At 71.4% G+C, this 115,343-nt stretch carries 99 protein-coding genes and 2 pseudogenes (2 of these 101 only partly in view); 46 read left to right on the top strand and 55 right to left on the bottom strand.

The annotated features are described in order from the left end of the window. On the top strand, nt 1–880 hold the 3' portion of the coding sequence (locus OHS70_RS33815; protein WP_328403860.1) for a baeRF2 domain-containing protein. The gene continues 245 nt to the left of window position 1, outside the view; only the last 880 of its 1,125 coding nucleotides appear in the window; the start codon falls outside the window, past its left edge; its stop codon occupies nt 878–880. A gap of 406 nt (nt 881–1,286) precedes the next feature. Here OHS70_RS33815 and OHS70_RS33810 read toward each other — a convergent pair whose 3' ends face one another. Beyond that, nucleotides 1,287–1,610, bottom strand: a complete 324-nt coding sequence (locus tag OHS70_RS33810) for a plasmid stabilization protein (RefSeq protein WP_328403858.1) — start codon at nt 1,608–1,610, stop codon at nt 1,287–1,289. Between the two features lie 164 nt (nt 1,611–1,774). Between OHS70_RS33810 and OHS70_RS33805 the strand changes: the two genes are divergently transcribed. Beyond that, nucleotides 1,775–4,036, top strand: a complete 2,262-nt coding sequence (locus OHS70_RS33805; protein WP_328403855.1) for a SpoIIE family protein phosphatase — start codon at nt 1,775–1,777, stop codon at nt 4,034–4,036. Nucleotides 4,037–4,232: 196 nt separating this feature from the next. Here OHS70_RS33805 and OHS70_RS33800 read toward each other — a convergent pair whose 3' ends face one another. From OHS70_RS33800 to OHS70_RS33790, 3 genes are all read right to left on the bottom strand, one after another. Then, nucleotides 4,233–4,406 carry a hypothetical protein gene (locus tag OHS70_RS33800; protein WP_328403853.1) on the bottom strand — a complete coding sequence of 58 codons (174 nt, stop codon included), beginning with the start codon at nt 4,404–4,406 and terminating at the stop codon, nt 4,233–4,235. A 49-nt stretch (nt 4,407–4,455) separates the two neighbouring features. Further along, nucleotides 4,456–7,410: a hybrid sensor histidine kinase/response regulator gene (locus OHS70_RS33795; protein ID WP_328403851.1), complete on the bottom strand. Its 2,955-nt coding sequence runs from the start codon at nt 7,408–7,410 to the stop codon at nt 4,456–4,458. Between the two features lie 94 nt (nt 7,411–7,504). After that, nucleotides 7,505–7,858 carry an ATP-binding protein gene (locus tag OHS70_RS33790; protein ID WP_328403849.1) on the bottom strand — a complete coding sequence of 118 codons (354 nt, stop codon included), beginning with the start codon at nt 7,856–7,858 and terminating at the stop codon, nt 7,505–7,507. 204 nt (nt 7,859–8,062) lie between these two features. On the opposite strand from OHS70_RS33790, the gene OHS70_RS33785 reads away from it, so the two are divergent. Beyond that, entirely contained in the window at nt 8,063–8,974 is a 912-nt protein-coding gene (locus tag OHS70_RS33785; RefSeq protein WP_328403847.1) for a SigB/SigF/SigG family RNA polymerase sigma factor, read from the top strand. Between the two features lie 152 nt (nt 8,975–9,126). Here OHS70_RS33785 and OHS70_RS33780 read toward each other — a convergent pair whose 3' ends face one another. Both OHS70_RS33780 and OHS70_RS33775 read right to left on the bottom strand, forming a co-directional pair. Continuing rightward, on the bottom strand, nt 9,127–9,555 hold the full coding sequence (locus OHS70_RS33780; RefSeq protein ID WP_328403845.1) for an ATP-binding protein: 429 nt from the start codon (nt 9,553–9,555) through the stop codon (nt 9,127–9,129). 12 nt (nt 9,556–9,567) lie between these two features. After that, nucleotides 9,568–9,963 carry an STAS domain-containing protein gene (locus OHS70_RS33775; protein WP_443062695.1) on the bottom strand — a complete coding sequence of 132 codons (396 nt, stop codon included), beginning with the start codon at nt 9,961–9,963 and terminating at the stop codon, nt 9,568–9,570. Nucleotides 9,964–10,271: 308 nt separating this feature from the next. On the opposite strand from OHS70_RS33775, the gene OHS70_RS33770 reads away from it, so the two are divergent. Then, a complete protein-coding gene (locus OHS70_RS33770; protein ID WP_328403843.1) occupies nt 10,272–11,072 on the top strand; it encodes a SigB/SigF/SigG family RNA polymerase sigma factor in 801 nt (266 codons plus the stop codon). A 40-nt stretch (nt 11,073–11,112) separates the two neighbouring features. Here OHS70_RS33770 and OHS70_RS33765 read toward each other — a convergent pair whose 3' ends face one another. Continuing rightward, nucleotides 11,113–12,321 (bottom strand): FUSC family protein, encoded by a 1,209-nt coding sequence (locus OHS70_RS33765; protein ID WP_328403841.1) that lies wholly within the window; start codon nt 12,319–12,321, stop codon nt 11,113–11,115. Nucleotides 12,322–12,393: 72 nt separating this feature from the next. Then, entirely contained in the window at nt 12,394–12,663 is a 270-nt protein-coding gene (locus tag OHS70_RS33760) for a DUF5133 domain-containing protein (protein WP_328403839.1), read from the bottom strand. Nucleotides 12,664–12,896: 233 nt separating this feature from the next. Here OHS70_RS33760 and OHS70_RS33755 point away from each other — a divergent pair, with 233 nt between their 5' ends. Further along, the gene (locus OHS70_RS33755; protein ID WP_328403837.1) at nt 12,897–13,934 is read left to right on the top strand and encodes an NAD-dependent epimerase/dehydratase family protein; all 1,038 of its coding nucleotides are present in this window, start codon (nt 12,897–12,899) and stop codon (nt 13,932–13,934) included. A gap of 140 nt (nt 13,935–14,074) precedes the next feature. Here OHS70_RS33755 and OHS70_RS33750 read toward each other — a convergent pair whose 3' ends face one another. The 4 genes and pseudogenes from OHS70_RS33750 to OHS70_RS33735 all read right to left on the bottom strand — a co-directional run bounded on the left by OHS70_RS33750 (nt 14,075) and on the right by OHS70_RS33735 (nt 18,273). Continuing rightward, the gene (locus tag OHS70_RS33750; protein WP_328403835.1) at nt 14,075–14,920 is read right to left on the bottom strand and encodes a VOC family protein; all 846 of its coding nucleotides are present in this window, start codon (nt 14,918–14,920) and stop codon (nt 14,075–14,077) included. 244 nt (nt 14,921–15,164) lie between these two features. Beyond that, nucleotides 15,165–17,555, bottom strand: a complete 2,391-nt coding sequence (locus OHS70_RS33745) for a glycoside hydrolase family 65 protein (protein ID WP_328403833.1) — start codon at nt 17,553–17,555, stop codon at nt 15,165–15,167. Between the two features lie 50 nt (nt 17,556–17,605). After that, nucleotides 17,606–17,866: pseudogene (locus tag OHS70_RS33740) on the bottom strand (hydrolase); the annotation flags it as partial. A 119-nt stretch (nt 17,867–17,985) separates the two neighbouring features. After that, nucleotides 17,986–18,273, bottom strand: a complete 288-nt coding sequence (locus OHS70_RS33735; RefSeq protein WP_328403831.1) for a DUF1876 domain-containing protein — start codon at nt 18,271–18,273, stop codon at nt 17,986–17,988. Nucleotides 18,274–18,574: 301 nt separating this feature from the next. On the opposite strand from OHS70_RS33735, the gene OHS70_RS33730 reads away from it, so the two are divergent. The 5 genes from OHS70_RS33730 to OHS70_RS33710 all read left to right on the top strand — a co-directional run bounded on the left by OHS70_RS33730 (nt 18,575) and on the right by OHS70_RS33710 (nt 22,813). Then, nucleotides 18,575–18,772, top strand: a complete 198-nt coding sequence (locus OHS70_RS33730) for a hypothetical protein (protein ID WP_328403829.1) — start codon at nt 18,575–18,577, stop codon at nt 18,770–18,772. A 269-nt stretch (nt 18,773–19,041) separates the two neighbouring features. Then, a complete protein-coding gene (locus OHS70_RS33725; RefSeq protein WP_328403827.1) occupies nt 19,042–19,710 on the top strand; it encodes a hypothetical protein in 669 nt (222 codons plus the stop codon). 124 nt (nt 19,711–19,834) lie between these two features. Then, on the top strand, nt 19,835–20,074 hold the full coding sequence (locus OHS70_RS33720; RefSeq protein WP_328403825.1) for a ferredoxin: 240 nt from the start codon (nt 19,835–19,837) through the stop codon (nt 20,072–20,074). Further along, nucleotides 20,071–21,462: an NAD(P)/FAD-dependent oxidoreductase gene (locus OHS70_RS33715; protein ID WP_328403823.1), complete on the top strand. Its 1,392-nt coding sequence runs from the start codon at nt 20,071–20,073 to the stop codon at nt 21,460–21,462. The genes OHS70_RS33720 and OHS70_RS33715 overlap by 4 nt, the downstream gene beginning before the upstream one ends. 121 nt (nt 21,463–21,583) lie before the next feature. Beyond that, nucleotides 21,584–22,813, top strand: coding sequence for a cytochrome P450 (locus OHS70_RS33710; RefSeq protein ID WP_328403821.1), 1,230 nt, complete (start codon nt 21,584–21,586; stop codon nt 22,811–22,813). Between the two features lie 103 nt (nt 22,814–22,916). Here the strand turns inward: OHS70_RS33710 and OHS70_RS33705 are convergent, their stop codons facing one another. After that, on the bottom strand, nt 22,917–23,408 hold the full coding sequence (locus OHS70_RS33705; protein ID WP_328403819.1) for a hypothetical protein: 492 nt from the start codon (nt 23,406–23,408) through the stop codon (nt 22,917–22,919). Between the two features lie 433 nt (nt 23,409–23,841). Between OHS70_RS33705 and dhaK the strand changes: the two genes are divergently transcribed. From dhaK to OHS70_RS33680, 5 genes are all read left to right on the top strand, one after another. Further along, nucleotides 23,842–24,834 carry a dihydroxyacetone kinase subunit DhaK gene (gene dhaK / locus OHS70_RS33700; RefSeq protein WP_328403817.1) on the top strand — a complete coding sequence of 331 codons (993 nt, stop codon included), beginning with the start codon at nt 23,842–23,844 and terminating at the stop codon, nt 24,832–24,834. 55 nt (nt 24,835–24,889) lie between these two features. Continuing rightward, nucleotides 24,890–25,504, top strand: coding sequence for a dihydroxyacetone kinase subunit DhaL (gene dhaL / locus OHS70_RS33695; RefSeq protein WP_328406102.1), 615 nt, complete (start codon nt 24,890–24,892; stop codon nt 25,502–25,504). Next, a complete protein-coding gene (gene dhaM, locus OHS70_RS33690; RefSeq protein WP_328403815.1) occupies nt 25,501–25,911 on the top strand; it encodes a dihydroxyacetone kinase phosphoryl donor subunit DhaM in 411 nt (136 codons plus the stop codon). The genes dhaL and dhaM overlap by 4 nt, the downstream gene beginning before the upstream one ends. A 226-nt stretch (nt 25,912–26,137) precedes the next feature. Further along, nucleotides 26,138–27,214, top strand: coding sequence for a hypothetical protein (locus tag OHS70_RS33685; protein ID WP_328403813.1), 1,077 nt, complete (start codon nt 26,138–26,140; stop codon nt 27,212–27,214). A gap of 75 nt (nt 27,215–27,289) precedes the next feature. Then, nucleotides 27,290–27,928, top strand: coding sequence for a class F sortase (locus OHS70_RS33680; RefSeq protein WP_328403811.1), 639 nt, complete (start codon nt 27,290–27,292; stop codon nt 27,926–27,928). A gap of 38 nt (nt 27,929–27,966) precedes the next feature. On the opposite strand, the gene OHS70_RS33675 is transcribed toward OHS70_RS33680, so the two are convergent. Continuing rightward, nucleotides 27,967–31,248 carry an ATP-binding protein gene (locus tag OHS70_RS33675; RefSeq protein ID WP_328403809.1) on the bottom strand — a complete coding sequence of 1,094 codons (3,282 nt, stop codon included), beginning with the start codon at nt 31,246–31,248 and terminating at the stop codon, nt 27,967–27,969. A gap of 222 nt (nt 31,249–31,470) precedes the next feature. Here OHS70_RS33675 and nagB point away from each other — a divergent pair, with 222 nt between their 5' ends. Together nagB and OHS70_RS33665 are read left to right on the top strand one after the other, a co-directional pair. Then, entirely contained in the window at nt 31,471–32,253 is a 783-nt protein-coding gene (gene nagB / locus OHS70_RS33670; protein WP_328403807.1) for a glucosamine-6-phosphate deaminase, read from the top strand. A 149-nt stretch (nt 32,254–32,402) separates the two neighbouring features. Continuing rightward, nucleotides 32,403–33,653: a globin domain-containing protein gene (locus tag OHS70_RS33665; protein ID WP_328403805.1), complete on the top strand. Its 1,251-nt coding sequence runs from the start codon at nt 32,403–32,405 to the stop codon at nt 33,651–33,653. A 38-nt stretch (nt 33,654–33,691) separates the two neighbouring features. Here OHS70_RS33665 and OHS70_RS33660 read toward each other — a convergent pair whose 3' ends face one another. The 7 genes from OHS70_RS33660 to OHS70_RS33630 are packed head-to-tail and all read right to left on the bottom strand — an operon-like array spanning nt 33,692 to nt 41,340. After that, nucleotides 33,692–34,351 (bottom strand): SRPBCC family protein, encoded by a 660-nt coding sequence (locus OHS70_RS33660; RefSeq protein WP_328403803.1) that lies wholly within the window; start codon nt 34,349–34,351, stop codon nt 33,692–33,694. Nucleotides 34,352–34,367: 16 nt separating this feature from the next. Next, the gene (locus OHS70_RS33655) at nt 34,368–35,480 is read right to left on the bottom strand and encodes an XdhC/CoxI family protein (protein ID WP_328403801.1); all 1,113 of its coding nucleotides are present in this window, start codon (nt 35,478–35,480) and stop codon (nt 34,368–34,370) included. Next, the gene (locus OHS70_RS33650; protein WP_328406100.1) at nt 35,473–36,612 is read right to left on the bottom strand and encodes a vWA domain-containing protein; all 1,140 of its coding nucleotides are present in this window, start codon (nt 36,610–36,612) and stop codon (nt 35,473–35,475) included. The genes OHS70_RS33655 and OHS70_RS33650 overlap by 8 nt, the downstream gene beginning before the upstream one ends. A 5-nt stretch (nt 36,613–36,617) precedes the next feature. After that, the gene (locus OHS70_RS33645; protein ID WP_328403799.1) at nt 36,618–37,496 is read right to left on the bottom strand and encodes an AAA family ATPase; all 879 of its coding nucleotides are present in this window, start codon (nt 37,494–37,496) and stop codon (nt 36,618–36,620) included. Between the two features lie 30 nt (nt 37,497–37,526). After that, nucleotides 37,527–38,390 (bottom strand): FAD binding domain-containing protein, encoded by an 864-nt coding sequence (locus OHS70_RS33640; protein WP_328403797.1) that lies wholly within the window; start codon nt 38,388–38,390, stop codon nt 37,527–37,529. Continuing rightward, a complete protein-coding gene (locus OHS70_RS33635) occupies nt 38,387–40,765 on the bottom strand; it encodes a xanthine dehydrogenase family protein molybdopterin-binding subunit (protein ID WP_328403795.1) in 2,379 nt (792 codons plus the stop codon). Before OHS70_RS33635 ends, OHS70_RS33640 begins: the two co-directional genes overlap by 4 nt. Further along, nucleotides 40,762–41,340 carry a (2Fe-2S)-binding protein gene (locus OHS70_RS33630; protein WP_328403793.1) on the bottom strand — a complete coding sequence of 193 codons (579 nt, stop codon included), beginning with the start codon at nt 41,338–41,340 and terminating at the stop codon, nt 40,762–40,764. Before OHS70_RS33630 ends, OHS70_RS33635 begins: the two co-directional genes overlap by 4 nt. Before the next feature lie 199 nt (nt 41,341–41,539). Between OHS70_RS33630 and OHS70_RS33625 the strand changes: the two genes are divergently transcribed. Together OHS70_RS33625 and OHS70_RS33620 are read left to right on the top strand one after the other, a co-directional pair. Then, nucleotides 41,540–42,064 (top strand): hypothetical protein, encoded by a 525-nt coding sequence (locus OHS70_RS33625; protein ID WP_328403791.1) that lies wholly within the window; start codon nt 41,540–41,542, stop codon nt 42,062–42,064. A gap of 1,269 nt (nt 42,065–43,333) precedes the next feature. Further along, on the top strand, nt 43,334–44,203 hold the full coding sequence (locus OHS70_RS33620) for a peptidoglycan-binding protein (RefSeq protein WP_328403789.1): 870 nt from the start codon (nt 43,334–43,336) through the stop codon (nt 44,201–44,203). Between the two features lie 284 nt (nt 44,204–44,487). Here OHS70_RS33620 and OHS70_RS33615 read toward each other — a convergent pair whose 3' ends face one another. From OHS70_RS33615 to OHS70_RS33605, 3 genes and pseudogenes are all read right to left on the bottom strand, one after another. Further along, the gene (locus OHS70_RS33615) at nt 44,488–45,894 is read right to left on the bottom strand and encodes an NADP-dependent succinic semialdehyde dehydrogenase (RefSeq protein ID WP_328403787.1); all 1,407 of its coding nucleotides are present in this window, start codon (nt 45,892–45,894) and stop codon (nt 44,488–44,490) included. An 82-nt stretch (nt 45,895–45,976) separates the two neighbouring features. Further along, nucleotides 45,977–46,354, bottom strand: coding sequence for a hypothetical protein (locus OHS70_RS33610; protein ID WP_328403785.1), 378 nt, complete (start codon nt 46,352–46,354; stop codon nt 45,977–45,979). Between the two features lie 248 nt (nt 46,355–46,602). Further along, nucleotides 46,603–47,268, bottom strand: a pseudogene (locus tag OHS70_RS33605) (DUF6629 family protein). A gap of 764 nt (nt 47,269–48,032) precedes the next feature. Here OHS70_RS33605 and OHS70_RS33600 point away from each other — a divergent pair. From OHS70_RS33600 to OHS70_RS33590, 3 genes are all read left to right on the top strand, one after another. Continuing rightward, nucleotides 48,033–48,947 (top strand): S1 family peptidase, encoded by a 915-nt coding sequence (locus tag OHS70_RS33600; RefSeq protein ID WP_328403783.1) that lies wholly within the window; start codon nt 48,033–48,035, stop codon nt 48,945–48,947. Nucleotides 48,948–49,038: 91 nt separating this feature from the next. Further along, complete coding sequence (locus OHS70_RS33595; RefSeq protein WP_328403781.1) at nt 49,039–49,593, top strand: NUDIX hydrolase; 555 nt, start codon at nt 49,039–49,041, stop codon at nt 49,591–49,593. Nucleotides 49,594–49,609: 16 nt separating this feature from the next. Beyond that, entirely contained in the window at nt 49,610–49,843 is a 234-nt protein-coding gene (locus OHS70_RS33590) for a hypothetical protein (protein ID WP_328403779.1), read from the top strand. 638 nt (nt 49,844–50,481) lie between these two features. Here the strand turns inward: OHS70_RS33590 and OHS70_RS33585 are convergent. Beyond that, a complete protein-coding gene (locus OHS70_RS33585) occupies nt 50,482–50,994 on the bottom strand; it encodes an ATP-binding protein (protein WP_328403777.1) in 513 nt (170 codons plus the stop codon). A 255-nt stretch (nt 50,995–51,249) separates the two neighbouring features. Here OHS70_RS33585 and OHS70_RS33580 point away from each other — a divergent pair, with 255 nt between their 5' ends. The 3 genes from OHS70_RS33580 to OHS70_RS33570 are packed head-to-tail and all read left to right on the top strand — an operon-like array spanning nt 51,250 to nt 55,450. Continuing rightward, a complete protein-coding gene (locus tag OHS70_RS33580; protein WP_328403775.1) occupies nt 51,250–53,631 on the top strand; it encodes an ABC transporter ATP-binding protein/permease in 2,382 nt (793 codons plus the stop codon). Between the two features lie 11 nt (nt 53,632–53,642). Then, the gene (locus OHS70_RS33575; RefSeq protein WP_328403773.1) at nt 53,643–54,401 is read left to right on the top strand and encodes a hypothetical protein; all 759 of its coding nucleotides are present in this window, start codon (nt 53,643–53,645) and stop codon (nt 54,399–54,401) included. Next, nucleotides 54,401–55,450, top strand: a complete 1,050-nt coding sequence (locus OHS70_RS33570) for a serine/threonine-protein kinase (protein ID WP_328403770.1) — start codon at nt 54,401–54,403, stop codon at nt 55,448–55,450. Before OHS70_RS33575 ends, OHS70_RS33570 begins: the two co-directional genes overlap by 1 nt. Nucleotides 55,451–55,569: 119 nt before the next feature. Here the strand turns inward: OHS70_RS33570 and OHS70_RS33565 are convergent, their stop codons facing one another. Next, entirely contained in the window at nt 55,570–56,865 is a 1,296-nt protein-coding gene (locus OHS70_RS33565) for a streptophobe family protein (protein WP_443062694.1), read from the bottom strand. A 157-nt stretch (nt 56,866–57,022) separates the two neighbouring features. Here OHS70_RS33565 and OHS70_RS33560 point away from each other — a divergent pair, with 157 nt between their 5' ends. The 7 genes from OHS70_RS33560 to OHS70_RS33530 all read left to right on the top strand — a co-directional run bounded on the left by OHS70_RS33560 (nt 57,023) and on the right by OHS70_RS33530 (nt 65,371). Continuing rightward, entirely contained in the window at nt 57,023–58,405 is a 1,383-nt protein-coding gene (locus tag OHS70_RS33560) for a DUF6777 domain-containing protein (protein ID WP_443062693.1), read from the top strand. 400 nt (nt 58,406–58,805) lie between these two features. Then, a complete protein-coding gene (locus OHS70_RS33555; RefSeq protein WP_443062692.1) occupies nt 58,806–60,335 on the top strand; it encodes a tannase/feruloyl esterase family alpha/beta hydrolase in 1,530 nt (509 codons plus the stop codon). Nucleotides 60,336–60,390: 55 nt separating this feature from the next. After that, nucleotides 60,391–60,888, top strand: a complete 498-nt coding sequence (locus OHS70_RS33550; protein WP_328403768.1) for a peroxiredoxin — start codon at nt 60,391–60,393, stop codon at nt 60,886–60,888. Nucleotides 60,889–61,077: 189 nt separating this feature from the next. Further along, nucleotides 61,078–61,458 (top strand): DUF6479 family protein, encoded by a 381-nt coding sequence (locus tag OHS70_RS33545; RefSeq protein WP_328403766.1) that lies wholly within the window; start codon nt 61,078–61,080, stop codon nt 61,456–61,458. Between the two features lie 267 nt (nt 61,459–61,725). Further along, nucleotides 61,726–62,277, top strand: coding sequence for a 2Fe-2S iron-sulfur cluster-binding protein (locus OHS70_RS33540; RefSeq protein ID WP_328403764.1), 552 nt, complete (start codon nt 61,726–61,728; stop codon nt 62,275–62,277). Continuing rightward, the gene (locus OHS70_RS33535; RefSeq protein WP_328403762.1) at nt 62,274–63,281 is read left to right on the top strand and encodes an FAD binding domain-containing protein; all 1,008 of its coding nucleotides are present in this window, start codon (nt 62,274–62,276) and stop codon (nt 63,279–63,281) included. The genes OHS70_RS33540 and OHS70_RS33535 overlap by 4 nt, the downstream gene beginning before the upstream one ends. Next, on the top strand, nt 63,278–65,371 hold the full coding sequence (locus OHS70_RS33530) for a xanthine dehydrogenase family protein molybdopterin-binding subunit (protein WP_328403760.1): 2,094 nt from the start codon (nt 63,278–63,280) through the stop codon (nt 65,369–65,371). The genes OHS70_RS33535 and OHS70_RS33530 overlap by 4 nt, the downstream gene beginning before the upstream one ends. Nucleotides 65,372–65,415: 44 nt before the next feature. Here OHS70_RS33530 and OHS70_RS33525 read toward each other — a convergent pair whose 3' ends face one another. Beyond that, entirely contained in the window at nt 65,416–67,857 is a 2,442-nt protein-coding gene (locus OHS70_RS33525) for a SpoIIE family protein phosphatase (protein WP_328403758.1), read from the bottom strand. Nucleotides 67,858–68,098: 241 nt separating this feature from the next. On the opposite strand from OHS70_RS33525, the gene OHS70_RS33520 reads away from it, so the two are divergent. Together OHS70_RS33520 and OHS70_RS33515 are read left to right on the top strand one after the other, a co-directional pair. Continuing rightward, entirely contained in the window at nt 68,099–69,022 is a 924-nt protein-coding gene (locus OHS70_RS33520; protein ID WP_328403756.1) for a MurR/RpiR family transcriptional regulator, read from the top strand. Nucleotides 69,023–69,331: 309 nt separating this feature from the next. After that, nucleotides 69,332–69,721: a hypothetical protein gene (locus OHS70_RS33515; RefSeq protein WP_328403754.1), complete on the top strand. Its 390-nt coding sequence runs from the start codon at nt 69,332–69,334 to the stop codon at nt 69,719–69,721. A gap of 142 nt (nt 69,722–69,863) precedes the next feature. Here OHS70_RS33515 and OHS70_RS33510 read toward each other — a convergent pair whose 3' ends face one another. The 11 genes from OHS70_RS33510 to OHS70_RS33460 form a co-directional block, all read right to left on the bottom strand. Beyond that, nucleotides 69,864–72,791 (bottom strand): NHLP bacteriocin export ABC transporter permease/ATPase subunit, encoded by a 2,928-nt coding sequence (locus OHS70_RS33510; RefSeq protein WP_443062691.1) that lies wholly within the window; start codon nt 72,789–72,791, stop codon nt 69,864–69,866. 1 nt (nt 72,792) lies between these two features. Beyond that, complete coding sequence (locus OHS70_RS33505; RefSeq protein WP_328403752.1) at nt 72,793–75,099, bottom strand: NHLP family bacteriocin export ABC transporter peptidase/permease/ATPase subunit; 2,307 nt, start codon at nt 75,097–75,099, stop codon at nt 72,793–72,795. Next, nucleotides 75,096–75,902, bottom strand: coding sequence for an HlyD family efflux transporter periplasmic adaptor subunit (locus tag OHS70_RS33500; RefSeq protein ID WP_328403750.1), 807 nt, complete (start codon nt 75,900–75,902; stop codon nt 75,096–75,098). The genes OHS70_RS33505 and OHS70_RS33500 overlap by 4 nt, the downstream gene beginning before the upstream one ends. A 127-nt stretch (nt 75,903–76,029) precedes the next feature. Beyond that, complete coding sequence (locus OHS70_RS33495; protein WP_328403748.1) at nt 76,030–76,248, bottom strand: type A2 lantipeptide; 219 nt, start codon at nt 76,246–76,248, stop codon at nt 76,030–76,032. Between the two features lie 766 nt (nt 76,249–77,014). Continuing rightward, the gene (locus OHS70_RS33490; protein WP_328403746.1) at nt 77,015–77,314 is read right to left on the bottom strand and encodes a DUF1876 domain-containing protein; all 300 of its coding nucleotides are present in this window, start codon (nt 77,312–77,314) and stop codon (nt 77,015–77,017) included. A gap of 106 nt (nt 77,315–77,420) precedes the next feature. After that, nucleotides 77,421–78,392, bottom strand: coding sequence for a glucose-6-phosphate dehydrogenase assembly protein OpcA (opcA, locus tag OHS70_RS33485; RefSeq protein WP_328403744.1), 972 nt, complete (start codon nt 78,390–78,392; stop codon nt 77,421–77,423). Beyond that, nucleotides 78,389–79,924: a glucose-6-phosphate dehydrogenase gene (gene zwf / locus OHS70_RS33480; RefSeq protein ID WP_328403742.1), complete on the bottom strand. Its 1,536-nt coding sequence runs from the start codon at nt 79,922–79,924 to the stop codon at nt 78,389–78,391. The genes opcA and zwf overlap by 4 nt, the downstream gene beginning before the upstream one ends. A gap of 314 nt (nt 79,925–80,238) precedes the next feature. Next, entirely contained in the window at nt 80,239–80,481 is a 243-nt protein-coding gene (locus tag OHS70_RS33475) for a hypothetical protein (RefSeq protein ID WP_328403740.1), read from the bottom strand. Nucleotides 80,482–80,489: 8 nt separating this feature from the next. Then, complete coding sequence (locus OHS70_RS33470; RefSeq protein WP_328403738.1) at nt 80,490–80,681, bottom strand: hypothetical protein; 192 nt, start codon at nt 80,679–80,681, stop codon at nt 80,490–80,492. 278 nt (nt 80,682–80,959) lie between these two features. Then, nucleotides 80,960–82,327, bottom strand: coding sequence for a cytochrome P450 (locus OHS70_RS33465; protein WP_328403736.1), 1,368 nt, complete (start codon nt 82,325–82,327; stop codon nt 80,960–80,962). A 362-nt stretch (nt 82,328–82,689) separates the two neighbouring features. Further along, complete coding sequence (locus OHS70_RS33460; RefSeq protein ID WP_328403734.1) at nt 82,690–84,009, bottom strand: aldehyde dehydrogenase family protein; 1,320 nt, start codon at nt 84,007–84,009, stop codon at nt 82,690–82,692. 226 nt (nt 84,010–84,235) lie between these two features. Between OHS70_RS33460 and OHS70_RS33455 the strand changes: the two genes are divergently transcribed. Both OHS70_RS33455 and OHS70_RS33450 read left to right on the top strand, forming a co-directional pair. Further along, nucleotides 84,236–85,033 (top strand): VOC family protein, encoded by a 798-nt coding sequence (locus OHS70_RS33455; RefSeq protein ID WP_328403732.1) that lies wholly within the window; start codon nt 84,236–84,238, stop codon nt 85,031–85,033. 95 nt (nt 85,034–85,128) lie between these two features. Next, on the top strand, nt 85,129–85,923 hold the full coding sequence (locus tag OHS70_RS33450) for an ArsR/SmtB family transcription factor (RefSeq protein WP_328406090.1): 795 nt from the start codon (nt 85,129–85,131) through the stop codon (nt 85,921–85,923). Nucleotides 85,924–85,935: 12 nt separating this feature from the next. Here OHS70_RS33450 and OHS70_RS33445 read toward each other — a convergent pair whose 3' ends face one another. The 9 genes from OHS70_RS33445 to OHS70_RS33405 form a co-directional block, all read right to left on the bottom strand. Then, nucleotides 85,936–88,029, bottom strand: a complete 2,094-nt coding sequence (locus OHS70_RS33445) for a SpoIIE family protein phosphatase (RefSeq protein WP_443062690.1) — start codon at nt 88,027–88,029, stop codon at nt 85,936–85,938. A 147-nt stretch (nt 88,030–88,176) separates the two neighbouring features. Then, nucleotides 88,177–89,109, bottom strand: coding sequence for an amino acid ABC transporter permease (locus OHS70_RS33440; RefSeq protein WP_328403730.1), 933 nt, complete (start codon nt 89,107–89,109; stop codon nt 88,177–88,179). Continuing rightward, nucleotides 89,106–89,771, bottom strand: coding sequence for an amino acid ABC transporter permease (locus tag OHS70_RS33435; protein ID WP_328403728.1), 666 nt, complete (start codon nt 89,769–89,771; stop codon nt 89,106–89,108). Before OHS70_RS33435 ends, OHS70_RS33440 begins: the two co-directional genes overlap by 4 nt. A gap of 79 nt (nt 89,772–89,850) precedes the next feature. After that, complete coding sequence (locus OHS70_RS33430) at nt 89,851–90,687, bottom strand: glutamate ABC transporter substrate-binding protein (RefSeq protein ID WP_328403726.1); 837 nt, start codon at nt 90,685–90,687, stop codon at nt 89,851–89,853. A gap of 71 nt (nt 90,688–90,758) precedes the next feature. Further along, the gene (locus OHS70_RS33425) at nt 90,759–91,541 is read right to left on the bottom strand and encodes an amino acid ABC transporter ATP-binding protein (protein WP_328403724.1); all 783 of its coding nucleotides are present in this window, start codon (nt 91,539–91,541) and stop codon (nt 90,759–90,761) included. Between the two features lie 60 nt (nt 91,542–91,601). Continuing rightward, nucleotides 91,602–92,858 carry a type III PLP-dependent enzyme gene (locus OHS70_RS33420; RefSeq protein ID WP_328403722.1) on the bottom strand — a complete coding sequence of 419 codons (1,257 nt, stop codon included), beginning with the start codon at nt 92,856–92,858 and terminating at the stop codon, nt 91,602–91,604. Beyond that, nucleotides 92,855–94,603, bottom strand: a complete 1,749-nt coding sequence (locus OHS70_RS33415; protein WP_328403720.1) for an IucA/IucC family protein — start codon at nt 94,601–94,603, stop codon at nt 92,855–92,857. Before OHS70_RS33415 ends, OHS70_RS33420 begins: the two co-directional genes overlap by 4 nt. A 7-nt stretch (nt 94,604–94,610) precedes the next feature. After that, a complete protein-coding gene (locus OHS70_RS33410) occupies nt 94,611–96,368 on the bottom strand; it encodes an IucA/IucC family protein (protein WP_443062773.1) in 1,758 nt (585 codons plus the stop codon). Between the two features lie 2 nt (nt 96,369–96,370). Beyond that, entirely contained in the window at nt 96,371–97,561 is a 1,191-nt protein-coding gene (locus tag OHS70_RS33405) for an ATP-grasp domain-containing protein (RefSeq protein ID WP_328403716.1), read from the bottom strand. Nucleotides 97,562–97,798: 237 nt separating this feature from the next. Between OHS70_RS33405 and OHS70_RS33400 the strand changes: the two genes are divergently transcribed. Continuing rightward, nucleotides 97,799–98,644, top strand: a complete 846-nt coding sequence (locus OHS70_RS33400; RefSeq protein WP_328403714.1) for a (2Fe-2S)-binding protein — start codon at nt 97,799–97,801, stop codon at nt 98,642–98,644. Nucleotides 98,645–98,719: 75 nt separating this feature from the next. Here the strand turns inward: OHS70_RS33400 and OHS70_RS33395 are convergent, their stop codons facing one another. Continuing rightward, nucleotides 98,720–100,366 carry an FAD-dependent oxidoreductase gene (locus OHS70_RS33395; protein WP_328403712.1) on the bottom strand — a complete coding sequence of 549 codons (1,647 nt, stop codon included), beginning with the start codon at nt 100,364–100,366 and terminating at the stop codon, nt 98,720–98,722. Nucleotides 100,367–100,623: 257 nt separating this feature from the next. Between OHS70_RS33395 and OHS70_RS33390 the strand changes: the two genes are divergently transcribed. From OHS70_RS33390 to OHS70_RS33360, 7 genes are all read left to right on the top strand, one after another. After that, the gene (locus tag OHS70_RS33390) at nt 100,624–101,745 is read left to right on the top strand and encodes a SchA/CurD-like domain-containing protein (protein WP_328403710.1); all 1,122 of its coding nucleotides are present in this window, start codon (nt 100,624–100,626) and stop codon (nt 101,743–101,745) included. 77 nt (nt 101,746–101,822) lie between these two features. Next, nucleotides 101,823–102,260: a cupin domain-containing protein gene (locus tag OHS70_RS33385; RefSeq protein ID WP_328403708.1), complete on the top strand. Its 438-nt coding sequence runs from the start codon at nt 101,823–101,825 to the stop codon at nt 102,258–102,260. Further along, complete coding sequence (locus tag OHS70_RS33380) at nt 102,257–103,525, top strand: beta-ketoacyl-[acyl-carrier-protein] synthase family protein (protein ID WP_328403706.1); 1,269 nt, start codon at nt 102,257–102,259, stop codon at nt 103,523–103,525. The genes OHS70_RS33385 and OHS70_RS33380 overlap by 4 nt, the downstream gene beginning before the upstream one ends. After that, nucleotides 103,522–104,769, top strand: coding sequence for a ketosynthase chain-length factor (locus OHS70_RS33375; protein ID WP_328403704.1), 1,248 nt, complete (start codon nt 103,522–103,524; stop codon nt 104,767–104,769). The genes OHS70_RS33380 and OHS70_RS33375 overlap by 4 nt, the downstream gene beginning before the upstream one ends. Nucleotides 104,770–104,785: 16 nt before the next feature. Then, nucleotides 104,786–105,040 (top strand): acyl carrier protein, encoded by a 255-nt coding sequence (locus OHS70_RS33370; protein ID WP_328403702.1) that lies wholly within the window; start codon nt 104,786–104,788, stop codon nt 105,038–105,040. Nucleotide 105,041: 1 nt separating this feature from the next. Further along, nucleotides 105,042–105,521: an SRPBCC family protein gene (locus OHS70_RS33365; RefSeq protein ID WP_328403700.1), complete on the top strand. Its 480-nt coding sequence runs from the start codon at nt 105,042–105,044 to the stop codon at nt 105,519–105,521. 51 nt (nt 105,522–105,572) lie between these two features. Next, complete coding sequence (locus OHS70_RS33360) at nt 105,573–105,908, top strand: TcmI family type II polyketide cyclase (RefSeq protein WP_328403698.1); 336 nt, start codon at nt 105,573–105,575, stop codon at nt 105,906–105,908. 66 nt (nt 105,909–105,974) lie between these two features. Here OHS70_RS33360 and OHS70_RS33355 read toward each other — a convergent pair whose 3' ends face one another. After that, complete coding sequence (locus OHS70_RS33355; RefSeq protein WP_328403696.1) at nt 105,975–107,003, bottom strand: methyltransferase; 1,029 nt, start codon at nt 107,001–107,003, stop codon at nt 105,975–105,977. 73 nt (nt 107,004–107,076) lie between these two features. Beyond that, the gene (locus OHS70_RS33350) at nt 107,077–108,147 is read right to left on the bottom strand and encodes a right-handed parallel beta-helix repeat-containing protein (protein WP_328403694.1); all 1,071 of its coding nucleotides are present in this window, start codon (nt 108,145–108,147) and stop codon (nt 107,077–107,079) included. Nucleotides 108,148–108,378: 231 nt separating this feature from the next. Between OHS70_RS33350 and OHS70_RS33345 the strand changes: the two genes are divergently transcribed. Continuing rightward, nucleotides 108,379–110,769 carry a SpoIIE family protein phosphatase gene (locus OHS70_RS33345; protein ID WP_443062689.1) on the top strand — a complete coding sequence of 797 codons (2,391 nt, stop codon included), beginning with the start codon at nt 108,379–108,381 and terminating at the stop codon, nt 110,767–110,769. 133 nt (nt 110,770–110,902) lie between these two features. Continuing rightward, nucleotides 110,903–111,436 carry a MarR family winged helix-turn-helix transcriptional regulator gene (locus OHS70_RS33340; RefSeq protein WP_328406086.1) on the top strand — a complete coding sequence of 178 codons (534 nt, stop codon included), beginning with the start codon at nt 110,903–110,905 and terminating at the stop codon, nt 111,434–111,436. A gap of 15 nt (nt 111,437–111,451) precedes the next feature. Here the strand turns inward: OHS70_RS33340 and OHS70_RS33335 are convergent, their stop codons facing one another. The 5 genes in view from OHS70_RS33335 to OHS70_RS33315 are tightly spaced (at most 20 nt apart) and all read right to left on the bottom strand, a layout consistent with a single transcriptional unit that may run on beyond the window. Further along, on the bottom strand, nt 111,452–112,471 hold the full coding sequence (locus tag OHS70_RS33335) for an aromatic ring-hydroxylating dioxygenase subunit alpha (protein ID WP_328403690.1): 1,020 nt from the start codon (nt 112,469–112,471) through the stop codon (nt 111,452–111,454). 2 nt (nt 112,472–112,473) lie between these two features. Beyond that, on the bottom strand, nt 112,474–112,701 hold the full coding sequence (locus tag OHS70_RS33330) for a recombinase-like helix-turn-helix domain-containing protein (protein ID WP_328403688.1): 228 nt from the start codon (nt 112,699–112,701) through the stop codon (nt 112,474–112,476). Nucleotides 112,702–112,721: 20 nt separating this feature from the next. Beyond that, complete coding sequence (locus tag OHS70_RS33325; protein ID WP_328403686.1) at nt 112,722–113,657, bottom strand: PDR/VanB family oxidoreductase; 936 nt, start codon at nt 113,655–113,657, stop codon at nt 112,722–112,724. Between the two features lie 13 nt (nt 113,658–113,670). Beyond that, the gene (locus OHS70_RS33320; RefSeq protein WP_328403684.1) at nt 113,671–115,308 is read right to left on the bottom strand and encodes a thiamine pyrophosphate-binding protein; all 1,638 of its coding nucleotides are present in this window, start codon (nt 115,306–115,308) and stop codon (nt 113,671–113,673) included. 12 nt (nt 115,309–115,320) lie between these two features. Then, a protein-coding gene (locus tag OHS70_RS33315) for an SDR family oxidoreductase (protein WP_328403682.1) crosses the window boundary here: on the bottom strand, nt 115,321–115,343 show its end. It continues 760 nt past the right edge of the window; only the last 23 of its 783 coding nucleotides appear in the window; its start codon lies off the right edge, out of view — the gene reads right to left on this strand; the stop codon is at nt 115,321–115,323.

Genomic DNA, 115,343 nt, shown 5'->3' with positions numbered 1-115,343 from the left:
GGTGGTGCTCGACCGGCCGCTGGCCACCGCCCCGCCGACCGCGGTGGACACCCGCTGGTCGGCACTGCCGAGAGTCGCTCCACTGCTGGATCTCGCCGCGCAGGAGCCGGTGTGCCTGGTTGCGTACATCGACCGCATCGGCGCGGACCTCGAGGTGCGTACCCCGCTCGGCCGAAGGTCCGCGGGGCAGGCGCAGGGCCTGGACTGGCCGGTGCACCGCGCCGGACGCGACGAGTTGTCGGACAGCCATTTCCAGCGGAGCGTCGAGAACACCTGGGAGCACAACGCCGAGGAGGTGGCGAAGGCGATTGTCACCTGTCAGGAAGAGGCCCGCGCCGATGTGATCGTGCTGGCCGGCGACGTCCGGGAGCGCCGGTCGGTGCACCGCAGGCTGCCCGCCGGGCTGCAGGACCGCGTCGTCGAGTCCGGGCACGGGGGCCGCGCCGAAGGTGCCTCCGCCAAGCTGCTGGACGAGGACGTGAAGCGTGCGGCCGAGGAGCATGTGCGCCGGAGCGCCGCAGCCGGGCTGGACCGCTTCCGTTCCGCGCACGAGACCGCGGCGGAAGGGGTGCGCCCGCTCGTGGACGCGGCCCGGGAGCACCGGATCGCCGAGTTGTTCGTCTGCCCGGAGGGCGGGGACACCCACCGCGAGGTGTGGGTGGGTCCGGAGCCCGACCAGGTGGCTGTGCGCCGTTCCGACGCCCACTACCTCGGTGAGATGCATCCGTCGTCCGCGCGTGCGGATGATGCGCTGCTGCGCTCGGCGGCGATGACCGGGGCGCCGGCCCAGGTGGTGCACATCGACGGCGTGGGGTCCGTGCCGGCCGGCGGGCTCGGCGCACTGCTGCGCTGGCCCTCTCACGACGGTGGGCACCAGTGAGCGTCCGGCACCCGGGACCGGGCCACGCCTGGTGACGGGGGTGCGCTGCCCGAGGCACCCGGCCGCAGTCCGCCGACCGGGCAGGGATCCTGTTGCGCGGCATCCGGCCGCCCACCCGGCAGCCGCTGTACCGGCCGTTCGTCCTGTCCAGAGCGCCCGCGACCGCAGCACGACCGCGCTCGCCGCCGGTGGGCGCGGTCGTGATCAATGGCCCGGCTCGTTTTGTCCTGCCGGCTGACCGCCCGCGTCCGCAGCGCCACCGCGCTCGCCGCCGCCCGCGCGCTCCACCCCGGGGCTGCGCAGCCCCGGGGCAATGGCCGCGCCCCCGGCATCCCGGGCGCCGGCGGCGCCCGGGATGCCGGTGCCGTCCGTGCCGCGGGTCGGATCATCTGTGCCGCAGGCGCGATCAGTGGCCCAGCTTGTCCTTGAGCTCGGCCTTGTTCATGGAGGAGCGGCCGTGCAGATTGCGGCGCTGCGCCTCGGCGTACAGCTGGTCGTAGGTGGGTCCCTGAGCGCCGCTGTGCGAGCGCTTGCCGCCGCGCCGTGACGACGACATGTCCTCGATGGAGCTCTTACTGGCCGTACGGGACTCCCCGGAGCGGGCGCGTTCCTTGTTCACCGTCCGCGCGGCGATCTCCTTCGCCCGCTTCGTGCTCTCTCCGCGCTCCTCGGCGCTCTCCTTGATGTGCTCGTACTGGCGTTCCCTCTTCGGGCTCGATCCGCGAGGCATGACCGCTCCTTCGGCTGTCCGGGGCCGCCGTGGCGGCGGATCGTGTGTGCGGGTACCCGGCCGTCTCGCCACCACTCGTCCTCCGCCGGGCCCGCGTAAAATCCAGACCGGGCGCGATCGCACCGTGGTCGCCTTGACTGCTCGGGATGGGAGTGGTCGTGGTCATGCCTGCCCCGGAGCCTTGGGGACCGAGCGGCGAGACATCCGACTTCGCCGCCCGGCTGGCCGATGAGAACACCGCCCTGCGCGAGGAACTGAGGCGCCGGCATCTGACCGATCTGGCCACCGGCGTTCTGGCGGCCCAGCTCGGCGCCACGCCCGCCGAGGCCGCCGAGCATCTGGCCCATGTGGCCGAGTCGGCCAACGTGACCCGCGAGGACATCGCCGCGGACATCGTGAACGCCGTCGCGGGCACCACCGCCGTCACGGCGCCGCCCCCCGCCGCGGAGGACGCGGCATCTGCCGTCAGTGCCCGGCGGGTACGGCAGGTCGTCACGGCGGCGGAGGCGGACCCCACCGTGAACCAGGGCGCGGCCACCCTGCTGGACGGCGGCCTGCGACCGCTGGGCGTGCAGAGCCTGTGGCTCTGGGCGCTGACCGGATCGGGCTGCCTCCGGCTAGCGGGCCACGCCGGAGTCGGCGCCCTGGAGGCAGCGCAGTGGCAGTGGATTCCGCCGTCCGCTCCCCCGCCGTTCCGCTCGGCGCTGGTGGACGGGTCACCGGTGTGGCTGCCGGACGGAGCCCCCGACGGCGACCGGCTCCCCGGCCCGTCGCCGTGGGCGGCCCGCGGTTTCGTCCCGCTGCGGCTACGCGGTTCGACCGTGGGTCTGGCGCTGGCCGTCTGGCCGGACCGTGCCGAACTCGACGACAGGGTCCGCGGCGCGGTCGCCGGGCTGGTCGCCGTCGCGGCAAGGGTGCTGGGCGCCGAGCGGATCCCGCCCACCGATCAGCCCGCTCTCGACGATCTGCTGGACGCCCTGGCGTACCCGGCGATGGTGCTCCGCCGTGATCCGGACACCTCGGGACTGACCGTCGAGCATGTCAACGCGGCCGCCTCCGAGGCGCTGGACGGTGAGTACCGGGTGGTCGGCCGGCCCCTCGAAGCCGCCTTCCCTCTGATCCATCGCGATCTCGCGGCGATGTCGCGGCGGGCCAGATACGCACCGTCCGCGCAGCATGCGGCGCGGCTGCCCGCGGAGCACCGGCCCGAGGCACTCGATCCGCTGCTGGATGTGCGGGTCCTGGCCTCGGGGCCCGACCGGACCGTCGTCCTGTGGCACACCTCGAGCCATCCCCGTACGGCCGTCGGCCGCGCGGTGGGCCGGCTGCAGGGACTCGCACTGTTCGAGGACGACCTGACCACGGGGCGCTCGCGCTGGAGCGAGCAGACCTATGCGATCTTCGGGATGGCCCGGGACGCGAATCCGGTCCCGCTCACCCAACTGGGCCCTCGGGTGCATCCGGAGGACGCGGACGACCTCGCCGAACTGCTCGCGGATCTCACCGAACGCCGCAAGGGTTCATCGGCGATCCTGCGGATGAGCCGGGACGACGGTGGCCAGCGTCATGTCCGCATCGCCGCCGAGCCGTTGCTGAGCGGTTCGGTGCTGACCGGGATCGCGGGGGTGTACCAGGACGTCTCCGGGGAGTACCACACCGAACTCGCGCTGACCGCGACGTTCGACCAGCTCACCGCGGTACGGGCGCAGGCAACGCTGCGGCACCGGCTGGTGCTGCAGCTCCAGCAGGCGATCGTGCCGGAGATTCCCTCGTTGCAGAAGCTGCCGGGGCTCGGGGCTGCGGCACGCTACCGGCCGGCGGCGCACGAGTACCGCGTCGGCGGCGACTGGTACGACGTACTTCCGCTGCCCGGCGGCAAGGTGCTGGTGGCGGTCGGCGACATCGCCGGCCACGGCATCGACGCGGCCACCGGCATGGTCGCCCTGCGCAATGCGCTGCGCGGCCTGGCGTTCACCGGGCACTCGCCGGCCCGGCTGATGGGGTGGCTGAACGAGGTGACGCTGAACGCGCCGGGGTACCCCACGGCCACGGCCGTCTGCGCCCTGTACGAACCGGAGGACCGTACGCTGCGGTGGGCCAGCGCCGGCCATCTGCCGCCGCTTTTGCTGCGGGACGGCAGGGCCCGGCTGCTGGAGCCACCCCCGGATGTGCTGCTGGGCGCCGAGCCCGGTCATACGTACCACGAGACGGCCACCCGGCTGGTGCCCGGCGACACGCTGCTGCTGTACACGGACGGCCTGATCGAGCGCCGCCACGGCGGTCTGGACGAGGGCCTGGACGCGCTGCGCCGCACGGCGGAGCAGCTGTGCCACTGCGACGTGGACGAACAGGTCGACCGGCTGCTGAGCGCGGCGACCGGCGACACGGACGACGACACGAGCCTGATCGCCGTACGCGTCCCCTGAGGCGGCGGCGCCCGGCGGGCCGGGGACGCGGTCCCGGCAACGGTCAGGACACTACGTCCGGAACGTGCCCGGCTCGCGTGCTCCGGCTTCCCCGCAGCCTTCGGCGTGGCAGCCTCTTCCACCCCCGTGGCCTCCGCGACGGGCGGCTCCCGGCACCAGACCCCGTGCCCGGATCGGCCTGATCCGGAGGAATGGTTCAGCGCGCGTGCCTGCCGTGGCGAGGCGCCGACTTCAGTGCCGCTTCCTCGGCCCGGCCCTCCTGCATCAGGCGGCGGCCCTCCTGCTTCATCCGTTCGTTGTCCAGGACTCGTCCGTCGGCCTCGAGCCTCATGCCCCTCAGCTGCTTCAGCTTGGCCTTCGCCATACCCATGTGTGTGCTCCTTTCCTCCTGTTGGTGTTCAGCTACGCCGGCGTGCGGCTCATCGTCCGCGCGCCAGCCACATGCGGATCTTCGCCAGCAGATGGTCCGCGTCCACCGGCTTGGCGACATAGTCGTCCGCGCCTTCGGCCAGTGCCTCGGCCCGGTCGCCGGGCATCGCCTTGGCCGTGACCACGATGATCGGGACGTTCGCCCCGTGGGGGAGCTGTCTGATGGCCTGCATGGCGGCGTAGCCGTCCATGCCCGCCATCATCACGTCCATCACGACGAGATCGACCTCGTCGTGCCCTTCGAGTACGGCGATGCCCGCCCTGCCGTTGTCGGCCTGCAGCACCGTCATTCCCTCGCGCTGGAGGATCTCGGTGAGCGCGAAGACATTGCGCCCGTCGTCGTCGACCACGAGGACGGTGTGTCCGCGCGCCGATTCCTCCACCTGGGGTACTGCCGCGGGCTGCCGTTGCACCGTCTCGCGCAGGATGTGCTCCGCGGGCGTACTGCCCCGCCGCTCCACCGGCAGATAGAGCGTGAAGCTGCTGCCGCGCCCCGGTGTGCTCTCGGCCTCGATCACGCCGCCGAGGAGCCGCGCCACCTCGCGGCTGATGGAGAGCCCGAGCCCGGTGCCGCCGTACTGGCGTGATGTGGTGCTGTCGCCCTGCTGGAAGGCGCCGAACATGCTCTCCAGGCGGTCGGGCGGGATGCCGATGCCGGTGTCGAGGACCCGGAAGGCGACCACCGGTCCCACGTCCTGCAAGGCCGTCGGCAGCTCGTGCTGTGCGGCGGCCCCGGCCCGCAGTTCCACCCATCCCTCGTCGGTGAACTTCAGTGCGTTGGACACCAGATTGCGCAGTACCTGGCGCAGCCGGGACTCGTCGGTGGTGAGCCGCTGCGGGGTGCCCGTTTCCGTGATCACCTCGAACGACAGCTCCCGCTCGGTCGCCACGGGCCGGAAGGTCGCCTCCACGTACTCCATGAGGTCGGCGAGCGAGAACGCCTCGGGGTGGATGGCCATCTTGCCGGCCTCGACCTTGGACAGATCCAGGATGTCGTTGATGAGCTGGAGCAGGTCGGACCCGGCCGAGTGGATCACTTCGGCATAGTCGACCTGCTTCTCCGTCAGATTGCCCTCGAGATTCTGGGCGAGCAGCTGGGCGAGGATCAGCAGGCTGTTGAGCGGGGTGCGCAGCTCATGGCTCATGTTGGCCAGGAACTCCGACTTGTACATCGAGGTGCGGGACAACTGCTGGGCCCGGGCCTCCAGTTCCTGGCGGGCCTGCTCGATCTCCAGGTTCTTGCGTTCGATGTCGCGGTTGCGGTCCGCGAGCAGCGCGGCCTTCTCCTTGAGTTCGGCGTTCGAGCGCTGCAACTCCTCCTGCCGTGCCTGCAGTTCCTTGGACCGCGTGCTGAGTTCGGCGGTCAGCCGCTGGGACTGGTCGAGCAGTTCGTCGGTGCGGGTGTTGGCGATCAGTGTGCTGACATTGACGCCGAGGGTCTCGATGAACTGGTCGAGGAAGTCCCGGTGCACGACGGTCAGCGGGCTCACGGCCGCGAGCTCGACCACGCCCAGCACCTGGCCCTCCAGGACGACCGGGAGCACGATCAGATGCCGGGGGTCCACGCTGCCCGTGCCGGAGGAGACGGTCGCGTACCCGGGCGGCAGATCACGCACCTCGATGGCGCGGCGGCTGCGGGCGGCCTGGCCGATGAGGGACTGGCCGAGCCGGAAGCGGCGCGGGCCGGTGCCGGGGGCGTCCGGTGCACCGTACGAGGCGATCATGACGAGTTCGACGCCCTGCTCCCCCTCCTCGGCGAGGAAGAAGCCGCCGTACTGTGCGGAGACCAGTGGCGGCAGCTCGTCCATGATCAGTTCGGCGACCGCGGGCAGGCTCCTCGTCCCCTGGACGAGACCTGACATCCGGGCCAGATTGGTCTTGAGCCAGTCCTGTTCCTCGTTGGCGCGGATGGTCGCGCGCAGCGACTCGACCATCGCGTTGATGTTGTCCTTGAGGTCACCCACCTCACCCGGGGCCTCGACGGTGATCGACCCGGTCAGGTCTCCCTCGGCGACGGCGCTGGTCACTTCGGCGATCGCGCGTACCTGCCGGGTCAGGTTCCCGGCCAGTTCGTTGACGTTCTCGGTCAGCCGTTTCCAGGTGCCGGAGACCCCTTCGACCTCGGCCTGGCCGCCGAGGCGCCCCTCGCTGCCGACCTCGCGCGCGACGCGGGTGACCTCGGCGGCGAACGACGACAGTTGCTCGACCATGGTGTTGATGGTGGTCTTCAGCTCGAGGATCTCACCGCGCGCGTCCACGTCGATCTTGCGGGTCAGATCGCCCCGGGCCACGGCCGTGGTGACCTGGGCGATGTTGCGGACCTGGTTGGTCAGGTTGTTCGCCATGAAGTTGACGTTGTCCGTCAGGTCCTTCCAGGTGCCGGACACACCCTGGACCGTGGCCTGGCCGCCGAGCTTTCCGTCGGTGCCGACCTCGCGCGCCACCCGGGAGACCTCCTCGGCGAACGAGGACAGCCGGTCGACCATTGTGTTGATGGTCTCCTTGAGCTCCAGGATCTCCCCGCGTGCGTCGACCCGGATCTTCCGGGTGAGGTCGCCGCGGGCGACGGCGGTGGCGACCTGGGCGATCGCGCGCACCTGGGAGGTCAGGTTGTCGGCCATGGTGTTGACGCCCGAGGTGAGCTCGTGCCACACGCCGCCGGCCCGCGGCTCGCGCGCCTGGCCGCCGAGCAGGCCCTGCCCGCCGACCTCGCTGGCGACCCGGGTGACCTCGGAGGTGACCACTGAGATCTGGTCCACCATCCCGTTGTAGATCGTGGCGATCTCGCCGAGCAGCCCCCCGGCGTCGGCGGGCAGGCGGACGGACAGGTCTCCGTCGCGTACGGCGGTGAGCCCGGCCAGGAGTTTGCGGAGCCCTTCCTCGCCCAGCTCGGCGGACGGCGGCGCGCCCGGCCGGGGACCGGGCGGCGGGGCAGACACATCCATCGCAGACCTCGCGCTGTCGTGACTCGGGGCTTCTCCACTGTGGAACGCGGGTCAACGTGTCGCCATTCCGGGCGGCGCGCGGGACCTGTACCGCTCACTCCGGGATCACGACGACGAACCAGACCGCCTTGCCCCGGCCCCTCGGGGCCCATCCCCATCCGGCGGAGAGCCGCTCCAGCAGGTACAGACCGTGCCCGGAGACCCTCGCTGCGCGGTGCGGGCCGCGCGGCCGAGGCCGCTTGGCGCTGGTGTCGCTGACCTGGACCCACAGCCGGCCCGGGGCCCGGTCGAGCCTGAGCTCGTACGGACCTCCACCGTGCTTGCACGCATTGGTGGCGATCTCGGACACGAGCAACAGTACGTCCGAGGTCAGCAGCCGTCCGGCAGGACCGGTGAGGGAGAACCACTCCTCCAGCACCTGGCGCGTCAGATCACGGCAGCGGGCCACCGAGCCGGGCCCCTCCGCCAGGGGAAAGCGACGGGTCCGGGACGGCTGATGTCGCTGTCGCACCTGTCCCATAGGGCTCGGATACCCCCGATGAGGGCTTCAAAGCGTGACAAAAGGGAATGAGCAGACACAGGAGCGCTCGCACGGCGGTCCCGCTGCAGCCGACAGCGCCGGCCACTGTCCGTCGGAGGAGCCGATAGCACCATGCCCACCACCACTCACACCGTGTCCGTCCGCAGCGCCTCACGCAGCGCGCACGAAGTCCCGCCGGTGGACCTGCCGGAGATCCCCGATCCCCGCACCGTCTCCACCATGGACGCCCGGACACTGTCGGCGTGCCTGTTCAGGAGGCTGGCAGCGCTCGAGGAAGGTACCCCCGAGCACCAGTACGTCCGCAACACCCTGGTGGAGCTCAACCTCAGCCTCGTCAAGTTCGCGGCCGTGCGCTTCGCGGGCCGCGCCGAGCCGATGGAGGACATCGTCCAGGTCGGCACGATCGGCCTGATCAAGGCGATCAACCGGTTCGACGTGGACCGCGAGGTGGAGTTCGCCTCGTTCGCGCTGCCGACCGTCATCGGCGAGATCAAGCGGTTCTTCCGGGACACCAGCTGGTCCGTACGGGTCCCGCGGCGGCTCCAGGAGCTGCGGATCGACCTCGCCAAGGCGCTCGATGTGCTGGAGCAGGATCTGGGCCGCCGGCCGACGTCGGCCGAACTGGCACGGTACCTGCAGGTCGACGAGGCCGAGGTCGTCCAGGGCGAGCAGGCGGCGAACGGGTACACGGCGCAGTCGCTCGACTCGTCGGCGACCGACGACGAGGCCCCGAGCGCGGTCGTACGCCGCCTCGGTGACGTCGATCCGGCGTTCGACATCGTGGACTCGGTGGCGGCGCTGAAGCCTCTGATCGCCGGGCTCGACGAGCGGGACCGGCTGATCCTGTCACTGCGCTTCGGTGAGGAGCTGACGCAGTCGCAGATCGGCGAGCGGCTGGGCATCTCGCAGATGCATGTCTCGCGGCTGCTGGCGCGGATTCTCACCACGCTGCGTGACGGGCTGCTGGACGACACACCGCCCGAGGGCCCCGCAGCGCCGGCCCGTGCGTCCGTGACCCGGTAGGGCCGGGGCAGACCCGTCGGTCGGTATGCGTCTCGGCCTGACCACAGGTAAGGGCGTCGGGTAGGGCGGAGACGGCCGCGCGCCACGTACGTCCCGGAGTCCCAGTCACCCACAGTGCGCAGTCGGGAGTGCGCAGTCGGCTCACGTACGGCTCAGACCCTGCCCTCAGGTACGGGCACCTCCAGCCATACCACCTTGCCCGTCCCCCGCGGCTCGGACCCCCAGGTGCGGGCCAGCCGGTCCATGATGATCAGTCCGTGCCCGCCCGGCTGCGAGAGGGCTCTCGGGGGGCGGTGCCTCGGCGGCTCGGGACTGGCATCGGCCACCTCGATGCGCAGGCGTCCGCCGGACTGGTTCAGCGTCAGCTCCTGCGGGCCTCCCGCGTGCAGACACGCGTTGGTGACCACCTCGGACACGAGCAGCAGCACGTCCTCGACGACGGCGTCCTCGTCACCGGACTTCGTCCAGCCCCAGTCGTCCAGGGCTTCGTGGGTGAAATCGCGGCAACGGCTGACCGCCCCCTTCGTGCCGTACAGGGCAAGACGCCGCGTCTGACCGTGCCCGCGGAGGATCCCGCTCATCGGCCTCCTCCGCTAACTCCGTGGCCCGTCGGCCAGGGCCTCGGACACGCCGTCGTACACCCGGAAGACGGCACGCGCTCCGGTGATGTCGAACATACGCGCCACCGGGGGGCGCAGGCCCGCCAGTTCGATGCGACCGCCCGATTCCTTTGCGGCCAGCCGTGCCTGCAGCAGGACGTTCAGACCGGTCGAATCACAGAACCCGAGCCTGCTGCAGTCGACCACGACCCGTTCGGCTCCGCCCCGCACCTGCCGCGCCAGAGCCTCACGCAGGGGCTCGGCCGTGTCGTGGTCGAGTTCGCCGCTCAGTTCGAGCACGACCGTCCCCGCATGCTGTCTCGTCTCCACATCGAACCGCTCTCCATCGGCGGCGTCTCCCCCCGGCCGGCTCATGGCTTCCGGGACCATCGGCTTCTGCCTCCTCGCCGTTCGCACCGGCACGCGTGCCGGCTCTCGACTATTGCCCGTCCGGGCCGTTCCGGCCACCACTGCCGACACGCCCGGCCGCGTGGTGGGTACCCGCAGCGGGCGCACCAATTCCTCCGCCCCCGGATGTTTCTCGACCGGGGCTCCGGGCAGCCGCGTCATGTGCTTCGGACAGGAGGCACGCCCATGGGAGCGGGAACTCCCCGGCGAGCGCTTTCCTGGCCCGTCCGTATCCCCGGTGAAACTCGTCCTTCACCGGCACCGACACCATTTCGGGGAGCCGCGACATCATGCGCACGTCTTTGCACACGTCCGTGTCCGCCAAGCACCCGCACGACGACGCTCCTGACACCTCGGCCGCTTTCCGGAGGATGGCCGCGATCCCTGACGGCCCCGAGCGGCAGCGGCTGCGCCAGGAGGTGGTCGCGGCGTGGCTGCCCATGGCGCGGCGACTCGCGGCCCGGTTCCGCAACCGCGGCGAGTCCCTGGAGGACCTCCAGCAGGTCGCCGCCCTCGGGCTGGTCAAGGCCGTCGACCGCTACGACCCCTCCCGCGGCGCGTTCGAGAGCTTCGCCGTACCCACGGTCGTCGGCGAGGTCAAGCGCCACTTCCGCGACCACCTCTGGGCCCTTCATGTGCCGCGCCGGACCCAGGACCTGCGCAACCGTGTCCGCACCGCGCGCCAGGAACTCACCACGACCATCCCCGGCCGTGCCCCCACCGTCGCCGAGATCGCGGAATCGGCGGGGCTCAGCGAGGAGGACGCGCGGGTGGGGCTCGAGGCGCTGGAGACGTTCACCGCGCTGTCCCTGGACGCCGAGGTGCCCGGGGCCGACGACGGCTACTCGCTCGGCGACACCCTCGGCGAGGCCGACCCCGCCATCGAGGTGCTCGTCGACCGCGAGGCGGTCAAGCCCGGGCTGCGCAGGCTGCCGGAACGGGAGCAGGACATCCTGTACATGCGTTTCTTCCGCGACATGACGCAGAGCAGCATCGCCGAGACCCTGGGAATCTCCCAGATGCATGTCTCCCGTCTGATCAGCCGCTGCTGCGATCAGCTGCGCACCGAGGTGATGCGCGACGCCGCGTAGCGGACGCGGCCCGGCTCCCCGGTCCGCCCCCGGCCGCATGTCACGGGCGCCTGCCGAACGCCCGCTCGTGAAGCGCCGACAGCTGACGCCGGCGCGCTCTGCGCTCCCGGGTGCGGCGGTCGAGTTCCTCCATCAGGCGCCGGGTGCGGTGGTCCATGTCCAGCTCGTCGAGGATCCGGTCGATCTCGGTGAGCAGCGCGCCCTGCAGCTGCCACTCGCGGGGGAGCCGCTGGATGTCCTGCAGGAGCAGCTCCGCCGCCCGGTCGCGGGCGGCGCGCGCCGCCATGAGCTCGCCCGCCAGCCGCACCTCCGCGGCGTCGGCGCTCTCACTCGCCTGGGTCGTCACCAGGACGGCGAAGCTCACCAGTGTGTCGGCGACATGCTTCAGCAGCTCCTCGAGGGCGAGTCCGATCTCGTGCGGGAAGAGTTCCTCGTCCCGGCGGGCCTTCGCCAGGTCGGTGATGGTGCGGGCGAGCACGCGCACCACGACCATGCAGATCTCCAGGGTGTCGAGGCCGGTACGCAGCACGATGCGGTACAGAAGGCCTTCCTTCACCCGGGGGTTGAGCCGCAGGCTGTCCTCCGCCTGCCGCAGCGCGGCGTCGACGTCGGCGATCTCGTTGTCGAGCCGCCGTGCCTCGTGAAGCCGGGCCGCGGCCCGCTCGACCGGCGTCTCGCTGCTCAGTTCCTCGCCGATGTGCAACAGCAGTTGCCGCATGCGGCGGCCGAGGTCCTCGATCGACTCGCCGGCGGCCTCCACCCAGACGGGCGGTACGAACAGCACATTGAACAGGAGCCCGACCACGGCGCCGATCAGCGTCTCCAGCACCCGGTCCCAAGCCGTGTCCGCCACCTGGGTCACGCCGAGCACGAGCATGGCGCTGATCGCCACCTCCGGGACGAACTCGTCGACCCTCACCAGCCTCCCCACGACCAAGGAGGCGAGGATGACCAGCCCGAGGCTCCACCAGCTGAGTCCCACGAGCGCGCTGAAGGCGATGGCGATGATCACTCCGACGACCACGGAGTTGACCCGGCGGATACCGGTCGTGAGCGTGGAGTACAGGGTGACCTGGACGACGAGAAGGGCCGTCAACGGCGCGGTGAGCGGGGCCGGTTCACTGCTGAGCTGCAGGGCGACGGCATAGGAGATCGTGGCCGCCGCCGTCGAGCGAACGGTCTGGACGACGGCCGGTTCCTTGGCCCGGCTGACGAGGTCGGCCACAGGTTCTCGCAACGCCGTGCGCACCTCGCTCCTTCCCGCGCAGGGGCGGCACGCCCCTCCTCGTACGGCTGGGGGCCGGCGGTGTACGGCCGCCGGTCAGCAACCGCCGGTCGGTGCGCTGTCGCGCACCGGCAGGACGGCGGACCGTACCGTCGCCCGTGCCGTGGGCCGCACACGACGGCCCACATACCGTTCGGCCGCGAGAACCGCCTCCCGGGCGGTGCGCTCGCACATGAGGATGCACAGCGTGTAGGCGGTGTCCTCGAAACGCCTGCGCGCGGGTTCGTCGTGCGGGGCGGTCAGCACGCGGTGCTCCTGTGCCCGGTAACGGGCGATCAGCCTGGTGACCACGCTGGCGTCGGGCATCAGCATCATGTGTACTCCCGGTGTCTGCGACCCCCCTGGCACGGCGGACCATGATCCCGTCCGGTCCCTCATTGTGTTCCGGGAAGCCCCGGCCCGCCACACGAGTGGTCACTGTCCGCAACCACTCGGGTGGAGGGGGCGATCTTCCCCGGCGTTTTACGCGAGCGCTGTTTCGTTCCCGGTGGGGCCGGGGACCCGGCCTTCACATCAACGGCAACCGCACGGAGTCAGCGATGAGCGAAAAAGCGGGTCTGCGGGTGGTGGTCACCGGAGCCACCGGAAATGCCGGCACCAGCGTGGTGCGAGCGCTTGCGGACGATCCCCGGGTCGGATCCGTGCTGGGGCTCTCGCGCAGGGTTCCGGATCTGGATGTCGCCAAGGTGACGTGGGCAGTGGTCGATCTGTCACGCGGCGACGACGCGTTCGAACTGGGCCGGCTCGTGGACGGCGCCGACGCCGTGATCCATCTCGCCTGGCAGTTCCAGCCGACTCATGACCCGGCGGTCACCTGGCAGACCAATGTGATCGGCTCGCTGAGGCTCTTCGAGGCGGTCGCCGCCGCTCGCGTTCCGGTCCTGGTGCACGCCTCGTCCGTCGGTGCCTACGCTCCCGGGCCGAAGACCGGCCGGGGCGTCAGCGAGTCCTGGCCCACGCACGGCTGGCCGGGGGCCGCCTACTGCCGCGAGAAGGCGTATCTGGAGAGGGTTCTCGACACGTACGAACGGGACCACCCGCAGATCCGGGTGGTACGCATGCGTCCCGCGTTCCTGTTCAAGGAGACGGCCGCGAGCGAGCAGCGCAGGATCTTCGCCGGGCGCTTCCTGCCCGGCCCGCTCATCAGACCGGCGCTGGTGCCCTTCGTACCCGGCCTCGAGGGTCTGCGGTTCCAGGCACTGCATACGGACGATGCGGCTCGCGCCTACCTCCAGGCGGTTGTGCTCGACACCCGCGGCGCGTTCAACCTGGCGGCCGATCCCGTGCTCGACGCGCACACGCTCGGCGAGCTCCTGGGGGCCAGGGTGGTCCGGGTGCCCCGGCGAGCCGTGCACACGGCGCTGTCGGCCGCCTGGGGCCTGCGTCTGGTCCCGGCGTCCCCACAGCTGTTCGACGCGGTGCTGCGGCTGCCGCTGATGGACAGCGCCCGCGCACGGGACGAGCTGGACTGGCGGCCGCTGCGGACGGCCACCGAGGCGATGGAGGAGTTCCTGAGCGGGGTACGCAAAGGCAGCGGCGAGGCCACCGCGCCACTCGTCGGCCGCCGTGTCGGGTGATCGGCGACGGCCTCTCCGGCCAGGACAGGCAGGACGGCAAGGCGGCGGGTCGGCAGGTCGGCAGCACCGTCATGGACCCCGCGGCCGCCCCGCCCACGGGAATGCCTCCTGGCAGCGGTATCGGTCTCCGCCGACGCCGGTCACAAGCCCCGGTGGTCCGGCATGCGGGCCAGGGCGCCCGACTCGTGGCTGCTGACGGTGAACATGGCGCCGTCGGGGTCACGCAGCGTCGCCTCGGCGCCCTGAATCGTGGACCGCTCCCCCAGGATCGTGCCACCGAGCTGCCGTGCGGCCAGGACCGTGGCGTCCAGATCGGGGACGGCGAAGTGGACGTGCCAGCGCGGATGCAGCAGCGGACTCTCCGCGGTGGGGTCGGCGCCGGAAGTGAGCCGGGCAAGCACCTGGCCCAGCCGGTGCAGCACGACCGTTCCCTCCTCGTAGGTGACCTCGCAGCACCCGGGCCGGTCGCAGGCCCAGTCGAGCACCTGGCCGTAGAAGATCGCGGACTCGAACGCGTCGCGGGCGAGCAGATGGATCCACGCGGGTGCCCGGTCGCGCCAGCCGGGCCAGTCCCGCATCAGCTCGCCCTCCCAGATCCCGAAGACCGCGCCGTCCCGGTCGGCGGCGAGGGCACCCCGGCCCATGGAGAGGTTCAGCGGGCCGACCGCGACCGTGCCGCTGCGTTCCCGGATCCGTGCGGCGGTCTCGTCGGCGTCGGTGACGGCGAAGTACGGGGTCCAGGCCATCGCGACCGAGAGGGTGGGGGCCATCGCGCCGATGCCGGCCACAGGCATGCCGTCCACGGTTGCGACGCGGAACTGCTCGCCCAGCCTGCCTCTGCGGAACTTCCAGCCGAGCACGGCACCGTAGAAGTCCTGGGCGGCGGCCAGGTCGCGAGCCATCAGACTCACCCAGCAGGGGGAACCGAACACCTCTGCGCTCGACGCCCGCTCCGCGGACCCGACCGAAGTCGTTCTGTTGTCCATGACCATCAGCGTCCGGCTGTCGGGGCATCCCGGCTGGGTTCAGGGGGACGGGAGCGGTGACGCCGCCCGCCGGCTGCGAGAGCTCACCACTCGACCCCCATGGAACACCCCGGGCCATCAAGGCGCCAATGCGACGGTGACACTGCGTGATCGTCAGGCGTACGGCAGTCAGTTCCTGGCGCGGGCGCGGAGGCGCGACATGCCGGGGGTGGGCCTTCGACCTGCCGCGTCGCCGGTCCGCGGATCACTCGCCGGGCAGCGTCAGCAGAGTCGACTCGCCCGGCTCGACGGACACCGACTTGCCGTGGAGCCGTACCTCGATCGAGGACCGGCCCGAGTCCGGCACCCCGATCTGCAGCTCCCCCGGCCGCATGCGGACCTGTACGCCCCAGTGCCCGTGGTAGCGGATGGAGAACCCGTACTCCGACAGCTGCGGCGACGGGACCGGGTCCAGCCACAGCGCCCCGTTGCGGGTCTCCAGCCCGGTCAGTCCCCGCTGGACGAGGTCGAGGGTGCCCGCCATGGCGCCCAGGTGCAATCCCTCCCCCGTCGTGCCGCCCTGAAGGTCGGCGATGTCGCCCTCCAGCGCTTCGCGGACGTATGTCCAGGCGTCCTCGCGACGCACCCGGGCCAGCACCCAGCCGTGGACCAGACCGCTGAGTGTCGATCCGTGGCTGGTGCGCTGCAGGTAGTAGTCGACCGTTCTTCTCCAGGTCTCGTCGTCGAGTTCATAGCCGAGCCTGGCGAACAACCCGGCCAGTTCGGCGGGTGAGAAGAGGTAGCCGAGCATCAGCACGTCGGCCTGCTTCGAGGCCTGGTAGCGGTTGACCGTGTCGCCCTCCGCCTCCAGGATGCGGTCGAGGCGGCGGATGTCGCCGTAACGGGCCCGGTAGGTGTCCCAGTCCAGTTCGGCGAGGTTCCCGAAGCCGTCGAACTGGCTGATGACGCCCGCGTGGAAGGGCACCACCAGCCTGTGGGAGACCTCCTCCCAGCGCGTCAGCTCACCGGTGTCGAGCCCGGTGCGCTCGAACAGTTCGCCGCGTCGCGGTTCGGGGAGGTCGCGCACCACGTCGAGAGCGCGGGCGAGCACCCAGGCCGCGGTGACGTTCGTGTAGGCGTTGTCGTCGAGTCCTGGTTCCCAGGCGTCGGGGTATGCCTCGTGGTACTCGTCGGGTCCGACGACGCCCCGGATCCGGTAGCGCCCCAGATCCTCGTCGTAGGTGGCGATGTCGGCCCAGAACCGGCCGATCTGGGTGAGCATCTCGGCACCGGCCGTGTGCAGGAAGTCCTCGTCGCCGCTGGCCTCGCAGTACTGCCAGACGTTGTAGGCGATGGCCGACCCCACGTGGTGCTGAAGCCGGGAGTGGTCGGGGAGCCAGCGTCCGGAGCGGGGGTTGAGGTGCAGCTGCTGGGTCTCCTCGCGGCCGTCGCTGCCGCTCTGCCAGGGATAGCAGGCCCCCTGGTGTCCGGCGTCCCGGGCCAGTCTGCAGGCCATTTCGAGCCGTCGGTACCGGTAGTGGAGCAGAGCCCGGGAGACCTCGGGGAAGTGCAGGTTGAGGTAGGGCAGTATGAACAGCTCGTCCCAGAAGATGTGGCCCCGGTAGGCCTCGCCGTGCAGTCCCCGGGCCGGCACGCCCGCGTCGAGGTCAGCGGTGTGGGGGGAGAGCGTTTGCAGGACATGGAAGAGATGCAGCCGCAGGATGCGCCCGGCCTCCCCCGGCACCTCCAGCTCCGCCCTGCGCCACAGCTGGCGCCAGGCCGCGCGGTGGGACTGGAGGAGATCCTCGAACCCCTGTGCACGCAGGACGCGGTCGACCGCCGCGTGCATGGGGTCACTGATGGCGGCGTCGCGTGAGGTGTGCAGGGCCACGGTCTTGTCGACTGTGCGGGGCTGTCCGGAGGCGAGCGGCAGCCGCAGGATCTGGACGGCCCGCAGGGGCTCGTGGGCCGGCTGGGGCTGCGCCTCGGGGTCGTCGACCGTGGTGCGGGCCGCCATGCCGATCCGGATGTCGGACGTGGTGGTACGGCAGCGCAGCCAGACCGTGTCGGAGGCCGCGTCCCCGGCGCTGACGTGGATCAGGTGGCGCCCGTTGAGCTGCTGATAGCGCGCCACACCGCTGTTGGTGACCGCTCCGTCGATGGCGGCCTCCACCTCGATCTCGCCGTCCCAGCCCTCGGCGGTGAACTCGGTGCGCAGTAGGGCCAGATGCGGGTCCGCCATATGGACCAGACGCAGTTGCCGGACGGAGAGCTCGCGGCCGTCCTCGGCCACGTAGCGCAGGGTGCGCTGCAGCGTGCCGGCCTGCAGGTCCAGCCTCAGGCTGTGGTCGCGCAAAGCAGTGCTGTCCGGTGTGAACCAGGGTTCGTCCTCGCCGCCGTCCATGCGGAAGCGCAGGGGCAGCCAATTGGGCAGGTTGACCATGTCCTCGTTCTCGACCTGCCGGCCGGCGACGGTGGAGATGAGGCGGTTGTAGCAGCCGGCGGCATACGTGCCGGGGTAGTGGATGGTGTCGGCGGTGCACTCGGGCGCCGCTCCGCGGGTGGCGAAGTAGCCGTTGCCGAGGGTGCACAGCGCCTCGCGCAGCCGCTCCTGGCCGGGGTCGTACCCCTCGTGGGTCCATATCCATTTGGGCATGGTCAGTCCCCGGGCCCTTCGGTGGGGAGTTCGGCGAGGTCGACGCTGCACGCGCCGCACTCGCGCAGCGCGTGCGGCGCCAGATCGCGCGAGTCGAGGAACGAGGCGGCACCGTCCAGCCGCGATCCGGCGTCGACGAAGCGCAGGTGGTCGTTCTGGATGTCGAACGGGCGCCTGGCATCGGCGTCATCGGGCGGGTACGCGCGCAGCGCCGCGCCGAAGGCCGTCTTCCAGGCGGCGGCGTGCGCCCGCGCAGAGTCCGTGATCACGCCGTCGGTGTCGAGGACGACGGCCGCCACGTCTCGCGACAGGCGTGCGGCGGCTCCGCTCACGGCCGCATCAGCGCGGTGGAGTGGCCACACATCGCTGTCGTGTCGCTACGTACGGCCATACCGGCCTCCTCGTACCCGTGGGCTTGGGTCGCGTCCCATCAGGGTCCCGTCTGTACCGAGGTCTGTTTCACACTCTCGGCTCCCCCGCCCATGTCCTCCAGATCCCGGTCCGCCATGCTCATCAGCCGCCGCCCGAGATTGGTCATCGCGCGGCTCGCGGCGAGCTCGTCACCGATCTTGGGAACGTCGACGTCCTGCGGGTTGCAGTGGGCGGTGCCGCTCCCGGTGAGCTTCGTGGCCCCGGTGTCCAGTACGGCCCGCGCCTTTGTCGTGCCCTCCTCCTCCGAAAGGAACACGTCGATCTTCCACTCCTCCGACCTTGTCATGGCACACCTCCTTGCCCGCGCGCGAAGGCGGTGCGCCGACGCGGCGCGGTCCTGATTTCAGGATCCACCTCCCCGGGCGCTTCGGCGACGGAACGGCCCCGAGCACGCCCTGCTCGCGGCGCGCGAACGCGATCCGGATGCGGTCGGCCGGCCCGAACAGCGACGGTTCGGCCGGCAGGACGACCGCCACTGGGCCTCGGTGAACTGTCCGACGGCGCCGCACGGACCACCATGCACGCGCTGGAACCGGGCGAGGTGCTCGTGGTGCACACGGACGAGCGAGGCACGCAACGCGGACGGCGTGTTCTATCCGGTCCTCGAACGGCTCAGCGAGCGTTTCGGGAGCACCGGCGCGCGGGCGCCCGAGGACGTCGTGTCATTCGTACGGACCGATACGGCGGACTGGGCGGCCGAGTCCGAGGAGGACGACCGGGCCGTCCTCGCGATGACACTCGGACAGCCGCCACAACGGGTCCGCCGGCCCCTTGCAGGCCTTTGAAGACCCCCGCCACCGTCACCCGGCCTCCGGCCGGCCCACGTCCCCCTCCCGCGTGACCCGGGTGGCGCGGCCGCGTGCCCGGGTGCTTCCTGGTCCTAGTCGTCCACCGAGGGTCGGTGCGAGGCAGCAGCGGAGCGTCCGGCCTGTGGCCCGCCCGGCGGAAGCGGTGCCCGAAGACACGTGCCCGGCGCGGTCGCGCTCGGGGCCGGAACAGGCTTGTGCGGGAACCCCGGGTGACGCACGGAGCGGGAGAGGAGCGAACGACGGCCATGGAGCGGACACATCAGGTGCTGCGTACCCCACGCGCCGCGGGACTGGTAGGGATCCTCTTCGCCCTGTTGCTCGGTGGCGCCATCGTTCTGATGCGCCTGGCCCTGCCCGACGGGGAGAGTGACGTGGAAAACGGCTGGCTCACCGATCCCTCGCGTCGGCGCGCGGTCCAGACAGCGCTCGACCTCGTCCCGTTCGCGGGCATTTTCTTCCTGTGGTTCATGGGCGCGGTGCGCGCCCGCATCGGGGAGGCCGAGGACCAGTTCCTCGCAACTGTCTTCCTGGGCAGCGGACTGCTGTTCGTGGCGACCCTGTTCGGAGCCGCGGCAGCAGCCGGCAGCCTGCTGGTGACGGCCGAGGGGTCCGGGGCCGGTCCCAAGGCGGAACTGCGGTCCTTCGGCCAGCACTTCGCCTACAGCCTTCTGACGACCTACTCGATGCGCATGGCCGCGGTGTTCACCTTCTCGGCCTCCTCCATCGGGCACCGGCTCGGAGTCTTTCCCCGCTGGCTTTCCCTCCTGGGCTATCTGGTCGCCCTGACACTGCTCTTCGTGACGGACAACGTCGCCTGGTCCGAGCTGGTCTTCCCCCTCTGGGCGCTGATTGTCAGTGTCTTCATCCTGGTGGCCAGTTTCCGCCGGCGGCCGGCACCTGCCGTCCCGTCATGACCAGCCGTTCCAGCGGCGTGACGGGCGGATGACTCTTCTGGCCCGTCTGTGCTCGCGGATGCGCCGGAGCACTCGCACTCTGGGGCAGGGGACTGCAGGGGACTACTGGAAAGGCGGCCCCGTGATGAGGCTTGTCGTCGATCTCAACCGGTGCCAGGGGTACGCACAGTGCGCCTTCCTCGCACCCGACGTCTTCGCCATGCACGGCGACGAGGCGCTGCTGTACAACCCGCATGCCGACGACACGCAGCGGGAACACGTGAGGCGCGCAGTCGCCGCCTGCCCCGTCCAGGCCATTCTCGTGGAGGGCCTGGACGAGACGGTGGGCGCTGCCGCCGCGTCGGTTGAGGGGATGGCCCCGTGAACGGCGACCGCCAGCTGGAATGGCTGAGGCGCGAGGGGCGGATCGTGATCGTCGGCGCCTCACTGGCAGGCCTGAGGGCCGCCGAGACGCTGCGGGAGGAGGGCTTCGCCGGCTCCCTCACGGTGATCGGCGACGAGCCGTACGAGCCGTACGACCGGCCGCCGCTGTCCAAGCAGGTCCTGCTGGGCAAGGCGACCTCGGACCGCACCACGCTTCCCCGGCGCCGGGACCCGGACGCCAAGTGGCGCCTCGGGGTCGCCGCCACCGGCCTCGACATGGCGGCAGGGCGGGTGAAACTCGCCGACGGCGACGAGGTGCCGTACGACCGGCTGCTGATCGCGACCGGTGTGCGGGCCCGGCCGTGGCCGAACGAGCGGGAGGCGGAGCTCGACGGCGTCTTCGTCCTGCGCACCTGCGACGACGCGGCACGGCTGCACAGCCGGCTCAAGCAGGGACCACGCCGGGTGCTCGTCATCGGCGCCGGCTTCACCGGCTCGGAGATCGCCTCCGCCTGCCGGGAGCAGGGAATCGAGGTCACCGTCGCGGAGCGCGGCGCCGCGCCCCTGGTCGGTGCCCTCGGCGGTGTGGTCGGCGACGTGGCCGCCCAGATGCAGCGCGAGCAAGGCGTGGACCTGCGCTGCGGTGTCATGGTCACCTCGCTGGAGGGTGACTCCACGGGGCGCGTGCGCTCCGCCCACCTGTCCGACGGGGCCGAGGTCGAGGCGGACATCGTGGTCGTCTCGCTCGGCGCGACCCGCAACACCGAATGGCTGGCCGGATCGGGGCTGGGTGCCGGCCCCCGCGGCATCGCGTGCGACGCCGGATGCCGCGCCTTCGACATCCGGGGCATCGTGACCGACGACATCTTCGTCGCCGGTGATGTGGCGAGGTCTCCGCACCCGCTGTTCGGCTACCAGTTCCTGTCCCTGGAACACTGGGGCAACGCCGTCTCGCAGGCAGAGATCGCGGCGCACAACATGGTCAGCGCCGGTTCGGACCGCCGCCCGCACATGTGGGTGCCGGCCTTCTGGTCCTCCCAGTTCGGGGTGAACATCAAGTCGGTCGGTGTTCCGTCCCTGGGAGAGGAGATTCTCGTCGCCCAGGGTTCACTCGCGGAGCGCAGGTTCACCGGGGTGTACGGATACCAGGGGCGCGTGATCGGCGCCGTCACCTTCGACCAGTCGCGCTGGCTGCCGTTCTACCAGCACCTGATCGAGACGACCGCACCGTTCCCGCTGCCGTTCGCGACCGTGGACCGGCGCTCCGACGGAAAGCGCCCGATCCCGGCCGACTTCCCCGACCCCTCCGTGCCCACGCACGGTCCGACCGTCACCCTCAGCGGCTACTCGCCCGCCGACCGGCAGCTGGTCTTCACCCCCGGACGGTGACGACCGCGAGCCTCAGACGGCAGTCCCTCCCGTCCGAGTCCGTCCGGGGCCGGACCACTCCACCGCCCGAGCTGTCTCCGACAACGCCGCCACGGCCGGCGCCCGCCCACAAGGACCTGTCATGACGTCACTCCTGGCGCAGATCACCGACTATGCCAACCGCGCCGACCCCTATCCCATCTACAAGGAGCTCCGCAAGACGCCGGTGGCCCAAGACGAGGACGGCCCCTTCGTCATCAGCACCTACCACGACATCCAGAGCCTGCTCCACGATCCGCGGCTCAGTTCCGAGGCCCGCAATCTCTCCGCACAGGTGGCCGACGAGCTGCAGCAGCCGGACGAGGAGACAACCCTGCCGCCCGGCTTCCTGCGGCTCGACCCTCCCGAGCACGACCGGCTGCGCCGTATGACCAACCGCCCCTTCGGGCCGCCGCACAGCCCCCGCCGTGTCGAGGGCATGCGCCAGGAGCTCGGCGAGATCGTCTCCGGACTCATCGACGGTCTCGCGAACGGGAACCGGATCGACCTGGTCGATCAGTTCTCCTATCCGTTCCCCGTCACGGTGATCTGCCGGCTGCTCGGTGTTCCGCGGGAGGACGAGTCACGCTTCCACACCTGGGCCGAGACCATCGCCGCCAGCCTGGACCCCGCACCGGACGAGGACCTCACCGAGCGGGACCGCGTCACGGCGGAGGCCAGGACGCAACTGGGCATGTACCTGGCCGGGCTGATCGAGGAGCGGCGCAAGTCGCCGCGTGACGACATGCTCTCCGCACTGGTCAACGGTGGCGGACAGGACGGTGCCATGACGACGATGGAGGTGCTCAGCACCGCGGCCCTGCTGCTGATCGCCGGCCACGAGACGACGGTCAACTTGATCACCAACGGGATGCTCACCCTGCTGCGCCACCCCGAGGTGCTTCAGCGGCTGCGGAACGATCCGCGCCTGGCCGTGCCGATCGTGGAGGAGCTGCTGCGTTACGAACCGCCGGTGCAACTGCTGCCGCAGCGCACCCCGATCGCGGACATCGAGGTCCGCGGCGTCACCATCCCCAAGGGTTCGTCGATGTGGCTGATTCTCGCGTCGGGCAACCGTGACCCGCAACGCTTCGAGGATCCCGACCGGTTCGACCCGGATCGGAAGGACATCCAGCACCTCGGACTCGGCAGCGGCATCCACAGCTGCTTCGGCGCGCCGCTCGCCCGCCTGGAGACACAGATCGCCCTGACCGAGCTCGCCCGCAGGCTCGACAACCCCCGTCTGGTGGAAGATCCTCCGCCTTACCGCCGGAACGCCGTCCTGCGTGGCCCCCGCCATCTGAGCATCGAGTTCGACGGCTTGCGTCCCTAGCGCGGCGCTCGGAACCGAAGAGCAGGCGGCGTGCCCGAGGGCACGCCGCCTGCTCTTGGTCCCAGGAGGAGGGGGACAGAGGGATGCCCCCTCCTGCCCCCTGTCAGCGGCTGAGATGGACGGTGAGCTGCGTCTCCGTCTCGCTGATGTTGACGGCGTGGATGAAGCCGCGGGCCTTGTGGAAGCGGTCGGTGCCTCCGGTGATCGCGAAATCGATGTTGCCCGGGCCGGCCCCGGTGACGGTGAACCGGCCGGTCAGCGTGAGCTGCCCGAGGGGGAAGGTGAGCGACCCCTGGCACAGAAGGTCGAACTCGTCAACGGGGACGAGCCGGGTCAGAGTGCAGACCTGTCCATAGGTACCGACCTTCTCGGTGCCGCGGAAGAGATCCCCGCTGTTGACGAATTCGTCGCCTTGGCTGGGCCCGGACGACCCGTCCACATCGACGAAACTGGCCTGCACCTGCCTCGCGACCAGCTCGACGACTCCCTCGTTGCCCGTCGTGGGGTCGGCGGCGGCCGAAGCCGGGTGGGCGCAGGCGAGAAGGGCCGCCAATCCGGTGGCCGCGCTCCAACAGACACGCTTGAAGTGACGCACGGTTTGTCTCCTGTGGGACTAGGGGCGGCTCACTGACCATGTGTCACGTGATGTACCGATTCCCAGGTCAGCATCATGTGGATGGAGTGGCTCCGCGACTCCCGTCCGGCCATCCAGGTGAATAGGGAGCCCGACGCGGTCCAGAGCGCCGGATCGGCGTGACGAGCCCCGAAACCAATGGATCGACACGTCCTTTCGACGCGTCGTTCCCCGATCACGCCCATCTCTTCGATACTGGACGTCGACGTCATCAGCCGGCGACAGAGCCGGATGCCTCTGATGGCCAGTCAGCAAGATCAGTACCGAGTCAGCATCAGCCCCGCCGGACTCCGGCCCACACCGCCGTCAAGCGCCCGGTGCCATATCCCGTACATGCCTGCTGACCAGGTAAGACAGCTCAATACCTGGCCGCTACGCTCCCCAGGAGGAACCGTTGAGGATGCTCATCAATGTGCCGGAGACGGTCGTCGCGGACGCGCTGCGCGGCATGGCTGCCGCGCACCCCGACCTCTCCGTGGACGTGGAGGGACGGGTGATCGTACGGCGCGACGCGCCCGTGGCCGGGAAGGTGGCGCTCGTCTCCGGCGGCGGGTCGGGGCACGAACCACTGCACGGCGGCTTCGTCGGGCCCGGGATGCTGGACGCCGCCTGCCCCGGTGAGGTGTTCACCTCCCCCGTGCCGGATCAGATGGCACGTGCCGCGGCCGCCGTCGACAGCGGCGAAGGGGTGCTGTTCATCGTGAAGAACTACACCGGCGACGTGCTCAACTTCGACATGGCGATCGAGCTCGCGGAGGACGAGGGAGTACGGCTGGCCAAGGTGCTGGTCAACGACGACGTCGCGGTGACGGACAGCCTGTACACCGCCGGGCGGCGCGGTACCGGGGCCACCCTGTTCGTCGAGAAGATCGCGGGGGCCGCCGCCGAGGAGGGGGCTCCGCTGGAACGGGTCGAGGCGATCGCCCGGCAGGTGAACGACGGCTCCCGCAGCTTCGGTGTGGCTCTGAGCGCCTGCAGCACCCCCGCCAAGGGCAGCCCCACCTTTGAACTACCTTCCGGTGAACTGGAGTTGGGCATCGGCATCCACGGCGAGCCGGGGCGCGAGCGGCGCGCGATGATGACGTCGGGAGAGATCGCCGACTTCGCCGTGAGCGCGATCCTGGACGATATGAAGCCCTCGGCTCCCGTGCTCGTACTGGTCAACGGAATGGGCGCGACCCCCCTGCTGGAGCTGTACGGCTTCAATGCGGAGGTGCAGCGTGTGCTCGCGCAGCGTCAAGTGGCCGTCGCGCGTACGCTCGTGGGGAACTACGTCACCTCGCTCGACATGGCCGGCTGCTCGGTCACCCTGTGCCAGGCGGACGAGGAGCTGCTGCGGCTGTGGGACGCACCGGTGCAGACGCCGGCGCTGCGCTGGGGCCGCTGACCGTCGTGCCGGACGGGCAGCGAAGACAACGCCGATGGGAACACCGGGAGTTCATGTGCTCGACGCCGACTTCTTCCGCCGATGGCTCGTGGCCGTGGCCGCGGCCGTGGACCGGGAGGCGGACCGCCTGACCGAGCTGGATTCGGCGATCGGCGACGCGGACCACGGCAGAAACCTCCAGCGCGGGTTCGCGGCCGTCACCGCGGCGGTCGACAAGGAGCCGCCCGCGACCCCGGGGGCCGTGCTCATGCTCGCCGGACGGCAGTTGATCTCGACCGTGGGCGGTGCGTCCGGGCCCCTGTACGGAACGCTGCTGCGGCGCACCGGCAAGGCGTTGGGGGACGACGGCGATGTGACCGCGGCGCAGCTCGGCGATGCCCTGCGCGCCGGGGTGGCCGCGGTCGCGCAGCTGGGCGGCGCGGCGGCCGGGGACAAGACGATGCTGGATGCCCTCGAACCGGCGGTTGCCGCGCTCGGCGAGACCACGGATTCCTTCGCGGTGGCCCGCGCGGCGGCGGAGCAGGGCGCTCTGGCTACGGTCCCCATGCAGGCCCGGAAGGGCAGGGCCAGCTATCTCGGTGAGCGAAGCATCGGCCACCAGGACCCGGGCGCGACATCCTCGGCTCTGCTCATCGCCGCACTCGCCGAGACGGTGGAGGCTGCCCGGTGAGCGAGGAGCGGATCGTCGGAATCGTGCTCGTCTCGCACAGCAAGGAGGTCGCCGAGTCCGTCGCCGAACTGGCCCGGGGCCTCGCGGCCGGTGGTACGTCCGCGCCGGTGGCTCCGGCCGGCGGAGCCCCGGACGGCTCCCTGGGCACCAGCGCCGAGCTGATCAGCACGGCGGCGCACCAGGTCGACCGTGGGGCGGGCGTCGCCGTGCTGGTGGACCTGGGCAGTGCCGTGCTCACGGTGAAGGCGCTGCTGGCAGAGGGCGACGACCTGCCGGACGGCACCCGCCTCGTGGACGCGCCCTTTGTGGAGGGCGCGGTGGCGGCGGTGGTGACCGCATCCGCCGGGGCGGATCTGGACGCGGTCGAGTCGGCGGCCTCGGAGGCGTACGGCTACCGCAAGGTGTGAACCGGTCGGGATGCGGCCGGTGTCGACACGACCGCCCGGCAGGAGTCGGCCATGCACCGGGCGGAGCTACGGGCCGCCACCCGTCCGCGGCGTGTCTGACGCGCCCGGCCCCCTTGAAGTGGCACGCCTCCTGGGCCGCTCCTAGCGTCGGTGCCATCGAGGTGCATTTCCTGCCCTCCGTGGAACCTCCTCCGCGACTGCTCCTCGGGAACTCGGAGATCGAGCCATGCGCGCGACAAGGATCGCCTCGTTGTCACTCGGCTGCTTGTTCGCTGTCGCTCTGACCGCGCCCGTAGCCGCTGCCGACGACGAAGCCGAGGCGAGCGCCGTCATGCCCTTCGGCTTCGGTGTCTCGCCGCAGAGGGTCGCACCCGGCGGCACGCTCACGCTCACCGTCAGCCGTTGCGCAGCGCCCGCCGCCACCGTCTCGTCAGCGCTGTTCGACACCGTCACCCTCACCGACGGCAAGCCCGGCACGGTCCAGGTCAACGCGGACGCGAAGGCCGGCGGCGAGTACCAGGTCAGCTTCGACTGCAAGGGCGAGAAGGGAGCTACCTCCCTCATCATCACCGGGGATGCCGACGACTCCGGCGCCCCCTCTGTCCCCGACCACAGCCTCGGCTCCGTACCCCGCCCCAACTCGGCCTCGGACACGGACTCCGGATCCGTCTCGGAGCCGGGCACCGACACGGAGGCCGACACCGGCGCCGGTCTCGAAGCCGGGTCCGGCGCGGACCCCCGGCTCGCATCGGACTCCGACGCCACCTCCCGATCCGAGACCGGATTCGCTTCCGATCCCCCTGCCGACTCCGGCGCTGATGCCGATGCCGACGCCGGCTCCCACCTCGCATCGGACTCCGACCCCGGCTCGCACCCCGAACCTGCCACCGACTCCGGCTCCCACCCCGACGCCGGTGCCGACAAGCGCCCTGACACCGACTCCGACTCCGACAAGCGGCCCGACACCGACTCCGGCTCCCACCCCGACGCCGGTGCCGACAAGCGCCCTGACACCGACTCCGACTCCGACAAGCGACCCGACACCGACTCCGGCTCCCACCCCGACGCCGGTGCCGACAAGCGCCGCCCGCAGCACCCCGGCACCGGCCACGACTCCGGCAAGCGCCCGCAGCACCCTGTGATGACCAAGCCCGGCGGTGGCGTCCGGGGCGGTGAGGGCGGCAGCTTCGCCGGTGTCGGCACCGGGCCGGCCGCGCTGGGTTACGCACTGGTCGCGGGCGCCGCGGCCGGTGGCGTGTACCTGATGCGACGCCGGCGGGACCGCGCCGAAGACGGCGTCTGACGGTGCACCCACGGCTGTGCCGCCCCGCGCCGTCGCGCCGAGGTGGCGGAGCACCCATCCGAAGGAATGCCATCCATGCCCACCTTGTCCAGGCGCGGCCCCTGGTTCACGCTCGTCTGCGTGCTGCTGTTCGGCCTGTTCCTCATCCGCTACGGATCCGCCGATCCGGGAGGTGGGCCACCGCAGCCGCGTCCTGCCGCGGCGGTACACCGCCCCACGCCGGCCGCCGCACTGCTGCCGGCCGCGCCCGATCCGCTGCCGCGCGCGGCCCCGCTGCGCCTGACGGTTCCCTCGGCCGGGGTGAAGGCCCCGCTCACCCCTGTCGGTCTCGACGCCGAGGGCTGGATCGCCTCCCCCTCGGCGCGGGACCGCAATCTCGCCGGCTGGTACGCGGCCTCGGTCAGCCCCGGCGAACGCGGCACCTCCGTGATCACCGGTCATGTCGACACCAAGGCCGGGCCGGCGGTGTTCCAGGACCTCGGCTCCCTGGAGCGCGGCGCCCATGTGGAGGTCCGGCGGGGAGACGGGCGGACAGCGGTCTTCGCCGTCTATGCCGTCGAGTTGTACACCCGGAAGGACTTCCCCGCCGAGAAGATCTACGCGGACGCCCCGGAGGCCGAACTGCGCCTGATCACCTGCGGCGGCGACTTCTCGAAGCGGACCGGGTACGAGGGGAACGTCGTCGCGTTCGCGCGTCTCATCGCCATCCGCTGACCCGCGGAGCGCGCCCGCGAGAGCAGTGGCCTGCGGCCTCAGATCAGGGCGGCGGCTTCTCGTACCGCGAGGTCGCGGCCCCGCGCGTACGCCTGCTCGAAGGCAGCCGCTCCCAGCGCTTCCCGCAGATCCCGCTCGGCGCGCCGCCGGACGACGGTTTCGTCGCCGAACACGCGCAGCCCCAGCCAGCCGGGCACGTGGTCCGCCCGGTCGTACACACCGAGCAGCCGCGCCCCGTCCGAAGACGCTCCCCCATGGGCCATCGCCCAGGCGGCGCACAGGAACTGATCCACGATCAGGTGCGGGGCGACCAGATACGCCAGATGGTCCAGCCGTCGTACCGCCTCCCCCGTGCGGGCCCGGGCCGCCTCATAGTCGCCCTCGACACAGTCGAGCCAGCCGTGCACCCCCGCGAGCAGGCCGGCGAACAGGCCCGTGTTGCGGTCGGCCAGCTCCTGCTCCATCTCCCGCAACTGCTCCCGTGCGAGCGCGCTGCGACCGGTGCGGCCGTAGTGGTGCACCAGCAGTAGGCGCGGCGTTCCCATCGTCTCGGTGGCGTACCGGTGGGAGTCCCTGGCCGCGTCGACGAGTGCCCGCTCCGCTCGCTCCCGCTCGGCCGGAGTCACGGCGGTCCTCATCCGTGCGGCGGCCAGGCGCGCGGCGAACACCGGTGCCTGGGCATGCGCACCGACGCGGGCCGAGCAGTCCATCGCGCGTTCGAAGTCCGCGGCTGCCTCGTGGTGTCTGCCGGCGGCGTCGAGCGCCTCGCCGCGGGCGGAGAGGGACTCGGCGATCCCCCACTGGTCGCCCGCCGCCTCGAACAGGGCCAGTGCCCGGCCGGCATCCTGCAGGGAGCTGTCGAGGCCGCCCTGCCGGTCGCCGAGCAGCCTGGCCCTCATCAGCAGGGTGAAGGCGAACCCCCAGCCGTCCTGGTCGTCGCCGAACTCGGCGACGACGGCGTCCACCGCGTCGCCGAGTCCGGGGAACTCACCGGTCAGCAGGCGGGCGATGAACCACATGGAGGCAGGCTGGGTACGCAGCTGCGGCAGGCCGGACCGGTAGGCGGACACCACGGCGCGCAGATGGCGCTGCGTCTCGGGCCGGTCCGGCTCCGCCGCGTCGTCGCCGGTGGCGAGGACGATCAGCCGGACACCGCGGCGTGCCTCCCACAGCACTTCGTCGGGCCATGGAGGCGGGGCGGCGATCGCCCGTTCGGGAACCGGGACGGCTGTGCGCACGGGCGGGACGAAGGGGTCGGGTCCGAGAGCCGCGACGGAGGGCGCCCAGGTGCGGGCGTCGGCCTGATGACTGCGCTGCTGCCAGAACCAGCTCATGGACCGGACGAGGCAGAGTGCTTCCTGCTCCTCGCCGAGACGGACGGCGGTGCGCAGTGCCGAGCGTACGTTGTCGTGTTCCGTCTCGAAGCGTGCGAGCCAGAGCCCCTGTCGCGGCCCGCGCAGCTCCGGGTCGCCGGTGCGGACGAGTTCCCGGTAGGCGGTCAGATGGCGCAGCTCGGCGCCGGCGCGTTCCCCCGACTCGTCGAGCCGTTCGGCGGCGTACTCGGCAACGGTCTCCAGGAGTCCGTACCGCATGCCGTCGGGTCCGCCGGGTGAGGCGACGACGAGTGACTTGTCGACGAGGGAGGCGAGCTGGTCCAGCGCGGCGGCGCCGCACACGGCCTCGGCCTGTTCGAGGGCGCAGCCGCCGGAGAAGACGGCGAGCCTGCGCAGGACGGCCCGTTCGTCGTCGGTGAGCAGGTCCCAGGACCAGTCGACGACCGCCCGTAGTGTCTGCTGACGGGGCAACAAGGTACGGCTGCCGCCCGTGAGCAGCCTGAACCGGTCGTCGAGCCGGTCGGCGATCTGGCGCGGTGTCAGGGCGCGCACCCGGGCAGCGGCCAGTTCCAGGGCGAGCGGCAGTCCGTCGAGTCTGAGGCAGATCTCGGCGCACGCATCGGGGTCGTCGTCGGCGCTGAAGCCGGGCCGGGCGGAGGCGCCACGGTCGGCGAGGAGGCGCAGTGCCATGTCCTGCGGCAGCGGGCCGACGACGCGTACGGATTCGCCGGGGACGCCGAGTGGTTCGCGGCTGGTGGCGAGGACCTGTACGCCGGGGCATCCGGTCAGGACCGCTTCGGCGAGGCGGGCGGACGCGTCGACGACATGCTCGCAGTTGTCCAGGACGAGGAGCATGCGGCGACGTCCGCACACCTCCACGAGCTGGGCGATCAGGTCCCTGTGGGCGGGCTCGGGCCCGGCGTCGCGGCGCAGCTGTGTCCCGCGGGCACCGAGCGCTGTCAGTACGGTTTCGGGGACGGTGCCCGCGTCGCCCACGGGGGCGAGTTCGGCCACCCAGACACCGTCCGTCCAGGCTCCCGTGGCCTCGGCGGCGGCCGCGGCCTCCAGAGCGAGCCGGGTCTTGCCCGCTCCCCCGGGCCCGAGCAGGGTCACCAGTCGACTGTGCTCCAGCTGTGCGGCCACATCGGCCATTTCGGCCTCGCGGCCCACGAAGGAGGTGAGGCGGGCGCGGAGGTTGCCGCAGGGCAGGGCAGGGGCGGCCGGCCGCGATGGCGCCACGGCGCGGCCGGAGTCCTCCAGCAACCCGGCGTGCAGATCGCGCAGTTCGGACCCCGGGCCGGCACCGAGCCGGTCCGCGAGAGCCGCCCGTACCTCCTCGTATGCCTGGAGCGCTTCGGCCTGCCGCCCGGTGGCGCGCAGAGCGCGGATGCGCAGGGCCTGGAGCGGCTCGTCCAGCGGGGCTTCGGCCGCCAGCTGCGTCAGTTCGCCGAGCACTGCGGAGGCCCGCCCGAGTGCGACGTCGGCAGCCAGGCGGTTGTACTGCGCCTCGCTGCGGCGCCGGCCCGCCCGTACGGCCAGGGGATCGAGATCCGCGCCGGGCAGATCGGCGAGCGCCGGTCCGCGCCAAAGGGCGAGGCCCTCGTCGAGCAGGGCGGCCGCCTCGGCCGGTTGGTCCGCCTCCAGAGCGGCCGCCCCTTCGGCCGCCAGGCGTTCGAACCGGAACAGGTCGATGTCGTCCCGGTCCGCGACAAGGCGGTAGCCGCCGGACACGGAGCCCACCGCGGTCCGGCCGAGCACCCGCCGCAGACGTCCGACCAGCGCCTGGAGGGCGGCCGGCACATCCGCGGGCTGCCGCCCGTCCTCGCCCCACACCCGGTCGGCCAGGTCTCCCGCCGGTACCGCCCGGCCGCCCGCGGCGGCCAGGGCGGCCAGCAGCGCGCGCAGCCGCAGCCCGGCCAGGGGCACTGCCCGGCCGTCGGGGCCGATGGCGCGGGTGGTGCCGAGCACCTGGTAGCGGTAGGTCATCGCCTCATTCTCCCCGCTCGCCGTCCACCGGTTCCCGGCGGCCGCACGGGCCGTGGGGCCATGGCCGGGGACGTGCCCTCGGAGCGGGTCCGCCGACATGTCCCGTTCTGTCCGGGCGGCTCGGCCGGTATTCGCCCCCTCCTGCGTCCCGCACGGGACAGCACACCCTCTCACCAGGTAGATTGGTCTACACCACTTGCGCTTTCAGAGACAGGGATCTTCGTGGAAGTTGTCATCGTCAAGGACTCCGCCACCGGCGGCGCACTGATCGCCGACGCCATGGCCGACCTGCTGCGACGCAAGCCCGACGCCCTCCTGGGCGTCGCCACAGGATCGACCCCGCTGCCCGTCTACGAAGCACTCGGGGCCACGGTGCGGGCCGGAGAGGTCGATGCCTCCCACGCCCGGATCTGCCAGCTCGACGAGTACGTGGGCCTGCCCGCGGGCCACCCCGAGTCGTACCGCTCGGTCGTCCTGCGCCAGGTCGTCGAGCCGCTCGGGCTGACCGAGAACTCCTTCATGGGGCCCGACGGCACCGCCCAGGACGTGGCCGCCGCCTGCGCAGCCTACGACCAGGCGCTCGCCGATGCCGGGGGCGTCGACCTCCAGTTGCTGGGCATCGGCACCGACGGGCACATCGGCTTCAACGAGCCGTGCTCCTCTCTCGCCTCCCGTACGCGCATCAAGACCCTCACCCAGCAGACCCGCCGGGACAACGCCCGCTTCTTCAACGGGCTGGACGAGGTCCCCCACCACGTCATCACCCAGGGCATCGGCACCATTCTGGAAGCCCGCCACCTGGTCCTGCTGGCGACCGGCGAGGCGAAGGCCGACGCCGTCGCCCTCGCCGTGGAGGGCCCGCTCTCGGCGCTGGTACCCGCCTCCGCCCTGCAGCTCCACCCGCACGCCACGGTCGTGGTCGACGATGCCGCGGCCTCCCGCCTCAAGCTCGCGGACTACTTCCGTGCCACGTACGCGGCCAAGCCGGACTGGCAGGGCCTCTGAGCCGACCGGCCGGTTCGCGCCGGCACCGCCCCGCTCCCCGTCCCGGCCGGAATCGGAATGTTCCGGCCGGGAAAGGGTTCTGCACCGAACGGCTCATATTCGTACGGGAGTTGGTACGTTGAGCGTTCAACGGGGTGCGGGGGGATTCCATGGGCGACATCGACGTTGTACGGGCAGGTCTGGCGCGGGTGGAGCGGCGCGCGGCTCATGTGGTGCGTTACTTCTACGCGCATCTCTTCCACGGCCGTCCGCGGCTGCGGGCGCTGTTCCCGGCCGACATGGACGACCAGTACGAGCGGCTCTTCGCCGCGCTGGTGCAGGTGGTGGACCATTTCGACCATCCGGGGCTGACCGGGCACCTGGAGCGGCTGGGCCGCGACCACCGCAAGTTCGGGACGACGGACGCGGATTACGCGGCGGTGGGCGACAGTCTGATCGCGGCGATCCGCTTCCACAGCGGGTCCTTGTGGGACGAGGACACCGAGGGGGCGTGGCAGCGGGTGTACGGGGTGGCCGCCACAGCCATGCAGAACGGCGCGTACCGCTCCGAGGCCGCGCTGGAACCGGCGCTGTGGCAGGCGAGAGTTGTCTCGCACCGTCTGCTCGGCGGCCGCACGGCGGTCGTGCAGGCCGTGCCGGACGCCCCTTACCACTGGCTGCCCGGCCAGTACGCCACGGTCACGCATCCCCGGCTGCCAGGTGTGTGGCGGCCCTACTCGTTCGCCGGCCGCCGGGGGCGCGAGGGTGTGCTGGAGTTCCACGTCGGGCGGGTGCCCGGTGGGCTGCTGAGCACGGCACTGTGCGACGCCACCGCGCCCGGCACCTTACTGCAGCTCGGGCCGGCCTCCGGTTCCGCACTCGCTCCCCCGCCCGGCACTCCCGCCGTCACCCTGATCGCGGCGGGCAGCGGCTGGGCCCCGGTCAAGGCCGTCCTCGACGAGCTGCTCGCGCGCCGGCCCGCGCCCCGTGTCAGGATCGAGATCGCGGCCCGCACGGACCAGGACTTCTACGACTGCGCGCACCTGGCGGGCCTGCTCCAGGCGCACCCCGCGCTCGAGGTCCACCGGTGGTACCGGCAACGGGGCGAGGGACGCGTGCGGGCGGCCGAGCGGCTGCACCGGCATCTGCGGGCCCGTCAGGACTGGCAGACCGAGAGCGTCTACCTGTCCGGCCCTGTCATGTTCGTGCACGAGATCGCGGAGCTGCTCGGCGAATGCGGCCTGCCGCAGGAGTCGTTGGCGCGCGACCCGCTGCCGTCCTCCGTGCAGTCACGGGGGTACGCCTCGCACGCCGAGAGACTGATCGATCCGCCGCCGGTGCCATGGATCGATCCCGATGCCCGCACGAGGCCGCTCGTCCACGACCGTGCGTCCGCCCATGCCGAGACGCTCACCGCGTAGGCCTCGCGTCCCGACGGTGCGCGGTGCTCAGGCGGCCCTCACCGCCTTCGGCGGCAGCGGAAGAGAACGGCCACCAGTGCGGCGAGGGCGGCCACGATCAGCCCGGGGGCGGCACGCTTGACCGCCGGCAGGCCGGCCGTACGCAGCAGATCGATGGCCTCCGGCTCCTCCGTGCCCGTGTCGACGTCGGCGCCCACCTTGTGGGCCGGGCCCGGGCGGGCAGCGGCGTGCCCGGAGTCCTCGCCCGCTTCCCCGCCGCCCGCGAGCCGCTGGGCCAGACAGTCGGCGAACCGGCCGATCAGCTTGTCGCCGACCTCGGCCATGACACCCCGGCCGAACTGAGCCGGCCGTCCCGTGACCGTCAGATCGGTGACGACCGCGACGGCCGTGCCGCCGTCCTCAGCGGTCAGTGTGCCGGTCACGGTCGCACTCGCCGTGCCCTGGCCGCGTACTTCCTTGCCGCGGGCGGCCAGCACCAAGCGGTGCGCACTCTCGTCCTTCTCCTCGAAGGACGCCGTGCCCCGGTACGTCACCGTGATGGGCCCCAGCTTCACCTTCACCGCACCGTCGATGGTCCCGCCGTCGTAACTCTCCACAGTGGCGCCCGGCATGCACGGCGCGACCCGCTCGATGTCGAGCAGTGCCTTCCACGCCTCGTCGACCGGGACAGGAACAGTGAACGAGTGTTGCAGCTCCATGCCTCCTCCTCACGTCTCATACCGACTTCAGCCGTGACCGGTGGATCGCGCCGTCCGTGTCCGCCAGCGGTGCGCCGCTGCCGCCCCAGCGCAGTGCGACGATCTCCGCAGCGATCGAGACGGCGACCTCCTGGGGCGTACGGGCACCGATGTCGAGACCGATCGGCGAGCGCAGCCGCGCCAGTTGCGTCTCGTCCAGCCCCTTCTCCCGCAGCCGGGCCAGCCGGTCCTCGTGCGTACGGCGGCTGCCCATCGCCCCGATGTAGGCGGCCGGCATGCGCAGGGCCACGTCCAGCAGCGGAACGTCGAACTTCGGATCGTGGGTGAGCACGCACATCACCGTCCGGTCGTCGACCTCGGTGACGCGCAGATACCGGTGCGGCCACTCGACGATCACCTCCACACCGTCGGGGAAGCGCCGGGGGTCGGCGAAGACCGGGCGCGCGTCGCACACGGTCACCCGGTAGCCGAGGAACGCGCCGATCCCGGCCGCCGCGGCCGCGAAGTCGATCGCGCCGAACACCAGCATCCGCGGCGGCGGTGCGAACGACTGGAGGAAAACCGTCACATCGTCCTCGCGCCGTTCGCCCTGCGGGCCGTAGTGCCGCCGGCCGGTGGCGCCCTGTGCCAGTTCCCCGCGTGAGTCGGCGGTGACGGCGGCGTCGAGCCCCTCGGCGCCGAGGGTGCCGGACACGGCGTCCGGCCATACGGCGAGGGTCGCGCCCTGCCTCGCGGGGCCGTCGATCACGGTGGCCACCACGACCGGGCGGTGCTCGGCGACCGATGCGGCGACCTGTCCGAACGTCGTGTCGGTCTCGGCCGACACGGGGCGTACGAGGAGCGTGATCTCCCCGCCGCAGGTGAGGCCGACGGCGAACGCGTCGTCATCGGTGTAGCCGAAGGTCTGCAACTGCGGGCGGCCACTGGCGACGACCTCCTTGGCCAGCTCGAACACCTCGCCTTCGACGCAGCCGCCCGAGACACTGCCGACGACCTCGTCCCCCGGGCCCACCGCCATCGCGGATCCGGGACCCAGCGGGGCGCTGCGGCTGACCCCGACGACCGTGGCGAGTCCGAACGGGCTGCCCGACGCGTACCAGTGACCGAGCGCAGGAAGGATGTCACGCATGGGCCGCACCTCTCACCACTGATGCCAGGCGCTCCAGTGCCGCCAGGCTGTGTCCCTCGACGAACGCGTCCACGCTGGGCAGCGCCGCCGCCATGCCGGCCGCGAGCGGCTCGTAACCGGGGTGGGCCTTGCGCGGGTTGGCCCACACGACACGGTGCGCCAGCCTCCGCAACCGCCGCATCTGGACCGCGAGCAGCGCCGGGTCCGCCCGCTCCCAGCCGTCGGAGAGCACGACGACCACCGCTCCGCGGGCGACTCCCCGCCGGCCCCAGCGGTCCAGGAAGCCGCGCAGTGTCTCACCCAGCCGGGTGCCTCCGCCGAGGTCCGGCACGGCGGACGCGACGGCGGCCAGCGCCTCGTCCGGATCGTGGTGCGCCATCTGGCGGGTCACGCGGGTGAGCCGGGTGCCGAGGGTGAAGACCTCGGTGGGGGTACGGGCTCGGGCGCCGTGGGCGGCGGCGTGGGCGAAGCGCAGCAGGGCACCGGCGTAGGGGTCCATCGAGCCGCTGACGTCCAGCAGCAGCACCACCCGGCGGGGTTTCGTGGCACGGGCCCGACGGCGCAGCCTGGCCGGTTCCCCTCCGTGGCGCAGCAGTTCGCGTACGGTGCGCCGCGGATCGACGCCGCCGCGCCGGGCCGGGCGCAGCCGCGCGGTGCGCCGCGGCTCCCCACTGAGCGCGAACGCGGCCAGCAGGCGGCGCAGTTGGTCCCGCTCCGACGCGGTCAGTTCCGCCATGTCACGGTGGCGCAGGACCTCCGTGGAGACGGCCGCGGCGGGAGACGCGCGCGGTGCGCCGTGCGGACGCTCCGCGTCCGGCGCGGGCGGTGCGCTCCTGGCCGACACCGGCCGCAGTACCGGCCGAGGAGCGTTACGCACCCGGTCGCGGCGCTGTTGCGGCGGTGCGAAGTAGGCGGCGAACACACGGTCGTAGCGTTCGAGGTCGTCCCGGCTGCCGCACAGTGTGAGCCGGCCCGCCCAGTAGACGTCGGATCGCCGGCCCGGGCCGAGCGCGTCAAGCGCGCACACGAAGGCCTGTACGCGTTCCGGGCCGGCGGCGACCCCCGCCGCGCGCAGCGCCCGGGCGAAGCCGACGGCGACGGCCGTCGGGCCGTACACGTGGGCCGGGGGCATGGCGGTCACGCTCCCCTCACCGCGAGGACCGCGGACAGGTCGAGCGAGCGGGCCCGCTGAGCGTCCTCGTGGTACTTCAGCACCGAGCCCAGCGTGTCGAGGGCCAGTTCGGCGTCGAGTTCGGTGGCACCGAGTGCGTCCAGGGCCTCGGCCCAGTCGATGGTCTCGGCCACGCCCGGCGGCTTGAGCAGATCCTGGGTACGCAGCATCTGCACGACGGCGGTGACCTGGGCGGCGAGCCGCTCGGTCACCTGGGGCTGCCGCTTGCGGACGATGGCCAGTTCGCGGGTGAAGTCGGGGTGGTCGAACCAGTGGTACAGGCAGCGCCGTTTGAGTGCGTCGTGGACCTCACGGGTGCGGTTGGAGGTGAGGACGACGACGGGCGGCCGGGATGCCCGGAGGGTGCCGAGTTCGGGGACGGTCACGGTGTAGTCGGAGAGCAGCTCGAGCAGAAAGGCCTCGAACTCGTCGTCGGCCCGGTCGATCTCGTCGATGAGCAGGACCGAGGGGTGGGTCTCCAGGGCCCGCAGCAGGGGACGGGCGATGAGGAAGCGTCTGCTGTACAGCTCGCCCTGGAGCCGGTCGGCGTCCATGGTCCCGGCGGCTTCGGCGGCCTTGAGGTACAGCAGCTGGCGCGGGAAGTCCCAGTCGTACAGGGCTTGGGAGGCGTCGATGCCCTCGTAGCACTGCAGCCGGATCAAAGGCGCGTCCATGACCTGGGCGAGGGCTGCCGCGAGCGCCGTCTTGCCGACGCCGGCGTCGCCCTCGCAGAAGAGCGGCCGGTGCAGCTTCAGGGCCAGGAAGCACGCGGTGGCGAGACCGTCGTCGACGAGATAGCCGGTCTTCTCCAGTCTCGCGCGCAGCTCACCGGGCCCTTCCCTCACGCCCTCACCCCGTCTCCGCGGTCCTGGCCGTCAGTCCATTCCGGCGGCGGCTGTCACGGCCCGTCGGGTGAGCACCCGCGCGAGGTGTTCGCGGTACGCGCGCGAGGCCGAGAGATCGGATGCGGCACGTGTACCCTCCGCCGCGGCATCGGCGGCGCGTGCCACCGCCTCCGGTGTCGCCGCCGCACCGGCGAGCGCCTCTTCGGCGGCGGCCGCCCGCAGCGGGGTCGGGCCCATGTTGGTGAGCGCGACACGCGATTCGGACAGGTGGCCGTCGCCGCGCCGGACCATCGCGGCCACGCCGACGATCGCCCAGTCCTGCGCGGTGCGGCTGAACTTCTCGTAGTGGAAGCCCCAGTTGTCGGCCTTCGGTACCCGGACCTCCACGAGCAGTTCGTCGGGCCGCAGCACAGTCTCGAGATAGTCGGTGAAGAATTCGCGGGCCGGGATGGTGCGCCTGCCCTGCGGCCCCGCCGCGACCATCTCGCCGTCGAGGGCGAGCAGCACCGATGGCAGGTCACCGGCCGGGTCGGCGTGGGAGAGTGAACCGCCGATCGTGCCCCGGTGCCGTACGGCGGGATCGGCGACGGTCTCCGTGGCGGCGGCGAGCAGTCCTGCGTGACGGCGCACCAGCGGGTCGTGGATGACGTCATGGTGCGTCGTCATGGCTCCGATGATGAGCGCGCCCGTGTCGAAGTCCTCGCGGACGCCGCGCAGTTCGGGGATCCTGCCGACGTCGACGAGGATCTCCGGGAACGCGAGCCGCAGCCGCAGGATGGGGATCAGGCTCTGGCCGCCGGCCAGCACCTTCGCCTCGTCGCCGCCGTCCGCCAGCGCGCGCACGGCCTCCTCGACCGACTGCGGCCGTGTGTAGTCGAATGCCGCGGGGATCATGCGGACACCTCCTCGGCCCTGGCCGCCTGCCGGACGGCCTCCCAGATGCGGTGGGGTGTGCACGGCATCTGCACGTCCGTGACGCCCAGCGGGCGCAGCGCGTCGACGACCGCGTTGACGACGGCCGGGGTGGACGCGATGGTTGCCGTCTCGCCGACGCCCTTGACGCCGAGCGCGTTGGAGGTCGCCGGGGTCTCGGTGCGGTCGGTGACGAAGTCGGGCAGGTCCACGGCGGAGGGCACGAGGTAGTCGGCCATGGTGCCGGTGAGGAGGTTGCCCTCGGTGTCGTACACCGCCTCCTCGTACAGCGCCTGGGCGATGCCCTGGGCGAGGCCGCCGTGGATCTGGCCCTGGACGATCATCGGGTTGATCACCTTGCCGACGTCGTCGACGCAGACGTAGCTGCGGATCCGGGCCCGGCCGGTCTCGGTGTCGACGTCGATGGCGCACAGGTGGGTGCCGTGCGGGAAGGAGAAGTTGTCGGGGTCGACGACGTGCTCGGCGTTGATGGAGGGTTCCATTCCCTCGGGCAGGTCGTGGGAATGGAAGGTCTCGAAGGCCACTTCCTGGATGGTCTTCGACGCCTCGGGCGACCCCCTGACCGTGAACTTCCCGGCGGAGAAGTCGAGGTCGGTCTCACTGGCCTCGAGCAGGTGCGCTGCGACCTTGCGGGCCTTCTCCACCACCTTCTTCGCGGCGTGGTGGACGGCGACCCCGCCGATCACGAGCGAGCGGGAGCCGTAGGTGTCCATGCCCTGCGGCACTGCCCTGGTGTCGCCGTGCACGACCTCGATGTCCTCGAACGGCACCCCGAGCACATCGGCCGCGATCTGGCTCCAGCAGGTGGCGTGGCCCTGCCCGTGCGGGGTGGTGCCGGTGGTCACCTCGACCGTGCCGGTGGGCAGCATCCGGATGCTCGCACTCTCCCAGCCGCCGGCCACATAGCGCAGTTCGCCCAGAATCCGGCTGGGTGCGAGGCCGCACATCTCGGTGTAGGTGGAGATACCGATGCCGAGCCGTACCGGGTCGCCCCGTTCGCTCCGCTCGCGCTGTTCGGCACGCAGGTCGTCATAGCCGAAGAGGGCGAGCGCTCGGTCGGTGGCCGCTTCGTAGTTGCCGCTGTCGTAGGTGAGCCCGGAGACGGAGGTGTACGGGAACTCCTCGTGTCCGATCCAGTTGCGGCGCCGCAGCTCCATCGGGTCGAGGCCGAGTTCCGCGGCCAGTTCGTCCATGGTGCGCTCGATGGCGAACGTGGCCTCGGGGCGGCCCGCGCCGCGGTAGGCGTCGGTGGGCGTCCTGGTGGTGAAGACTCCGGTGCAGTTGAACGTGTACGCGTTCATCTTGTAGATGCCGGGGTACATGAACGCGCCCAGCAGCGGGGTGGCCGGTGAGATGAGCATCAGGTAGGCGCCCATGTCGGCGAGCAGATCCACACGCAGGCCGAGCAGTTTGCCGTCCTTGGTGGCGGCGATCTCCACATCCTGGAGCTGACCGCGGCCGTGGTGGGTGGCCTGGTACCCCTCGGAGCGGGACTCGGTCCATTTGACCGGCCGGCCGAGCCGCCGGGCCACGGCGAGGGCGAGCGCCTCCTCGCCGTACACCTGGAGCTTGGAGCCGAAGCCGCCGCCGACGTCGGGGGCGACCACACGCAACTGGTTCTCGGGGATGCCGGTGGCGATGGAGAGTGTCACGCGGACGATGTGGGGGATCTGGGTCGAGGAGTACAGCGTGTACTCGTTCGAGGCCGTGGGCGGGGTGGCGACCACGGCCCGTGGCTCAATGGCGTTCGGGATGAGGCGCTGCTGGGTGTAGCGGCGGCGCAGTACGACGTCGGCCCGGGCCTTCTCGGCGTCGTAGTCGCCGGTCGCCAGCGGCCAGGTGTAGCAGCGGTTGGTGCCCTTGTCGGAGTGCACCAGCGGCGCGCCGTCGGCAAGCGCCGCCTCCAGGTCGAGCACGGGCGGCAGTGGCGTGTAGTCGACGTCCACGGCCTCGAGGGCGTCGGCCGCCGTGTAGCGGTCGCGGGCGATGACGACGGCGACGGGGTCTCCCGCGTAGCGGACCTCGTCGACGGCCACCGCCGGGTGGTGGGGCATGACGATGTCCTCGGTCACCGGCCATACGCAGGGCATGGAGCCGAGCTCGTCGGCGAGGTCACGGCCGCTGAACGCGGCGACCACGCCGGGCTGCCGGAGCGCGCGGGAGACGTCGACCCGGTCGACGGTGGCGTGTGCCATGGGGCTGCGCAGGATCGACATGTGGAGCAGACCCGTGACGGTGATGTTGTCGGTCCAGGTGGTGCGGCCGGTGACGAGCCGGGCGTCCTCCTTGCGGACGCGTGAGCGGCCGATTTCCCGCTCGGTCCGTTGCTGTGTCATACCGGCGCCTCCCGCCCGGCCCTGGCTGGGGTCGTGGGTGCGGCCGGAGCGCGGTCGGCGGGTGCGGCCCCGGTGGTTTCCGCCTCCACGCCGGGCGTGGGAGCGGCGCGGCGGCGCTGCTCGGCAGCCGCCGCGAGGACGGCCCGCACGATGTTCTGGTACCCGGTGCACCGGCACAGGTTGCCCTCGAGGCCGATGCGGATCTCCTCCGGCGACGGGTCGGGGTTCTCCTTCAGCAGATCCCGCGCGGCCATGATCATGCCGGGCGTGCAGTATCCGCACTGCAGGGCATGCTGCTGGTGGAACGCGGTCTGGAGCGGATGCCATTCGGCGTCCGATGCGAGCCCCTGGATGGTGGTCACCTCGCTCCCGTCGGCCTGGACCGCGAGGACCGTGCAGCTCTTGACGCTGTCACCGTCCAGATCGACGGTGCAGGCCCCGCAGTTGCTGGTGTCGCACCCGACGGGTGTGCCGGTGAGACCGAGATGGTCGCGCAGGTAGTGGACGAGGAGCAGGCGGGGTTCCACGTCGTCCTCGTAGAGCGTGCCGTCGACCGTCAGCGAGATGCGCGTCATCTGACCTCCCAGGGCACGGGCAGCGGGAAATCTGCCTGTATGCGCTGATATACGCAACTCTAGGCGGCGGCCATGACCCGCGCGAGCCTTGGGGTGCAAGGGCTCTGACACGGATGGCCGAGTGGTGTCCGCTGTCGGCTGAGAGGCCCCTCGGCCGCATCCCTTCCGACTGGATCGAGGGAGGCGTAATTTTGATTACATGACTGGCAGCGAGCAGGAACAGGTGCTGCGGGGCTGGTTCGCCGGACGCCTGCCGGACGGACTCTTCGCCGAGCTCCTGGATGTGACGGTGGACCGTGAGGAGATCACGGTCGTGGGGCGGATTCCGGAGCCCGAGCTCGGCGAGGACGCGTCCCAGACGGAACGGGAAGCGGCGGTGGAGGGCCGCGTCGCGGAGTTCCGGGAACGCACCCGGGACGAGCGCATCGGCGTGGCACGGGAGGCCGAGCGGCGGTTCGGGCGCAAGGTCTCGTGGGGCGTGGAGTGCGGCGGCCGAAGAGCCATGTACACCACGCTGGCCGCACCGGCCATGACGCGGCTTCGCCAGCCGGAACGTCAGGTGCTGGACACCCTGATCGCCGGAGGTGTGGCGCGCAGCCGCAGTGACGCGCTGGCGTGGTGTGTCCGGCTGGTCGGGCGGAATGCGGACGACTGGCTGAGCGACCTGCGCGAATCCCTGAGGCATGTCGACGAGGTGCGCGCGCAGGGGCCGGACAGAGCATAGACACGGCCCGACTTCCGGATCGGGCAGGATCCGCGAGCGGAACGCTCGGTCACCACCGCGGAGGACCGCTGTTGCGCGAGGTCGCGACGGGCTCCGCGATGCCGGACACCGCAGCCGGCCGAACGTGATGCGGCAGGCGCTTCCCGCGTCCGCCTCTCAGCCGGACCTGGGTGGACGGGGCGACCGAGGACCGGGTAAGGGCGGCGTTCGCCGCATGAGCGGCGGCACAGACCCGGACGGCGCGCGGCGAACGGCCCGAGCGCGCGGACGAGGACCCGTGCCCGGGAAAACCGGGACGCCCGCTACGGGGGCCGGCCGGGGATCCACCTGTGCCGGGTCGAGAAACATTCCGGCGGTGCGGCGAAGGACACGACGTTCACATGGTCGCGCGAGAACGGCTCGGAGACTTTCGCCATCGACGGACTCGACGGCGCCCGGGTGGAGTCGGTCTCGCTCGGCAGTGACGGCACGTCCGAACCACAGGGCCGACGGCCGGGTGGAGGCGGTGGAGTTCGCGGACACCGCCCCGCGGCAGCCGCGGCGGAGGGCTGTCACTGCTGCGGGCGGAGCCGGATCTGCCGAGGCGGCGGGTGCCCGCTGCCGGACGGGCGGGATCCGTCGGTGAACCGCCGGCCGGGGCTGCACCCGCAACTGCCTGCCAAGGCCACCGCACCGGCCGCCCGCAGCACGGTCGGCCGCGCCCACGGGCCGACGCGGCACGAGGCGGTGCACTGCGGCACGCGGCCCCGAAACGGGTGTCCCCCGATGCCGGTGGACCGGACATGGGCCTGAAGCTCGCGTGCGCCGCCGGGGCCGTCGCGCGCTTCCCGGGCCCGGTCGCCTGCGGATCGGGAAGGGCGGCCGACTGCCGCTGAAGGAAGGCGACTTCGTCTGTTTCCAGCCGAATCGGCCTTACCGCTCAGGTGACTTCCGGCTGATACCCGCACGAAAGGCCACGGACCACGTCGAGTGGCCGACGGACGCGGCACGCCGTGCGCCGCCGCAGCCCCGTACCGCATCCACTCCCACTATGCCCCGCTGACCTGGGAGTTGGGCGAGGAGCCGGTGGCCGATCCACGCCTGGCGTGCGGCCCGTCGGCGGGCAGGGTTCCACCGGCGCACGCCCGGGCGCCGGCAGCGGAACAGCAGGCGGAGCGCAGGCGAATGCGGCCGGGCGCGCCACGGTGGACGGTTCGGCTCCGGTCACGACCGGGCAGGAAGACGACATACACCCCGGAACTGACGAACCCCCCGGGAAGGAACACCGCGATGGCAACACCTCTGTCCGCCGACAGATTACTCAAAGCCCTCCGCGACGAAGGTCTGCGTGTCGTCGAGCACCGGAGCTGGCGTACCCACAACCGCAACCACATGGGTCCTTGGGGCCCCCTGCACGGCGTGATGATCCATCACACAGTGACCTCGGGCACCCAGAACTCGGTGGACCTCTGCTACGACGGCTATGCCTCTCTGCCCGGTCCGCTGTGCCACGGAGTGATCGCCAAGGACGGCACGGTCCATCTCGTCGGCAACGGCCGCGCCAACCATGCGGGCCTCGGCGACGACGACGTACTGCGCGCCGTGATCAACGAGTCGGCTCCGCTGCCCGCCGACAACGAGGCCAACACGGACGGCAACCGGCACTTCTACGGCTTCGAATGCATCAACCTCGGGGACGGCGAAGACCCTTGGCCGGCTGCCCAGCTCGAGGCGATCGAGAAGGCGGCCGCCGCGATCTGCCGCGCCCACGGCTGGACGCAGCGTTCCGTGATCGGCCACAAGGAGTGGCAGCCGGGGAAGGTGGACCCGCGCGGGTTCACGATGGACTCGATGCGGGGCCGGATCGCCGAGCGCCTGCGCGTCAGGCCGCCCGGGCCGAAGCCGCCGGCGAGGTACGAGCCGTTCCCCGGCGCGGCGTTCTTCGCACGCGGGCGGCGCAGCCCGATCATCACCGCGATGGGCAAGCGGCTGGTGGCCGAGGGCTGCGGGCGCTACGAGGTGGGTCCTGGTCCGGAGTGGACGGAGGCCGACCGCGCGTCGTACGCGGCCTGGCAGCGCAAGCTCGGCTACTCGGGCAGCGCGGCGGACGGCATTCCGGGCAAGGCGAGCTGGGACAAGCTGAAGGTGCCCAACGTCTGAACGGACGCGCCGCGGCACTGCGCCCGGGCTGCCTTGCGGTGCGGTGCGCGCGGGGCAGCCCGGTCGCCGCGCACCGGCACCCGCCCGCGGCCGACCGTCGGGCCCTGTCCGCCCTGTACTCCCGCCTCACAGCTCACGCAGAGCGGGCAGCAGGGTCTTCTCGGCCCAGTCGACGAACGGCTGCTGGTGTGCGCCGCCGATCTGGACGAGCCGACGACATGGTCCACGAGGTCCCTCGGCCCGGCCTGCTCGGCCATCATCGTGCAGCCGATGTCTGCCATCGCTCAGGCGTCCTGGTGCTCGGGCCCGTGCCACAGGGTGGTGATGTTGCAGAACTCCCGCATGCCGTGGCCCGACAGCTCCCGCCCGTAACCGGACCGCTTGACACCGCCGAAGGGCAGGGCGGGATGAGAGGCGGTCATGCCGTTGAAGAACACTCCGCCCGCCTCGAGGTCACGGGCGAACCGCTCCACCTCCGCCTCGTCGCGGGTCCACGCATTGGAACTGAGCCCGAAGGGTGTGTCGTTGGCCAGGTCCACGGCCTCGTCGATGCCATGGACGCGGTACACCGTGGCCACCGGACCGAAGGCCTCCTCGTGGTGGATGCGCATGCCGGCCGAGACTTCGGTGAGCACCGTGGGCTCGTAGAACCAGCCGCGGGGCTGTTCCTTGGGCCGCCGGCCTCCGCACCGAGCGGTGGCGCCGCGGGCGAGGGCGTCGTCGACGAGTTCCTCGAGGTCGGCCCGGCCCTGTTCGCTCGCGAGCGGGCCGATGTCGGTGGACTCCTCGATCGGGTCTCCGACGGTCAGTGCCTGCATGCCTGCCGTGAAGCGGGCGCAGAAGTCGTCGTAGACGTCGTCGTGGACGATGAAGCGCTTGGCGGCGATGCAGGACTGCCCGTTGTTCTGCACGCGGGCCGTCACCGCGGTACGGGCGGCGCGCTCGACGTCCGCCGACGGCATGACGACGTAGGCGTCGCTGCCGCCGAGCTCCAGCACGGTCTTCTTGACCTCGTCCCCCGCTACGGAGGCGACCGAGCGGCCCGCGGGTTCGCTGCCGGTCAGGGTCGCGGCCGCCACCCTGGGGTCGCGCAGAATGCCCTCGACCGCGCCGGAGCCGACGAGCAGCGTCTGGAAGCACCCCTCGGGGAAGCCGGCGCGGCGGAAGAGGTCCTCCAGGTACAGGGCGGTCTGCGGCACGTTCGAGGCGTGCTTGAGCAGGCCGACGTTGCCCGCCATGAGCGCGGGCGCGGCGAAGCGGACGACCTGCCAGAGCGGGAAGTTCCACGGCATCACGGCGAGGACGGCGCCGAGCGGGCGGTAGCGGACGGTCACGCGTGTCGCGCCCGCGTCGTCGACGTCGGCGGGCGCCGGGTGTTCGTCGGCGAGCAGCTCCTCGGCGCGGGCGGCGTACCAGCGCATGGCCTTGGCGCATTTCGCGGCCTCGGCGCGGGCCGCCGCGATGGGCTTGCCCATCTCGGTGGTCATGGTGCGGGCGATCTCCTGCTGGTCCTGGTCCAGCAGGTCCGCGGCTCTGCCCAGCAGTTCGGCCCGGCGGTCGAACCCCGCGGTCCGGTGCTGCGAGAACGCGGCCATCGCCAGGGCGAGGCGCTGCTCGATCTCGTCGGGACCCAGCGCGTCGAACGTTCTGAGTGTTTCCCCGGTTGCGGGATTCACCGTGGCGATGGGCATGGAAAGGTCTCCTCGAGCTCGCTGCCGGACCCGGACGGCCCCCGGTCGGACGGATTCACCGGCGGACGCCGGTCTGACGGATTCACTGGTGGACGCCGCTCTGCAGCCGGAGCTGGACGTCCTTTTCCTGGTCGCCTGCGGCCATGCCCTCCTCTTCGACGTCGAAGGCGGCGATGAGCGTCTCCTGCACGCGGTCCACGGCCCAGTAGCCGCCCTGGACGCCGACCGTGACCGCCGACTCGAGCCGTACCGGCTGCGCCGGTTCCTGCGGGCGGGCCACGTCGAAGGTCGCGGTCCACACGGTCATGTGGTCCTCGGACACGTACTCGGGCGAGTCGTCGTCGGCGCGGTCCGAGGCGAAGGACCGGCCCAGGGCATGGAAGACCGTGTCGGCATCCTCCTTCGAGCAGCCGCTGATCGTCACCACGACCGGGTGTGTGACGTCCTGTGGAGTGTTCACGGTGATTCCTGCCTCTCGGAGAGGGACTGCGCGCCCGGCCCGCCGGCCCGCCCGGGGGCTGCCGCGAACCCCGACGGCGTGTCCCTTCCAGCGTCACTCCGTGGCGGGGCGGGTGCGAGCGGGCTGCGGCCGGACGGTGCCCGCCGCACGGCCGGCCTACCGGGCCGACGGGTACCCCGCCGTGCCCGGGCAATGCACCGGACGAGGATTCACAGAGCGGGCCGGGCGGGGACGGACGGCTTCCGCGTTCACCGTGGCGTACGGTCCGGCGGCAGCGGCGCCGGATCCCGCGCCGCCCGCCTCGCGGGACGGCGTACCCACGCGAGCAGCACGACCGAGGCCACCGCCGCCGGCGCACACCAGGTCGAGACGTACTGCGATCGCCACAGCAGCGCACACACCGCGGCGCCGGCCCCGACCAGGACACCGAGATACCGCAGCAGCCGGTCCCCCGCCAGCAGCAGCGAGCCGACCGTCGCGAGGAGGTAGCCCGCGAGAAGCAGCGGGGTCTGCGGAACGTGGAGCGCGTAGCTCATGGTGTGGCCGCGGATCTCGGCGGTCGCGGTGCGGGTGGCGAGGGTGTGGGCGAGGACGGCGGCGGTGACGGTCCCGGCGGCGGCCGGCAGGAACAGTCGGCTCCTCACGGCGGGGGGCGCGGCGAGCAGTACCTCGTCGGCACCCCACCGCCGGCACCGAGAGGGCGATCACGGCCCATGTGGTGGTGGCCGGGCCCGTCCGCCGCCGGAGTACCCGACGACGGCCTCGACGATCTGGTGGGCGCCCAGGAGCAGCGGCAGGGCTGCGAGCGGCAGATCCCGCGTCCTGCGGCGTCGCAGGGTATACCCGCCACGCAGGCCGCTCCGATCGCCATGATGCCTGTGCCCGCCACCAGATCGGCCGTCGCGCTTCAGCACATGACGTCACGTTACGGCTCATCCCGCCGCTTCCGCCCTCGGGTGCTGCCGCGCGGGCGAGTGCAAGGGGCGGGTTTCGGACAGGGGCTTCCGCTGGGCGAACAGGAGTGATTGAGGCATAAAGGAGTGCCGCACGGGCCTGTCGGGACAGCGTCCTCCGGCCGCCTGCAGATCGTGGGCGACACCGAGGCCCCGCCGCCCGCGCCGGGCGGCCGGGCGCCGGCGGTCGCCCCCTGGCGGCAGGGAATGTGCGGGAGCCACTGCAACGGGTGCGTCGGCGATCCCACCGCCGCGGGGTGCCGGCCGGGCGAGGCGACCCGCCCAGGCATCCGGCGCCCGCCAGATCGATTGAAGCCTGAACAGCCCTGACGGCATGCGGCATTCCGTTTACGGCCGGCCGGCGCGGCGGCGGCAGGCCCCACCCGTACCGCCACCCGTCCCCGGCAGGCGTTCAGCCACATGTCGGTGCGCAAACAGCCGGGACAGGCTCCCCACACCCGGACCCCGCCCCGGCGCCGCCCGCGATCAGGAGCGGAACGGGGCGCATTTCCGGCCACCACCGTATGCAATTCGGCGGCAGAGCCGATGGACGCGCGTAGAGCGACCGAAAGGCGATCTTGTCGCGGATTCAACCGGAGCCCAGGATTCATGGTGCGGCGATTGACAGGCACATGACCGATCGAGCCCATCGGCGGTGCCTGCCATGCCCCGCTCTGCCGGGCCCGTCCACCCGCGGGCCCCCGGAACCCCCACCGGAGGACGTAGTGAACATCAAGCGCTTCACCCCCCTCGGCGGCGTCGCCAGAGGCGCTCGGCTGATCGCCGTGGCGTCCGCGCTGCTGACCGTCTCCGCGCTCGCGGCCCCCACCGCCGTGGCCGAGCCGGGCACCGCCAAGGCGAGCACCGCCCAGCTCGCGCAGGTCGGCGAAGCCGTGCTGGACGCCGATGTGCCCGGCACCGCCTGGTACACCGACAAGGAGTCCGGCAAGCTCGTCGTGACGGCGGACTCCACGGTCTCGGCCACCGAGATCACCCGGATCAAGGAGGCCGCGGGCGCCAAGGCCGGCGCCCTGCAGATCAAGCGCACCCCGGGCACGTTCAGCAAGCTCATTGCGGGCGGCCAGGCGATCTACGCGGGCGGCGGACGCTGCTCGCTCGGCTTCAACGTCCGCAGCGGCAGCACGTACTACGCCCTGACGGCCGGTCACTGCACCAACATCGGCAGCACCTGGTACACCAACTCCGCCGGTACCACGCTGCTCGGCACCCGGACGGGATCCAGCTTCCCGACCAACGACTACGGGATCATCCGCCACTCCAACGCCTCGGCGGCCGACGGCCGGGTGTACCTGTACAACGGCAGCTACCGCGACATCACGGCGGCCGGCAACGCCTACGTCGGGCAGTCGGTCCAGCGCAGCGGCAGCACCACCGGTCTGCGCGGCGGCACGGTCACCGGTCTGAACGCGACCGTCAACTACGGCGGCGGCGACATCGTCTACGGCCTGATCCAGACCAACGTCTGCGCCGAGCCCGGCGACAGCGGCGGCTCGCTGTTCTCCGGTTCCACCGCCCTCGGACTGACCTCCGGCGGCAGCGGCAACTGCTCCTCGGGCGGCACCACGTTCTTCCAGCCGGTCACCGAGGCGCTGAGCGCGTACGGCGTGAGCATCTTCTGAGGCACCCCCCACCGCGAGGCCGGCGGTCCGCCCCCTGTGGCGGGCCGTCGGCTCCCGCGTGTCCGGCGCGTCGCACGGCTACCGTTGCACCATGCGAACTCCTCGTCAGGCGGCCCGAGTTGCCGTAATCGATCCCGACGGACGGATCTTTCTCTTCCGTTTCGACAACGTAGAAGTGGGCGTGCACTGGTCCATGCCGGGCGGCGGGCTGGAGCCCGGCGAGACGCCGCCCGAGGCAGCACTGCGCGAGCTGCGCGAGGAGACGGGCTGGCAGGACCTGGCCCCCGGGCCCCTGCTCTGCACCTGGGAGCACGACTTCACGCACACCGGAACGCCGGTACGCCAGCACGAGCACATCTATCTGACGCACGGCCCGCACCGCCCACCGAGCGACCAGGCCGAGGCCGACCACCCGGACGAAGGGATTCTCAACTGGCGATGGTGGACGCCCGGCGAGCTCGCCGTCACCACCGAGGCGCTGTGGCCGCCCCAGCTCCCCGCCCTGATGGCCCGGCTGCGCGAGAACGACCCCATGCAGCCGCCCGCCGCCGTCGACCTCGGATTCGTCCCGTCGGCACGCCCCCACACACGGCCGAAGTCCCCGTTGTCAGTGCCACGCGAGATGCTTGACGGTCCGACACCTTGACGAGGGGAAGTCCGAGATGAACGATCCCGAACTGGCCGCCGCCCAGGCGTACGTGCGACTGATGCAGACCACCAGAGCCGTGCTCGCCGATCCTCGGCGCGCCCCGCGCGCATTCGAGCTGCTGGCCGCGCCGATCGCGGAGGCGGACGCGGCACTACGGGCGAGCGGCCTCGCGGGCAACGAGGCCCGCTTCTTCCGGCTGGTGACCTCCCTGCACCCGGCCGAGCGCGCCGACCGGCACGCTGCCTGAGAGCCGGCACGGGGACCTGACAGCCCGCGAATCCGCCCCCGGCCGAACGGAGAACCCGATCGTGAGACGCCCGCCCGGGGCCGCAGCGCCATGGCCCCGGCGGCCGTCGTTCTCGCACTCTGCCGGGCGGGGGCGGCACGGTGAAGAGCGGCTCCCCTGCGACGGGCCGCGCCGGATCGGGTTCTTCCGCGCCCGCCCAGGCGGATCCGGAGAACGCCGGAAGCAGACCCTGGCCGCACACGACCGGGAGTTCTAGGATGTGGCGGCCCGCTGCAAGGGCGGCGCCGCCTCGGGGCGACTGCATCCCCTCGCCGGAGAGCGGGGGCGCGGACGCACCGCAATCCCGAGTACCCGAACCGCGCCGACGACAGCAACGCCTCCAAGAGGCAGCTGCCGCCGGGTCCCGAGGCCGAGTGGAGCGGCGAGGCGCCGGCGCGTCGCATCACCAAGCTTTTCACCCGATCGGGTGAGTCCACCGTCCCGAGTGCCGGCGGGGCCTCGGCGGGGGCTCACCACGTTCGGCCACCCGAGGGACCGTGTGCGGATCGCCGAGTGGACGGACGGCTGTTCACCGTCTCCGACCCGTAGGCCGGGCCGTGTGTCACGGGGGAGAGTGCCGGGGCAGGGATGCGCGGGTCTCAGCGCACGGTTTCCGCAGGGCGGGCGGGTGCGTCGAACCGAAGGGCGGGCAATGAATCCGCCGGCAGGGTCTTGAACTCGGGCACCAGGGGCCGCGGCTGCGGGCGGCCGCGCAGGACCCGCTGCGCGGCCTTCACACGCCGGCTGAACCAGATCACCTTGCCCTCGTCCGTGCCGCACGTCCCCCAGCTGTCGCTCAGGGCCGCGACCTTGGCGAGACCGCCCTTGGACGGCGAGGACGAGTGCAGGCGTGGCAGCCGGCCGTCCCGGTCGGCGACCGATGCGATCAGGTGGCGGCCCGTCCAACGCAGCTCCACGACACAGGTCTTGTCACCCTCGACGTGCTCGACGACGTTGTCGATCAGTTCGTCGACGGCGCGACAGACCGGCGTGATGTGGGTCTCGAGGGTCCAGTGCCGAAGATGCGCCGCGAGTATGCGCCGGATCTGCGGAATCCGCTCCTTCGTGGCGGGCACTTCGATGTGGTAGTGACAGGCAACCGGGATGTTCATGACCGTGGCTCCTCCCGCGACGGCCCGTCATTCGCTTGCGGAACCCCGAGTACGAAGAGTGAGCCTGTGTCGCTTCTGGGTCACAGTCAGATTGCACCGCATCCCGCCCGGCGGCAACACGCGGCGCCCGCGGCCCGGCATGCACTGCCGCGAGCTGTCCCGGGGTGGCCGGGACAGCCTCGGCCGCCGGCCGCCCCCGACACGACAAGCCTGCTCGGCCGGGCAGGCAAAACGCCCACTCGATAGAATTCGGACATGCCAGAGCGGCCCAGTATGCCGACTGCCCCCGAACTCGTACTGGAGACGGACACGGGCTCCACCGTGATGATTCCGGACCGGGACTACCACGTCGGGCGTGATCCGCTGAGCGACATCGTCATCGACGATGCGCGCGTCTCCTGGCACCATGCCGTGCTCCGTGCGGTCGCCGACCACTGGACACTCGAGGACTCGGACAGCACCAACGGCACCTACGCGGACGGCCGCCGCATCCATGAGTCGGGCGTCGGCCCCGGCAGCGAGATCCGGTTCGGCAATCCGGCCGACGGCCCGCGAGTGGTGCTGATGGGACGTGAGCTCCCGCCCGCCTTCGCGGGGGCATCCCGGGCCGGGCCGGCGGCGGCCGCGCACCCCTCCTCCGTATCCACGCCGTCCGTGACGGGCACCTTCCGCCAGCCGACGAGTGTGCGGCCGCTGCCGGCCCGTACCGTGCGCATCGGGCGCGACGCCGACAACGAGCTGGTCATCGACGACCTCGTGGTCTCGCGCCGGCATGCCGAGCTGGAGTCGCACCCGGACGGCAGGTACGAGATCGTCGACCTCGGCAGTCACAACGGCACGTATCTCAACGGCCAGCCCGTCGACCGGGCTCGCGTGATGCCCGGCGACATCGTCGGTATCGGGCACTCGTCGTTCTGTCTGGTCGGCGATCAGCTGCAGGAGTTCGTCGACACCGGCGAGGTCTCGCTCGACGTCCAGGATCTGACCGTCTCGGTCGACGGCGGCCGCAAGACGCTCCTCGATCATGTGTCGTTCCCGGTCGGCGAGAAGTGTCTGCTCGCCGTGGTGGGGCCGAGCGGCGCCGGCAAGTCCACGCTCCTCAACGCCCTGACCGGGCTGCGCCCCGCCGACCAGGGCACCGTGCTCTACGACGGACGCGACCTCTACCGGGACTACGCGGAGCTGCGCCAGCGCATCGGCCTGGTCCCTCAGGACGACATCCTGCACTCGCAGCTGACCGTGCGCCGGGCCCTGTCATACGCTGCCGAGCTGCGCTTCCCGCAGGACACCGCGAAGGCCGAACGACTGGACAGGGTGGCTGAGGTGCTGCGCGAACTCGGTCTCGAGCAGCGGGCCGGACAGCCGATCCACTCCCTGTCCGGCGGTCAGCGCAAGCGCGTGAGCGTGGCGCTGGAGCTGCTGACGAAACCGTCGCTGCTGTTCCTCGACGAACCCACCTCGGGACTCGACCCGGGCATGGACCGCTCCGTCATGCACATGCTCCGCGGCCTCGCCGACGACGGCCGCACGATCATCGTGGTCACGCACAGCGTGCTGAGCCTGCAGGTCTGCGACCGGCTGCTGGTCCTGGCGCCGGGCGGCCGGATCGCCTACTACGGACCGCCCGGCGACACTCTCCCGTTCTTCGGATTCGAGCAGTGGCCGGAGGCGTTCGAGGCGTTCGAGAACGACCGTGAGCGCGACTGGGCGGGGACGTACCGCGCATCCCCGTTCCACCGCCAGTACATCGCGGGCGCCAGCGCGCAGCCGCAACTGCCGCGGCTCCCCGCCGCGGCCACCTCGGTCGCCCCACCGCCGAAGGCACACAGCTGGGGTGCCCAGCTGCGCACCCTGGTACGGCGCTACGCGGCCGCGCTGAGCGCCGACCGGACCTTCCTGGTGGTCATGATCGTGCTGCCGTTCGTGATGGGTGCGATGGCCCGGGCACTGGCCGGCAGCCGGCTCGACCGGGAGACGGCCATGAGCGCTCTGCTCATCCTGTGTGTCGGCGGCATGCTCACGGGCGCGGCCAACGCGGTGCGGGAACTGGTGAAGGAACGGGTGATCTACCAGCGGGAGCGGGCGGTCGGGCTGTCCAGATCCGCGTATCTGATGTCCAAGGTCGTGGTGCTGGGGACGATCACCGTGCTGCAGGCCGTCGTGCTGACCCTTGTCGCACTGGCCGGAGTCGATCTGAACGCGCCGGACGGCGAGGGCGTACTGATGCCCCCACTGGCCGAGATCACGCTGGCGGTCGCCCTGCTGTCGTGCACCGCGATGATGCTCGGGCTGCTGGTGTCCGCGCTGGTGCGCAAGGAGGAGGTCACCATGCCGCTGCTGGTCCTCCTCGCCATCGTTCAGGTCGTGTTCTGCGGAGCGCTGCTGGAGCTGCACGGCGTGCCCGGGGTGGAGCAGTTCTCGTGGCTGGTCCCCTCCCGGTGGGCACTGGCCGCCATGGCGTCGACGATCGGAGTGGCCTCGATCGCGCCGGGCAAACTGACCGGCGATCCGCTCTTCGAACATGCGACCGGGGTGTGGCTGCTCGACATGGGGATGCTGGTGGTGCTGTCGGTCGTCTTCGGGTTCGCGGTGGCGCGGCTGCTGCGCCGCCATGAGCCCGCGGTCATGCGGAGGTAGGTGCGCAGGTCATGACCACTGCCGAGTTCCGCCCCACTCATGTGGTGCCGCAGGCCGGGCTCCAGGCCTGGGAGGCCCCGGACGTGTCGCGGCCGACCGCGCCACTCGACCCGTTGCTGCCGGTACAGCTGGTGGAGCGCCGCGGGGAATGGGGGCAGATCCTGTGCGCCAACGGCTGGTCGGCCTGGGTGGACGGCCGCCTGCTGGTCGCCGTGCCGCAGGAACCCCCGGCGGCGGGGCAGCCGCTCGCCCGGACCGCAGACCCGAGACCACTGCTGGCCCGGGTCGGGGAGTCGTTGGCCCGCTACCGGACGGCGACAGAGGACCGTGCGGCCGGGCGAACCGACGGGGAGGGCTTCCGGCGCCGTACGCAAGGGTTGCGGGTGGGCATGGTCGTCGACGGCGAGTCGGTGTGGCTGTACGACGCCGAGCACGAGCGCTGGGTGTACTGCGACGGGATCCGGCTGAGCACCCTCGCGGCCGAGGCGGCCCCTTCGGCGTCCGCCGCACGGGGAGCGGCCCCGGCTCCTCCCGCGCCTCTGGTCGGTGAGGCGGAGGCCCCCGACGAGACCCAGGGCATCGACCCGGCACAGGTGGCCCGGTACGACGCCGGGGGCCAGGGGCGCGGCTCCGGCGCCGGGCCGGAGGCCGCGAAGTCGGATGCGGAGGCGGTGTCGGAGGCGAATGAGCCGACGCGCGTCGTGGACCGTGCCGAGGATTCCGCACCGCAGCCGCATCCGCATCCGCCCACGCGTCCCGGTGGCGCCTGATGGCACCCGACCCGCACGAGCAGTACCTGCCGGCCGGGCGCCCGTCCGAGCTCATCGGCAAGCAGATCGCGAACTACCTGGTCGAACGCGAGATCGGCCGCGGCGGCATGGCGGTCGTCTACCGGGCGAAGGATCTGCGGCTGGACCGCACGGTCGCCCTCAAGCTGCTGGCGCCCGAGCTGGCCCGCAACGACACCTTCCGCAAACGCTTCGCCCACGAGTCGCGGGCGGCGGCCGCGATCGACCATCCGCACATCGTGCCGGTCTTCGAGGCGGGCGAGACCGACGGGCTGCTCTACATCGCCATGCGGTACGTGCCGGGACAGGACCTGCGGGCCCTGCTGGACCGCCAGGGACCGCTGTCGGCGCGGATGGCGGGCCGTATCGCGGCCCAGGTGGCATCGGCGCTCGACGCCGCCCACGCACACGACCTGGTGCACCGGGACGTCAAGCCCGGCAACATCCTGGTTGCCGAGGGCACCGACAGCGACCACCCGGAGCATGTGTATCTGACCGACTTCGGGCTGACGAAGAAGTCGCTGTCCCTGTCCGGGATCACGACGGCGGGCGAGTTCGTCGGGACGCTGGACTATGTGGCACCGGAGCAGATCTCCGGGAAGCCGGTGGACGGCCGGTGCGATGTGTACAGCTTCGCCTGTGTCGTCCACGAGATGCTGACGGGGGCGCCGCCGTTCCAGCGCGACGACGACATGGCCCTGTTGTGGGCGCATCAGTACGATGCGGCGCCGTCACTGACCGCCAAGCGGCCCGATCTGCCGGCCGCCGTCGACGGTGTGATGGCGAAGGGGCTCGCCAAGATCCCCGACGACCGCTTCGACTCGTGCTCCCAGTTCGTGGCCGCGATGCGCGCCGCGGCGTCCGGAGGCACCGACGGCCCCCGGGTACGTGAGCCGACGGTGGTGGACGGGCTGGTCGCCAAAGAGGTACCGCCGGGTGCCCCGGCCGCGCCCCCCGCCCCGCCGCGCCCGCCCCACTGGGCTCTGCCGGTCTTCCCCGGCCTCGCCCGCCAGGCCTCTTCCCACCGATGAGGAGGCCGGATCGGTGACGGGGTCCGGTGCAGGGGCACATCAGGGGCCCGAAGGGCCAGGGACGTGCCCGGGCCGGCAGCTTGGCACCTGCCACACCGCACCCGCAGGCCGGCCACCGATCATTCGACTTCGCCGCGCCGGCGGACCGGCGAGGCGAGGAGGCTGCCGAGGAAGCCGGCGACCAGTCCCCACAGCGCGGCGAGCCCGAGCGCCGTCCACAGTTGCGGGCGCAGCAGGACCTCGCCGGAGAGGTTGCCGCCGAGATCGCCGAGCCCCAGCAGGGAGAGTCCGTAGTGCGCGGAGAGCCGGACGGTCAGGCAGATCATCAGGACGGTGAGGACGAGGGCGACGGCCAGGTGCAGGGCGTGCTGCCAGGCGCGCATCCGGGCCGGTGACCGTACCGCCATCACGAAGGCGGCGCCGAGCAGCAGGACCGCGGCCGCGGGGACGAGCCACCACACGTTCGCGTCCTGGTCGGCCAGCGACCGGATGTTCAGTGTGGAGACGTCCGGGGTGCGCAGTACGGCTTCCAGGACCTGCGGCATCGGGAGACCGAACGGGCCTTCGACCTTGCCTTCCCAGGTAGCGCCCAGTCCGAGGGTGAAGGCGAGCCAGACGAGGTTCGGCAGTCCGAGCAGGATCACGGCGAAGACGTCGCCGGCGTTGCCTCGGGTCGCGGCGACCACCAGGCCGATCACGACGCCCACCGCGACGCAGGCCAGCAGCAGCACGACCATGGCGAAGGCCGCCGGGCGCACGGACTCCTGGAAACGAACCAGCCCGGGGGGCAGCGGAGCGCGGCGTGAGACCAGGAGCGTGAGCACGAGCAGAGCGGCCAGCCACAGCAGTCCGAACACGACCGTGAGCGGAATGTCGGCGCGGAATCCCAGCCGGGGAGTCGCGTCCAGCAGGTCGCCGATGATCGCACCGGTCGGGTCCTCGATCGGGATCGTGAAGGTGTGGCTGGCAAGCGCCGAGAGTCCGATCAGCGCGAGCGCCCACAGCACCGCGATCCGCAGGGCCCAGCCCGCCAGTTCGCGGCCGCCCGCCACCGCACGGTGGCGCAGGGGCCGCAGGAACCCGGCCGCGATGACGAGGGCGCCGGCCAGTGACACCGACAGCGGCAGGACCGAGAGGTCGGCGCTGGTCTCCGCAATCGCTCCGGCGTCTCCGGCGATGTCCACCGAACCGCCGGCCGCCAGCACCACGACGGCCGCCGCGACATCGAGGAACGCGCCTTCGGGCAGCTCGGCCGCGCCTGCCGCCCACAGTCCGAGGGCGGCCGGGACGGCCATGGCCACGACGGCCGCCAGCACGGCCAGGAGGGCCTGCAGCCAGCCGTGCGCCGCATGTGACGCACGGCTGGTGGGCGTACCGGGACCTGGTCCGCTGCCGCTCCTTGGCTGCTCACTCACGCTGCCACGCTAAGCAGCGGTGTCCGGGCCCGCCCGCCGGGTGGGCCGACCGCGTCAGCTTGCGAGCCGCCCGGATCCGGAGCACACAATAGGCACGGTGCGTGACAAAGCGGGAGATCTTCTACCTTTTCCGCCTACCACACCGGGAAGAAGTGCTGTGAATTCCCAACCGCCGAACTCCCCACCTCCGAACTCCCGGCCGTCGGCCTCCCAGCCGCCGGACGGTCCCGCCGGTCCCCCGTCGGGCCCGCTGTCGGGTCCTTCCCGGCCGGAGGCCGCACCGCCACCGCCACCCAGCGGCGGCTCGGGCGGTTCGTCCGGCGGCGGACCGGCGGGGCCGCCGCCCGGTCCGGGCGGTACGTTCGGCGGCGGGCCGGCCGGGCCGCCGCCCGGCAGCGGGCCACAGCGCGGAGCTCCGGGGCCGGAGCCCGGCCCGCCCTGGTGGCGGTCGGTGCCGCGGATCGCCGCGATCGCCACGGCGCTGGTGGCCGCGTTGGTGCTGGCGGTTGTGCTCACCCGACCGGGCGGCGGATCCGGTGGCGAGAAGGAGCTCTTTCTCGAGGCAGCCTCGTCGACCGGTCCCGCTCCGTTCACCGAGTCGACGGTGAACGGCACGGCGCCGGCGACACCGACGGCGTCGCCGGCCGCGCCGAGCACCGCCGAGTCCGGCGCCAACGTCATCCGCAGCGTGCGGGGATCCGCGCCCGGCCTGTACGGCGGAACCCGCGACGTGGCCAGCTGCGACGTGGAGAAGCAGATCAGCGCCCTCGGCGCGGACCAGTCGAAGAACCGGGCGTTCGCCGAGGTCCTGGACATCGAGCCCGGCAGCGTACCCGCCTATCTGCGCTCGCTCACGCCCGTGCAGCTGCGCTGGGACACCCGGGTCACCAACCACGGTTACAAGGACGGATCGGCCACCAGCTATCAGGCGGTGCTGCAGGCCGGTACCGCCGTGCTGATCGACGAACGGGGAGTGCCCAGGGTGCGCTGCGCCTGCGGCAATCCGCTGCTGCCGCCGGTCGCCCAGAAGGGCACCCTGGAGCCGACGGGCGACTCCTGGCCCGGCTACCGCCCCTCGAACGTCGTGGTGGTGGCGCCCGCGGTCACGGAGGTGGAGAAGTTCGTCATCTACGACGCCGAGGACAAGAAGTGGTTGCAGCGTCCGGCGGGCGACACAGGCGGCAAGGACAAGGAGACGGCACCCCCGAAGAACGAGGCGTTGCCGTCCCCGGACGAGTCACCGCCCCACTCCCGGTGCCCTGCGGACGGGTCGGACAAGAGCTGTCCTCCGACCGGCGAGTCGCCGTCCTCCGAGTCCGGCTCCCCCGAATCGCCGTCCTCCGAGACGCCGAGCCCCAAGAAGCCGGCGTCCCCGCCCGGTGAGGGCACCTCGCCCGAGCCCGACTCGCCGCCCTCGGAGCCGGAGCCCGAGCCCGACTCGGTGCCGCAGTCGCCTCAAGAGGCTCCGCAGTCGACCGACCAGGCCCCGCAGTCCTCGGACGGATCGGCCCCGGCCTCCCCGGCGGAGCCCGCCTCCTGAGCAGTGCGTCCCGCGCGCGCAGCACCCCGCCGCAGCATCGGACCGGCCCGTAGCACCCCGGTACCCCGTCCCGCAACGGGGTGTGCACCGTCCTCGGCGCTCGTGTCCATGGGGTGCGTCACCATGGCCCGGCGGGCCCGCGGTTCCTACTGTGACCGGCATCCCAGTCGCCTGAGGGAGGTTCGGCTGCCCTTGTGTACAGACCGGCCCGTGCCGGGCAGGCCACGTCCGGCGGTGCGCCGTTCTCGCGGTCCCGGCGGGCTCCCCGCTCCGGCCCGGGCGCTCTGACGAGGCACGTCCTCCGGCCGGCCACCACCTCATCGCCGACGCCGCCCGCTCCTGAGTTCCCTTGTCCCTGAATCGCTGTGTCCCTGAATCGCCATGTCAACAGGAGTTCTTCGTGCCCTTCTCCCCGCCGTTGCGCCCTGACGTCCCCGGCCGCCTGCGCAGACCGGACGGTCCCCTCCACCGGACCGTACGCGCCGCGGGCGGCGCCGCGCTGCTGCTCACCCTGACGACCGTGCCGGCCGCAGGGATGCCCGCGGACGGTGCGACGGGGTCACCGCACTGCGCCCGGACGGCCCAGCTGAGGGTGCCGGGTGCGGAACGCCAAGTGGTGTCGTGCCTCGGCGAGTTGACCACGGCGGGAACGGTGGCCACGGGTCACACCGACAAGGCCGACTGGGCAGGGCTGACACCGGCGGGTCTGGCCACACCCACCGGAGTGCCCGGCATCCAGATCGACGGCTACTTCCCCGACCGCTCCACCACCAACACCAACCACGGCTGGAACCACGACGCGCAGTTCGTGATCCGGCTGCCCGACCGCTGGAACGGGGGCCTCGTCGTCGCGGGCTCACCCGGAGTGCGTGAGCAGTACGCGAACGACCGGGCGATCTCGGACTGGGTGCTGTCCCGCGGGTACGCCTTCGCCGCCACCGACAAGGGCAACACCTCGGCAGCCTTCCACCGTGACGGTGACGAGCCGGGCGAGGCGATCGCCGAGTGGAACGCCCGCGTCACCCAGTTGACCCGGGCGGCCCGCGCCGTCACCGCCCAGCGCTACCGCCGGCCGCCGTCCCGCACGCTGGCCACCGGCATGTCGAACGGCGGCTATCTGGTGCGCTGGCAGCTGGAGAACCATCCCGAGCTGTACGACGGCGGTGTCGACTGGGAGGGCACGCTGTGGCGCGGACGGGGGCCGAATCTGCTGACCTTCCTGCCGCCCGCACTGCGCAGCTATCCCGTGTACGCGGCGGGCGGCGCGGGCGCGACTCAGGCGCACGCGGAGATGGTCGCGGCCGGATATCCCGAGGGTTCGGAGTTCCTGTGGCCGTTCCACCACCAGTACTACTGGGATCTGACCCAGCGGATCTACCGGGAGGAGCTCGATCCCGGATTCGACGGGGCGACGGAGGCGGGGACGCCGTTCTGCGCGCCCGGCACTGCGGCCTGCGACGCCGACTACGACTACGCCGCCCGCCCGCGCGAGGTGCGCACCGCGGTGGACCGGATCGCGCTCACGGGCCGGATCGGAAAGCCGCTGATCACCCTGCACGGCACGCTGGATGTGCTGCTGCCGATCGGGCGTGACTCCGACGTGTACGCGCGGATGGTGCGCGACGCGGGCCGCGGCGGGCTGTTCCGCTACTACCGCATCGAAGGCGGCACCCATGTGGATTCGCTGTACGACGCCTTCCCGGACAGGCTGCGGCCGCTGACGCCGTGCCACCGCTCGGCGTTCACGGCTCTGGAGGGCTGGCTGGACAACGGCACGAAGCCGGCGCCCAGCCACACGGTGGCCCGCTCCCGGCCGGGCGGGCCCAACTCCGCCGATCCGCTGACCGACTGTCCGCTCGGAAGCCGTCAGGGACTTGGTGACAGTGCTGCGGGCGGGACCCGCGCGCAGCACTTCCCTACCGGGGAGTAAGAATGCTGGGAACACATGATGCCTTCCCGTACCCACGAGAGCAGCAGGAGTTCCCATGGCAGCAGCACCCGAAATCGGCGCGCCGGTCGCGGACTTCACCCTCCCCGGCGGGGTCCTGGTGGACGGAGCGCGCGACGGCGCGTTCGAGCGGCGCGACTTCTCGCTGCACGAGCAGCAGGGCAGGCCCCTGGTGCTCGCCTTCTACCCGGGCGACGACACGGCCGTGTGCACCAAGCAGCTGTGCTCGTACTCGAGCGGCCTGGAGACCTTCACCGACTGCGGCGCGGAGGTGTGGGGGATCAGCCCGCAGAGTGTCGACAGCCATGAGAGCTTCGCGCGCAAGTACGGACTGAGGATGCCGCTGCTCGCCGACACGGACCGGTCGGTGGCGCGCGCCTTCGGGGTCGCGGCGCCCGGGATCGGTCTGCGCCGGGCGGTCTTTCTGATCACCGCGGAGGGCACACTGCACTGGAAGCACGTGGGGCTGTTCGGGGCGACCTTCCAGTCGACGGACACGCTGGCCCGCCATCTCGCCACGCTTCAGGACGGCTGAGCGGTCCCGGTCCGCCCGGAAGGAGCACCCGGGACCCACGACGTGTGCGGGCCCGAGCCCGGCCTGCCGTGCCGCCCCGGCAGGCCCGGCGCCCCGGGCGAGGCGGCCCGAGCCCCCGGGTGCGGTCCGGATGGGCGATCCCTTCCCCCTCCTGGCGGATATACGGCTCAGAGCGGGTACCCGCCCCATATGGTCACTTTCAGCTCTTCGGCCGCTGACGCACCCAGCTTCCTCGCCGCCGGCGAGGGGGCGCCTGCAGTCATCGTGTTCTCCCTCATCGTCATCGGGCTGCTGGTGCTGCTCGTCTGGGTCGTCATGGAAATGGGCCGCCGGCGGCGCGACACCGCGCCGCAACGGGAGGAGATCCCGAAGCCGCCCGAACACGGGACCCACATCGAGAGCCGCCGCGAGCCCGACGCCTTCGAGCCCGACGAACAGCTGTGGCCGCACGAGATGCCGGGTTACGGGAACCTGCCCAGCCGGCCCGCGCCGGAGCCGGAACCGCCGAAGCCCCCGCGGGACTCCGACGACAGCGGCGGCACCGGCGGCACCGGCGGACAGGGCGGCTGAGCCGAAGGACACCGCCACACCGGCCGCGACCACACCTGGGCCGGCGGGCCCCGTGTACGTGCGCCGGCGGGCCCCAGGTGGCGGCCCGGCCGGCACCGTGCTCCCGCGCGCTCCTTCACGGCCGGTACGCCACGCCACGCGCTGCGGACCCGCCGGGAACGGCCGTTCCGAGCCTCGCCGCAGGGCGTGAGCGACAAGAGCGCACGATCGCCGCCGGGCTGATAGGACAGGACAGAACGATCGAAACCGGACCGAGGGGAACGCGCCGTGGATCCGACCACCGAGCCACCGGGCGCCGCGGGCGCTCATCGCTCCCCGGTCGCCCTGCACGTCAACGGGACCGCGCACACGCTGACCCTCGACCACCGCACCACCGTCCTGGACGCGCTGCGCGAGCACCTGGATCTGACCGGCACCAAGAAGGGCTGTGACCACGGCCAGTGCGGTTCCTGCACCGTGCTGGTCGACGGACGGCGCGCGAACAGCTGTCTGCTCCTGGCCATCGCGCACGACGGCGCGCGCATCACCACCGTCGAAGGTCTCGCCGGTGACGGGCGGCTGCACCCCCTGCAGGAGGCGTTCGTCGCGCGGGACGCCCTGCAGTGCGGCTACTGCACACCCGGCCAGCTCTGTTCCGCCGTCGGCATGCTGGCCGAGGCGGCGGACGGCCGGCCCTCTCTGGTGACCGATCCGCACCGTCCCTCCTCCGAGCCGGTCGTTCTGACCCGGTCGGAGATCCAGGAGCGGATGAGCGGCAATCTGTGCCGCTGCGGCGCCTATCCCGGCATCGTGGCGGCGATCGAGGACGTGGCACCGTGAAGCCGTTCGCCTATCTCCGTCCCGACAGCCCCGCGGAGGCGGTCGCCGCCTTTGCCGGGCGGCCCGGTGCCCAGTACCTGGCAGGCGGCACCAACCTCGTCGACCTGATGAAGCTCGGCGTCGCCACGCCGGAGGTGCTGATCGACGTCGGCGGGCTGCCGATGGACCACATCGACGTCACACCGGACGGCGGTCTCCTGGTCGGCGCGAATGTCCGCAACAGCGACCTCGCCGCGCATCCGGTGGTCCGCAGTCGCTACACCGCACTGTCCCAGGCGCTGCTGGCCGGAGCTTCGGGGCAGCTCCGCAACACCGCCACGACCGGCGGCAACCTGCTTCAGCGCACCCGGTGCACGTACTTCCAGGACATCGCCAAGCCCTGCAACAAGCGCGCCCCGGGAACCGGTTGCCCCGCGCGCGACGGCGTCCATCGCGATCTCGCGGTGCTCGGCCACTCCGAGCACTGCGTCGCGACGCACCCCTCGGACATGGCGGTGGCTCTGGCCGCCCTGGACGCCGCGGTCCATGTGCAGGGGGTGGCGGGAGAGCGCCGCCTCCCGGTCCGTGATCTGCACCGGCTGCCCGGCGACCATCCCGAGTCGGACACCGTGCTGAGTCCCGGCGAGCTGATCACCGCGGTGGAGCTGCCGCCCCGCCCCGCCGGGGAGCGCACCGCTTACCGCAAGGCCCGCGACCGCGCCTCGTACGCCTTCGCGCTCGTCTCGGTGGCCGCGGTGCTCGACGTCCACGACGGCACCGTCCGCGGCGCCGCGCTGGCGTTCGGCGGGCTGGCCCACCGGCCGTGGCGGGCCGCCGCGGCCGAGGCGGCGCTCGCCGGGGCGCCTGCCACGCGGGAGTCCTTCGTGCGCGCCGCGGACACCGCGCTCGACGGGGCGCTGCCGCTGCGCGACAACGGGTTCAAGGTGCCGCTCGCCCGCAATCTGGCCGTCGCTGTGCTGACCGGCCTGGCCACGGACGCACAGGACGGTGAGGGCACGTCATGACCGGGACTTCCGCCGCCATCGGCACCGGCGCCGTACGGCGTGAGGCCCGCGAGAAGGTCACCGGTGCGGCCCGGTACGCCGCCGAGCAGTCACATCCCGGCCGCGCCTACGCCTGGCCCGTCCCGGCCACGGTCGCCCGCGGCCGGGTCATGGCCTTCGACACCGAGGCGGCCTCGGCACTGCCCGGTGTGCTCGCGGTGCTCACCCATGAGAACGCGCCGCGGCTCCGGCCGCCGGACGATCCCACGCTCGCGGTCCTCCAGGACGCCGAGGTACCGCACCGGGGCTGGTACGTCGCCCTGGTGGTCGCCGACACCCTGGAGGCCGCCCGCGCGGGGGCCGATGCGGTGCGCGTGGCGTACGACACCGAGGAGCACGATGTGCACCTCAGGCCGGACCATCCGGGCATCTACACGCCCGACACGGTCAACGGCGGCTTCCCCGCGGTGCGCGAACGCGGCGATTTCGACGCGGCCTTCGCCGCGGCCGCCGTGCGTATCGACGCCACGTACACCGTGACGGCTCTGCACAACCACCCCATGGAGCCGCATGCCTCGACCGCCCGCTGGGACGACAGCCGGCTGACCGTGCACGACACGGCCCAGGGATCCACCGTGGTACGGGATGTGCTCGCGCGGCTGTTCGGGCTGGACAAGCAGCAGGTCACCGTCGTCTCCGAGCATGTCGGCGGCGGCTTCGGCTCCAAGGGGACACCTCGTCCGCAGCTGGTGCTCGCGGCCATGGCCGCACGCCACACCGACCGGCCGGTGACCCTCGCGCTCCCCCGGCGTGAGCTCGCCGCGGTCGTGGGACACCGCGCGCCGACGCTGCACCGGGTACGGCTCGGGGCCGGCCGGGACGGTGTGATCGACGCGCTGGCCCACGAGGTCGTCACGCAGACCTCGCGTATCAAGGAGTTCGTGGAGCAGGCGGCCGTGCCGGCCAGGGTCATGTACACCTCGCCGAACAGCCGTACGGTCCACCGGCTGGCCGCTCTGGACGTGCCGAGCCCCTCCTGGATGCGTGCGCCGGGTGAGACACCGGGGATGTTCGCGCTGGAGTCGGCGATGGACGAACTCGCCGTGGCCACCGGGGTCGATCCCGTGCAGTTGCGGCTGCGCAACGACACGGACACCGAGCCCGACAGCGGCCGCCCCTTCAGCAGCCGCAATCTCGCCGCCTGTCTGAGGGAGGGGGCCCGGCGGTTCGGCTGGGACCAGCGCGATCCACGGCCGGGCGTGCGCCGGGAGGGGGATCTGCTGCTGGGGTCGGGCGTCGCGTCGGCCACGTACCCCGTGTTCCTCGCCCCCTCCAGGGCGAGTGCGCACGCCGGCCGGGACGGCACGTACCTCGTGCGTATCAACGCCACGGACATCGGCACCGGCGCGCGTACCGTGCTCGCCCAGGTCGCGGCCGATGTGCTCGGCGTGCCGCTGGATGCGGTGCGCGTCGACATCGGCAGCAGCGATCTGCCGGCCGCGGTGCTGGCGGGCGGCTCGGCGGGCACCGCCTCCTGGGGGTGGGCCGTGCACAAGGCGTGCTCGCAGCTTGCCGCCCTGCTCGCCGAACGGTCCGGTGCTCTGCCGCCCGAGGGGCTGACCGTCTCGGTGGACACCAAGGAGGAGACGAGCGGGGAATCACCCTTCGCCCGGCACGCGTTCGGCGCCCACTTCGCCGAGGTGCAGGTGGACACGGTGACCGGCGAGGTGCGGGTACGCCGGCTGCTCGGTGTGTACGCGGCCGGCCGCATCCTCAACTCCCGTACGGCGCGGTCCCAGTTCGTCGGAGGGATGACGATGGGCCTCGGTATGGCTCTGATGGAGAGCAGCACGATGGACGCGGCTTTCGGGAACTACGCGGAGTGCGATCTCGCCTCCTACCACGTGCCGGTGAGCGCGGACGTGCCCGCGATCGAGGCGCACTGGATCGCCGAGGACGACCCGCACCTCAACCCGATGGGCAGCAAGGGCATCGGCGAGATCGGTATCGTCGGCACGGCCGCCGCCATCGCCAACGCCGTCCATCACGCGGTGGGTGTGCGGCTGCGGGAACTGCCCCTCACTCCCGACCGGCTCCTTCAGCATCTGTGAAACAGCCCTGAAGCCGAACCCGCGCGACGGCATGCGGCCTTCGCTCACTCGTGGCCGGGGTCCCTGCGGGGCCAGCGGGCGCCGAGCAGCAGCGCGATGTCGTCGGGGCGGTCGACCTCCTGGCGTGCCTCGTTGATCAGGCGGTCGGCCGTCTCCGCGAGGGTGTACGTGCTCATGTCCGCGAGGGCGCCGCGCAGCCGCTCGATGCCGAGATCGATGTCGGCGCCCGGTTGCTCGACCAGTCCGTCGGTGTACAGCGCGAGCAGCGCACCTGGCTCGAGCTGCAGCTCGGCGATGGGGTAGCTGGCCATTCCGTCGACGCCGAGGACCACGCCGCCGGCCAGGTTCAGCACCTCGGTTCTGCCGTCGGGATGGCGCAGCAGCGGCTGCAGATGACCGGCCCGCACCGCTTGGGCGAGGCCGGTTCCGGGGTCGAGGGTGACATAGCAGCAGCTCGCGAACTGGCCCGGGTCGAGGTCGATGAGCAGCCGGTTGGTGCCGCTCATCACTTCCCTCGGCTCGAAGCCGCTGAGCGCGAACGCCCGGACGGCGCTGCGCAGTTGGCCCATGGTGGCGGCGGCGGCGACACCGTGTCCCTGTACGTCGCCGATGACCAGGGCGAGTCCGCGGCCGGTCTCGATGACGTCGTACCAGTCCCCGCCGACCTCCATGCCCTGGGTGCCGGGCAGATACCGTCCGACGGTGTCGAAGTGCTCGACCACGGGCAGCCGGTGGGGCAGCAGCGCGTTCTGCAGGCCGCGGGCGAGGGCGGCTTCGCTGTCGTAGCGCTGGGCCCGCTCCAGGGCCTGGGCGATGAGTCCGGCGAGCGCGGTGAGGACCGTGCGCTCCTCGGGGCTGAAGCCCCGGGGATGGTCGAAGCCGAGGATGCAGGAACCGACCGGCCTGCCGGAGGCGATCAGCGGCAGGAACGCCCGGGCACCGACGCTGGCGTCCAGGGGGATGCCCGGATACGCGTCGGCGAGCCGCTGCATGGACTCGAAGAAGATCGGCCGGCCGCTGGTGAGCGTCTCGACGCCCGGCAGCTGGGCCTCCATGGAAACGCCGTCGAAGCGGTCGAGGAAGCCGCGGGGGAAGCCGGTCTCCCACGCCAGATAGAGATGCCGCTCGTTCAGGAGGTAGATCGCGAGCTGGCGGCCGCCGAACGCCGGCAGCAGCTCCTCCGTGACCACGGCGGAGACCTGACGTGCTGTCACTGCCTCGGTGAGCGCGATGGCGAGGGCGACCGGCCGGTACAGCGCCACCGCCCGGTCGGCCGTGGACCCGAGACCGAGGCCGGGCACGATGACCGACTCCGGGGTGTACGCGGGCGGTTCCTGTCCTTCGAGCTCGACGGTGAGTCCCTCACGCCCCGAGTGGAGGGAGGCCGACAGCCACGTCCCGCTCGGCGTCCTGGTCTGGAAGCGCACGGGGTCCCTCGTCATCAACGCCGCCCGGTAGTGGTCGTCGTGGCCGGCCTGGCCCAGCCACGGCAGCGCGTCCCACAGCACCCGTCCGACCAGTTCGTCGCGGGCATGCCCGAGCAGTTTCTCGGCATTGCGGTTGACGTAGGTGATCCGTCCGAGACGGTCGAGAGTGAAGACGCCCTGCGGAAGCCGGTCCGCTGCCTGGGAGACCACGGGCGTCGTGCCGAGGTCGACCAGGAGCCCGGTCAGCCGGATGCCCTCTGCCCCGGCGGGCGGGTCGACGCGGCGGCCGGACACCTCGAGCACATGCGGTCGCCCGTCCGGCCCGTTCAGACGCATTCTGCGGGACACCGGCCGGTCCGACTCGGCCGCCTGCCGGGCGATCGCCCAGAGGCCGTACGCGTCCTCGGGTGCCAGGCGCTCCGCCAAGGCCCAGACGGTGCCGGGGAATTCGGCGGGGTCCATGCCGAGAATCGCGCACAGCCCCTCGTCGGCGCGCACGGCGCCGGTGTCGATGTTCCAGTCGAAGCGGCCGACCTGTACCGGAGGCGCCGTGCGCACGGGCAGTGTGACGGCCACCGCCTCCCCGTCCCACTCGACCCGGGAACCCTTCTCGCCGATGGCAGTCAGCATCGCGCCGAGCCCCTTCCCTGTGCCGATCATCTGGGCACGGTCGGCCTTGTCGATCGGCACGCCGGGGGTGGCAGGCCGCAGCACGGCCATCACACCGAACTTCTCGTGCTCGCTGATGATCGGCACGTACAGCGACCCGAAGGGGAAGGGCAGACCCGCCATCAGCTGCGGGTAGCGGCGCATGGACTCCTCGGCATCGCCGAGGAACACGGGCTGGCCCGAGCGGTACACGTCGGACAACGGGAACGGGCGGTTCACATGCATACGCGTCCAGGGACGGAACAGCTGGGTGGGGAGCCCGGCGACCACCGCCAGCCGCAGCAGCCCCGGTGTGCTGGAGCGCATGTACACTCCGCCGGCGAAGCCCCCGACGGCTTCGATCGCGGCCACCTCGGCCTGCGCGATCGCAAGGGCCACTTCATCGGGCACGGGTGCTCCCCCCGTCTGCCGCCGCCGCCACAGCACCGGCAGCGTCGTGTGGCGTGCGCCGGGCCGCGCCGAACCAGGTCACACTGCCAGCATGCTCCCCGGCTGCCGCGCAGCGCATCCTTTCGCCCGGCGGCCGAGCGGGCGACCGTGCCGGGCGGTTTCGCGCGAGCCGACGTTCATGGGGGCGGCCACGGTGAGTGAGCTATGTTGAACACGAGCGTCACGAGAAGGAGGCACACCGGTGCCATCAGGGCAGCAGGCACGTGCGCAGGCGGCTGCGATCACGCCGGGAGGGAAGGCTGCGGACCACGAGCCCGCCCCGGCTGACCGGGTGCGCGCACTGTTCGGCGGCCATCGGCTGTCCCCCGGGCAGCGGCGCATCGCCCAGTACCTGATCGACCACCTGACCGAGGCCGCCTTCCTGTCCATCACGGAGCTCGCGGAGCGGGTCGGTGTGAGCCAGCCATCGGTGACCCGGTTCGCGACCTCGCTGGGGTTCAGCGGCTACCCGGCGCTGCGGGACGTGCTGCAGCCCATCGCGCTGAGTGCGGTGGCCGGTTCGCCGGAGACCCGGGAGCAGATCCGCCGCAACGAACTGCAGGCGGCCGTCGATGCCGAGATCGAGAACCTGGAGAGTCTGCGCCGGCTGCTCGCCGACACCAATCAGGTGCTGGACATCGGCCGCGAGCTGGCCCGTTCGGTGCCGCTGACGATCCTGGGCCTTCGCATCTCGGTGTCGCTGGCCGAGTACTTCGCCTACGCGGCACGTCGCATCCATCCCGACGTGCGCCTGGTGACACGTGGCGGCAGCGTGGCGTACGACGGGCTGTTGCAGTCCCGGGCCGCGGGCGGGACATGGGTGCTGGCGTTCGCGATGCCCCGCCATGCCAACGAGACGCTGGCGGCGGTACGGGCCGCCCGCAGCACCGGGCTGCGGGTGGCGCTGATCACCGATCTGACGCTCGGCCCGCTGGTGGACGAGGCGGACGTGGCATTGACCGCCGGCACCGGGTCGCGGCTGGTGTTCGACTCGTACGCGGCTCCGGGGGTGCTGTCCGCCGCCGTGCTGCAGGCCATGGCGGATGCGGACCCGGAGCGGACGCAGGCGCGGCTCGAGGGGTACGAGCAGGTCGCCGATCAGCACAAATTCTTCCTCGAAGACTGATTTCACCCACTCCGTGCAGTGAGATTTTCATGCCCGGGCATGCATGAAATTTTTCATACTCTTGCTTACTCGACGGTATATATATTTACTGCACATGGCGGCCGGGTCCCCCGATGCCACGGAGAGCGAGACCCACGCCCTCACAGAACCGAACACCCGGGCACGACGCTCCCTCCTCGCGCCGCGCCTGGTGTTCAATCCGGGCCTTCGCACCCTGCGGAGCGCCCATTGGCGGCCTCGGTCAACCCCTGGGCCGAGGCCGCCAACACTCTCTTGACCAGAGTTCGGCACCATCCGGAAGCGACGCCCATGTCCCAGACGACCCTCACCACGCTCAGCCCGGACTGGCCCTGCCAGGTCAAGGCCCCCGGGTCCCATGACTGGGAGCGCACGGCCGCCCGATGGCTGCGGGACCTGCTGCCGGCCCGCTACGCCGCATACTCGCCGCTCAACCGCCACCACATACTTCTCGCCCGCCATGCGCAGCTTCAGCTTCAGCACGAGATGCGCGCGGTGCGGGTGGCACTGCAGACGTCCCGGGCCGAACTGCCCACGCTGGGTGTGGCCGAGGCGGTCATCGAGAACACGATCCGGATGTACGCGATCGAGCTGGAGCAGCTGGGCCGTCTCGCCCGCGGCGTCCGGCTCGTCACCGAAGCGCTCCTGACGACGGGCGGCGCCGCGCACCGCAGGCGGTAGGGCCTGCCCTTCCGATACGGCCTGTCCTTCTGATCCGGTCCGATCCGGGAGAGGGGCCCTGGGGCGCCCCTGGCTGTCCTCGAGGGCCGGCCCGGCAAGAACCCGCCCGGACAGGGCCCGGCGGAGCCGAGGTCCGGCCGGGTCATGCCATCTGACGCCGCACCAGCGCGTGCAGGTGGCCCGCGGTGTCGGCGAGCAGATCGGCCGGCCGGCCCTGCTCCACGATCCGCCCGTCGGCCATCACGATCACGCGGTCGGCGTCCATCACGGTGGAGAGCCGGTGTGCGATCACCAGGCGGCTCGCCTGAAGCCGCCGGGTGGACTCGATGACGATCCGCTGGGTCTCGTTGTCGAGCGCGCTGGTGGCCTCGTCGAAGAAGAGGACGCGCGGGCGGCGCACCAGTGCCTGAGCGATCATCAGCCGCTGCCGCTGCCCGCCGGAGATCGCTCCGCCTCCGGCGATCATGGTGTGCAGTCCCATCGGCATCCGCTTGATGTCCTCGGCCAGTCCCGCCATCTCGGCGGCCTCCCACACCTCCTCCTGGGAGAAGGTCTCGGCGCCGCAGATGCAGTCCAGGATCGATCCCGTCAGCGGCTGGGCGTTCTGCAGCACGACGCCGCACTGACGGCGCACGGCCGCCTGGTCGAGTGCGGCGAGGTCCTGGCCGTCGTACAGGACGCTGCCCGAGGCCGGCCGGTCGAAGCCGATGAGCAGCCGCAGCAGGGTCGACTTTCCGCAGCCGCTGGGCCCGACGATCGCGACGAACTCCCCCGGGTGCACCTGGAGGGACACGTCGTCGAGGACCAGCGGGCCGTCGTCGGTGTAGCGGAAGGAGAGCTTGCGCGCCTCGATGCCGCCGGCCAGCGCGCCGGGCTGCGCACTGCTGCCGCGTACCTCCGGGGACTCGTCCAGAATCGGCCTGACCTGCTCGAACATGGGCAGTGCGGCGGCCGCCGACACCAGCACACCGGTGAGTTGGGTGACGGAGGTCAGCAGCATGGTCACGGCCGTGTTGAAGGTGAGGAACGCACCGGCGGACATGCTGCCGCGGGCCGGGCCCGCCAGCAGCATGAACATGATCAGGGAGCAGAGCGGCAGGCACACGGCATCCAGCACCGTCGTCAGATTCCTGATCCGGCCGGCCCGCTGCTGGAGTTCTCGGGAGCGGGCGAACTGCCGCGCCCAGGCCGCATAGGCGAAGCTCTCCGCGGCCGCGACCCTGAGTTTGGGCAGCCCCCGCAGTGTCTGGAACGCCTGGTTGTTGAGCTTGTTGCCGAGCTCGACCAGCCGCCGCTGCCACCTCACCTGCCACAGACCGAGCGACAGGAACACCGCGCCGATCACCAGCAGCATGGCGATCGCCGCGAGCGCCAGGGGGACGCTGAACCAGAGCAGGAGCACGATGTTCATCACACCGACGGTGCTCGCCTGGACAGCGACCGGACCGATCCCGGACAGCACCCGGCGCATCGCGCTGATACCCATCGCCGCACTAACCAGTTCGCCGGTGGAGCGTTCGGTGAAGAACTTCGTCGGAAGTCGCAGCAGGCGGTCCCACACTGCGGGCTGGAGGCTGCTCTCGATGCGGCCCTCCATACGCAGGATGGTGAGGTTCTGCATCAGCATGAACGCCGCCGACACCATGCTGGTGATCATGACAGCCAGGGCGACCTGCACGATGAGGCTGTTGCGGGCACCCGGCACATAGACGCCCAGCACCTGTCCGGTGGCGATGGGTACGAGTGCTCCGAGGCCGACGGTCACCAGCCCGCTCAGCAGCAGGTTGCGCTGGTCCGGGCGGGTGCCGCGCAGGCTGAACCGCACCAACCGCCAGATGTTCGCGGGCCGTTCGGGCAGCGGGCGGTAGAACATGACGGCACGCGGCTCGAACTCGTCGGCGTTGTCCTTGCCGATACGGGTCCGCGAACCGGTGAGCGGGTTCACGGCCTCGTAGCGTCCGCGCCGCCACAGCAGTGCGACCGGCGCGCCGGAGGCGGCCCGCCGGCCCACCAGCGGGCCGGTGTCCGAGCGCCACCAGCGTCCGTCGAGTTTCACCGCACGGGTACGTATCCGGGAGGCGACCGCGATGCGCTCGACGGGCGAGATGCGCACGTCCCAGGTGCCGCGGTCGTCCGCGGCACCGCCCTTCGGGGGCTCACCGAGGGTGATCCCGGCCGCCTGGGCGACCCGCCTGCACACCGCGAACGTCGCGTCGTCGTCGGCGCCGTCCGCGCGGGCGGCGCCGCGGGCGCCGCGCTCGGGCCGGCCGATGGAGGCGAGCAGTGCCTCGTCGGCGCTGGCACGGACGGCCGCACCCGCCTTGATGCCCGCCGCAGCCCGGTGCTCGTGCGCCCGCTCAAGGCGTTCGATCCAGCCGTCGACCGCGGACAGCAGCCGGTGTTGCTGGTTGACCATCCGCTGCCACATCCCGGCCTCGATCAGCAGATCGCCCGCAGCCTCCGCACTGTAGGACGCCCCGTACTGCACGCTTCCCGGCTCGACCGGCATCCACAGGATGTCGTCGTCGGCCATCGCCTCCTCACCGGCGGGCCGTCCGTCCAGCGGCGCCTCGAAGAGCACGCCCAGACTGCGTCCGACTCCGAGCGCGAAGGCGTGCTCGAGCGGGGTGGGTGCGGGCGGGTGGCCCGCGTAGGTGTCGTACGGGTCATGGGCCCCGTAGCCGACGTGGGCCGGGTATCCGGGGTGTCCGGCGTGCTCGGGGACGTAGAGCTCCCGCAGCGGGATGCGGTGCAGCAGGCAGCCCTGCGCGGGCCTGCCGACCAGGGTGTGTTGGGGGCCTTCGACGGGGCCGAGCAGCAGGGTGCCCGCCTCGAGGCGGCCGAGGAAGTGCCAGTGGCCCTCGGCGGCGGCGTCCACCGCGAAGAGGTCCAGGGAACCGCCCACGACCAGCCACAGCACCTGCGGTCCCTCGAGATGCAGGCTGCGCACTCCGGTGCAGTCGACGGGGGCGCCGAGGCCGCCGAGAGCGTGGATGACGGGGTCGGTGACCACCTGCGGCGTGGCCGCCGTGCCGGGGCCGAGGTCTGCGTAAGGATGTGCGGACGACACGTCAGTGCTCCTTGACCAGCCGGGCGTACGCGCCCTGCGCGGCCACCAGTTCTTCGTGGCGGCCGCGTTCGACGACCGCGCCGTGGTCGAGGACCACGATCTCGTCGCTGTCGCGCACCGTGCTCAGGCGGTGGGCGATCACCACGCAGGCGCAGCCGCGACGGCGCAGGTTGTCCATGATGATCCGTTCGGTCTCCGCGTCGAGGGCGCTGGTCACCTCGTCCAGCACGAGGATGCTGGGGCGGCGTACGAGTGCTCGGGCGATCTCCAGGCGCTGGCGCTGCCCGCCGGAGAAGTTGCGCCCGTCCTGTTCGACGCGGCTGTGGATGCCCTCGGGGCGCCTCGCGATCACGTCGTCGTAGAGCGCCGCGTCACGCAGTGCGGCGACGACGGCCTCGTCGGGGATCGACGGGTCCCACAGCGCCACGTTGTCCCTGACCGTGCCCTCGAAGAGGAAGATGTCCTGGTCGACGAAGGAGACGGAGGCGGCGAGCGCGCTGCGGGGGATGTCCTCCAGCCGCTGTCCGTCGATGCGGATCGCTCCCTCCCACGGGCTGTACAGGCCGGCGATCAGCCGGGAGACCGTGGACTTGCCGCTGCCTGAGCCGCCGACGAGTGCGACCTGGCGGCCAGGACCGACCGCCACGGAGAATCCGTTCAGCAAGGGCTGGTCGAGGGGGCTGTAGCCGAAGGTGATGTCCGTGAGCGTCACATGGCCCTTGAGCCGACGGGTGTCGGTGGCGGGCTGGTCGCGGGTGTAGAGCCCGTCGACCGGGAAGCTCTCGACGTCCTTGAGCCGGGCGACGTCGGCGGCGAAGTCCTGGATCCGGCCCGCCACCCCGTTCAGCCGGGTGATGGGTGCGGTGAAGCGGGCCACCAGCGCCTGGAACGCGACGAGAAGTCCGATGGAGATATGGCCCTCCACCGCCCGCAGGCCGCCGATCCACAGGATCAGCGCGCTGTTGAGCGTCGCGAGGGTGGGGGCGACGACGGCCAGGGCCGCGCTGGGGACGCCCAGGCGCTGCTGCACCTCCAGGGTGGTGGCGTGCTGACCGGCCCAGCGGCGGAAGTATCCGTTCTCGCCACCGGTCGCCTTCATGGTCTCGATCAGCTGGAGTCCGGTGTACGAGGTGTTGGTGAGGCGGGCGCTGTCCGCGCGAAGCTTCTGGGTGTTCGTGGCCCGCAGCCGTACGACGATCCGCATCGCCACCACATTGAGCAGCGCGATCAGTACGCCCACGACGGTGAGCTGGGGATCGTACGTCCACAGCAGGACGGCGTAGAGAATGACCACGATCCCGTCCACGGCGGCCGCGGCAAGGTCGCGCGCCAGTGTCTCGGCGACCGCGTCGTTGGACTGCAGCCGCTGCACCAGGTCGGCCGGGCTGCGCTGGGCGAAGAACGTGACGGGCAGGCGCAGCAGATGCCGCAGGAAGCGGGCGCTGCTCAGGGTCGAGGAGATGACGCGCCCGCGCAGCAGATTCGCCTGCTGAATGCCGGTCAGCACGGCCGTCAGCGCCACGGTCGCCCCGAGCGAGGCGAACAGCGGGCCCAGCAGGGAGGTCTGCCCGCCGATCAGGAACATGTCGATGTACGTACGGCTCAGCGCGGGCACCACCGCGCCGACGGCTACGAGCAGAAGGCTCGCGAGCAGCGCGGCGAGCAGCGTGCCGGAGGTGCCGCGCAGCCTCGCCGGTACGGCGTTCATCACGCCCGGTCTGCGGCCGCCCTTGCGGAACGCGGCAGAGGGTTCGAGGACGAGCACGACACCGGTGAAGCTGGTGTCGAAGTCCTCCATGGGGACGAAGCGGCGTCCCTTGGCCGGGTCGTTGATGTACACACCGCGGCGGCCGAGGCGGCGCCCCGTGCCGTCGTAGACGACGTAGTGGTTGAACTCCCAGAAGAGGATGGCCGGGCCCTGCACCTCGGCGAGGGCGGTCGACTCCATCTGCATGCCTTTGGCGGTGAGGCCGTAGCTGCGGGCCGCCTTGAGGATGTTGCTGGCGCGGGAGCCGTCGCGGGAGACGCCGCAGGCGATGCGCAGCTCTTCGAGCGGCACGTGCCGTCCATGGTGGCCGAGCACCATCGCGAGCGCGGCTGCGCCGCATTCGACGGCCTCCATCTGGAGCACGGTCGGCGTGCGGACCGTGCTGGTCTTCTTGCTCTTGGGGCGCCGGCGGGCCTGGGCGCGCCGGGTGCCGTGTGAGCCGCGCCGGCCCGCTGCCGGCTCGTCGGGGCGCCGGCGCCTGCGGTCTGCGGGCGGCAGCTTCTGCTGCGTGGTGGCGGCGGAGTCGTGGGATCCGGTCATGGCAGGAGCCAGTCGACCGGGCGCTGCTCGCGCAGACGGACGGCACCGGTGGCGGGCGTCATGGACTCGAGTGCGTACGGCGGCCCTTGGGAGGCGGACCAGCCGTAGCCGGACCTGGTACGCGAGGAGCGGTTCAGCTCGACCAGTACGGCCAGGGGCTGGCCACCCTGCGAGAACTGCTCGCCGAGCTGGCTGCTGCCGAGGAACGCGGTGATCCGCTGGCGGGTCTGGGCAGTGCGGCCGACCGCCTTGACCCGGCCACGCAGCATCCCGAACTCCTGCGTGGCCACCGAGTGGACGGTGAGATCGACGCGCGCGCCCACGGGCACGGTGGATCCGCTGTCGGCCGGCACGTACAGCACGGCCATCAGCGGGTCGTCGGGATCGTCGGCCCGCTCGACGGCGGCGACATCGGCGCCGGTGGTGACCACGGAACCGATGGCGGCGACGAGCGTGGTCAGCCTGCCCGCGGCGATCGTGCGCACGACGGCGTCGCCCTGGGCGGTACGCACCTTCAGCAGGGGTGCGTCGGCCCGTACGCGGTCGCCCTCCTCGGCGAGCACCGCGGTGACCTGTCCCGCGACGGGGCTCTGCAGGACGTAACTGCCCTGGGCATGGGTGAGGATGCCGGGGGCGGTGACCGTGGAGGAGACGGTACCGGTGACGGCCCATACGGCGGCGGCAATCATGGCGACGACGGTGACGGCCAGCACCAGCCGGCCCTGGGGCCGGGCGAAACGCACCGGAAGATCGATCTCTTCCGGCGATTGCAGCTTGGAAAGGGCCTGTTGGCGGAACTGCACGATGCGCTTCCCTCAACTGCCTGGGGATATTACGAGAACGGCGCGACGTGTGCCCCGGAGCCTGGGGCGACTCCGGGGCACACGGCGTGGACTGCCGGCAGGAGGGACGCCGGCATTCCGAAAGGACTTACAGACCGGCGACGAGACCGGTGACCGGGCCGGTGACGGCGGCGGTGTTGATGCCGGTGGCGCCCTCGACGAGGCCGGTGACGGTGCCGACGGTGGCGGACACCGGGGCGATGGTGTCAAGGGCGGCGGTGGCGTTGCCGACAACGGCGCTGTGCAGGCCACCGGCCACGTTGTCCAGCTCGCTGTCGGAGATCTCCTGGGTGGGGATGAAGCTCATGGGGACGTTCCCTTCACATGGGGGTATTTCGAAATGGTTGCGCCCGGCCGCGCCGAAAAGGGCAGCACCGACCGCAACGCGGGCGTCGGATTCCCGTAATCGGGAACCCACGGGCGACTCCCGCGGTGCGAAGGATCAAAGCACGGAGTCGTGTTGGGCAGCCAATCGAGAACTGCCTGTTCAGCGTCCGGCGAGGCGCTGAATTACCAAGACGTGCACGTCCGCACATGGCTTGGTGCCATCTTCTTCACCGGATCACCCGATGCGAATGCATTGCGGCCCCGAGGCGCCTGCCCACCGAACTGGACATTCCCGCCCAGAGGGCGGTACTTGCTGGTCAGCGGGGTAGGCGCGGTAGGGAGACCGTGTGTCGCCTGAGCATTCGGTGTGCAGATTCACGGGAGGGCACCGAATCTTTGACGGCGCATCACCACGGTGCGCAATGCGCGCTATTTGCACCGGCATTCCGATTGCGTCCGCCGATCCCGGCGGCGCGTCTCCGGCAGCAGGTCGCGCGACGTCCGGCTGCGGTCCGTAGCGGATTGCGCGCACAGGGTGGAAGGGCTTCTTCTCGCGCGGCAGCCTGATCAGACCTGCGATGTTGTTGTCCGATCGAGAACGGCTGCCACGGTGAACTCGGTCTGTCCGTCCGGTCTCCCTTCGGGAGATGCCCGGCAATCGTCGGCAGCGCGGCCGGTCCGGGCGAACCAGGACGGTCGCCTCGCGGGCGGCCTGCGGCCAGGGCGGTGCAGGTGGTTCAGGCGTCTCAGGTGGTCAGCTCGGACCAGCCGGAGACCGGCGCCGCGGGCCTGCCGGACGGCCCGGCCTCCTTGCTCTCCACGTCGTGGTAGGCCACGCGCATCAGGTCCAGGGAGAGGTTCTTCATGGCGCGCGCGGCGGCCAGTTCGTCGCCGATCTCCGGCACGTCCTCGTCCTGCGGGCTGCAGCGGGCCTTGCCGGCGGCGCTGAGCCTGGCCGTCCCGGTGTCCAGGACGGCCCGCGCCGTGGTCGTGCCGCCGTCCTCCGACACGAACAGATCGACCTTCCAATGCAGGGTCCGGGGCATCGTCCGCCTCCTCGGCCGGGTTCCGGCTGCGTGCCACCGCACGCGAGGTTCCCCTCAAGCATTCACCCGCACACGCCCGCCCGCGAGCCCTCGGCTGCCCCGCAGCTCACTCCGCCTTCTCTGTGGGCGACGCCTCTGTGACCTCGTCCTCCTCCGGGTCCGGCGCGGTGACCGTGGCCCGCAGCGCCGCGGCGTAGGTGTCGTCGGGGTCGAGCCTGCGCAGTTCCTCCGCGATCAGTTCGGCGGTGGTGCGCACCTTGAGGGCCAGCACCCGGCTCGGCTGTCCCGGGATGGCGAGCCGGGCCACCGGGCCTTCCGGCCGGTCGATGTGGATCTCGCCGTCGGAGGTGCGCAGCCGTACGGCGGTGACCACCGGCCCGTCCGTGACGACCATCTCGACCGGCACTTTCAGCCGGTCCACGAACCAGCGGGCCAGCAGCTCGGCACTCGGGTTCTCGGCCTCGCTCTCGACCACGGCGGAGGTGACCTCCGCACGCGCCTGGTCGAGCGCGGCGGCGAGCATCGATCGCCACGGTGTGAGCCGCGTCCACGCGAGGTCGGTGTCACCGGGTGCATATCCGGCGGCACGTGCGGCGAGCTCGCTGATCGGTGACTCGACCGCGTAGGCATCGGTGATACGGCGCTGCGCGAGGGCACCGAGCGGGTCCTTCGCCGGGACGGGCGGGGCGCCGACCGGCCACCACACCACCACGGGCGCGTCCGGGAGCAGCAGCGGGAGCACCACGGAGTCGGCACGCCGGGTCAGTTCGCCGCGCAGGCGCAGCAGTACGGTCTCACCCGCACCGGCATCGCTGCCGAGCCGGAGCTCCGCGTCCAGGCGCGTGTCGTGCCGGTCCCGGGGCGAGCGCGAGACCCGCCTGATGACGACCAGGGTGCGCGAGGGATGCTCACGCGACGCGTCACCGGCGGCCTTGATCGCGTCATAGGCGTGCTCCTCGTCGGTGACGATGACGAGGGTGAGCACCATGCCGACGGCCGGGGTGCCGATCGCGCGGCGGCCCTGCACCAGCGCCTTGTTGATCTTGCTCGCGTTCGTGTCCGTAAGGTCGATCCTCATGGCCTGCGCCAGCTCCGTCCGTCTCGTGCGAGCATCTCGTCCGCCTCGGCCGGCCCCCAGGTGCCGGCGGGGTACTGCGCGGGCTTGCCGTGGGTGTCCCAGTACGCCTCGATCGGGTCGAGGATCTTCCAGGACTCCTCGACCTCCTCGGTCCGCGGAAAGAGGTTGGCATCACCCAACAGGACATCGAGGATGAGCCGTTCGTACGCCTCGGGGCTCGACTCGGTGAACGACTCGCCGTACGCGAAGTCCATGGTCACATCGCGGAGCTCCATCGAGGTGCCGGGCACCTTGGAGCCGAACCGCATCGTCACACCCTCGTCCGGCTGCACCCGGATGACCAGGGCGTTCTGCCCCAGCTCCTCGGTGGCCGTCGAGTCGAACGGCGAGTGCGGGGCGCGCTGGAAGACCACCGCGATCTCCGTCACCCGCCGGCCGAGCCGCTTGCCGGTGCGCAGATAGAACGGGACACCCGCCCAGCGGCGGTTGTCGACCTCCAGCTTGACCGCGGCGTACGTATCGGTCTTCGACTTGGGGTCGATACCCTCCTCCTGGAGGTACCCGACCGCCTTCTCGCCGCCCTGCCAGCCCGCCGCGTACTGCGCGCGCACCGTGGACCGGCCGAGATCGTCGGGCAGCCGCACTGCCTTGAACACCTTCAGCTTCTCGGTCACGAGGGATTCCGCGTCGAAGGAGGCGGGCTCCTCCATGGCGGTCAGCGCGAGCAGCTGCAGGAGGTGGTTCTGGATGACGTCACGGGCGGCGCCGATCCCGTCGTAGTAGCCGGCCCGGCCGCCGATGCCGATGTCCTCGGCCATGGTGATCTGCACATGGTCGACGTACGACCGGTTCCAGATCGGCTCGAACAGCGTGTTCGCGAACCGCAGCGCCAGGATGTTCTGGACGGTCTCCTTGCCGAGGTAGTGGTCGATACGGAAGACCTCGTCGGGCGCGAAGACCTCGTGCACCACCTGGTTGAGCTCCTCGGCGGATGCCAGGTCGTGCCCGAACGGCTTCTCGATGACCGCCCGGCGCCAGGAGCCCTCCGGCGGCCGTGACAGTCCGTGCTTCTTGAGCTGCTGGACGACCGTGGGGAAGAACTTCGGCGGCACCGACAGGTAGAACGCGAAGTTCCCGCCGGTGCCCTGTGCCTTGTCGAGGTCCTCGACGGTGGACTTGAGCCTGTCGAAGGCCACGTCGTCCGCGAAGTCGCCGGGGATGAAACGCATCCCCTTCACCAGCTGCTGCCAGACCTCCTCGCGGAACGGCGTTCGCGCGTGCTCCCGGACGGCGTCGTGGACCACTTGGGCGAAGTCCTCGTCCGCCCAGTCGCGGCGCGCGAACCCCACGAGGGAGAAGCCCGGGGGCAGCAGCCCCCGGCCGGCCAGGTCATAGACGGCCGGCATCAGCTTCTTGCGTGACAGATCCCCGGTGACACCGAAGATCACCAGCCCCGAGGGCCCGGCGACTCGGGGCAGCCGTCGGTCCTGCGGGTCCTGCAGCGGATTCACCCATCCACTGATCTCTGACATGGGGTCGGACCTCCTTGAGCGAAGGCGCTCGAGTACGTGCTGACGAGCATCGCATCTCCCGCGGATCTTGTACGGGTTCCTCAGCGCGCCGCCGGGTCGATCCATTCCCCCGCGGTGCGCCGCAACACCCCGCGGCCGGCGGCGGCCGCCTCGTGTCCGTCGTGTACGCCGTCGACGTCACGCCCAGCCTCGGCGGGCGGCATGCCAGCCGAGCTGGACCCGGGTGCCCACCCCCGCCTTGGCCATCAGATCGCCTGTACGGCGCTGGTAGGTACGCCGTGAGATACCCAGCTGGCCTGCGGCCGCCTGGTCGGTCAGCCCTGCCGGCTCAGCGCCAGGATGCGGGCGTCGAGTTCGCTGTGCTCGTCGTCGTACCCCTGCTCGATCAGCGACGTCACGTCGAAGAGCCTGCGGTCGAGCTTCCCGGCGGCCAGGTAGGGCATGGCCTCGTCCGGGTAGACGTACAGGTTCTTGCCGACGGTCTCCGTCCGCACGCCGCCCGAGGCGCCGTGCGGACGCTCGACGTCGACGGCCTGCCTGCCGTTGCCCGCGTTCATGACGCGGACTACGTCGCCGTGATGAGGGTGACCGTGTGGGTGGCGGCGTGCGGTGCCGTCATCGCCTGGGCCCGGGAGGTCGAGATGCTGGCCGCCGCGGGGCCGACCGGTCCGGTCAGCAGCGAGACGGTTGCGGCGCAGGCGACCGTCGCAGAGAGGGTCTTCCAGCCGGGACGGCAGCGAAGTGCGTTGGGAATCATGGGACGGTCCTACAGGCCGCCGCCCGGGCCGGGGAACGGTAATCAGCTGGCACATACGCGCCACGACGCACATGTGACAGACGGGCGCCTCGACTTCATCGTCCGAGCGGCGGCACCCGTCGCCCGCTCCGGGCCGCGGGCCGGAGCGGCGCTCTTGTGCGCCGCACGAATTCCCCGGACATTACGGGGCATGGCGATCGTTGTACTGCTGGGGACCTTGGACCCCAAGGGCGCTGAACCGGTGCCGCGCCCTCCGGCGCTGCACCGGTCAGAAGCTCCTACAGGTCGTGAGGGCGGACCACACACCGGGCGGGGCCCTCTGCGCGCAGCGTGATTCCGGCGCCGACCGGCACCTGCTCGTCCACGGCGCTCAGTTCGTACTCCCGCAGGATCATCGCCAGGGCGAGGACGGACTCCAGCATCGAGAAGTGCTGGCCGATGCAGGCCCGCGGTCCGCCGCCGAAGGGGAACCAGGCGTAACGGGGCCGGGCCTTCTCCCGCTCGGGCGTGAACCGCTCGGGGTCGAAGCGCTCCGGATCGTCCCAGTAACGGGGATGACGGTGGGTCACCCAAGGGGCCACGATCACGTCCGCTCCGGCCGGGACGGTGAACTCCCCGATCTCGGTGTCGACGACGGCGCGCCGGCCGATGACGGGCCCGGCCGGGTACAGCCGCATGGACTCCTTGAGCACCTTCGTCAGATACGGCAGTGCGTCGAGGTCGGCGGCTTCGGGAGTACGCCCGGCCAGCACGCGTACGGCTTCGGCCCTGGCCTGCTGCTGGTGTTCGGGATGGCGGGCGAGCAGGTGCAGGGCGAAGGCGAGCGAGGTGGCGGTGGTCTCATGGCCGGCGAGGAGGAAGATCAGGACCTGCTCGCGGATCTCGGACGCCTCGAAGCTTCCGTCCTGTTCGCTCCCGGCCTGGGCGAGAAGCGTCAGCAGGTCCTCGCCGGTGGCGGAGTCCCCGGCGGCCCGCCGTTTCGCGATGATGTCGTCGCACACCGCATACAGCTCCTCGGTCGCGGCAGCCGCCTTGCGGTTGGCGGGAGTCGGCCAGCTACGGGGAAGGTTTGCGGGCGAGTAGCCGCGCTGCAGAGCGTATTCGCCGATGACCGGGAAGCAGCGTTCCACCACGTCGACGGCGGACTCGACGTCCGTACCGAACAGGATGCGGGCCACCGCCCGCAGAGTGAGCCCGGTCATCTCGGATACGACGTCCACGGTGGAGTCAGGCGCCCTGCGCCATGCTGCGGTCGTCGTCGCGGTCTCGGAGGTGATCGCCTCCGCGTAGCCGTCGACCCGGCGACGGGTGAACAGCGGCTGCACCAGCCGCCGTTGCCGCAGGTAGTCCTCGTCCTGGCTGGTGAGCAGGCCGTTCCCGAACGACTCGCGGACCTCCTCGTAGAAGGCGTTGTCCTTGCGGAAGTTGGCGGCCTCGGTGGCGAGGATCTGCTGCGCGCCCTCGGCGGAGAAGACCGCGTAGAGCTCGGCCCGCAGCCCGGGCGGTCCGGCCGTGATGCGTACGACATCGCCGTGCTCGCGCTGCGCGTTCAGGAACGTACCGAGCGAGTCGCGCTTGAGGTCGAACATCGAACCGAGCAGCGGCAGTCCTGCCGGGCCCGGAATCCGTGTGCCGGAGATGGTCATGGCTCTCCCGTGGTCGTCGGCGGCTTCGTCGCACGCTCCGCACCCGCCGGCCCTCGTTGCGATCACTGTATCCGCCCGTGATTCTGCCCGACGCAACTCGCTTTGTGGACAGGGCATTTGGCGACCAGCGGGGGAACAGGGCCGACGCCGTCGCACTCCCCGGGATCAGCGGGCAGCGTCGCCTCGCCGGTGAACCGGATACCGGTCCGCTCACCCCTCCCCCGGGTACGGCCGTACCCCCGTCGGCGCTACGGCACTCGGCCCGCGGCTCGTGTCCGGCCTGCGGGCAGACCGAAGGGGCGGGCCCTGTCCCGGCCCGCCCCTTGCCTGTGCGCAGGAGGCCGGTCGGCCTCCTGCGCAGGTCAGCTCAGCGGCTTGTCGAACACGGCCTTGCGGTGGCTGAACGTCTCGATGGACCAGCGGCCGTGGTAGTTGCCCATGCCGCTCTCGCCGACCCCGCCGAAGGGCAGGTCGGGGACGGTGATATGGACCAGCGGCAGCCCGAAGCCGAGGCCGCCCGACGACGTCTCGGACGCCAGGCGCCGACGTGTGGTCTCGGACTCGGTGAAGGCGTACAGGGCAAGGGGCTTGGCGCGGTCGTTGATGAAGCCGATGGCCTCGTCCAGACCGGAGACGGTCACGAGAGGGAGCACCGGACCGAAGATCTCCTCCTGCATGACCGGGTCCTCGGGGCGCACGTCCGCGAGGACGGTGGGCGCGATGTACTTCGCCGCGCGGTCGCGGTCGCCTCCCGTGACCAGACGGCCCGAGTCGAGGAGCGCGCTGAGCCGGTCGAAGTGGCGTTCGTTGATGATCCGTCCGTACTCGGGCGAGGTCGCCGGGCGGGTTCCGTACAGCTCTTCGATGGCCTTGACGAGGGCGGGTTCCAGGGCGCGGGCGGTCTCGGCGTCGGTGAGGACGTAGTCGGGGGCGACACAGGTCTGGCCGGCATTGAGGAACTTGCCGCGCACGAGCCGTGCGGCGACCGTCATCGGATCGGTGTCACGGTCGATGAACACCGGTGACTTGCCGCCCAGTTCGAGGGTGACCGGGGTCAGGTGCCGGACGGCGGCGCTCATGACGATGCGGCCGACGGTGCCGTTGCCGGTGTAGAAGATGTGGTCGAACCGCTCGGCCAGCAGGGCCGTGGTCTCGCGGACCCCGCCTTCGACGACGGCCACGGCGTCGGTGTCGAGGTACGCGGGCAGCAGGCGCGCGAGCACGGCGGAGGTGGCCGGAGCCAGTTCGCTGGGCTTGGCGACCACCGCATTGCCGGCGGCCAGCGCACCGATCATGGGCGTGAGCAGCAGCAGGGCCGGATAGTTCCAGGGCGCGATGACGAGGACGACGCCCAGGGGGTCGTACTGCGTCCAGGCCTTCGCGTCGCCGAGGTGCGGGGGGACGGGAACCGGCTCGTGACTCAGCCACTGGTCGAGGTGGCCGAGGATGTGGTCGATCTCGCGGGCCGTGGCGTCGATCTCGGTGCGGAACGCTTCGGTGGAGCTCTTGGCCAGGTCCGCATGCAGGGCGCCGGCAAGTTCCGTTCCGTTGTCGGTGAGCATCTCGCGCAGTCGGCGCAGCTGCGTCGTACGCCAGTCGACCGGCCTGGTGCGGCCGGAGCGGAAGGTGGCGCGCAGCCGGGCCACGGTGTCGGCGGGCTGTTCGAGGTGGGGGTTGTTCACGGTGCCTCGATGGTGCGGGCGCGTGCCGTGCGGCCGCGCGGGGTGTCCTCGAGCGGACCAGCTCGATGTATCAGCCAACATTTCATGCCCCAAGAGCGGATTCCCGTCGGCTCGCCGCAACACAACCAAGGACACTGTCGCGTTCGGCGCGCGAGCGGACGGACGACTGACTAGCGTGGCGAACCGGACCATTCGGACCAGTCATCGAGCAGGAGAGGGTCGAGTCATGGCCGCAGAACCGGAGGGCACGCCGTGCTGGGCCGATGCGATGTTCAGCGACACCGAGGGGGCCAAGACCTTCTACGGCGCCGTCCTGGGCTGGACGTTCGGTGAGCAGTCGTCGGAGTACGGCAATTACACCCAGGCGTATGTGGACGGCAAGGCGGTGGCCGCGGTCGTCCCGCCGATGCCCGGCCAGGAGGGACAGTCGGCCTGGTGCCTGTATCTGGCCTCACCGAACGCCGTCGCCACGGCCCAGAAGATCCGTGAGAACGGTGGCGAGCTGCTGATGGAGCCGATGGAGGTCGGCGAGTTCGGCTCGATGACCCTCGCGCGCGACCCGAGCGGGGTGGTCTTCGGCGTATGGCAGGCCGGCACCCATGAGGGCTTCGAGAAGAAGGGCGAGCCCGGCGCGTACGCCTGGGCCGAGGCCTTCACCCGGGAGCCGGAGAAGTCGGACGCCTTCTTCCCGGCCGTCTTCCCCTACACCGTGCAACGACTGGAGGACGACGAAGTCGACTTCAACATCTACAACCTCGGCGACCAGGCGGCTCTCGGCCGGATGCGCATGACCGAGGAGTTCCCGCCCGACGTGCCCCCGTACATGAACGTGTACTTCGCGGTCGAGGACTGCGACGCGGCCGTGGCGAAGGCGACCGAGCTCGGCGGGATCCTGCGTTTCGGTCCGATGGACAGCCCCTTCGGCCGGTTCGCGGCGCTGAGCGACCCGCAGGGCGCGTCGTTCTCGGTGATCGACCTGGGGAAGACCGAGGGCGAGATGCCGGGGATGACCGACGTGCCCTGAGCGGCCGTCGGCGATCCGCGCCCGGCATTGACATGCAACCGTACGACTGCCTAACCTGAGTGCAACCAAATAGCTGCATGTCGCGGGTGGGAGCGATGGACGAGGTGTTCAAGGCACTGGCCGACGCAAGCCGCCGCCGGCTGCTCGACAGCCTGAACGCCCGCAACGGGCAGAGTCTGCGCGAGCTGTGCTCCGGTCTCGACATGACCCGCCAGTCGGTCAGCAAGCATCTGGCGCTGCTGGAGGCGGCCGGTCTGGTGACCACGGTCCGGCGCGGCCGGGAGAAACTGCACCACCTCGACGCCGCGCCGATCAACGCCATCGCGGACCGATGGATCAGCCGGTACGACCGCGAGCGCGTACGCGCCCTCGCGGACCTGAAGTCAGCATTGGAGCGGTCCCCCATGGACAGCAACGCCTTCGTCTACACGACGTACATCCGCACCACGCCCGAGCAGCTCTGGCAGGCCTTGACCGACCCTGCGTTCACCACCCGCTACTGGGGCGTGGCGTTCGAGTCGGACTGGAAAGCGGGCTCGGCCATGGTCTGGGAGGAGGGCGGCAACAAGGTCGCCGACCCCGACCAGGTCGTGCTGGTGTCCGAACCGGGCCGCCGGCTCTCATACACCTGGCACACCTTCACCTCGGAGTGGGCAGCGGCCGCCGGCGTGGGCAGCGACGTGTTCGCCAAGGTGGCCGTCGAGCGCCGTTCGAAGGTGACCTTCGATCTCGAACAGGTCGGCGAGATGGTCAAACTGACCGTGGTGCACGACGACCTCGATCCGGGAAGCACCGTGCGCGAGATGGTCGGCGAAGGCTGGCCCGCGCTGCTCTCCAGCCTCAAGACGCTGCTGGAGACGGGCGAGCCCCTGCCCGAGCCCACGCCTTGATCCCTGTCGCGGTCAGCCGGTCACGCGGGCGATGAGCAGAGCGACGTCGTCGGGTGTGTCCGGCTGGCGCAGGGCTCGCAGCAGCCGGTCGCAGGTGTCCTCCAGCGACGCGTCGGGGACCTGGAGGAGGCCGAGCAGCGTGTCGAGGCGGACGTCGATGTCCTGGTCGCGGGTCTCGACCAAACCGTCGGTGTAGAGCACGAGCAGGTCACCCGGGTCGAGGCCGACGGTGACGCTGCGCAGCACGCCGCCGCCGACGCCGAGGGGGGTGCCCGTGGGCAGGTCGAGCAGCCGCGGCGCCGAGCCGGCGCGGACCAGCACCGGCGGCAGATGGCCGGCGTTGGCGATGTTGCACTGGGCGCGGTGCGGGTCGTACGCGACGTACATGCAGGTGGCGAAGTACGGGTCGAGACCGGCGGTGATCTCGTCGAGATGCCGCAGGACCACCGCGGGGTCCAGGGCGAGCTTGGTCAGGGTCTGCGTCGCGGTGCGCAGCCGGCCCATGACAGTGGCCGCATTGATCCCGCTGCCCATCACATCGCCCACCACCAGCGCGGTGCGCTCCCGGTTCATGGGAATGATGTCGAACCAGTCACCGCCGACCTCGCTGCCCGCTCTGGCCGGCTGGTAGCGGGAGGCGACCTCGAGGCCGACAAGGTGCTGGGGCATCTCGGGAAGCATGCTGCGCTGCAGTTTGAGGGCCGTCTCCCGCTGCTGGCGGTACCAGCGGGCGTTGTCGATGCACACGGCGGCGCGGGAGGCGAACTCGGTGGCGAGCAGGACGTCGTCCTCCGTGAAGGGCTCGGGATTGCGGGCACGCTTGAGGTCGAGCGCTCCCAGCACCTCACCGCGCGCGATCAGCGGCACGGCCAGATAGGAGTGCACCCCCGCCTCCCGCAGCAGCCCGGCGGCCTCCACATTGCGGGCGATCTTCGTCAGATCCTGCGTCCCGAGCTCGGACACCATGACCGGCCGCCCGGTGTTGACGCACTGCGTGACCAGCCGGTCGGCGTCGTACCGGGCCAGTTCGCTGGGCCGGTCGGCGGCCTCGACGGCAACCGTGGGATAGGCGGAGGCGACAGCGAGGGCGCGGATCAGCACGGGTCCGTCGTCGCCGGACGCCCGGCCCGGACCGCCGTCCGGGCCGACCAGCACCCGGTCGAGCACATCGACGGCGGCGATGTCGGCCAGTTCCGGCACGGCCACATCGGCCAGTTCCCGTGCGGTCTGCTCCAGATCGAGGGTCGTACCGATGCGTACGGAGGCGTCCGCCACCAGCGCGAGCCGGCGCCGCGCCCGCTCCGCCTCGGTGGCGGCCCGGTGCCGGTCGGTGACATCCACCACCGAGACGGCCAGGCCCAGCACCCGGCCTCCCGGGTCCTCCAGCCGGTACAGGGACACCGACCACGCCTGTTCGGTGTCCGGATCCGCTGCGGTACGGCCCAGCACATAGCGGTCCAGCAGAGGCTTGCCGGTCCTGAGCACCTGGCGCATCGCGGCCTCGAGTGCGTCGGCGTCCCCGAACGGCAGCGCTTCGCGCATGCTGCGGCCCAGGATCTCCTCGGCGGACAGGCCGCCCAGCCGCTCAAGAGCGGGGTTCACCGAGACGTAGCGCAGATCCGTGTCCAGCACGGCCAGCCCGATCGGGGACTGGTCGACCAGGCGCAGCGACAGGGCGAGATCCTGCTCCACCCGGCGCAGGGTCGCCTGGTCGGTGGCGAGGCCGAGGGCGTAGAAGGCGCCGAGATCGTCCTGGAGCCGCATGTTGCGCCATTCGAGCAGCCGCTGGGTACCGTCCCTGTGCCGTACCCGGAAGACGCCCTCCCAGCTCTCCCCGCTCTCCATGACCTGGGCGAACAGCTGCAGCACCAGATCGAGATGCTCGTCGGCGACCAGCAGCTGGGCGGCGTACTGCCCCAGAGCCTCCTGCGCGGTGTAGCCGAGCAGTTCCTCGGCCTGTGGGCTCCACAGCACGATCCGCCCCTGCGCATCGAGCACCACGGCTGCGACCCCGAGCACGTCCAGCAGGCCGCCCGGCGGCGACAGGGGCACATCCGCACGGCCGTTCACGCTGAGCCGCGCACGGAACACGTCGGCGCTGCCCACGGTCGCTCCTTCCGCGTCACGATGCACAGGCACGCTGTCTCGATCACGTCCTCACATCAGGATGACGAGGGTAGGTCCATACTCTCTCGGTCGCGACGGGCGCCGCAGCTCAACCGTGCGATTCGCACGGACACGTGCACACCTTCGTCACTTCTCACGGCCCCCCGGGCCGAAGCCGGTCCCGTCGGCACCCGGCTCGATGTGTTCGCCGGGCGTGGCCAGCTCCTCCACCGCGTCGGCACCCACCACCGCGCCGGTGGACTTCTTGCCGCGTCGCAGCCTGCCCTCCAGCCAGCCGGCGAAGGTGGTGAGGCCGAAGTTCAGCGCCACGAAGATCACGGCGACGACGGTGAAGCTGGCGATGGTGTTGGCCCCGTAGTTCGCGCTCATCGGGCGGACCGATGCGAGCAGCTCGGAGAACCCGAGCAATGCGCCGCCGAGCGCCGTGTCCTTCACGATGACGACGAGCTGGCTGACGATGGCCGGCAGCATCGCGGTGACCGACTGGGGCAGCAGCACGAACCGCATGGTCTGGCCCTTGCGCATGCCGATCGCCTTGGCGGCGTCCGTCTGGCCTCGAGGCAGCGAGAGGATTCCGGCGCGTACGATCTCGGCGAGCACCGAGGAGTTGTAGAGGACGAGGCCGGTCACCACGGCGTACAGCGGCCGGCTGTCGGGACTGACGTCGGTGAACTCGGAGTACGCCGCATTCGCGAACAGCATCAGGATGAGCACCGGGATCGCGCGGAAGAACTCCACCACGGTGCCGGCCGCGCCCCGGACCCACCCGTGGTCGGAGAGCCGGGCGATACCGAACAGCGCGCCGAGGGGCAGCGCGATGATCATCGCCAGGAAGGCGGCGATGAGCGTGTTCTTCAGGCCCGGCAGGAGATAGGTCGACCAGGCGCGGGAGTCGGTGAAGAACGGCTCCCACTTGACCCATTCGAGTTGCCCCTTGGCGGCGAGAGCCTCGATCACCCACCAGCACAGTGCGGCCAGCGCGATCAGGAACACGACTGTGAGGAGCACATTGCGCCGCTTGGCGCGCGGCCCCGGGGTGTCGTACAGGACCGTGCTCATCGCTTCACCGCCACCTTCTTGGCGACCCAGCCGAGGAAGAGCCCGGTGGGGAGAGTCAGACAGATGAAGCCGAAGGCGAAGATGGCGGAGATCAGGATCAGCTGAGCCTCGTTCTCGATCATCTCCCGCATCAGCGTCGCGGCTTCGGCGACGCCGATCGCGGAGGCCACGGTGGTGTTCTTGGTGAGAGCGATCAGGACGTTGGCGAGCGGGCCCACCACCGAGCGGAAGGCCTGAGGCAGGATGATGAGCCGGAGCACCTGGGTGAAGCTCAGCCCGATCGCGCGCGCCGCCTCCGTCTGGCCGATGGGCACCGTGTTGATGCCGGACCGCAGTGCCTCGCAGACGAAGGCGGCCGTGTAGGCGATGAGGCCGAGGACGGCGAGGCGGAAGTTGATGGTCTCGAAATCGTCCGCCCCCATGCTGACGCCGAGGGTCTGGAACAGCCCCAGAGAGGTGAACACGATGATCACCGTGAGCGGGATGTTCCGCACGATGTTGATGTAGCCGGTGCCGAAGCCACGCATCAGCGGGACGGGACTGACCCGCATCGCGGCCAGGAGCGTTCCCCAGATCAGGGAGCCGATGGCGGAGTAGACGGCGAGCTGCACCGTGACCCAGAACGCCCCCAGCACGTTGTAGCCCTGAAGAAAGTCGAACACGTCTCTCCCGCACCTTCGCGTGTGTGGCAGGCGAAGCGCGCCGCGCTGGTCGGCGGCGCGCCCGTGGGTGTCGTGTGCGTCAGTTGACGACGACGCCGATCTTCGGCGGGGGTTCGTTCTGGTACTCGGCCGGGCCGAAGTTCTTCGTCACGGCCTTGTCCCAGGAGCCGTCCGCGACCATCTTCTCCAGGGCCGTGTTGATCTTCGCCTTGAGTTCGCTGCCCTTCTGGACACCGATCCCGTAGTTCTCGTTGCTGAGCTTGAAGCCTCCGAGCTTGAACTTGCCCTGGTGCTCCGGCTGCGCCGCGTATCCCGCGAGGATCACGTCATCGGTGGTCAGGGCGTCGATGACCTTGTTCTCCAGGCCGGTCAGGCACTCCGAGTAGCCGCCGTACTCCTGCAGCTGAGCTTTCGGAGCCAGCTGGTCCTTGACGTTCTGCGCGGAGGTGGAGCCGGTCACCGAGCAGAGCTTCTTGTTGTTCAGGTCGGCCGGCTTGGTGATGGAGTTGTCGTCCGCGCGGACCAGCACGTCCTGGTGTGCCAGGAAGTAGGGGCCGGCGAAGTCGACCTTCTTCGCCCGCTCGGGGTTGATCGAGTAGGTGGCGGCGATGAAGTCGACATCGCCGCGCTGGAGCAGGGTCTCGCGGTCGGCGCTCTTGGCTTCCTTGAACTGGATGTCACCGGGCTTGTAGCCGAGCTGCTTGGCCACATAGTTGGCCACGTCGACGTCGAAGCCGGTGTACTTGCCGTCCGGGGTCTTCAGACCGAGGCCGGGCTGATCGAACTTGATACCGACGGTGATCTTCTTGTCGTCGGATCCGCTGTCGCCCCCGCCGCCGTCCGATCCGCAGGCCGAGGCAGTCAGGGACAGCGCCAGCACGGCAGCGGCCGCGGCGGTGACCTTACGAAGCTTCATGGTGATCATCCCTAGGGATCGAGATGTGGTGCGGGGTCCGCCGAGCAGGGACCGGTCGGCCGAGGGCCGGCTCAGTGGTGCAGGATCTTCGACAGGAAGTCCTTGGCACGTTCGCTGCGCGGGTTGGTGAAGAATTCGTCGGGTGTCGTCTCCTCAACAATCCGGCCGTCCGCCATGAACACCACGCGGTTGGCGGCCGAACGGGCGAATCCCATCTCGTGGGTGACGACGACCATCGTCATTCCGTCCCGGGCGAGCTGTTGCATCACCTCCAGCACCTCATTGATCATCTCGGGGTCGAGCGCCGAGGTCGGCTCGTCGAAGAGCATCACCTTCGGGTCCATGGCCAGCGCCCGGGCGATGGCCACACGCTGCTGCTGGCCGCCCGAGAGCTGCGCGGGATACTTGTCCGCCTGCGAGGCGACCCCCACCCGCTCGAGCAGTGCCCGGGCCCGCTCCTCGGCTTCCTTCTTGTCCTTCTTGCGCACCTTGACCTGTCCGAGCATCACGTTCTGCAGCACGGTCTTGTGCGCGAACAGGTTGAAGGACTGGAAGACCATGCCGACATCGGCGCGCAGCGCGGCCAGCTCACGGCCCTCCGCGGGCAGCGGCTTGCCGTCGACGGCGATCACGCCCGAGTCGATGGTCTCCAGCCGGTTGATGGCACGGCACAGGGTGGACTTCCCGGACCCGGACGGTCCGATCACCACGATGACCTCGCCCCGGACGATGGTCAGGTCGATGTCCTGCAGCACATGCAGCGCGCCGAAGTGCTTGTTGACCTTCTCCAGCACGACCAGACCCCGGTCCAGGCCGAGGCCGGCATTTTCCTTGGTCACTGCTGCTCCGCTCATCGCGTTCATCGTCCGTCCTCCCCGTGGAGGCCGCACGCCGAGCGCGACGGGCGGGGCACGTCATGGCCCGTGCGGCGGCGTGGGCTCCGGGAACGCGGGCGCAAGGAAGTGGAATCCGGGTCGTGGGTGCATGAGGAAGTCGTGGTGCGAAATGTTCCATGCGTACGCCCCGGCCAGCGCGAACACCACGCGGTCCCCCGCGCGCAGCCCCGCGGCCGGCACCCGGCGGGCAAGGACGTCCTTCGGGGTGCACAGCTGTCCGGTCAGGGTGATCACGTCCTGCCGGGCGGCCGCACGGGGCCAGGGGTGCGGCCAGGTGTCCATGGGCAGCACGGCGGCCGGCTGGTCGTGGCCCTTGGTCGCGGGGGTGCGTAGATGGTGGGTGCCGCCGCGGACGACGGCGAAGTCCTCGCCATGGCTGTGCTTCACGTCCAGCACCTCGGTGGCGTACCAGCCGCAGTAGGCACTCAGGGCGCGGCCCGGCTCGATGCGCAGCAGCGGGCCCGGGTGGGCGGCGGCGATACGGGCGAGGCCGGTGCCGAAGGCGGCCCAGTCGAAACGGGCGCCGGGCCGGGCGTAGTCGACGGTCATGCCACCGCCGACGTTCACCTCGTGGAGCGGTATGCGGTGGCGGGCCGCGAGGCCGGCTGCCCAGGTGACCACGGCTTCGGCCACGGCGAGCTGCTCCGCGGCCGCGAGACCGCTGGCCAGGTGGGCGTGGATGCCGCGCAGCTCCAGCTGTGGATGGCTGCCGTCGGTGAGTGCACGCACCGCGTCGTCCGCCTCGGCCGGGTCCATGCCGAACGGTGCGGGGCGGCCGCCCATGGTCAGTGCACTGCCTTCGAGCGAGCGGGCGGCGACGGGCAGATTGAAACGGAGCAGCACCGCGATCCGGCGGCCGGGTGCCGTGCGGGAGGCGAGCTCGGCCAGCATGCGCAGTTCGTACGCGCTCTCCACATGGAAACGCGCCACGCCGAGTTCCAGGGCCGCGGCGATCTCGTCGGGCGTCTTGCCCGGGCCGCCGAAGGCGAGCGGGCGGTCCGGGACGGACGCGGTGACATGGGCGAGCTCGCCGCCGGAGGAGACCTCGTAGCCGTGCACGTAGGGGGCGAGTGCGGTGAGGATCTCCGGTTCGGGGTTGGCCTTGGCCGCGTAGTACAGCTCCACCCGCTCCGGCAGTGCCGACCGGACGGAGGCGGCGTGCTCACGCAGTGCGCCGAGGTCGTAGATGTAGGCGGGCAATTGGTGTCCCGCGAGGGACAGGGCCCGGTCACGGACGGGGGCGGTGGGGGTGGGGGTGGGGGTGGGGGTGGTCATCGGGTGCTTCCGTCCGGATCCGTGCGGGGGACGCGGGACTGTGCGTCCGGCGCGAGAGGGGATGGCAGGCGGACATAGCCGGCGCTGCGGTCGGCGGTGCGCTGCCAGCGGGTGAGCAGATTGGCCTTGGCCGGCAGGGGCGCGCCGGCCAGCAGCGCTCGCAGCCTTGGCGGGCAGCCGTGCGTGTCGCCGTACTCCTGGAGCGTGCGGCCCAGTTGTGCCCACAGCTCGGTCTCGGTGTGCGGATACAGGTCGGCGATGGCGGCGAGCATCTCGGCCGCGTGGTTCACCAGGAGGCAGTAGACGACCCGGTCCCAGCCGCGTCCGGCGTCGTACGTCATGGGGGCGGCGACGTCGGGGGGCAGCGCGGCAAGGGTGCCGGCGTGGTGTTCGGGGACGAGCTTGGTGCCCTCCAGGTCGCGGAAGAGGACCTGGGCCGGCCTGCCCTCGGCGTCGACGCAGACGAGGACGTTCTGCAGGTGGGGTTCGAGGACGAGCCCGTGGTCGAAGTACGCGGCGAGCACGGGAGGGACCAGCAGCCGCAGGTACTCCCTCCACCACGACAGGGCCGCCTCGGGGTCGGCGGCGGGCAGCAGCCTCGAGATGTGGCCGGGGCCGGTGGGGTATTCGTCGGCGACGGCCGCCGCGAGCAGGGCGGTGGTGTCGGGCCGCAGGTGGCGGTCGAGTCCTTCGCGGACGATGACGCCGAGGCCTTCCAGCAGCGTGCGGTCGGGGCGCCCGCCGGGGCCGGGGAGCGCGAGGGTGCGATAGGCCGGCTCGCGCAGCAGGCCGGTGCCGGGAAAGCGGTCGGCCAGATCGGCGAGTGCCGGGCCGAGCAGCCGGGTGAGGGCGACGGCACCCGCGAGTTCGTAATGGGCGTTCTTGCGTACGCAGTTGGTGATGCGGATGTCGAGGCTGAACTTGAGGAAGGTGGTGCCGTCGTAGACGGTCCGCACGGAGGCGGTGGGGGTGAACCGCTTCGGGCCGCGGCCGAGGTCGAGGACGTCGCCGCGCTCGAGTGCCTGCCGCAGGGCGGGCCGCGTGCGCAGCAGTTCGTACTGCCACGGGTGCGCGGGCAGCAGCCGGTGGCCGGCGGGCGCGGTCCCCAGCCGGTCGAGCGGGTCGGCGGCTCCGGGCTCGGCGCTCTCCTCGGCGATCAGGTGGTCGCGCACGGCGAGCAGCCGCAGCGGGAAGCCTGCTCCGGTCTCCGGGGCGTAGGCGGCCCAGGAGGCGGGGTCGCCGCCGTGGGCCTTGGGGGTGGGGTGGAAGCGGTGACCGAACAGCAGGGACTGCTCGGAGGCGAGGTAGGTCGCGAGGCGGTCCCCGGCCGGCGTCTCGGGGCGCGCCTGCGCGAGGGCGGCGCGGACCGCTCGGTGGCTTGCCGCGACCTGCCCGAGGAACTCGTCGTTGGCGGCCCCGGAACGCAACGACAGCTCGCCGTGGATGTGTTCGGCGAGCCGTCTGAAGTCGGTCTCGGCCCAGCCGCGTGCGGTCTGCTCGATGACCGGGCCGGTGAAGCGGTGGGCACCGAGCAGGGAGGTACGGCGCAGTGCCACACGCAGGGTGCTGCCGCGGCGTGGCAGACGCACCAGCAGATGGCCGCCGATGACGGCGGTCTGTCGCTCGGGTCCCGACACCTCGCGCAGCAGACAGTTCAGGAGGGTGTGGGACACGGCCCGGTCGGCGGTGGGCAGTGCCGTGAGCCGCGCCGGCGCGGCCGGCGGGCGGGGGATCGTGGTGGCCATCGCCGGGTCACGCTCCTCGCAACAGGTAGTTGGGTCCGGTGGTGTAGTGCTTGTTGATGTCCGCTGCTCCCGATCTGGCCTTGGTGAGCAGGGTGCCCGCCGTGACCATGGCCTTGACCGGCAGCCGCGGTGCGTCGAGTACCCGGGCGCGCAGCACGGCCCCGGGCTGTCCGGGGCGGGTGCCGAGCCGCTCGACGGCTTCGCCGAGGCGGTCGCGTACGAGCGCGAGCAGCCGCTCCAGCGGGGCGCGGCCATGGGCCGCGAGCCCGAACGCGTAGGCGCCGGCGCACAGATGGACGGTGATCGTGGTGAACAGGTCGGTGACCGGCCCGTCGCTGTCGCCGAAGATGCGCCTGTCGTCGAAGGCGGCCGGGCCGGGCGCGTCGGGGCCGAGGGCGGCGCGCAGCCGTGCGGCGTTGATACGCGGGCCGTCGTTGTCCTTGAGCAGCAGCCGCAGCCGCGGGCTTCCCGCGGCGGTGTCGAGCACGAGGGAGATGTTCTGCTGATGGGACTCGAGGGCGATGCCGTAGCCGAAGAGTGTGGTCTGCCAGTCGAGGAGCAGGGTGAGCAGCGCATCGAGGAGCGTGAGCGGGTCGCCGCCGTAGAACCGGTCGGCGAGATGGTCGATCACCAGGCGGCCGCCGGGGGCCCGGCCGAGCAGGCCGGCCAACGGAACGACGACGGAGCCGTCCAGTCCGGCGGGCAGGATGCGCCGCAGTGCGGCAAGGAGTTCGTGCCCGGCATGGGCGAAGGCGGTCTCGTCCGCGTGCAGGACAGTGCCCCGGAAGCGGGGTTCCCGGGCGATGACCGTCTCCAGCAGCCGCTGGCCGGCGGCACCGTCGCACAGGCTGCCGGGCTTGATGGTGCGCCGGTTGAGCAGGCCCAGGGTGGAGGTGGCGAGAGGAAGTTTGAGATGGACGCGGGGGTGCGCGGTGAGGGCGACGGTGCGCATCGACAGCGTCGGCACGGCCTGAAGATGGGGCCGGTCCGCGAGGAAGGCCGTCGTGTCGAGCCCGGTGGCGCGCAGTGCTTCCCGCAGGGGTCCCTCGGCGGTCAACGGGTGTACGGGGAGCGTGAGATGACTGGCGTCGAGTGCACCGGGCAGCCCGAGGACGGAGGGAGCGGGCCACACTCCGCCCCCGTCCGGGTCCAGGCCCTGTGCCGTGACCGCCTCCTTGGGCAGGGCCAGCCAGCGCAACGGGAAGCGGGGATGGAACTCCGGTGCGTACTGGCGTAGTTGACGGGGCGAGAGTCCGGAGCGGCCGCGCGCGGTCGGATAGACGGGGTGGTCGGCGCGGGCGGCGAGTGTGTCGTGGGCGAGGCCCCCGGCGGGGCCGGTCCAGTCGGCAGGGTCGGCGCCATGGCGGGCCGAGAGCAGTCCGGCGATCTCGTCGCGGGTCTCGGCGTGCAGCCGCAGGGCCTCGAGAGCATCGCGACATTCGCCCAGGAAGGCCGCGAAACCGGGGCGGTCCTCCTGGTCCGCGAGGGCGGCGAGCGCGTCCAGTATGCCTTCGGCCGTGGTGAGTTCGGCTCCGTCGGGCTCCCGGCGCAGCAGGGGGAGCCGGGCCGCCGTCGCGCACTGGAACCCGTCGGCGCGTACCGGCAGCAGCAGTGCGCCGCCGTCCGCTGCGGTGAGGCGCAGCCAGGTGCCGTCCGATTCCTCGACGGGGGTGCTGCGGCTGCGGAGGCCGACGACGTCCTCGCGAAGCAGGGCACTCAGGACGCGCAGCAGCAGATCCGTGCCCGAAGCTTCTTCCGTCGTCACCGTCACGGCGTGATCTCCCACTGCTGCGAGCCGAGGAAGCCGGCCACGGCCCGGTCGACGGACTCCTGGTCGGCGCCGATGGCTCTGACGACCCCCAGGATGTCGCGGTTCGTGTGGTACACACCGTGCCGCTCCCCCAGCTGACGCATCGGACGGTACGTCAAACGGACGTCACCGACGGAGAGTTCAACTGGGGCCGGTGAGCGGGTCAGGGTGCCGGCGCGCCGCGCGCACGGATAGTCGAGACGGGCGGCGCGATCGGAGCGCGCCCCCAGATCGTCGGGCAGGGGCTGCCCCAGATGCGTACGGAGGATGTGTTCGAAGAGCGGAATGCCGAGGAGGTCCGCGAGCAGCAGGTCGCACTGGTCGCCGATGGCCCGGTAATTGACCTCGATGAGGCGCGCGCGCCCTTCGTGCACGGTGAACTCGGTGTGGCAGGCGCCGAATCCGACGCCGAGCGCGTTCAGTTGCGCGAGGACCTGTGCGACGACCGGCTCGGGGTGGCGGGGGACGTACGTCAGCCGTTCCTCGATGAAGTACGGGGGCGGGGACAGCTCGGTGCGGAAGCCGCCGAGCACGTGCAGGCGTTCGCCGTCACCGAGGGTTTCCAGGGTGCACAGCTCGCCGGGCAGATATTCCTCGACGACCAGTGAGGCCCGCGGGCGGCGCGCCTGGATCTCCTTGCAGCGCTCCACGAGTTCCGCCGGCCCGTCGGCCAGCACGACGTCCTCGCTGGCCACTCCTTCGCGCGGCTTGACCACGCAGGGGAACGGCAGGTCGGGGGCGGCGAGTACGGCGGCCGGGTCCTGCCCCGGGGCGACTTCCGCAGACCGGACGGCATCGATCCCGGCCGCGGCGAGCGTGCGGCGCATCTCCGCCTTGTTCTTGGTGCGGAGGGCGGCCTGCCAGGGCTTGGCAGGGAGCCCGAAGTAGTCGGCGGCGAGCGCGGCCTGGGTCTGCAGATGGTCGCTGTTGGTGAAGACGGCGTCCGGCGCCCGGCCGGCCGAGACCGAGGTGATCACCGCCCGGAAGTCACGTACGTCGCACTCCAGAACATCGACGGCGGGGTCGGCGTCGTGCGCATCCGGCTGGTCGGTGAGCAGCGTGACATCGATGCCGAGACGGCGGGCGGCGGGCAGAAACCCCTCGGTCACCGAGTCGGTCGGGTTCAGGGCCAGCAGGTACAGCCTCATGAAGGGATCACCTTCCGCTCGCACGGACGACAGGGGACGGGTGTCCGCGCCGGGCGCCCCGGCAGTTCTGGATCACGAGGCGAGAGCTTAGGTTAGGCATTCCTAAACACGCCAATTCCCGGAAACGGGGCGCCGGTTCACACCCCCACCCTTCACCGTGGGTAAGGTGAGCCTTCCCTAATCGCACGTCGGTTCGCCGTGCCGTTCGATGTGCACTGCCGTTCGAGGAGTTACCCAGTGATCCTGGCCCCGGCGCCGGCCGAACCTGCCGCGAGCTGCTCCGCTCTGCTCGGCTCGGCCTTCCGCCGTCTCGCCACCGTGTGCCCGGCACTGAACCTGAGCGTCGCGGCCCCCCGGACACCGGCCGGCCAGGGCTGGGCGGACGGGGCCGAACTGGTACGCCGTGCCGAACTGCTCGACGCCTTCCTCGACGCCGAGGCGGCCCGCATCCGTGACCGGTACGACCACACCGCCCGGCCCGACGTCGTCGCCTCACGTGCCCTGCACGGCTACCTGTGGTCCGTGAGCCTGCTGATGAGCGGCCCCTGGTACCTGGAGCGGCGGGTACCTCGGATTCACCCTCACGACGTACGGCACAGCCGCACGAGTGATGCGTACGAGGTCGTTCCGGGCCGCTTCGCCTGCCTGCCCGGCGATCCCGCGGCCGCCCAGCCGGGGGTGAGAGTCGTGCCCGACGAGGAAGCCCTGCGCGCGGAACTGCGCGCGGCGGTCGCCGATCATGTGCGGCCGCTGCTGGAGGCCCTCGCGCCCCGGGTACGGCGCGGGCCGCGGGCGCTGTGGGGCATGGCCGGCGACGATCTGGTGTCCGGCGTCTGGTACCTCGGCCGCATGCTCGGCGAGGAGGACCGGGCCGTGCACGAGGCCGGCCGGCTGCTGCCGGGGCCCGTCGCCCCGTTCCCCTCAGGCGCCGGCTTCCGGCTGCTGACGGGTCGTGACGGGCAGACGTACCCGACCCGCACGCGCCTCGGCTGCTGCCTCTACTACACGATCCGGCCCGCTGAGGCCTGCGCCACCTGTCCGCGCACCTGTGACGCCGAACGGCTGCGCCGCCTCGGGGGCTGACCTCGCCCTGTCACCGGGACCGTGCAGCGGTCCGCCGGTGCCCCGTAGCGGGACACCGGCGGATGCCGGGCGACGTCAGGCCCGGTACAGCAGCGTCCTCATGGTCTCCATGAGCACCGCCTCGGGGTCGGCCACCGCGCCGGCCGACCGCCAGGCCACGAACCCGTCCGGGCGTACCAGCACGGCGCCGTCGGACGTGGTGCTGTGGAGCCGGGCCCAGTCGACGCCGGTCTCGGGGACCAGATCGGCGTCCCGCCCGTCCCCGATCCGATAGGCGTCCAGAGTGACCGACAGCCGGGCGGCCACCGCCGCTGCCGCCTCGTGCCATGCCGCGCCGGCGCTGCCGTCACCCGTCAGCAGGACGAAGGACCGCTCGTACAGGTCGAGCGTGGAGCGCATGCGAACCGAGCCCTGCTCGTGCAGCCACAGGTGCGGGGCCCGGGTACCGGGCCCGCCGGAGAGATTCATCCGTGCGGGTACGACGGGCTGCTGGGGGTCGGCCCCGAGCACCGCGCCCCGCGGGTAGGTGTAGCCCATGGCGACCGTGAGCATTCCGCCCTGCTTGCCGGCCCCGACTCCGGGCGCCGGGGCGTAACCCGGGTGGCTGTGCTCCTTCGATCTGGCCGAGGCCCGCGAGCTCGTGGCCTGCGCCACCGGGCGGCGTTCCTCCTCGTACGAGGCCAGCAGGCCGGGGCCGGCGCTGCCGTCGAGGACGGCGGCGAGTTTCCATGCCAGGTTGTGCGCGTCCTGGATGCCCGTGTTGGAGCCGAACGCGCCGGTCGGGGACATCTCATGGGCGGAGTCCCCGGCAAGGAAGACCCGGCCGTCCCAGTACCGCTCCGCGACTCGCTCGGCGGCATGCCAGGGAGCCTTGCCGGTGATCTCGACATCGAGGCCGACGACGCCGGTCGCCCTGCGGATGTGCTCGATGCAGCGCTCGTCGGTGAAGTCCTCGAGCGTCTCGCCGCGTTCGGGCTGCCAGGGCGCGTGGAAGACCCAGTTCTCCACGTTGTCCACGGGCAGCAGAGCGCCGTCCGCCTCCGGATCGGTCAGGTAGCACACGATGAAGCGCCGGTCTCCGACGACATCGGCCAGACCGAGCGAGCGGAAGGTGATGCTCACGTTGTGGAACAGGTCGCCGGGCCCGGTGTGCCCGATGCCGAGGCGCTCCCGGACGGGGCTGCGGGGCCCGTCCGCCGCGATCAGATAGTCCGCGCGCACCGTCCGGCGCCTGCCGGTCTCCCGCTCCTGCAGCACACCGGTGACCCCCTGCGCGTCCTGCTCGAACGACAGCAGCTCGGTGGAGTACCGCAGGTCTCCCCCGTTCTTGAGCGCGCACTCCAGGAGCACGGGCTCCAGATCGTTCTGACTGCACACGCACCACCCGGCAGGACTGAACTTCGCCAGTGCCGCGCCCGACTCGACCTGCTTGAGCAGCCACTCCCCCTCGTCCGTGACGAGGGACGACGTCTGGAGGATGCCATGGTTGTCCGCGAGTACGGACGCGGCTTCACGGATGAGCAGCTCGGCGCCGGCCCCCCGGAACAGTTCCATCGTGCGCACGTTGTTGCCTCGGCCACGGGGGTGCATCGAGGTGCTCACGTGCTTCTCGACCAGCATGTGCTCGACGCCGAGCCGGCCCAGGAACAGGGAAGCGGACAGCCCCACCAGGGAACCGCCCACGATGAGGACCGGTACGCGTTCGTCGACCTTTTCTTCCATCAGATGCTCCTGCTCCAGCCGCCGGTAGGGGGGATGGAGTTTCCATGCCCTGGCAGCAGCGCTTCGATCGCCCCCTTCACCCGCCTGGTTCACACATCTCGCGCCACCTGAGGTACCGGCACAGGATCGAATCCGGACCGGCACCTCCTGCTGGTGGTGACCGGTCGTCCATTCGCGCCGGATCCTCGCCCGGTCCCCGAAAGGGGACGTCGTGCCACGGGATGTGACGGCCTCAGCGTCAAGGAGATGCGTGGAACATGACAATGCTGTCCGAGCGTGTGTCTCAATCAGCCTTTGACGGCTCGCGGCTGCGAGTCGTTCTGCTGCTGGACCTCCATGACGGGGCCCAGCAACGCTTCCTGACGGCGTACGAACACATGCGCAATCAGGTGGCATCGGTAGCCGGCCATGTCAGCGACCAGCTCTGCCAGTCGATCGAGAACCCCTCCCAGTGGCTGATCACCAGCGAATGGGAGAGCGCGCCGCCCTTCCTCGCCTGGGTGAACAGCGAGGAGCACGTCGAAACCGTGCGGCCGCTGCACGACTGTGTGCGCGACACACGGTCGCTGCGCTTCAGCGTCCTGCGGGAGACAGGCAACTTCCAGGCGACAGCGGAGGCCGCTCGGAGCGGCACCGGTCTCCAGTCTGCACCGCGGGTCGGCGACGGCGTGGTACGCCACGCCATCACCTTCACGGTCAAGCCGGGAAGTGAGCCGGTCGTCGCGGACATCCTGGCGAGCTACACCTCGCCCGAGCCCCAGGTCGACTCCGGCACACGGCTGCGCCGCACCTCGCTGTTCATGCACGGCAACCGGGTCGTACGGGCCATCGAGGTGCAGGGAGACCTGCTCGCCGCCCTCCGCCATGTGGCCCAGCAGCCCGAGGTCAGAGCGGTGGAGGAGGCCATCAACCCGTACCTGGAGCAGGACCGGGACCTCGACGACCCGAACTCGGCACGGGTGTTCTTCACCCGGGCGGCGCTCCCCGCGGTGCACCATCTGGCGACCGCCGGCGGCGAGCACGCCACCGTCCAGCGGCATGCGCTGTACTACCCGGCCAAGCCCGGCTGCGGAATGGCACTCGCACGGCTGCTCGCGCAGCAGGACGAGGCCGCCGCCGACGATCCCTCGGCTCCCATCGACAGCAGCACCATCTTCCAGCGCGACGACATCGTCGTGCGGCTGGTCGATGCACGCGGCTCCCTCGACTCGGCACCGATGATCGCACTCGGCGCGCAGGGCCCCCGCAAGGCAGGGGTGCTCGCACGTCTGATCGACCACGACGCGCTGGGCACCAACAGCTCGCTCACCGACGAAGAACGGATGTCGCGCTTCCTCGCGAGCGCCGACATGCGTCTGATCACCGACCGCCGGGCCTGACCCGCTCGCCCGGATCCCCAGCGGTCGCTACCGCACCGCTGGCACCCACGCCAATCGGCCACGTGGAGGAAGCAGTCATGACCACACCCCATCGCATCGTCGATCTCAGCGAGACCCAGCCCAATCGCAGGCGCGGCGGCGACCTGCGCGCCATGCTCACACCCACCACGGTGGGTGCCACGAGCGGCTTCATGGGCCTGGCGATCGTGGAGCCCGGCGACCGCATCGGTGAGCACTATCACCCGTACTCCGAGGAGTTCGTGTACGTCGTCAGCGGAATGCTCGAAGTCGATCTCGACGGCGAGGCGTATCCGCTCCGACCGGATCAGGGGCTGCTGATCCCGGCGTACGTACGGCACCGTTTCCGCAATGTGGGCAGCACGGAAGCCCGGATGGTCTTCCACCTGGGGCCGCTGGCCCCGCGCCCGGAACTCGGCCATGTCGACACCGAGGAGACGCCCGCCGAGGAAGGTGCCGGCCAGCGGCCGCCGGAACGAACGGGGTCCGTTTCATGACACGACGCGTGGCAGTGACCGGAGTCGGTGTCGTGGCTCCGGGCGGCGTGGGGACACCCGCGTTCTGGGACCTGCTGTCCAGCGGCAGGACCGCGACGCGGGGCATCACGCTCTTCGACCCGACCGGGTTCCGCTCCCGCATAGCCGCCGAGTGCGACTTCGACCCGGTGGCCCACGGCCTGGATCCGGAACAGATCCAGCGCGCCGACCGGTACGTCCAGTTCGCCATGGTCGCGGCCCGGGAAGCCCTCCAGGACGCCGGGCTCGACCCGGAGAAGGAGGATCCCTGGCGCATAGGCGTCTCGCTCGGCACAGCGGTCGGCGGCACCACCCGTCTGGAGCAGGACTACGTCAAGGTCAGCAGCTCCGGCCGGCGCTGGGACGTCGACCACAGCGAGGCGGCACCCCATCTCCACCGGGCCTTCTCTCCCAGCGCCCTCGCCTCGGAGGTGGCCGAGCAGACCAGCGCCCGCGGCCCGGTGCAGACCGTGTCGACGGGCTGCACCTCCGGCCTCGACGCGATCGGCTACGCCTTCCAGGCCGTGGCGGAGGGCAGGGTCGACGTCTGCATCGCCGGAGCGTCGGACTCCCCGATCTCACCGATCACGGTGGCCTGCTTCGACGCCATCAAGGCGACCTCGCCGAACAACGACGACCCGGCCCATGCCTCCCGCCCCTTCGACGCCAACCGCGACGGGTTCGTCATGGGTGAGGGAGGAGCCGTACTGGTCCTGGAGGAACTCGAGCACGCCCGGGCCCGCGGGGCCACGGTGTACTGCGAGATCGGCGGGTACGCCACGTTCGGCAACGCCCACCACATGACGGGTCTCACCCGGGAGGGCCTGGAGATGGCCCGCGCGATCGACCACGCGCTGGACCAGGCCGGCCTCAACGGCTCGGACATCGACTACGTCAACGCGCATGGCTCGGGCACCCAGCAGAACGACCGCCACGAGACGGCCGCGGTCAAGGAATCGCTCGGCGCGCACGCCTACAAGGTGCCGATGAGCTCCATCAAATCCATGGTGGGCCACTCGCTCGGCGCGATCGGAGCCATAGAGGTCGTCGCCTGCGTGCTGGCCATCGCCCACCAGGTGGTGCCGCCGACGGCGAACTACGAGACCCCCGACCCCGAGTGCGATCTCGACTATGTGCCGCGCACCGCGCGCTCCCTCAAGCTGCGCAGCGTGCTGTCGGTCGGCAGCGGCTTCGGCGGCTTCCAGTCCGCGGTCGTGCTCACCCGACCAGGTGGGAGGAGAGCATGAGTTCCAAGGACCGGCGTGCAGTCATCACCGGAATCGGTGTGGTCGCCCCCAACGGAGTGGGTGTCGAGACCTTCTGGAAGTCCACCCGGGAAGGCATCAGCGTTCTCGACCACATCACGCGGGAGGGGTGCGGGCATCTGCCGCTCCGGATCGCCGGAGAGGTCCGGGGCTTCGACCCCGAATCGCTCATCGAGCAGCGCTTCCTCGTCCAGACCGACCGGTTCAGCCACTTCGCGATGGCCGCGGCCGACCTGGCGCTCGCCGATGCACGGATCGCCGCCGGCAAGTACGGCGACTCTCCGTACGACGTGGGCGTGGTCACCGCCGCCGGTTCCGGCGGCGGCGAGTTCGGCCAGCGAGAGCTGCAACGGCTGTGGGGGCAGGGGTCGCGCTATGTCGGTCCGTACCAGTCCATCGCCTGGTTCTACGCGGCGAGCACCGGCCAGATCTCGATCCGCGGCGGGTTCAAGGGTCCGTGCGGTGTCGTGTGCAGCGACGAGGCCGGCGGCCTGGACGCCATCGCGCACGCCGCGAGGGCCATCGGACGCGGTACCGACGCGGTCGTCGTCGGCTCGGCCGAGGCGCCGCTCGCGCCGTACTCGCTCGTCTGCCAGCTCGGCTACCGGGAACTGAGCACCAGCGACGAACCCGAGCGGGCCTACCGCCCGTTCACCGCCACCGCCTGCGGCTTCGTGCCCGCAGAGGGCGGCGGAATGCTCGTCGTCGAGGCGGAGTCGGCGGCCCGTGAGCGGGGCGCGCCGATCCGGGCGACCGTGGCCGGCCACGCGGCCACGTTCAGCGGGGCATCCCGGTGGGAGGAGTCTCGCGAGGGCCTTGCCCGGGCGATCACCGGCGCGCTGGACGAAGCCGGCTGCGCACCCGAGGAGATCGATGTGGTCTTCGCGGACGCGCTGGGCACTCCGGAAGCCGACCGGGCCGAGGCGCTGGCGATCGCCGACGCCCTGGGCCCGCACGGCCGGCGGGTGCCCGTGACCGCACCCAAGACGGGCACGGGCCGCGCCTACTGCGGAGCGCCGGTGCTCGACTCGGCCGCAGCGGTGCTCGCACTGCAGAACGGTCTGATCCCGCCCACCCCCCATGTCTTCGACGTGTGCCACGACCTTGCGATGGTGACCGGCGCGGCTCGCCCCGCCGAGCTGCGTACGGCCCTGGTGCTGAGCCGAGGACTCATGGGATCGAACGCGGCGCTCGTGCTGCGGCACGCCGCCGACACCCCCTCGTGAGAAGGAGAACTGCCTCATGACCGCGCAACTGACCATCGACCAACTGGCTGTTCTGATGAAGAGCGCCGGTATCACGGTCGACCCCAAGGAGATGGGCGGCCGGCCGGAAACGCCGTTCGACGCCTACGGCCTCGACTCGCTCGGTCTGCTGGGCATCGTCGGGGAGCTGGAGAACAAGTACGGCCGGGCGCTGCCGCCCGACGCCGACCGCTGCAAGACCCCGCGCGAATTCCTCGACCTCGTCAACAACTCCCTGATGGCAGGAGCCTGAAGTGACCGGGCACACCGAGAACAAGGTCGTCATCGACGCCCCCATCGATCTGGTCTGGGACGTCACCAACGACATCGAGAACTGGCCCTCGCTGTTCAGCGAGTACGCGTCCGTCGACGTCCTCGAGCGTGAGAACGACAGGACGCTGTTCCGCCTCACCATGCATCCGGACGAGAACGGCACCGTCTGGAGCTGGGTCTCGGAGCGGGTCGTCGACCGCAGCGCGCGCACGGTGCGTGCCCGCCGGGTGGAGACGGGACCCTTCCAGCACATGGACATCCGCTGGGAGTACTCCGAGACGCCCGAAGGCACCTTGATGCACTGGACGCAGGACTTCGCGATGAAGCCGGACGCCCCCGTCGACGACACGTGGATGACCGACAACATCAACCGCAACTCCAAGATCCAGATGGATCTCATCCGGGACAAGATCGAGAAGCGCGCCCGCACCCGCGAGTCCGCCCCGGTCACGCCCCGCTGACCGCTGCCCCACCCCCGCCAACCCGACAGGCATCCGAAGGGACTCCCCCCGATGCATCGAGCTCTCATCGTCGCCCGAATGGCGCCCGATTCGGCCACCGACATCGCCGAGGTGTTCGCGGCCTCCGACGGCGGCGAACTGCCGCACCTCGTCGGGGTCACCCGGCGCAGTCTGTTCCAGTTCGGCGACGTCTACCTGCATCTGATCGAGGCCGACCGGCCCCCCGGCCCGGCGATCGCCAAGGTGACCGAACACGCTGCTTTCCGCGATGTCAGCGACCGGCTCGCGGCGTTCGTCAGTCCGTACGACCCGCAGACCTGGCGGACTCCGAAGGACGCGATGGCGCACGAGTTCTATCGCTGGGAACGCGCCGCCGCCAAGGCGTGACCCGCGCACAGCACGCCGGCCCCGCGGTTCTCGCGGGGCCGGCGTGCTGTGCGCATCCCGGGCGTTTCAGCCGGGGACGACACTGTCGAACGCGTGGAGATAGGCGTTGACGGGGCGGACGTCGCCCACCGTCAGGCCGGCGTCCTTCATACGGTTGATCATGCTCCGCTCGGTGTGCTTGGCGCCTCCGACGTTGAGCAGCAGCATCAGGTCCATGGACGTGGTGAACTTCATCGACGGGGAGTCGTCCACGAGGTTCTCGATGACCACCACCCTCGCTCCCGGACTGGCCGCCGCGACCACATTGCGCAGGGTTCTGCGCGTGCTCTCGTCGTCCCACTCCAGGATGTTCTTGATGATGTACACGTCCGCTTCGACGGGGATCGCATCCCGGCAGTCCCCGGGGACGATGGTGACCCGGTCGGCCAGCGCACCGCCGTCCCGCAGCCGTGGATCTGCGCCCGCCACCACGCGGGGCAGGTCGAGCAGCGTTCCGCGCAGATCCCCGTACTTCTCCAGGAGGCTTACCAGTACGTGCCCCTGGCCGCCGCCGATGTCCGCGACCGTCGAGGCTCCGGTGAGGTCGAGGAGATCGGCGACGTCCTGCGCCGACTGCATGCTGGAGGTGGTCATGGCCCGGTTGAAGACATGGGCCGACTCGTGGGCGTCCTCGTGCAGATAGTCGAAGAACCCCTTGCCGTACAGCTCGTCGAAGACGCTGCGGCCGGTCCGCACCGCCTCGTCGAGCCGCGGCCAGGCGTCCCAGGTCCAGGGCTCGGTGCACCACAGGGAGATGTAGCGCAGGCTGTGCGGATCGTCCTCGCGCAGCATCCGGGACATCTCGGTGTGGACGAACCGGCCGTCCTCCTGCTCGGTGAAGACGCCGTAGCAGGTCAGTGCGCGCAGCATCCGCCGCAGCGCTCTCGGCTCGGTGCCCACCGCAGCCGCGAGTTCCTCGGCGGTGGCAGGTTCCTCCCCCAGCGCGTCCGCGACGCGCAGCCTGGCCGCCGCGCGCACCGCCGCGGCACATGCCGCCCCGAAGACGAGTTCCCGCAGCCGCATGGCCGGCTGTGGGGTGGTACTTACGGTCGTCATACCCTCTCGTTTCTCGTGAGGTGGGGGGCCGGGCCGAGTGGCCCGGCCGGTCCGGTCCGCGTCTGCGGACCGGTCAGCACATGCCTACGGGCTGCGAGACCCGGCACATGTTGGCCGTCCACTGGTTGCCGGTGCCGACGTCGCGGTTGGCAAGGTCCGCCGGCCCGTTGCGCAGCACGACGTTGCCTCGGATCACGTTGCCGGTGTTGGCGGCGCCCACAAAGCTCTTGAACAGCACGATGCCGCCGGAGAGCGGGTACTTGCCGACGTTGTCCCAGACCAGGTTGGCGTCCACCAGGGTGTCCTCGGCGCCGGTGAGGACGAGCCCCGTTCCCTGGATCTGCGGGAGCCGTGCGGTGGCCTTGCAGTACTTGTTGTTCGAGCTGATGCGGTTGCCGCGGACGGTCAGGTCGCCTGCCCGGGGCTTGGACTCGTCGCCCACCACGAACACACCGGCGCAGTTCGCGGAGATGCTGTTGTATTGGACGGTCAGGTTCCTGACGCGGCGGATCGTGGCGCCGATGCGGTTGTCGAACAGCAGGTTGTGTCCGACGACCGTGCCGCCGGTGTCGGTCGCCCCCGCTTCGAGTGTGACGGTGTTCGCGACGAAGATGCCCGCGTCTCCGTTCTTGCGGGCGATGTTGTGGGTGAGAACGCTGCGGGTCGACCACTCCTGGGCGATGCCCCAGACCTTGTTGCTCTCGGAGTACACCCTCTGCACCGTCAGACGGTCGGTGCCGGTGGCCCAGATCCCGCTCTTCTTGTATCCCGACAGGGTCAGCGACTGGATCCGTACCCCCTTGACGGGCAGTGCCCGCGTGCCCAGGACACAGATTCCGTTGCCGGACTTGGCGCAGGCGTTCTTGGAGGACGCGGCGGCCGGCTTCAGCACGGTCCGTCCGCCCGTCCCCCGAAGAGTCAGGTTGTGTTTCTTGATCACAACGCTCTGGTGGTAGGTCCCTGGAGCGATGGTGACGGTGTCTCCGGGCAGTGCGGCGTCCACAGCCGCCTGGATGGACTGCCCGGCGCGTACGAAGTGCGTGAGGTGGTGTGTGACCTCGGCGGGGGCGGGGGCCGCGGCGCCCAGTCCCGTGGCGGCCATGAGGGCTGCGCATCCGAGGTACATCAACTGTCGTTTCGTCATGAGCTGACGCTAGGGCCGAATGACCCTAAATCGCTACATAAGATGACCAAACGGACACGTGTCGTGAGCAAACTTAAGGCGGATGCCCTCTGCCGGCGGCATCCGCCTGCCCTCCTGACTAGCTCCCGCAGTCCTGCGAGCGCCACCATGGGGAGTGGACAGTGTCGCCCGGCGGGTATGGAGGTGATACAGACTTTGACTCGGCACAACTTTGCGTTCTGCGGGGCCGAAATGGCAGCCGTCTACGTACTCGCCGAGGGTGGCGACGAACTGCACCTGGCCGAGACGGTCGGCGAGCGCGGCCTCTCGTACGGGCTGCCCGCGGTTCTGGGCCTGTCCGGGCAGTCCCCCGCCGCAGAGGCCTTCCGGTCGCGCCGCCCGCTGTGGCTGAGTCCGCAGGAGGTCGCCGCCTACCACGCGAACGGTAGTGACGCCACGCTGATCGGCACCGCCGGCAGACCGTCGGCCAAGATCTCGATGGGCGTGCTGCCCCTGGGACGCGGCAACGGGGAGCTGGGGTGCCTGGTGGTCGCGGGCGCGGTGGCGGACGGCTTCGACGCCGACCGGCGCAGTCTTCTGGAGCTGTACGCCGACCAGGTGGCCGCCGGGCTCGAATCGGTCGCGGCCCGCGTCGCCGGGCGGGCGCAGCCGCGTGCCCATCTGGGCCCCAAGCTGATGCCACTGCAAGGCGGCGCCTTCACCCTGGAGCTTGCCACCGGCGCCATGGACGCGGACGCACAGGTGCTGAGCCTCCTGGGCATAGGCCGCGACGACTTCGACGGACAGGTCGAGACCCTTCTCGCCTGCGCCGTGCCCGATGACATCCCCGCGCTGATGGCCATCGTGGAGCCGGGCCGCCTGTCCCCCGACGGGGACCAGCTGGCCTTCCGGATTCGCCGGCCGGGCGGCGAGCTTCGCTGGCTCGGACTGCGCTGCCGTGTCCAGGTCGACGCCACCGGCGCCCCGGAACGCATCCTCGGCGTGGTCGCCGACGCCGCCTACCTGCGCCCCAGCGCCGACGAGGTCTCCATCGTCCAGCGCCTGTCCGCCAGGCTGGCCGGGGCCACCACCATCCGTGACGTCAGCCGGCTGGTGGTCACCGCCCTGCGCGAGCCGCTGGGTGCCAACCGCATCGCGATCGCAGAGCTGGAGGCCGAGCGGCTGTTCGTCACCATGCTCGATCCGCCGGAGCACGAGGCCTGGCCCGGCATCTGGCGCTCCGAGTGGCGCTCCGAATGGCCCGACGCGTCCCTGCAGAGCCTGCCCACGCTGCGCAACGCGCTGCGGGAGGGCCATGTGAGCCTGTGGCCCCCCGGGGCCGGCCTGGAGCCCGGGCTCGCCGGTATCGGGCCGGGCGGGCTCGCGGTGCTGCCGCTGCCCGCCGACGGCCGGATGGTCGGGGTGTGCCTGGTGGGCTGGGACGAGGAGCACCGGTTCGGCCCCGAGGAGCGCTCGCTGCTGACCGCGGCCGCGGGTCTGGTGGGTCAGGCCCTGATGCGCGCGCACGCCCTGGACGCCGGGCACGAGCTCGCCACCATGCTGCAGCGCAGCCTGCTGCCCCGTACGCTGCCCGAACTGGCCGGAGGGGTCGCCGTCGCCCGGTATCTGCCCGCGACCGTCGGGCTCGAGGTGGGCGGCGACTGGTACGACGTGATCCCGCTCGGCGACGGTCATGTGGCCCTCGTGATCGGGGACGTCCAGGGGCACAGCGCCGGAGCCGCCACCATCATGGGCCAGATGCGCACGGCCGTGCGGGCGTACGCGGTCGAGGGCCATCCGCCGGATGTGGTGGTCGCCCGCGCCAATCGTCTGCTCGTCGGCATGGAGACCGATCTCTTCGCCACCTGCCTGTACGTGGACCTGGACATGGAGGAGGGCATCGCCAAGTTCGTACGGGCGGGGCATCTGTCGCCCGTACTGCGCCACCCGGACGGCCACGCGGAGGAGCTGCAGGTCGAGGGCGGCCCACCGCTGGGCGTGCTCGCGGACGCCGAATACCCCATGACCGAGGCCGGGTTGGTCCCGGGAACCCTGCTGACCCTGCTGACGGACGGCCTCGTCGAATCGGCGCAGCTCCATCTGGAGGACGGCATGCGCCGCGTCTGCGAGCTGCTCTCCGCGACGGACCCGGCCGACCCTGGTCTCGTCGCCGACGAACTGGTCGGGGGAGCGGACGGGCGCGACGACGACGTGGCGGTGCTGCTGCTGCGCTACGACGGGACGAGGGTGCGGCCGGTACGGACCCACTGGACGGTGTGGCGGCTGCCCAACGCCGTCATGCACGCCCGCCGGTTCACCGCACGCACGCTGCGCTCCTGGGGGCTGAAGGACGAACTGGACGTGGCTCTGCTGGTGGTCTCCGAACTGGTCACCAACGGCATCGCCCATACCCAGGGCGAGGTACGGCTGGACCTGACGCTGTCCGCGGACCGCCTGCGGATCGCCGTGAACGACGCGTCGCCGCGCAGCCCCGTCAAACCGTCGGGAGAGGTGGACTGGGAGGCGACCGGGGGGCGCGGGCTGCTGATCGTCGAGGCGACGACGGCGTCCTGGGGCTCGGTGCCGCTCAGCGGCGGCAAACAGGTCTGGGCGGAGATCCCGGTGGTGACGTCCGACAGCTGAAAGCCACCTCGGGCTGCAGGCGCGCCCTCCGGCGGGCCGGAGAGAGCCGATCGCCTCAGGGGTAGAATTTTCAGGGGCGTGGGACATGGACGCCCCGAAGCAGCGATACGCACGGTCGTACGAGGGGGCGGGGATGGCGGAGCGCAGGGCCGCGGCCGATCGGGACGCCGTGGCGAATGTCATCGAGGACTGGGCACGGGAGCGGCCCGAGCTGGACACCAGCCCGCTGGAGGTCCTCGCCCGGCTGCACCGCTCGTATCTGCGCTACAGCACCCGGCTCACCTCTTCCATCGAGCGCCACGGGCTGTCGGTCGCGGGCTTCGACGTGCTCACCGCGCTGCGCCGGGCCGGCAAGCCGTACCGGCTGACCGCGGGTCAGCTGGCCGACTCGGGACTCGTCTCGTCCGCCGGTGTCACGCTGCGGATCGACCGGCTGGAGAAGGACGGGCTGATCGTCCGGGAGCGGGACGCGGAGGACCGGCGGGTCGTCTACTCGCGGCTCACCGACGACGGGCTCGCCAAGGTGGACGAGGTGTTCGCCGAACATCTCGACAACGAACGCCGGATGCTCGGCGAGCTGTCCCCCGCCGAGTGCCGCCAGCTCGCGCGGCTGCTGCGCAAGCTGGAGCACTCCATCCTCGTGTCGGACGAGGAGCCCGCCGGCTGAGGACCCCCGCCGGGGTCACCCGTCGGCGGCCGCGGACTGTGACTCGGCCTGCGCCCGGTACAGACGGCGCAGCCGGACCACACCCAGATCGTGCTGGTAGAGATTCTCGCCCTGGTCGGCGTCGGCCGGCATGGCCTCCAGCATGACGCGGTCCTGCTCGAGAACCTCCCAGTGACGCTTCTCGATGAGCGTCTTGTAGAGGAAGCGCCAGGTGTCGCGCTGCCAGCCCTGGACGCGGCGGTAGCGCCAGAAGAAGACCCCGGTGCGTTCGGCGTCGACCGGGCAGGCCGCGCCGACGATGCCGAAGGCTCCCCCGGGACCGGCGGAGGGCGGGTACGGGATGGTCAGGTCGACCCAGTCGATGCCGGTACGGCACAGCTCCACCCAGTCGAAGTTGACGCCCCGCTGGTCGGTCTTCTCGAAGAAGTAGCCGCGATGGGTCTCGCGGATCCGGAACTTTGCCGTCGTGTCCCCGTCGTACATCGTGTGCGACTCGTGGTGCAGGAACGCGCCGTGCATCGGGTCGAGGAGGTTCTCCATGGCGTACCGCCACGGCACGTTCCACTCGGCGTAGCACAGGATCGGCTCGACCTCGGGGTCGGTGAGCGGGTCGGGAAGGGTGAGTTCGGCGGGCTCCGGGTGCGCTTCGTCGCCGAAGTAGGCGAGGATCGCGCCGGCGGCCTCACGCACCGGCAGTGAGGTGACGAGCTTCTTGCCCTCCAGATTGCAGCCGGGCAGGCCGGGGACGGACGAGACGGTGCCGTCGGTCTCGACCTCGACGCCGTGGTACCAGCAGGCGACCCGGTCGCCGAGGTGCTTGCCGAGCGACAGCGGGGCGCCGCGGTGGGGGCAGCGGTCGGCGAGCATCGACAGGGCGCCGTCGGAGCGGCGGAACAGCAGCCACTGTTCGCCGAGCGCGGTGACCTTGCGCATCGCGCCGGGGGCGACGAAGTCGGAGGGGACGACGGGGTGCCACTGGTTGCGCAGGCCGGTGGCGTAGATGTGCTCGGCGGTGGCGGTGGTCGACAGGGTCATGGTCAGGCTCCCAGGCGGTGCATCTCGGCGCGGAAGGACTCCTCGGTCCACGGGGCGCCGTCGGGGGCGTGGACCTGACGGGAGTTCAGTCCACGGATGACGTCGGCGAGTTCGTGACCGTCCTTGGTGAAGACCTCTTCGAGGGTGGCGGCCAGCTTGTGTTCGTAGGGGGTGGGTTCGTGCGTACGGGACTGGTGAGTGTCCAGGTACGGCCAGGGGGCGGTGGTCATGGGGGCCTCCAACGGTCGGGTCACAGGTCGAGGACGAGGCGGCCGGTGGCGCAGCGCGAGACGCAGATCATCATCGTGGCGTTCGCGGTGTGCTCGGCCTCGCTGAGCAGGAAGTCGCGGTGATCGGGGGTGCCGGCAAGCACCCGGGTCTCGCAGGAGCCGCAGATGCCGTCCCGGCAGGAGCTGTCGACCTTCAGGCCCGCGTCCTCCGCGGCCTGCAGGATCGAGGTGTCGGCGCCGACGGTGAGGGTGAGCCCCGAGGCGGCGCACTCGACCTCGAACGCCTCGTCGTCCCCGGTGCGTTCCACGACGGGTGCGGCGAACCGCTCCAGGCGCAGCTGCCCGGCGGGGCACCTCTCCTCCACCGCGGCCAGCAGGGGCTCCGGGCCGCAGCAGTAGACGAGCGTGCCGGCGGGCAGTCCCGTGAGGGCGGCGTCCAGGTCGATGTGGCCCTGCTCATCCTGCGGAACGAGCGTCACCTCGCCGTCCAGAGCGGCCAGTTCATCGGTGAAGGCCATCGATGCGCGGCTGCGCCCGCCGTACACCATGCGCCACGGCACACCGCGTCGCGCACTCTCGCGTGCCATGGCGAGCAGCGGCGTGATGCCGATGCCGCCCGCGACGAAGACAAGTCCGGCTGCCTCCTCCAGCGCGAAGTGGTTGCGCGGCTCGGAGACGGTGACGGTCTGCCCGGGGCGCAGCTGGGTGTGCACGTACCGCGAACCGCCCCGCGAGGCCGGCTCGTCGAGGACGCCGATGCGGTACGCCGCCGTGGACCGGGGGTCGCCGCACAGGCTGTACTGGCGGATCCGGCCGCCCACATGGACGTCGATGTGCGCGCCGGGTGTCCAGGCGGGAAGGGGCTTGCCGTCGGGATGGATCAGCTCGACGGACAGAACGCCCTCCGCCTCCCAGGTCATCCGGTGCACGGTCAGCTGCACAGAGGTCTCGCTCATCTCGGCTGACTCCTCACTGGGCCGGGGAGAGGCCCGGGATCCTCACGGGCGGGGTGAACGGGTTCTTCATCGGGCCGAGCGCCGCGAGATCGACCTCGACGAGCGTCGGCCCGTCGGAGGCGACCGCCTCGGCGATCAGCGGCCGGGCGTCCTCGGCGGTGGAGATCCGCAGATACGGGAGCCCACAGGCACCGGCCAGCTGCTCGAAGTCGGGTGTGACCAGGTCGACTCCGGAGCGGCGCTCGCTGTACCGGTCCTGCATGTTGCGCAGCACGCCGTAGCCGCCGTCGTTGAACACGAGCAGGGTGAGGCGGGGCCACTCCTGGGCCAGCGTGAGCAGTTCGCCGAGGTGGACCGCGAGTCCGCCGTCACCGGCGAGGACCACGGCGGGGTCCTCGGGCCGGGCGAGCGCCGCGCCGATGCCCATGCCGAGGCCCTGGCCGATGCCGCCGCCACGCGGGAAGACGTTGTCGCGCGGGTCGTACATCTCGAGGAGCCGGTTGCCCCAGCTGCTGGACGGGATGGTGACATCGCGGGCGACGACGGCCCTGCGGGGCAGCGCGGCGCGGATCGCGTCGCAGACCGCCGCCTGGGGGCCGATGCTGTCGTGCAGTGTGGCCCGCACCTTTGCGCGGACGGCGGCGACACGGTTCGTCCAGGCGGGTTCGGCCGCCCGTGCGTGCGGGAGCAGCTCCGCGAGGACGGCGGCGGCGTCGCCCTGCAGGGCGCCCTGCACCGGATACACGCGGCCCAGCGCCGCGGCGTCCAGGTCGATCTGGATGTGGGCGGCGGGGAGTTCGAGTGTGTAGTCGGCCGTCTCGTTGGAACGGAAGTGGGTGCCGACGGTCAGCAGCACATCGGCGTCGGCGAGCAGGGCCCGGGCGGCCGGGGTGGTGGCGAAGTTGCCGATGACCTGGGGGTGGTCCTCGGGCACGGAGCCGCGTCCGGAGTTGGAGGTGAGCAGTCCGGCGCCGGTGGCGGTGAGCAGTTCGGCGAGCTCGGCACGGGCCCGGCCGGCTCCGCCGCCGGCCCAGATCACCGGTCGCCGTGCGGTTGCCAACAGCCGGGCCGCCGTGTCCAGTTCACTGTCGTCCGGCCTCGGTACGGGCGTGGGTGCGTATTCGACCGGGGTGTCCGTCTGCGCCGCGTACTGCAGGTCGATCGGCCACTCCACGCTCGCGGGTCCGCCGGGTGCGGTGAGCGCGGCACGGGCGGCCTCGCGCAGCACGCGGCCTGCCTCGCCGGCGGACCGCACGGTGGCGGCGTGTGCGGACACCGCCGTCAGCATGCCCAGCTGGTCCTTGGTCTCATGGATGAACCCGCGTCCGCTGCCCAGGAACTCGCTCTCCACCTGCCCGGTGATGTGCAGGACGGACGTGCCCGCGCTGAGCGCCTCGATCAGCGATCCGGCCGCGTTCCCCGCGCCCGTACCGGTGGAGGTGAGGGCGCAGCCGATGGTGCCGCGGGCGCGCCCGTAGGCGTCTGCGGCGTTCACGGCCGACGCCTCGTGGCGTACGGGCACGAAGCGCAGCTCCCGGTCGACGGCTTCGACCAGCGGCAGATTGTGCACGCTGACGATGCCGAAGACGGTGTCGATGCCCAGTTCCCGAAGGACGGCGACGAGGAGATCGCCTCCGTTGTCGTATCGCATGGTGAGGTCTCCTCAGAGGATGGAGCGGCCGACGC

Origin of the sequence: Streptomyces sp. NBC_00390 (assembly GCF_036057275.1) — a bacterium.
Lineage (GTDB): Bacteria > Actinomycetota > Actinomycetes > Streptomycetales > Streptomycetaceae > Streptomyces.
Note: the sequence above shows the minus strand (reverse complement) of the source record. Positions and strands in the feature narration are given on the sequence as shown.

Coding starts and splice junctions, on each gene's coding strand:
- OHS70_RS33810 (WP_328403858.1), bottom strand. CDS start 1,610: ATGCCTCGCGGATCGAGCCCGAAGAGGGAACGCCAGTACGAGCACATC.
- OHS70_RS33805 (WP_328403855.1), top strand. CDS start 1,775: ATGCCTGCCCCGGAGCCTTGGGGACCGAGCGGCGAGACATCCGACTTC.
- OHS70_RS33800 (WP_328403853.1), bottom strand. CDS start 4,406: ATGGGTATGGCGAAGGCCAAGCTGAAGCAGCTGAGGGGCATGAGGCTC.
- OHS70_RS33795 (WP_328403851.1), bottom strand. CDS start 7,410: ATGGATGTGTCTGCCCCGCCGCCCGGTCCCCGGCCGGGCGCGCCGCCG.
- OHS70_RS33785 (WP_328403847.1), top strand. CDS start 8,063: ATGCCCACCACCACTCACACCGTGTCCGTCCGCAGCGCCTCACGCAGC.
- OHS70_RS33780 (WP_328403845.1), bottom strand. CDS start 9,555: ATGAGCGGGATCCTCCGCGGGCACGGTCAGACGCGGCGTCTTGCCCTG.
- OHS70_RS33775 (WP_443062695.1), bottom strand. CDS start 9,963: ATGGTCCCGGAAGCCATGAGCCGGCCGGGGGGAGACGCCGCCGATGGA.
- OHS70_RS33770 (WP_328403843.1), top strand. CDS start 10,272: ATGCGCACGTCTTTGCACACGTCCGTGTCCGCCAAGCACCCGCACGAC.
- OHS70_RS33760 (WP_328403839.1), bottom strand. CDS start 12,663: ATGCCCGACGCCAGCGTGGTCACCAGGCTGATCGCCCGTTACCGGGCA.
- OHS70_RS33755 (WP_328403837.1), top strand. CDS start 12,897: ATGAGCGAAAAAGCGGGTCTGCGGGTGGTGGTCACCGGAGCCACCGGA.
- OHS70_RS33750 (WP_328403835.1), bottom strand. CDS start 14,920: ATGGACAACAGAACGACTTCGGTCGGGTCCGCGGAGCGGGCGTCGAGC.
- OHS70_RS33745 (WP_328403833.1), bottom strand. CDS start 17,555: ATGCCCAAATGGATATGGACCCACGAGGGGTACGACCCCGGCCAGGAG.
- OHS70_RS33735 (WP_328403831.1), bottom strand. CDS start 18,273: ATGACAAGGTCGGAGGAGTGGAAGATCGACGTGTTCCTTTCGGAGGAG.
- OHS70_RS33725 (WP_328403827.1), top strand. CDS start 19,042: ATGGAGCGGACACATCAGGTGCTGCGTACCCCACGCGCCGCGGGACTG.
- OHS70_RS33720 (WP_328403825.1), top strand. CDS start 19,835: ATGAGGCTTGTCGTCGATCTCAACCGGTGCCAGGGGTACGCACAGTGC.
- OHS70_RS33710 (WP_328403821.1), top strand. CDS start 21,584: ATGACGTCACTCCTGGCGCAGATCACCGACTATGCCAACCGCGCCGAC.
- OHS70_RS33685 (WP_328403813.1), top strand. CDS start 26,138: ATGCGCGCGACAAGGATCGCCTCGTTGTCACTCGGCTGCTTGTTCGCT.
- OHS70_RS33680 (WP_328403811.1), top strand. CDS start 27,290: ATGCCCACCTTGTCCAGGCGCGGCCCCTGGTTCACGCTCGTCTGCGTG.
- OHS70_RS33675 (WP_328403809.1), bottom strand. CDS start 31,248: ATGACCTACCGCTACCAGGTGCTCGGCACCACCCGCGCCATCGGCCCC.
- OHS70_RS33665 (WP_328403805.1), top strand. CDS start 32,403: ATGGGCGACATCGACGTTGTACGGGCAGGTCTGGCGCGGGTGGAGCGG.
- OHS70_RS33660 (WP_328403803.1), bottom strand. CDS start 34,351: ATGGAGCTGCAACACTCGTTCACTGTTCCTGTCCCGGTCGACGAGGCG.
- OHS70_RS33655 (WP_328403801.1), bottom strand. CDS start 35,480: ATGCGTGACATCCTTCCTGCGCTCGGTCACTGGTACGCGTCGGGCAGC.
- OHS70_RS33650 (WP_328406100.1), bottom strand. CDS start 36,612: ATGCCCCCGGCCCACGTGTACGGCCCGACGGCCGTCGCCGTCGGCTTC.
- OHS70_RS33640 (WP_328403797.1), bottom strand. CDS start 38,390: ATGATCCCCGCGGCATTCGACTACACACGGCCGCAGTCGGTCGAGGAG.
- OHS70_RS33635 (WP_328403795.1), bottom strand. CDS start 40,765: ATGACACAGCAACGGACCGAGCGGGAAATCGGCCGCTCACGCGTCCGC.
- OHS70_RS33630 (WP_328403793.1), bottom strand. CDS start 41,340: ATGACGCGCATCTCGCTGACGGTCGACGGCACGCTCTACGAGGACGAC.
- OHS70_RS33625 (WP_328403791.1), top strand. CDS start 41,540: ATGACTGGCAGCGAGCAGGAACAGGTGCTGCGGGGCTGGTTCGCCGGA.
- OHS70_RS33620 (WP_328403789.1), top strand. CDS start 43,334: ATGGCAACACCTCTGTCCGCCGACAGATTACTCAAAGCCCTCCGCGAC.
- OHS70_RS33615 (WP_328403787.1), bottom strand. CDS start 45,894: ATGCCCATCGCCACGGTGAATCCCGCAACCGGGGAAACACTCAGAACG.
- OHS70_RS33595 (WP_328403781.1), top strand. CDS start 49,039: ATGCGAACTCCTCGTCAGGCGGCCCGAGTTGCCGTAATCGATCCCGAC.
- OHS70_RS33590 (WP_328403779.1), top strand. CDS start 49,610: ATGAACGATCCCGAACTGGCCGCCGCCCAGGCGTACGTGCGACTGATG.
- OHS70_RS33585 (WP_328403777.1), bottom strand. CDS start 50,994: ATGAACATCCCGGTTGCCTGTCACTACCACATCGAAGTGCCCGCCACG.
- OHS70_RS33580 (WP_328403775.1), top strand. CDS start 51,250: ATGCCAGAGCGGCCCAGTATGCCGACTGCCCCCGAACTCGTACTGGAG.
- OHS70_RS33575 (WP_328403773.1), top strand. CDS start 53,643: ATGACCACTGCCGAGTTCCGCCCCACTCATGTGGTGCCGCAGGCCGGG.
- OHS70_RS33570 (WP_328403770.1), top strand. CDS start 54,401: ATGGCACCCGACCCGCACGAGCAGTACCTGCCGGCCGGGCGCCCGTCC.
- OHS70_RS33550 (WP_328403768.1), top strand. CDS start 60,391: ATGGCAGCAGCACCCGAAATCGGCGCGCCGGTCGCGGACTTCACCCTC.
- OHS70_RS33545 (WP_328403766.1), top strand. CDS start 61,078: ATGGTCACTTTCAGCTCTTCGGCCGCTGACGCACCCAGCTTCCTCGCC.
- OHS70_RS33530 (WP_328403760.1), top strand. CDS start 63,278: ATGACCGGGACTTCCGCCGCCATCGGCACCGGCGCCGTACGGCGTGAG.
- OHS70_RS33515 (WP_328403754.1), top strand. CDS start 69,332: ATGTCCCAGACGACCCTCACCACGCTCAGCCCGGACTGGCCCTGCCAG.
- OHS70_RS33505 (WP_328403752.1), bottom strand. CDS start 75,099: ATGACCGGATCCCACGACTCCGCCGCCACCACGCAGCAGAAGCTGCCG.
- OHS70_RS33495 (WP_328403748.1), bottom strand. CDS start 76,248: ATGAGCTTCATCCCCACCCAGGAGATCTCCGACAGCGAGCTGGACAAC.
- OHS70_RS33490 (WP_328403746.1), bottom strand. CDS start 77,314: ATGCCCCGGACCCTGCATTGGAAGGTCGATCTGTTCGTGTCGGAGGAC.
- opcA (WP_328403744.1), bottom strand. CDS start 78,392: ATGAGGATCGACCTTACGGACACGAACGCGAGCAAGATCAACAAGGCG.
- zwf (WP_328403742.1), bottom strand. CDS start 79,924: ATGTCAGAGATCAGTGGATGGGTGAATCCGCTGCAGGACCCGCAGGAC.
- OHS70_RS33475 (WP_328403740.1), bottom strand. CDS start 80,481: ATGAACGCGGGCAACGGCAGGCAGGCCGTCGACGTCGAGCGTCCGCAC.
- OHS70_RS33470 (WP_328403738.1), bottom strand. CDS start 80,681: ATGATTCCCAACGCACTTCGCTGCCGTCCCGGCTGGAAGACCCTCTCT.
- OHS70_RS33465 (WP_328403736.1), bottom strand. CDS start 82,327: ATGACCATCTCCGGCACACGGATTCCGGGCCCGGCAGGACTGCCGCTG.
- OHS70_RS33455 (WP_328403732.1), top strand. CDS start 84,236: ATGGCCGCAGAACCGGAGGGCACGCCGTGCTGGGCCGATGCGATGTTC.
- OHS70_RS33450 (WP_328406090.1), top strand. CDS start 85,129: ATGGACGAGGTGTTCAAGGCACTGGCCGACGCAAGCCGCCGCCGGCTG.
- OHS70_RS33440 (WP_328403730.1), bottom strand. CDS start 89,109: ATGAGCACGGTCCTGTACGACACCCCGGGGCCGCGCGCCAAGCGGCGC.
- OHS70_RS33430 (WP_328403726.1), bottom strand. CDS start 90,687: ATGAAGCTTCGTAAGGTCACCGCCGCGGCCGCTGCCGTGCTGGCGCTG.
- OHS70_RS33425 (WP_328403724.1), bottom strand. CDS start 91,541: ATGAGCGGAGCAGCAGTGACCAAGGAAAATGCCGGCCTCGGCCTGGAC.
- OHS70_RS33420 (WP_328403722.1), bottom strand. CDS start 92,858: ATGACCACCCCCACCCCCACCCCCACCCCCACCGCCCCCGTCCGTGAC.
- OHS70_RS33415 (WP_328403720.1), bottom strand. CDS start 94,603: ATGGCCACCACGATCCCCCGCCCGCCGGCCGCGCCGGCGCGGCTCACG.
- OHS70_RS33405 (WP_328403716.1), bottom strand. CDS start 97,561: ATGAGGCTGTACCTGCTGGCCCTGAACCCGACCGACTCGGTGACCGAG.
- OHS70_RS33395 (WP_328403712.1), bottom strand. CDS start 100,366: ATGGAAGAAAAGGTCGACGAACGCGTACCGGTCCTCATCGTGGGCGGT.
- OHS70_RS33390 (WP_328403710.1), top strand. CDS start 100,624: ATGACAATGCTGTCCGAGCGTGTGTCTCAATCAGCCTTTGACGGCTCG.
- OHS70_RS33385 (WP_328403708.1), top strand. CDS start 101,823: ATGACCACACCCCATCGCATCGTCGATCTCAGCGAGACCCAGCCCAAT.
- OHS70_RS33380 (WP_328403706.1), top strand. CDS start 102,257: ATGACACGACGCGTGGCAGTGACCGGAGTCGGTGTCGTGGCTCCGGGC.
- OHS70_RS33375 (WP_328403704.1), top strand. CDS start 103,522: ATGAGTTCCAAGGACCGGCGTGCAGTCATCACCGGAATCGGTGTGGTC.
- OHS70_RS33370 (WP_328403702.1), top strand. CDS start 104,786: ATGACCGCGCAACTGACCATCGACCAACTGGCTGTTCTGATGAAGAGC.
- OHS70_RS33360 (WP_328403698.1), top strand. CDS start 105,573: ATGCATCGAGCTCTCATCGTCGCCCGAATGGCGCCCGATTCGGCCACC.
- OHS70_RS33355 (WP_328403696.1), bottom strand. CDS start 107,003: ATGACGACCGTAAGTACCACCCCACAGCCGGCCATGCGGCTGCGGGAA.
- OHS70_RS33350 (WP_328403694.1), bottom strand. CDS start 108,147: ATGACGAAACGACAGTTGATGTACCTCGGATGCGCAGCCCTCATGGCC.
- OHS70_RS33345 (WP_443062689.1), top strand. CDS start 108,379: ATGGCAGCCGTCTACGTACTCGCCGAGGGTGGCGACGAACTGCACCTG.
- OHS70_RS33340 (WP_328406086.1), top strand. CDS start 110,903: ATGGCGGAGCGCAGGGCCGCGGCCGATCGGGACGCCGTGGCGAATGTC.
- OHS70_RS33335 (WP_328403690.1), bottom strand. CDS start 112,471: ATGACCCTGTCGACCACCGCCACCGCCGAGCACATCTACGCCACCGGC.
- OHS70_RS33330 (WP_328403688.1), bottom strand. CDS start 112,701: ATGACCACCGCCCCCTGGCCGTACCTGGACACTCACCAGTCCCGTACG.
- OHS70_RS33325 (WP_328403686.1), bottom strand. CDS start 113,657: ATGAGCGAGACCTCTGTGCAGCTGACCGTGCACCGGATGACCTGGGAG.
- OHS70_RS33320 (WP_328403684.1), bottom strand. CDS start 115,308: ATGCGATACGACAACGGAGGCGATCTCCTCGTCGCCGTCCTTCGGGAA.